Annotated in this window: 107 protein-coding genes, 5 tRNA genes, 1 other RNA gene and 2 pseudogenes (2 of these 115 cut by a window edge); 69 read left to right on the forward strand and 46 right to left on the reverse strand. The window is 48.9% G+C overall.

All coding sequences use genetic code 11. The features are described from left to right. A protein-coding gene (locus MN202_RS12555; protein ID WP_335736474.1) for a GGDEF domain-containing protein crosses the window boundary here: on the reverse strand, positions 1-576 show its 5' portion. The gene continues 324 nt to the left of window position 1, outside the view; only the first 576 of its 900 coding nucleotides appear in the window; it begins with the start codon at positions 574-576; its stop codon lies beyond the left edge, outside the window. Between the two features lie 128 nt (positions 577-704). After that, on the reverse strand, positions 705-1844 hold the full coding sequence (locus MN202_RS12560) for a patatin-like phospholipase family protein (protein ID WP_335736475.1): 1140 nt from the start codon (positions 1842-1844) through the stop codon (positions 705-707). Between the two features lie 113 nt (positions 1845-1957). Between MN202_RS12560 and MN202_RS12565 the strand changes: the two genes are divergently transcribed. From MN202_RS12565 to ffs, 3 genes are all read left to right on the forward strand, one after another. Beyond that, the gene (locus MN202_RS12565; RefSeq protein ID WP_335736476.1) at positions 1958-2821 is read left to right on the forward strand and encodes a DUF3014 domain-containing protein; all 864 of its coding nucleotides are present in this window, start codon (positions 1958-1960) and stop codon (positions 2819-2821) included. Between the two features lie 143 nt (positions 2822-2964). Then, complete coding sequence (locus MN202_RS12570) at positions 2965-4590, forward strand: methyl-accepting chemotaxis protein (RefSeq protein ID WP_335736477.1); 1626 nt, start codon at positions 2965-2967, stop codon at positions 4588-4590. 79 nt (positions 4591-4669) lie between these two features. After that, an RNA gene (ffs, locus tag MN202_RS12575) (signal recognition particle sRNA small type) lies at positions 4670-4766 on the forward strand. Between the two features lie 29 nt (positions 4767-4795). Here the strand turns inward: ffs and MN202_RS20595 are convergent. Continuing rightward, a pseudogene (locus MN202_RS20595) lies at positions 4796-4936 on the reverse strand (DUF2496 domain-containing protein); the annotation flags it as partial. Then, positions 4929-5189, reverse strand: coding sequence for a late competence development ComFB family protein (locus MN202_RS12580; RefSeq protein ID WP_335736478.1), 261 nt, complete (start codon positions 5187-5189; stop codon positions 4929-4931). The gene MN202_RS12580 and the pseudogene MN202_RS20595, both read right to left, overlap by 8 nt. 127 nt (positions 5190-5316) lie before the next feature. On the opposite strand from MN202_RS12580, the gene MN202_RS12585 reads away from it, so the two are divergent. After that, positions 5317-6414, forward strand: a complete 1098-nt coding sequence (locus MN202_RS12585; RefSeq protein ID WP_335736479.1) for a tryptophan 2,3-dioxygenase family protein — start codon at positions 5317-5319, stop codon at positions 6412-6414. Here MN202_RS12585 and MN202_RS12590 read toward each other — a convergent pair. From MN202_RS12590 to dinG, 4 genes are read right to left on the reverse strand one after another with little or no spacing between them, the layout of a single operon-like run. After that, on the reverse strand, positions 6385-7335 hold the full coding sequence (locus MN202_RS12590) for a histone deacetylase family protein (RefSeq protein ID WP_335736480.1): 951 nt from the start codon (positions 7333-7335) through the stop codon (positions 6385-6387). The genes MN202_RS12585 and MN202_RS12590 overlap by 30 nt on opposite strands. Then, positions 7328-7867, reverse strand: coding sequence for a primosomal replication protein PriC (priC, locus tag MN202_RS12595; RefSeq protein ID WP_335736481.1), 540 nt, complete (start codon positions 7865-7867; stop codon positions 7328-7330). The genes MN202_RS12590 and priC overlap by 8 nt, the downstream gene beginning before the upstream one ends. Further along, on the reverse strand, positions 7868-8650 hold the full coding sequence (locus MN202_RS12600) for a sulfite exporter TauE/SafE family protein (RefSeq protein WP_335736482.1): 783 nt from the start codon (positions 8648-8650) through the stop codon (positions 7868-7870). It abuts the gene before it with no gap. A 16-nt stretch (positions 8651-8666) separates the two neighbouring features. Further along, positions 8667-10703, reverse strand: coding sequence for an ATP-dependent DNA helicase DinG (dinG, locus tag MN202_RS12605; RefSeq protein WP_335736483.1), 2037 nt, complete (start codon positions 10701-10703; stop codon positions 8667-8669). Between the two features lie 234 nt (positions 10704-10937). Here dinG and MN202_RS12610 point away from each other — a divergent pair, with 234 nt between their 5' ends. The 15 genes from MN202_RS12610 to adk all read left to right on the forward strand — a co-directional run bounded on the left by MN202_RS12610 (position 10938) and on the right by adk (position 32758). Next, a complete protein-coding gene (locus MN202_RS12610; RefSeq protein ID WP_335736484.1) occupies positions 10938-13688 on the forward strand; it encodes a TonB-dependent receptor plug domain-containing protein in 2751 nt (916 codons plus the stop codon). Between the two features lie 192 nt (positions 13689-13880). Next, positions 13881-15680 (forward strand): putative 2OG-Fe(II) oxygenase, encoded by a 1800-nt coding sequence (locus tag MN202_RS12615; RefSeq protein ID WP_335736485.1) that lies wholly within the window; start codon positions 13881-13883, stop codon positions 15678-15680. Continuing rightward, positions 15677-16447 (forward strand): O-methyltransferase, encoded by a 771-nt coding sequence (locus MN202_RS12620; RefSeq protein WP_335736486.1) that lies wholly within the window; start codon positions 15677-15679, stop codon positions 16445-16447. The genes MN202_RS12615 and MN202_RS12620 overlap by 4 nt, the downstream gene beginning before the upstream one ends. A 54-nt stretch (positions 16448-16501) precedes the next feature. Further along, a complete protein-coding gene (locus MN202_RS12625) occupies positions 16502-17716 on the forward strand; it encodes an aspartyl/asparaginyl beta-hydroxylase domain-containing protein (protein WP_335736487.1) in 1215 nt (404 codons plus the stop codon). A gap of 242 nt (positions 17717-17958) precedes the next feature. Then, positions 17959-21192 (forward strand): TonB-dependent receptor domain-containing protein, encoded by a 3234-nt coding sequence (locus tag MN202_RS12630; protein ID WP_335736488.1) that lies wholly within the window; start codon positions 17959-17961, stop codon positions 21190-21192. A gap of 127 nt (positions 21193-21319) precedes the next feature. Continuing rightward, the gene (locus MN202_RS12635; protein ID WP_335736489.1) at positions 21320-23248 is read left to right on the forward strand and encodes an alpha/beta hydrolase family protein; all 1929 of its coding nucleotides are present in this window, start codon (positions 21320-21322) and stop codon (positions 23246-23248) included. A 308-nt stretch (positions 23249-23556) separates the two neighbouring features. Next, positions 23557-23994: an HvfA family oxazolone/thioamide-modified RiPP metallophore gene (locus tag MN202_RS12640; RefSeq protein WP_335736490.1), complete on the forward strand. Its 438-nt coding sequence runs from the start codon at positions 23557-23559 to the stop codon at positions 23992-23994. A gap of 54 nt (positions 23995-24048) precedes the next feature. Continuing rightward, positions 24049-24903: an HvfB family MNIO-type RiPP peptide maturase gene (locus MN202_RS12645; protein ID WP_335736491.1), complete on the forward strand. Its 855-nt coding sequence runs from the start codon at positions 24049-24051 to the stop codon at positions 24901-24903. 4 nt (positions 24904-24907) lie between these two features. Next, complete coding sequence (locus MN202_RS12650) at positions 24908-25669, forward strand: HvfC family RiPP maturation protein (RefSeq protein ID WP_335736492.1); 762 nt, start codon at positions 24908-24910, stop codon at positions 25667-25669. 232 nt (positions 25670-25901) lie between these two features. Beyond that, positions 25902-26450, forward strand: a complete 549-nt coding sequence (gene apt / locus MN202_RS12655) for an adenine phosphoribosyltransferase (RefSeq protein WP_335736493.1) — start codon at positions 25902-25904, stop codon at positions 26448-26450. 46 nt (positions 26451-26496) lie between these two features. After that, entirely contained in the window at positions 26497-28740 is a 2244-nt protein-coding gene (gene dnaX, locus MN202_RS12660; RefSeq protein ID WP_335736494.1) for a DNA polymerase III subunit gamma/tau, read from the forward strand. 103 nt (positions 28741-28843) lie between these two features. Further along, positions 28844-29170 carry a YbaB/EbfC family nucleoid-associated protein gene (locus MN202_RS12665; RefSeq protein ID WP_335736495.1) on the forward strand — a complete coding sequence of 109 codons (327 nt, stop codon included), beginning with the start codon at positions 28844-28846 and terminating at the stop codon, positions 29168-29170. After that, complete coding sequence (gene recR / locus MN202_RS12670) at positions 29170-29772, forward strand: recombination mediator RecR (RefSeq protein WP_335736496.1); 603 nt, start codon at positions 29170-29172, stop codon at positions 29770-29772. The genes MN202_RS12665 and recR overlap by 1 nt, the downstream gene beginning before the upstream one ends. A 115-nt stretch (positions 29773-29887) precedes the next feature. Then, positions 29888-31822 (forward strand): molecular chaperone HtpG, encoded by a 1935-nt coding sequence (htpG, locus tag MN202_RS12675; protein WP_335736497.1) that lies wholly within the window; start codon positions 29888-29890, stop codon positions 31820-31822. Between the two features lie 291 nt (positions 31823-32113). After that, on the forward strand, positions 32114-32758 hold the full coding sequence (gene adk, locus MN202_RS12680) for an adenylate kinase (protein ID WP_335736498.1): 645 nt from the start codon (positions 32114-32116) through the stop codon (positions 32756-32758). Positions 32759-32823: 65 nt separating this feature from the next. Here the strand turns inward: adk and MN202_RS12685 are convergent, their stop codons facing one another. Both MN202_RS12685 and tpx read right to left on the reverse strand, forming a co-directional pair. Then, a complete protein-coding gene (locus tag MN202_RS12685; protein ID WP_335736499.1) occupies positions 32824-33291 on the reverse strand; it encodes an Hsp20 family protein in 468 nt (155 codons plus the stop codon). Between the two features lie 178 nt (positions 33292-33469). Then, positions 33470-34090 (reverse strand): thiol peroxidase, encoded by a 621-nt coding sequence (gene tpx / locus MN202_RS12690; RefSeq protein WP_335736500.1) that lies wholly within the window; start codon positions 34088-34090, stop codon positions 33470-33472. Between the two features lie 129 nt (positions 34091-34219). On the opposite strand from tpx, the gene MN202_RS12695 reads away from it, so the two are divergent. Next, positions 34220-35233, forward strand: coding sequence for a response regulator (locus MN202_RS12695; RefSeq protein ID WP_335736501.1), 1014 nt, complete (start codon positions 34220-34222; stop codon positions 35231-35233). Positions 35234-35235: 2 nt separating this feature from the next. Further along, positions 35236-36201: a sensor domain-containing diguanylate cyclase gene (locus tag MN202_RS12700; protein ID WP_335736502.1), complete on the forward strand. Its 966-nt coding sequence runs from the start codon at positions 35236-35238 to the stop codon at positions 36199-36201. Here MN202_RS12700 and MN202_RS12705 read toward each other — a convergent pair. The 4 genes from MN202_RS12705 to sodB form a co-directional block, all read right to left on the reverse strand. Continuing rightward, entirely contained in the window at positions 36198-37715 is a 1518-nt protein-coding gene (locus MN202_RS12705) for a SpoVR family protein (protein WP_335736503.1), read from the reverse strand. The genes MN202_RS12700 and MN202_RS12705 overlap by 4 nt on opposite strands. A gap of 26 nt (positions 37716-37741) precedes the next feature. Continuing rightward, entirely contained in the window at positions 37742-39010 is a 1269-nt protein-coding gene (locus tag MN202_RS12710) for a YeaH/YhbH family protein (protein WP_335736504.1), read from the reverse strand. A 21-nt stretch (positions 39011-39031) separates the two neighbouring features. Then, positions 39032-40954, reverse strand: a complete 1923-nt coding sequence (locus MN202_RS12715; RefSeq protein ID WP_335736505.1) for a PrkA family serine protein kinase — start codon at positions 40952-40954, stop codon at positions 39032-39034. A gap of 228 nt (positions 40955-41182) precedes the next feature. Beyond that, positions 41183-41764: a superoxide dismutase [Fe] gene (sodB, locus tag MN202_RS12720; RefSeq protein ID WP_335736506.1), complete on the reverse strand. Its 582-nt coding sequence runs from the start codon at positions 41762-41764 to the stop codon at positions 41183-41185. A gap of 238 nt (positions 41765-42002) precedes the next feature. On the opposite strand from sodB, the gene MN202_RS12725 reads away from it, so the two are divergent. Then, on the forward strand, positions 42003-42344 hold the full coding sequence (locus MN202_RS12725; RefSeq protein WP_335736507.1) for a Grx4 family monothiol glutaredoxin: 342 nt from the start codon (positions 42003-42005) through the stop codon (positions 42342-42344). A gap of 94 nt (positions 42345-42438) precedes the next feature. Here MN202_RS12725 and rnt read toward each other — a convergent pair whose 3' ends face one another. After that, positions 42439-43116, reverse strand: a complete 678-nt coding sequence (rnt, locus tag MN202_RS12730) for a ribonuclease T (protein ID WP_335736508.1) — start codon at positions 43114-43116, stop codon at positions 42439-42441. Between the two features lie 150 nt (positions 43117-43266). On the opposite strand from rnt, the gene MN202_RS12735 reads away from it, so the two are divergent. Beyond that, positions 43267-44136: a flagellar protein MotY gene (locus MN202_RS12735; protein WP_335736509.1), complete on the forward strand. Its 870-nt coding sequence runs from the start codon at positions 43267-43269 to the stop codon at positions 44134-44136. 12 nt (positions 44137-44148) lie between these two features. Here the strand turns inward: MN202_RS12735 and MN202_RS12740 are convergent, their stop codons facing one another. After that, positions 44149-44481: a hypothetical protein gene (locus MN202_RS12740; RefSeq protein WP_335736510.1), complete on the reverse strand. Its 333-nt coding sequence runs from the start codon at positions 44479-44481 to the stop codon at positions 44149-44151. 62 nt (positions 44482-44543) lie between these two features. After that, on the reverse strand, positions 44544-46535 hold the full coding sequence (gene mnmC / locus MN202_RS12745) for a bifunctional tRNA (5-methylaminomethyl-2-thiouridine)(34)-methyltransferase MnmC2/FAD-dependent 5-carboxymethylaminomethyl-2-thiouridine(34) oxidoreductase MnmC1 (RefSeq protein WP_335736511.1): 1992 nt from the start codon (positions 46533-46535) through the stop codon (positions 44544-44546). A 72-nt stretch (positions 46536-46607) separates the two neighbouring features. Between mnmC and fabB the strand changes: the two genes are divergently transcribed. Continuing rightward, positions 46608-47822 (forward strand): beta-ketoacyl-ACP synthase I, encoded by a 1215-nt coding sequence (fabB, locus tag MN202_RS12750; RefSeq protein ID WP_335736512.1) that lies wholly within the window; start codon positions 46608-46610, stop codon positions 47820-47822. Between the two features lie 95 nt (positions 47823-47917). Here fabB and MN202_RS12755 read toward each other — a convergent pair whose 3' ends face one another. After that, complete coding sequence (locus MN202_RS12755; protein WP_335736513.1) at positions 47918-48112, reverse strand: PA3496 family putative envelope integrity protein; 195 nt, start codon at positions 48110-48112, stop codon at positions 47918-47920. A gap of 87 nt (positions 48113-48199) precedes the next feature. Then, positions 48200-49240 (reverse strand): glutathione synthetase, encoded by a 1041-nt coding sequence (locus tag MN202_RS12760; RefSeq protein ID WP_335736514.1) that lies wholly within the window; start codon positions 49238-49240, stop codon positions 48200-48202. A gap of 195 nt (positions 49241-49435) precedes the next feature. Here MN202_RS12760 and MN202_RS12765 point away from each other — a divergent pair, with 195 nt between their 5' ends. Beyond that, the gene (locus MN202_RS12765; protein ID WP_335736515.1) at positions 49436-50020 is read left to right on the forward strand and encodes a glutathione peroxidase; all 585 of its coding nucleotides are present in this window, start codon (positions 49436-49438) and stop codon (positions 50018-50020) included. Between the two features lie 161 nt (positions 50021-50181). On the opposite strand, the gene rnhA is transcribed toward MN202_RS12765, so the two are convergent. Further along, positions 50182-50658: a ribonuclease HI gene (gene rnhA, locus MN202_RS12770; RefSeq protein ID WP_335736516.1), complete on the reverse strand. Its 477-nt coding sequence runs from the start codon at positions 50656-50658 to the stop codon at positions 50182-50184. A gap of 65 nt (positions 50659-50723) precedes the next feature. Here rnhA and dnaQ point away from each other — a divergent pair, with 65 nt between their 5' ends. The 4 genes from dnaQ to MN202_RS12790 all read left to right on the forward strand — a co-directional run bounded on the left by dnaQ (position 50724) and on the right by MN202_RS12790 (position 55752). Next, positions 50724-51425 (forward strand): DNA polymerase III subunit epsilon, encoded by a 702-nt coding sequence (gene dnaQ / locus MN202_RS12775; RefSeq protein WP_335736517.1) that lies wholly within the window; start codon positions 50724-50726, stop codon positions 51423-51425. Beyond that, a complete protein-coding gene (locus MN202_RS12780) occupies positions 51413-52852 on the forward strand; it encodes a TIGR03503 family protein (RefSeq protein WP_335736518.1) in 1440 nt (479 codons plus the stop codon). Before dnaQ ends, MN202_RS12780 begins: the two co-directional genes overlap by 13 nt. 108 nt (positions 52853-52960) lie before the next feature. After that, positions 52961-53037: transfer RNA gene (locus MN202_RS12785), tRNA-Asp, on the forward strand. 279 nt (positions 53038-53316) lie between these two features. Next, positions 53317-55752: a sensor domain-containing protein gene (locus MN202_RS12790; RefSeq protein ID WP_335736519.1), complete on the forward strand. Its 2436-nt coding sequence runs from the start codon at positions 53317-53319 to the stop codon at positions 55750-55752. Here the strand turns inward: MN202_RS12790 and MN202_RS12795 are convergent. Beyond that, positions 55742-56434, reverse strand: a complete 693-nt coding sequence (locus MN202_RS12795; protein ID WP_335736520.1) for a substrate-binding periplasmic protein — start codon at positions 56432-56434, stop codon at positions 55742-55744. The genes MN202_RS12790 and MN202_RS12795 overlap by 11 nt on opposite strands. Before the next feature lie 297 nt (positions 56435-56731). Between MN202_RS12795 and MN202_RS12800 the strand changes: the two genes are divergently transcribed. Then, a complete protein-coding gene (locus tag MN202_RS12800; RefSeq protein WP_335736521.1) occupies positions 56732-58624 on the forward strand; it encodes an LTA synthase family protein in 1893 nt (630 codons plus the stop codon). A 30-nt stretch (positions 58625-58654) separates the two neighbouring features. On the opposite strand, the gene MN202_RS12805 is transcribed toward MN202_RS12800, so the two are convergent. The 8 genes from MN202_RS12805 to MN202_RS12840 all read right to left on the reverse strand — a co-directional run bounded on the left by MN202_RS12805 (position 58655) and on the right by MN202_RS12840 (position 67131). Next, positions 58655-59443: a hypothetical protein gene (locus tag MN202_RS12805; protein ID WP_335736522.1), complete on the reverse strand. Its 789-nt coding sequence runs from the start codon at positions 59441-59443 to the stop codon at positions 58655-58657. Beyond that, positions 59436-62558 (reverse strand): efflux RND transporter permease subunit, encoded by a 3123-nt coding sequence (locus tag MN202_RS12810; RefSeq protein WP_335736523.1) that lies wholly within the window; start codon positions 62556-62558, stop codon positions 59436-59438. The genes MN202_RS12805 and MN202_RS12810 overlap by 8 nt, the downstream gene beginning before the upstream one ends. Continuing rightward, complete coding sequence (locus MN202_RS12815) at positions 62555-63631, reverse strand: efflux RND transporter periplasmic adaptor subunit (protein ID WP_335736524.1); 1077 nt, start codon at positions 63629-63631, stop codon at positions 62555-62557. The genes MN202_RS12810 and MN202_RS12815 overlap by 4 nt, the downstream gene beginning before the upstream one ends. Before the next feature lie 149 nt (positions 63632-63780). Continuing rightward, the gene (locus MN202_RS12820) at positions 63781-64998 is read right to left on the reverse strand and encodes a methyl-accepting chemotaxis protein (protein ID WP_335736525.1); all 1218 of its coding nucleotides are present in this window, start codon (positions 64996-64998) and stop codon (positions 63781-63783) included. A 109-nt stretch (positions 64999-65107) separates the two neighbouring features. Beyond that, complete coding sequence (locus MN202_RS12825; RefSeq protein WP_335736526.1) at positions 65108-65515, reverse strand: DUF6691 family protein; 408 nt, start codon at positions 65513-65515, stop codon at positions 65108-65110. Between the two features lie 10 nt (positions 65516-65525). After that, on the reverse strand, positions 65526-65930 hold the full coding sequence (locus MN202_RS12830) for a YeeE/YedE family protein (RefSeq protein ID WP_335736527.1): 405 nt from the start codon (positions 65928-65930) through the stop codon (positions 65526-65528). 29 nt (positions 65931-65959) lie between these two features. Beyond that, positions 65960-66361, reverse strand: a complete 402-nt coding sequence (locus tag MN202_RS12835; protein WP_335736528.1) for a rhodanese-like domain-containing protein — start codon at positions 66359-66361, stop codon at positions 65960-65962. Between the two features lie 20 nt (positions 66362-66381). Then, positions 66382-67131 carry a sulfite exporter TauE/SafE family protein gene (locus MN202_RS12840; RefSeq protein WP_335736529.1) on the reverse strand — a complete coding sequence of 250 codons (750 nt, stop codon included), beginning with the start codon at positions 67129-67131 and terminating at the stop codon, positions 66382-66384. Positions 67132-67246: 115 nt separating this feature from the next. On the opposite strand from MN202_RS12840, the gene MN202_RS12845 reads away from it, so the two are divergent. The 5 genes from MN202_RS12845 (at position 67247) to MN202_RS12865 (ending at position 71768) form a co-directional block, all read left to right on the forward strand. Next, a complete protein-coding gene (locus MN202_RS12845; protein ID WP_335736530.1) occupies positions 67247-68119 on the forward strand; it encodes an MBL fold metallo-hydrolase in 873 nt (290 codons plus the stop codon). 97 nt (positions 68120-68216) lie between these two features. Then, complete coding sequence (locus MN202_RS12850) at positions 68217-69116, forward strand: dienelactone hydrolase family protein (RefSeq protein ID WP_335736531.1); 900 nt, start codon at positions 68217-68219, stop codon at positions 69114-69116. 63 nt (positions 69117-69179) lie between these two features. Further along, positions 69180-70088: a Gfo/Idh/MocA family protein gene (locus MN202_RS12855; protein ID WP_335736532.1), complete on the forward strand. Its 909-nt coding sequence runs from the start codon at positions 69180-69182 to the stop codon at positions 70086-70088. Between the two features lie 239 nt (positions 70089-70327). After that, positions 70328-71023 (forward strand): pyrimidine 5'-nucleotidase, encoded by a 696-nt coding sequence (yjjG, locus tag MN202_RS12860; RefSeq protein WP_335736533.1) that lies wholly within the window; start codon positions 70328-70330, stop codon positions 71021-71023. Between the two features lie 70 nt (positions 71024-71093). Further along, complete coding sequence (locus MN202_RS12865; RefSeq protein WP_335736534.1) at positions 71094-71768, forward strand: nitroreductase family protein; 675 nt, start codon at positions 71094-71096, stop codon at positions 71766-71768. A gap of 67 nt (positions 71769-71835) precedes the next feature. On the opposite strand, the gene MN202_RS12870 is transcribed toward MN202_RS12865, so the two are convergent. The 3 genes from MN202_RS12870 to ppnP all read right to left on the reverse strand — a co-directional run bounded on the left by MN202_RS12870 (position 71836) and on the right by ppnP (position 75987). Next, positions 71836-73674, reverse strand: coding sequence for a M2 family metallopeptidase (locus MN202_RS12870; protein ID WP_335736535.1), 1839 nt, complete (start codon positions 73672-73674; stop codon positions 71836-71838). Between the two features lie 207 nt (positions 73675-73881). Beyond that, positions 73882-75684 (reverse strand): ABCB family ABC transporter ATP-binding protein/permease, encoded by a 1803-nt coding sequence (locus MN202_RS12875; protein WP_418334417.1) that lies wholly within the window; start codon positions 75682-75684, stop codon positions 73882-73884. A 21-nt stretch (positions 75685-75705) separates the two neighbouring features. Further along, positions 75706-75987 (reverse strand): pyrimidine/purine nucleoside phosphorylase, encoded by a 282-nt coding sequence (ppnP, locus tag MN202_RS12880; RefSeq protein WP_173500982.1) that lies wholly within the window; start codon positions 75985-75987, stop codon positions 75706-75708. A 247-nt stretch (positions 75988-76234) separates the two neighbouring features. Here ppnP and MN202_RS12885 point away from each other — a divergent pair, with 247 nt between their 5' ends. Continuing rightward, positions 76235-78808, forward strand: a complete 2574-nt coding sequence (locus tag MN202_RS12885) for an ExeM/NucH family extracellular endonuclease (RefSeq protein WP_335736536.1) — start codon at positions 76235-76237, stop codon at positions 78806-78808. A 73-nt stretch (positions 78809-78881) separates the two neighbouring features. Here the strand turns inward: MN202_RS12885 and fadE are convergent, their stop codons facing one another. Beyond that, positions 78882-81359: an acyl-CoA dehydrogenase FadE gene (fadE, locus tag MN202_RS12890; protein WP_335736537.1), complete on the reverse strand. Its 2478-nt coding sequence runs from the start codon at positions 81357-81359 to the stop codon at positions 78882-78884. A gap of 194 nt (positions 81360-81553) precedes the next feature. On the opposite strand from fadE, the gene MN202_RS12895 reads away from it, so the two are divergent. Beyond that, positions 81554-82321 carry a class II glutamine amidotransferase gene (locus MN202_RS12895; protein WP_335736538.1) on the forward strand — a complete coding sequence of 256 codons (768 nt, stop codon included), beginning with the start codon at positions 81554-81556 and terminating at the stop codon, positions 82319-82321. Here MN202_RS12895 and MN202_RS12900 read toward each other — a convergent pair. From MN202_RS12900 to cmoA, 7 genes are all read right to left on the reverse strand, one after another. After that, positions 82300-83052, reverse strand: coding sequence for a DUF3108 domain-containing protein (locus tag MN202_RS12900; protein ID WP_335736539.1), 753 nt, complete (start codon positions 83050-83052; stop codon positions 82300-82302). The two genes, MN202_RS12895 and MN202_RS12900, sit on opposite strands and share 22 nt — an antisense overlap. Continuing rightward, positions 83036-83683 carry a phosphoribosylglycinamide formyltransferase gene (purN, locus tag MN202_RS12905; RefSeq protein ID WP_335736540.1) on the reverse strand — a complete coding sequence of 216 codons (648 nt, stop codon included), beginning with the start codon at positions 83681-83683 and terminating at the stop codon, positions 83036-83038. Before purN ends, MN202_RS12900 begins: the two co-directional genes overlap by 17 nt. Positions 83684-83691: 8 nt before the next feature. Next, positions 83692-84735: a phosphoribosylformylglycinamidine cyclo-ligase gene (gene purM / locus MN202_RS12910; RefSeq protein ID WP_335736541.1), complete on the reverse strand. Its 1044-nt coding sequence runs from the start codon at positions 84733-84735 to the stop codon at positions 83692-83694. 78 nt (positions 84736-84813) lie between these two features. Continuing rightward, positions 84814-85221 (reverse strand): hypothetical protein, encoded by a 408-nt coding sequence (locus tag MN202_RS12915; protein ID WP_335736542.1) that lies wholly within the window; start codon positions 85219-85221, stop codon positions 84814-84816. 7 nt (positions 85222-85228) lie between these two features. Beyond that, a complete protein-coding gene (locus MN202_RS12920) occupies positions 85229-86125 on the reverse strand; it encodes a LysR family transcriptional regulator (protein ID WP_335736543.1) in 897 nt (298 codons plus the stop codon). 25 nt (positions 86126-86150) lie between these two features. Further along, positions 86151-87116 (reverse strand): tRNA 5-methoxyuridine(34)/uridine 5-oxyacetic acid(34) synthase CmoB, encoded by a 966-nt coding sequence (cmoB, locus tag MN202_RS12925; RefSeq protein WP_335736544.1) that lies wholly within the window; start codon positions 87114-87116, stop codon positions 86151-86153. A 25-nt stretch (positions 87117-87141) separates the two neighbouring features. Next, a complete protein-coding gene (gene cmoA, locus MN202_RS12930) occupies positions 87142-87867 on the reverse strand; it encodes a carboxy-S-adenosyl-L-methionine synthase CmoA (protein WP_335736545.1) in 726 nt (241 codons plus the stop codon). Positions 87868-88087: 220 nt separating this feature from the next. Here cmoA and MN202_RS12935 point away from each other — a divergent pair, with 220 nt between their 5' ends. From MN202_RS12935 to MN202_RS13050, 24 genes and pseudogenes are all read left to right on the forward strand, one after another. After that, positions 88088-90907: a transporter substrate-binding domain-containing protein gene (locus MN202_RS12935; RefSeq protein WP_335736546.1), complete on the forward strand. Its 2820-nt coding sequence runs from the start codon at positions 88088-88090 to the stop codon at positions 90905-90907. A gap of 87 nt (positions 90908-90994) precedes the next feature. Next, entirely contained in the window at positions 90995-92773 is a 1779-nt protein-coding gene (gene aspS, locus MN202_RS12940; RefSeq protein WP_335736547.1) for an aspartate--tRNA ligase, read from the forward strand. Positions 92774-92835: 62 nt separating this feature from the next. Further along, positions 92836-93579 (forward strand): YebC/PmpR family DNA-binding transcriptional regulator, encoded by a 744-nt coding sequence (locus MN202_RS12945; RefSeq protein ID WP_335736548.1) that lies wholly within the window; start codon positions 92836-92838, stop codon positions 93577-93579. A 13-nt stretch (positions 93580-93592) separates the two neighbouring features. Beyond that, entirely contained in the window at positions 93593-94117 is a 525-nt protein-coding gene (ruvC, locus tag MN202_RS12950; RefSeq protein WP_335736549.1) for a crossover junction endodeoxyribonuclease RuvC, read from the forward strand. A gap of 28 nt (positions 94118-94145) precedes the next feature. After that, positions 94146-94766, forward strand: coding sequence for a Holliday junction branch migration protein RuvA (gene ruvA, locus MN202_RS12955; protein ID WP_335736550.1), 621 nt, complete (start codon positions 94146-94148; stop codon positions 94764-94766). A 3-nt stretch (positions 94767-94769) separates the two neighbouring features. Further along, positions 94770-95780 (forward strand): Holliday junction branch migration DNA helicase RuvB, encoded by a 1011-nt coding sequence (gene ruvB / locus MN202_RS12960; RefSeq protein ID WP_335736551.1) that lies wholly within the window; start codon positions 94770-94772, stop codon positions 95778-95780. Between the two features lie 720 nt (positions 95781-96500). Continuing rightward, positions 96501-96911 carry a tol-pal system-associated acyl-CoA thioesterase gene (gene ybgC / locus MN202_RS12965; RefSeq protein ID WP_335736552.1) on the forward strand — a complete coding sequence of 137 codons (411 nt, stop codon included), beginning with the start codon at positions 96501-96503 and terminating at the stop codon, positions 96909-96911. Further along, entirely contained in the window at positions 96901-97590 is a 690-nt protein-coding gene (tolQ, locus tag MN202_RS12970) for a protein TolQ (protein WP_472511570.1), read from the forward strand. The genes ybgC and tolQ overlap by 11 nt, the downstream gene beginning before the upstream one ends. Further along, positions 97590-98021, forward strand: coding sequence for a protein TolR (gene tolR / locus MN202_RS12975; protein WP_335736553.1), 432 nt, complete (start codon positions 97590-97592; stop codon positions 98019-98021). Before tolQ ends, tolR begins: the two co-directional genes overlap by 1 nt. 1 nt (position 98022) lies before the next feature. Further along, positions 98023-98940 (forward strand): cell envelope integrity protein TolA, encoded by a 918-nt coding sequence (tolA, locus tag MN202_RS12980; protein WP_335736554.1) that lies wholly within the window; start codon positions 98023-98025, stop codon positions 98938-98940. Then, the gene (tolB, locus tag MN202_RS12985) at positions 98937-100289 is read left to right on the forward strand and encodes a Tol-Pal system beta propeller repeat protein TolB (RefSeq protein ID WP_335736555.1); all 1353 of its coding nucleotides are present in this window, start codon (positions 98937-98939) and stop codon (positions 100287-100289) included. Before tolA ends, tolB begins: the two co-directional genes overlap by 4 nt. Before the next feature lie 40 nt (positions 100290-100329). Further along, a complete protein-coding gene (pal, locus tag MN202_RS12990) occupies positions 100330-100857 on the forward strand; it encodes a peptidoglycan-associated lipoprotein Pal (protein ID WP_335736556.1) in 528 nt (175 codons plus the stop codon). Positions 100858-100915: 58 nt separating this feature from the next. Beyond that, positions 100916-101674 (forward strand): tol-pal system protein YbgF, encoded by a 759-nt coding sequence (gene ybgF, locus MN202_RS12995; RefSeq protein ID WP_335736557.1) that lies wholly within the window; start codon positions 100916-100918, stop codon positions 101672-101674. 147 nt (positions 101675-101821) lie between these two features. Next, a tRNA-Lys gene (locus MN202_RS13000) sits at positions 101822-101897 on the forward strand. Positions 101898-101923: 26 nt separating this feature from the next. After that, positions 101924-101999, forward strand: a tRNA-Lys gene (locus MN202_RS13005). A gap of 17 nt (positions 102000-102016) precedes the next feature. Next, a tRNA-Lys gene (locus MN202_RS13010) sits at positions 102017-102092 on the forward strand. A gap of 102 nt (positions 102093-102194) precedes the next feature. Next, positions 102195-103253, forward strand: coding sequence for a quinolinate synthase NadA (nadA, locus tag MN202_RS13015; RefSeq protein ID WP_335736558.1), 1059 nt, complete (start codon positions 102195-102197; stop codon positions 103251-103253). Positions 103254-103367: 114 nt separating this feature from the next. Then, positions 103368-103457, forward strand: a tRNA-Ser gene (locus tag MN202_RS13020). Positions 103458-103749: 292 nt separating this feature from the next. Then, a pseudogene (locus MN202_RS13025) lies at positions 103750-103872 on the forward strand (type I restriction enzyme endonuclease domain-containing protein); the annotation flags it as partial. Positions 103873-103967: 95 nt separating this feature from the next. Then, on the forward strand, positions 103968-104504 hold the full coding sequence (locus tag MN202_RS13030) for a hypothetical protein (protein WP_335736560.1): 537 nt from the start codon (positions 103968-103970) through the stop codon (positions 104502-104504). Beyond that, positions 104497-104844: a hypothetical protein gene (locus MN202_RS13035; protein ID WP_335736561.1), complete on the forward strand. Its 348-nt coding sequence runs from the start codon at positions 104497-104499 to the stop codon at positions 104842-104844. Before MN202_RS13030 ends, MN202_RS13035 begins: the two co-directional genes overlap by 8 nt. Then, the gene (locus MN202_RS13040; protein ID WP_335736562.1) at positions 104834-105508 is read left to right on the forward strand and encodes a hypothetical protein; all 675 of its coding nucleotides are present in this window, start codon (positions 104834-104836) and stop codon (positions 105506-105508) included. Before MN202_RS13035 ends, MN202_RS13040 begins: the two co-directional genes overlap by 11 nt. A 63-nt stretch (positions 105509-105571) precedes the next feature. Then, complete coding sequence (locus MN202_RS13045; protein WP_335736563.1) at positions 105572-107191, forward strand: MBL fold metallo-hydrolase; 1620 nt, start codon at positions 105572-105574, stop codon at positions 107189-107191. Between the two features lie 226 nt (positions 107192-107417). Beyond that, positions 107418-107606: a hypothetical protein gene (locus MN202_RS13050; protein ID WP_335736564.1), complete on the forward strand. Its 189-nt coding sequence runs from the start codon at positions 107418-107420 to the stop codon at positions 107604-107606. Between the two features lie 12 nt (positions 107607-107618). Here MN202_RS13050 and yjjX read toward each other — a convergent pair whose 3' ends face one another. Continuing rightward, positions 107619-108137: an inosine/xanthosine triphosphatase gene (yjjX, locus tag MN202_RS13055; RefSeq protein WP_335736565.1), complete on the reverse strand. Its 519-nt coding sequence runs from the start codon at positions 108135-108137 to the stop codon at positions 107619-107621. Positions 108138-108275: 138 nt separating this feature from the next. Between yjjX and MN202_RS13060 the strand changes: the two genes are divergently transcribed. Beyond that, positions 108276-108983, forward strand: a complete 708-nt coding sequence (locus MN202_RS13060) for a DUF445 domain-containing protein (RefSeq protein ID WP_335736566.1) — start codon at positions 108276-108278, stop codon at positions 108981-108983. 37 nt (positions 108984-109020) lie between these two features. Here the strand turns inward: MN202_RS13060 and MN202_RS13065 are convergent, their stop codons facing one another. Then, positions 109021-110217, reverse strand: a complete 1197-nt coding sequence (locus tag MN202_RS13065) for a dipeptidase (RefSeq protein WP_335736567.1) — start codon at positions 110215-110217, stop codon at positions 109021-109023. Positions 110218-110426: 209 nt separating this feature from the next. Between MN202_RS13065 and MN202_RS13070 the strand changes: the two genes are divergently transcribed. After that, entirely contained in the window at positions 110427-110624 is a 198-nt protein-coding gene (locus tag MN202_RS13070) for a CsbD family protein (RefSeq protein WP_335736568.1), read from the forward strand. A 104-nt stretch (positions 110625-110728) separates the two neighbouring features. After that, a complete protein-coding gene (locus MN202_RS13075) occupies positions 110729-111109 on the forward strand; it encodes a cytochrome b562 (protein WP_335736569.1) in 381 nt (126 codons plus the stop codon). A 57-nt stretch (positions 111110-111166) separates the two neighbouring features. Here MN202_RS13075 and MN202_RS13080 read toward each other — a convergent pair whose 3' ends face one another. Beyond that, complete coding sequence (locus MN202_RS13080) at positions 111167-111868, reverse strand: YebC/PmpR family DNA-binding transcriptional regulator (RefSeq protein WP_335736570.1); 702 nt, start codon at positions 111866-111868, stop codon at positions 111167-111169. 170 nt (positions 111869-112038) lie between these two features. On the opposite strand from MN202_RS13080, the gene MN202_RS13085 reads away from it, so the two are divergent. Continuing rightward, positions 112039-112413, forward strand: coding sequence for a VOC family protein (locus tag MN202_RS13085; RefSeq protein WP_335736571.1), 375 nt, complete (start codon positions 112039-112041; stop codon positions 112411-112413). Between the two features lie 13 nt (positions 112414-112426). Here the strand turns inward: MN202_RS13085 and MN202_RS13090 are convergent, their stop codons facing one another. Then, entirely contained in the window at positions 112427-113011 is a 585-nt protein-coding gene (locus MN202_RS13090; protein WP_335736572.1) for an acyl carrier protein phosphodiesterase, read from the reverse strand. A gap of 153 nt (positions 113012-113164) precedes the next feature. On the opposite strand from MN202_RS13090, the gene MN202_RS13095 reads away from it, so the two are divergent. The 3 genes from MN202_RS13095 to MN202_RS13105 are packed head-to-tail and all read left to right on the forward strand — an operon-like array spanning position 113165 to position 114379. Further along, positions 113165-113548 carry a hypothetical protein gene (locus tag MN202_RS13095; protein ID WP_335736573.1) on the forward strand — a complete coding sequence of 128 codons (384 nt, stop codon included), beginning with the start codon at positions 113165-113167 and terminating at the stop codon, positions 113546-113548. A gap of 25 nt (positions 113549-113573) precedes the next feature. Continuing rightward, positions 113574-114092 (forward strand): hypothetical protein, encoded by a 519-nt coding sequence (locus tag MN202_RS13100; protein ID WP_335736574.1) that lies wholly within the window; start codon positions 113574-113576, stop codon positions 114090-114092. Then, a complete protein-coding gene (locus MN202_RS13105) occupies positions 114089-114379 on the forward strand; it encodes a hypothetical protein (protein ID WP_335736575.1) in 291 nt (96 codons plus the stop codon). Before MN202_RS13100 ends, MN202_RS13105 begins: the two co-directional genes overlap by 4 nt. A 17-nt stretch (positions 114380-114396) precedes the next feature. Here MN202_RS13105 and MN202_RS13110 read toward each other — a convergent pair whose 3' ends face one another. Together MN202_RS13110 and MN202_RS13115 are read right to left on the reverse strand one after the other, a co-directional pair. Next, positions 114397-114735 (reverse strand): MGMT family protein, encoded by a 339-nt coding sequence (locus MN202_RS13110; protein ID WP_335736576.1) that lies wholly within the window; start codon positions 114733-114735, stop codon positions 114397-114399. A 35-nt stretch (positions 114736-114770) separates the two neighbouring features. Then, positions 114771-115184, reverse strand: coding sequence for a YccF domain-containing protein (locus MN202_RS13115; RefSeq protein WP_335736577.1), 414 nt, complete (start codon positions 115182-115184; stop codon positions 114771-114773). 155 nt (positions 115185-115339) lie between these two features. On the opposite strand from MN202_RS13115, the gene MN202_RS13120 reads away from it, so the two are divergent. Then, positions 115340-115343, forward strand: the start of a protein-coding gene (locus MN202_RS13120; RefSeq protein WP_335736578.1) for an HAD family hydrolase. 584 nt of this gene lie beyond the right edge of the window; 4 of the gene's 588 nt are visible here — the first part of the coding sequence; it begins with the start codon at positions 115340-115342; its stop codon lies beyond the right edge, outside the window.

Raw genomic sequence — 115343 nt, forward strand, 5'->3', positions numbered from 1 at the left:
GCCGGCATTGTCATTAACTTGTTTAAAGTTATCAAGATCCAGCAGTAGCAGCGCCAGATGGCTGTTATTTCGTCTGGCCAGCTGGGTGGCACTATTAAACGCATCGTCAAAATACCGGCGGTTACCCAGGCCGGTCAGGGTGTCGCGCATTGCCAGTTGCTGCAGTCGCACCACCACCAGGGCATTGCGCAGCGCAAAGAGCCACTCACTTTCCAGCAACAACAATTCGCGCTGGATCAGCGGCGTAAATGCGTACTCGCTATGGTAGGTGACTTCGGCCAGACATTGTTGGTTTAACACCAGCACGGAACGGTATTCAAAATCAGCCTGCTGCGATCCGCTGGCTGAAAAGCAACCGACCGAGGTTTTTAACTGCATAGACGACAGCGGCAAAACTTTGCCTGCGGCCATCGACACTATATTCAGTTGTTGTTGCAGATCCAACGTGGTTTGTAACTGGCTAACCAGACTTTGCTCCGCACACTGGGGTAAATCCTGCCAATGTTGCACCTTGGATAGTGCTGCATAGCTGGGCGCTGAGTTTAACGCGACATCTTGAACTAACAGGTATTCCATAGTGACAATCCGCTATTTGCTTTGCCTGTACAAAGCAAATAGCGGGCCAATTATATTTTGTATTTAAATACAAGTGTTTATGTCGTGCTGCCGCTGGGGTTGGCTAACGTCGTCAAGCTATTGGCGGCTTATTCGGCAAGAAACTGCATAATAGTTTCCATCTGATTGCAGCCATCTTCATAGCCCAGCTGGATCAGACGACGGGTGTATTGTTGCTCGAATAACAGATAGCTGGCCAGGCTGGAGTCTGAATGTTGGCGAATACCGGTTAAACGTAGCAGGGTACGCACTGGCATCGGTAGTTGCAAGAAATGCTCACTGGCCAGTTGAGCCAAATTCTGGCTTGGGTTAATCAGCAAGCTTTGAATTGGTTTTAAGTCGGACGCTACATTGTGTTTTTGCATTAACGCGATGGTGTTATTTACCCGTTGCATGCGCTCTAAATCAGAATTGAGCGTATCGGCAAAGACAGTATCAAGCAAGTGGCCTGCAATACTGGCTAAGTCAGGATGATGTAACATGCGCTGACTCAGTTCATTTTTGCGTGGGTCGGCCAGGCCAATGATCATGATTTTATCGGCGCCCAGATGAATCGGCGCGCTTAACGGTGCCAGCTGATTTACCGAGCCGTCGCCAAAATACTGCTGATGAATACGCACTGACGGAAATACCAGCGGAATGGCGGCCGAGGCCATCAGGTGATGTACACCAAGCAAAGTGCGCTGGCCGCAACGTTTGGCACGGCGCCATTCGGTGGCGTTGTCGGACTGAAAAAATGTAATAGAATCGCCACTGCTATAACAAGAAGCGGTAACCGACACACTGGATAAGTAGCCACCGACGATATTACGGTCGATACGCTTTAAATCCAGAACCTTAGTTAATAGCTGACGCAGCGGTTTATTATCGAGCAAACTTATCGCCGTTTTGTTGGCGTAGTCAGCCTGAAAGGCACTGAACATACCGCGCATAATTTGCCGGAACACGCGCAGATAATCGGAATAATACACCTGATTCGTATGGAAATTGCGCCAGATCCATTCCACCTTTTTTACACCCAGGTGAAAACAAGACGCATAGCAGGCCAGAGCAGTGCCATTTATCGCACCGGCTGATGTACCGCAGATGATCTGAAACGGCAGTTTACTGCTACGGGGGTATTGCTGCGCGATGGCTTTAAGCACTCCAACCTGATAGGCGGCGCGGGCACCACCGCCGGTAAGCATTAAAGCCGTTTTGCGGCGCGGGTTTACGTCGTTGTCTGACATAGCAAGGTTGAACTTTTTTCCCTTTACAGGCTCATTGCTAAGTATATTGCTGGATTTAATAAAGAATGCAATGCTTTCTCACCATATTACTGGCACCAGACACAGAGGTCGTTATGACAGAGCAAAAAACAGGCAACAACCAGACTTTCTTTTACCTTGGCATTTTCGTTGTCATTATCGCTATTGTGGTTGCGCTGTGGTTGTTACTGGCCAAAGATGAGCCGGCTCCGATCTTGCCCTCAGAGACACCACCTATAGTGACGCAGCCGGTGACGCCGTCTGAGCCGGCAGCTGATACAACCACAGAGCCGGTCGTAGCAACTGAGCGCGCGGCTCAACCAGAGCCAGACCCTGTTGTTGCGGTTGAGCCTGAGGCTATTGCTGAACCACCTTTGCCTGCATTGGATAACTCTGATGCTGAAGTAACCCAGCGGCTGTTAGCTTTGAACTGGCGGCCCGGACTGGCCAATTTATTTGTAACTGAAGAGATGTTGCGCAACCTGGTTGTACAAGCAGACAATATTGCCCAGGGCCAACTGGCAAGCGGTCATCCACTGCTGCAACCTTTATCGCAGCGCTTTAGTGTACCGGCAGGTAAACCTTTGCAGCTTGATGAAGCCAGTTTTGCCCGCTACCAGCCTTATATTCAGTTACTGGAAAGTGTGCCACCGCAGCAGATGGTTGCTTTGTTTAACCGTTACGAACCGCTGTTGCAACAAGCCTTTGCCGATCTGGGCTACCCCGATGAGTTGTTTAAAAACCGTCTGCTGCAGGCGATTGACCTGTTATTAGCCACACCTGAGCTGCAGTATCCGTTGCAACTGCAAAGGCCGTCGGTGATGTATGAATTTGCCGATCCGCAGTTAGAGCAGCTGCCTGCAGCACAAAAGCTGATGTTGCGTCTGGGGCCGGACAACCAGCAGCGGGTTAAAGTGTTGCTGCAGCGTTACCGGCAGGTGTTAGCGTCCGGCGATTGAATCGCCCCGGACCGGGCTTTGGTTATAACCGATGTTATTCAAGCGGGAAAATTTTTTATAAAGTACTGAAAAACAAATGGTCGAATGACAGAACTGACCTATGCTAAATGTTAACAGCTAACATAGGTAAGGAAGGTCAGCAGATGTTAAATAATTTTTCGGTAAAAAGCCGGCTGGCGGTATTGGCAGCAGTACCGCTGGTTATCTTGCTGTTTGTCACCTGGGTGGCGCTGCAAGAAATGCAGCTGTTAAATCAGGGGATTAATAGCCTGTACATGGACAGGGTAAAGCCGCTGCAGCAAATTAAACAGGTGTCAGATGCTTATGCGGTTACTGCAGTAGACACCTTGCACAAATATCGCGGCCAAATTCAGGATAACACAACCGCACTGGCCAATCTTAACCAGGCTTTAAACAGTGCAGAAACAGCCTGGCGCGCCTATAAGCAAACCGAGCTTACTGCTGAAGAATCCCGCCTTGTTACCGATGCAGAGCAGAAAATGACGCCCTTTCTGTCGGCTATTGCCCGCTATCAGCGTCAGCTTAGTGACAACAGCTTGCGCAGTGAAAACGCCGATGCGTTTAATCAGGCGCTGTACCAGGTCGCCGATCCACTCAGCAGTGCGTTGGATAAACTTATCATGTTGCAACTGGAAGAAGCCGATAAGTTTCGCCAGCTAGCCCAGCAGCAGTATCAAAGCTTTAGTTTACTCTTCGGTATCATTTTGGTGGTGGTCTTTGTCTGCCTGGCGTTATTAGGCTGGTTTATTTACCGCTCTATTCAGCATCCGTTGCGGTTACTACAAGGCTGTATTGCCGGTGTGGGTAATGACCTGGATTTGCGCTTACGAGCCGAGGTGCGCGGCAAGGATGAAATTGCCGCCACGTCGCAGGCGCTTAACCTGACCTTGCAGCGACTACAGCAGTTTTTTGCCGATTTGGGCCAGGCCATTACCCAACTTGCTGCTGCCTCAGAGGAAATGAGCCATATTAGTGAACAGGTAAGCAGTACTGCGATGGAGCAGGAGCAAAAAGCGAATTTAATTGCCACAGCAGTAACGCAGATGTCGGCTGCTATTCAGGAGGTGGCCAATAGCGCATTGCGCACTTCTGAACAAGCCAATGAAGCAGACAGCTATTCGCAGGATGGTTTTGCCCGTGTCATGCAGAATATGAGCTCGATTGAGCAACTGTCCGTTACCCTGACCGATGCCGGCAACGTAATTGGCCAGCTTAATTCCGAATCCGAAAAGATTACCCAGGTGCTGGCCGTTATCCGTACTATAGCCGAGCAAACGAATCTGTTGGCGCTCAATGCTGCGATTGAAGCGGCCAGGGCAGGAGATGCTGGTCGTGGTTTTGCCGTGGTTGCCGATGAGGTCAGACAATTGGCCACTAATACCCAAAAAGCCACTGAGTCAATTAAGGGGATGATAGATAACTTGCAAAGCTCTTCTAAACAAGCGGTTGCGTCAATGAGTGAGTCAGGCCGCTTTGCCGACAGCAGTGTCGAAAATGCCAGCAGTGCGGCCGCCGTTATTGAACAAATAAAAAACTCTGTTGCAGCTATCGTGGACATGAATGTGCAAATTTCCACCGCTACCGAGCAGCAAACTATCGTCGCCGAGGACATCAGTAAAAATATCAGTGAGTTTACCGTCAGTATCAGTGAAGTAACCCACAGCGCACGACAAAGTGCCGAAGCCAGCGATATGCTGGCGCAATTGGCGGCGAAGTTGCAGTCGCAAGCTGCCGCATTTAAGGTTTAACACGATACGCTCTTGCAACGGCAAGGGCTTTTTTGCATAATGCGCGCCTGCTGAATATTCAGCAGCGCAATGGTAACCCCATTGGTCCTCTCGCAATACTAGTAAGCGAACCTGGTCAGGTCCGGAAGGAAGCAGCCACAGTTTATGACGTATGTGCCGGGATGTGGCTGGTGGGGTTGCCACCCAAATTTAGCTTTCGGGTAAAATCCTGTTTAACAATCTCCAGCGCATCCAATACCAGTTTAGCGTCCAGCTGATGCTGTTCCAACAGCATAATCAGGTCAACCGCCAATTGGATCTGTGGCGGTGCCTCTGACAGTTCTGGTTTTTTGTCGTGCTCAGACATTGCTGTCAAGAAATTGTCTGGCGCGTGTTACCGCTTCTTTTACTTTCATCTGCATTTCAAATCGCTCACTTTGTGGCAGATAAAACGCCATATCCACTTCGTAGCGAATATAACGCGGCGGTAATAGATTCAGCGAGATACAACATAAATCTGCCAGATATTCGTCGTCTTTTTCGCTATCCAGCCCCAATTCAACAATATGATCCAGCGTTAGCTTTTCGTAATAGTTATGAATATCGTCATCCAGTTTCATGTTTTGCTCCGCGTTAGCTGTTGCTCAGGCAAGCATAATCAGCTTTTGCCTAAAACTCCACCGAAAGATTGAGTTGCGCTGCGCGGCTGCTACAATGCGCGCAGTACTTTTTAAGTGAAGAATAACAATGCAAAAAAATACCACTCCCTGTTACTACGGTGATTATCTGCAGCTGGATAAAATATTAACAGCACAGGCACCTGAGAGCGCCAAATACGCTAATGAAGCCCATGATGAAACCTTATTTATCATTGTGCATCAGGTATACGAGCTGTGGTTTAAACAAATACTGCATGAACTGGAAGCCGTGCTGCAGGTTTTTGCCGGCGAAGCAGTTAAAGATGAACAACTGACTGGCATCGTGCATAAACTAAAACGCGTTATTACAATCCAACAGCTGTTGAACCAGCAGATCGGCGTGATGGAAACGATGACCGCTCAGGATTTTATGTCGTTTCGTGACTATCTGGTGCCGGCCTCTGGCTTTCAGAGTATTCAGTTTAAAATGCTCGAAATTGGTCTGGGTTTAAAGAGTGAATTCCGTATAGATTTTGATAAAAACTCTTTTTATAGCCGGCTGAATGAAAAAGACCGTACTTTTTTACAGCAACTGGAACATCAGCCAAGCTTGTTTGAACGCATTGAAAAATGGCTCGAACGTATGCCGTTTCTTGAACTGGACGGCTTTAGCTTCTGGCAAATGTATCAACAAGCTACCGCAGCTATGCTCGCTGAAGACAAAAGTACTGTGCAGGGCATAGTACAAATTGCAGAGCACGAGCGTGAACTGCAACTGGCTGAAATTGAACGTACCGCAGAGAAATTTGCTGCCTTGCTGGATAAAGACAAATATCAGCAGCTGCAGCAAAATGGCACTTTCCGGCTAAGCCAGCGCGCGATGTTAAGCGCATTATTCATCAGCCTGTATCAGGAGGAGCCGGTATTTAATCTGCCGTTTCAATTGCTTACCTGCCTGACTGAAATAGACGAGCTGCTGACAATTTGGCGTTATAAACATGCCATGATGGTACAGCGCATGCTCGGTACAAAAATAGGCACTGGTGGTTCGTCCGGCCACGACTATTTAAAGCGCACTACCGAGAAAAACCGCATATTTACTGACTTGTTTAATATGGCGACCTTTTTATTGCCCAAAGCTGACTTGCCAGTGTTGCCACCGCAGATAAAACGGCGTTTAGGTTTCTATTTTGCCGGCGAAGTGTGAACCGCACAGCGAAAAGGCGGCTTTAAATAACTGCATATGCAGTTGCACCAGCGCCGCAATGTTGCGCTGGTAACCGCCGCCTATTACCGCAGCAACCGGAGTATTTTGTGAGGCACAGTGCTGTAGCACCAGTAAATCACGCTGATACAATGCTGTGGTAGAAATATCCAGCAAGCCAAGCTCGTCATCACGGTGAATATCAACTCCGGCGTCATATAACACCAAATCTGGTTTATGCCACAGAAGCAAAGTGCTCAGGCTTTGCTCAACCGCTTGCAGATATTCAGCGTCATGGCAATTTTTTGCCAGGCCGATATCCCAGTCAGAACGTTGTTTACGGTAGGGGAAGTTTTTCTCGCAGTGGAGCGAGCAACTGATAATGCGTGGCTCATCTGCTAGCAACAACGCTGAGCCATCGCCCTGGTGTACATCCAGATCAATCAGCAGGATTTTATCGACACCTTGCTGCAGCATGGTCTTAGCGGCGACGACTAAATCATTAAACAGACAAAACCCTGAGCCTTCGGCATAAAACGCATGATGATAACCACCGCTTAAGTGCAGCGCTATACCATGTTGTAATGCCAATTGCGCCGTTAGCACTGTGCCGCCAACAGAATAAAGTGAACGTTGATATAGCTGTGCAGACCAGGGGAAACCAATGCGGCGCATCGCTCTGCTATCAATACTGCCATCTGACAAGCTTTGAATATACCTGCGGCAATGCACTGCGCAGAGCTCGTCGGGCGTTATCGCTGCCGGAGTTGTAAAGTGTTGTGCCGGGATCCGCAGCTGCAATAAGCGCTGAAACAGCTGGCGGTATTTGTCTATTGGGTAGCGATGGCGCTCAGGCAGTGCCAGTTCGCTGTAACAGGGGTGGTAGACCATTGCCGGTAAGTCTGGCAGCGCAAAATCAGCCACGACGCTCCAGATCCTGTATTTGCCGCTCTATTTCAGACAAGGCTTTACGGCAACGGCCCAGCCTGGCATGTAATGCCAGCGTTCTGGGCACTGCATCCGGGGCATTGTCGCGGTTAGCCAGGGCTATCATGTCCAACAGGCGGCGCTCAAACTGCTGTGTATCGCTAAGTTGTTGGTACAGTTGCTGGCTGCTGGCGCTAACCTGTTGCAGCACGGCCTTGGCTTTGGTTACTTTAGCGCCGGGTGTGCGGCGGGTATCGACATTACGAAAAGCCCGGGTCAGGGCGCTGGTTTGTTCGCTCAGGCGCTGCACCAGACGCTGCCGGCTGGCATTGCTCAGTGTGTTGTCGCTCAGATGTCGCAAGTTGCGCTGGGCATCGGCGACATAATCGGCTAAATGCGGCGAGCGACAGCTAAACAGGCTGCTGTCAAACCAGTTCTGCGGTTTACCAGCATTGGGCTTGGCATCTAGTTGTTCGGCCTGTTGCCTGAGTTGTTGCAGCTGATGCTTTAGCGTAGCCAGCAAATCCATTTAGTTACTCCAGGCCTGCCAGGCTAGCCGCACGGCAATGGCGATAACCACGCAAATAAATACCGGCCGGATAAAGCGGCCGCCAAATTTTATTGCCGAATGTGCACCAATCCAGGCGCCCAGCATCAGACACAGGCCCATGGCAATACCCAAACCAAAGTTAACATGGCCCAGCATAATAAAGGCCACCAGCGAAAAGCCATTGCTGATAAAATTCATGCTGCGCGCCACACCACAGGTTAGCAACAGATTAATACGATACAACGCCATCGTTGACACCATCCAGAACGCACCGGCGCCCGGGCCTGCTATGCCGTCATAAAAACCCAGTGTCAGGCCTTGCACACGCTGCTGCCAAAACAGCTTTTTGTCTGGCAGCGGTAAGTCCAGTTTGTCATCGGGCTGCATACGGCTAAACAAGCTGTAAACTGCCGCCAGTAAAATAACGACCGGCAGGATTTTTTCCAACGCCTCTTTGCTTAGTAGGTCTACCGCTATAGTACCCAGTATTGCGCCTATCGCGGTGTAAAGCAGGCTGCGGCGCCAGAACACGGGGTTAAATAATTTTTTCCGGTAATACGCCAGTGACGCAGTAAAAGAGCCAAAGGTTGAGGCCAGTTTATTGGTGCCCAACGCCACATGTGGTGGCAAACCGGCGGTAAGTAGTGCAGGCACCGTAAGTAACCCACCGCCACCGGCTATAGCGTCGATAAAACCAGCGGTAAAGGCAACCGCACATAAAATAGCCAACAGACTGGGATCAGCTGCCAAAACGTCAAACACGGCGTTGTCCTGTTATTTAGTAATCAATGTTACGGGAAAAGGGGGGCAGTGCGTTTAACATGGCGCTGCCATACGACTTACTCACCAGGCGTCGATCAAGAATTACGATACGGCCCTGGTCTTGTTCTTGCCGCAGCAGTCTACCACAGGCTTGCACCAATTTTCTCGACGTTGCCGGTATTGTCAGTTGTAAAAAGGCATTACCGCCTTTTTTAGTGACGGCTTCAGCCAGGGCTTCTTCCAGTGGCGACGTCGGTACCGCAAACGGCAACTTGGTAATAACTAAATTTGTCAGCAAATTTCCCGGCAAATCTAAACCTTCGGAAAAACTTTGCGTACCAAATAATATACTTGTCCTGTTATGTTTACAGTTTTCGCCATGCAATTGTAATAACGCTTGCCGTGATGCTTCGCCTTGTACCAATAACGACAGGCCAGCCTTTCGCAACGCCTCGGCAACCTGTTGCATTTGCCAGTACGAGGCAAATAACACCAGGCTGGCCTGATTATCGGGTAAAAAATCAGGCAATAAACTGATTAATTCTGCGGTATAAGCTTGCTCTGTCGGCTCTGTGTTCATTTTAGGGATCACAATGCGGCCTTTTTCTGCATAAGCAAAAGGTGAGGCGACCTGCAATGTTTTTACACCTTCAAAGCTGGTTAAGCCCAGATCATATTTAATGTATTGGAAAGAATTCAGCGCTGTGAGGGTGGCAGAGCACAGCACTACAGCAAAAGCATCATTAAACAGCAGTTGTTCCAGTTTGCCTGCCACGCCTAAAGGGCTGGCATGGCCAATAAGCTGTTGGTTATTTAACTGCTCAACCCAACGCGCTTGCTGCACGTTTTTATCCTGGGCTACGGCATAAAGTTGCCAAAGCGCTTGTTGTTGCTCCAGTTTTTGCTGCAGATAACCCAGCTCTTGTAACAAGTTAAGGCTTTGTTTTAACGGTAAATTTTGTCCAGTGATATGTTCCTGCAAATGTTGTTGCACTTTTTCCAGTTGATTTAAAGCCTTTTGGCTACAGCTTGCTAACTCTTCAGCTTGTTGCTGCATAACCTTTGGTAAGGCGGCATCAACAAAGCGAAAACTATTATTATCGGCAAACCAGCGAGCTTGAAAAGCTTTTACGCAGTGTTCAACAGGCTTTAACAATGCTGCCAGCTCATTGCAGCTATCTGCCAGCCGTACGATGTCTTTCATAACCGCTGCGCTGAGTAGCGCAATCAGTTGTTGCAACATAATACCAGCTTTGTCTAGCCAGATGTCATTGTGGTTAAGTTGGGCGTGAGCTGCAAAAAATTCACGGGCACTGTGCGGTAAATGATGAGCTTCATCAATGACATAAATGGTATCTGCCGGTGCGGGCAAAATGCTGTTGCCGCGGGCTAAGTCTGCCAGCAGCAGGGCATGATTAACCACTAACACATCGGCCGATTCCAGCTCAGCCCGGGCCAGGTGAAACGGGCAATTGGCATGGCGGCGGTTAGCTTTACTGCAATGTAACGGGTCGGCAACGATGCGCTGCCACAATGGCTCTGCAAGTGGCTCTGCAAGTGTATCCCTGTCACCCAGCCATTGCCGCTGCTGCCACTTATCTAGCAATACCTGCCAGTCGAACTCTGCAGTCGTTACTGTGGCAAACAATTCAGGGTGTTTTTGCTGCTGACGCAGCCGTTCTATGCAGGCATAACGCTGGCGGCCTTTAACCAGGCTGAATTCGAACAATAATTTGCTATGTTTTTGAAAAAAAGGCAGATCTTTATTAACAAGTTGCTCTTGCAGTGCCACGGTTGCAGTTGCTATCACCAGTTTTTTCTTTTGCGCCAGTGCATAGGGGATCGCCGCCAACATATAAGCCAGGGACTTACCGGTGCCAGTGCCGGCTTCAATCAGGCCGATTCGTTCATGCTTGTGGTAAGTACCGGCAATAATCTTACTTATCTCCGCTACCAGCTGATTTTGACCAGCCCTTGGCTGATAGTTGGGTAAAGCGGTTTTAATATTACCGTGAATGGCCCGGATCTGATTTTTCAGCGACTCTGTTAACATAACGTCTATGTGTATTTATACAGTTGTTTTAGTGTATATGTTATTCAGATGTTGAGCGACAATTTTAATTGCAATTTGTTCCGTAAAGCTGTTGACCCTACGGAAAAGTTACGTTTATTATCTGGGAGCGACAAATCGGAGGTTTTCCGAGACGAGCTGAGTACCAGGCGCTATGAACGGTTGGTAACTGAGAAAAACAGAATCACTAGCTAAGAGTGATCCAGGGAGAAATACATGTATACGAATAATAAATTAAGCAAAGCAGTGCGTTTGGCGATCGCCTTTGGTGCTGCATCTGCTACCGCGTTTACCGCATCAGTTAATGCAGCTGAAGAAGATGTAGTTGAAAAAGTAGAACGGATCGAAGTAACTGGTTCGCGTATTAAACGTACCGACCTGGAAACTGCCAGCCCGATTTCAGTTTTCTCTGCTGAAGATCTGGAAACTGCCGGTTTTGCCACGTTAGAAAAATTCGTTCAGTCACTGCCAGCTGTAAACGGTGCTGCTCAGGGTTCAAACATCAACAACGGTAGTAATGGTAGTGCAACAGTATCACTGCGTGGTCTGGGTGCTGGCCGTACGCTGTTACTGGTAAATGGTCGTCGTACTGCATTTAGCGATCTGAACGCCATCCCAATGTCATTCGTTGAGCGTGTTGAAGTACTGCGTGACGGTGCATCAACGGTATACGGTTCTGACGCTATCGCTGGTGTTGTTAACTTTATCACTAAAACTGACTTCGAAGGTGCTGAGTTCGTTGCTCAATACGATATGACAGGTGAAGCTGATGGTGAAACCACCAAGCTGGCTGCGACTGTTGGTACGTCAAGTGACAAAGGCAACGTAGTACTGTCACTGGAATACACTAACCGTAACCCTATCGGTCAGAAAGACCGTGCCTTCTCTGAATGTCCTTTAGCTGATGACGGTAACGGTGGCGTAGCGTGTTTCGGTTCTGGTACAACCGCTATGGGTACCTGGACGTCATTAACACCAGGCACTACTTTCACAGGTATGGTAGTTGACCCGACTACTGGCCAACCGCGTAAGTTTAACGCAGCAACAGATGCGTTTAACTTTGCAACTGCCAGTTACATGGTTACACCACAAGAAGTATTTTCTATTAACGCCGCAGCTAGCTACCAGTTAACTGATGATACTCGTGTGTTTATGGAAGGTGGTTTTACTAACCGTCAATCAGATCAGTTAATGGGTGCTGAAGGTACTTTCTGGGGGCAGGTAGTATCTGCAGACCACCCGAACAACCCTATCGGTGAGCGTCTGGTTATTAACCGTCGTCTGGAAGAAACCGGTGGCCGTGCTTTCACACAGGATTTCTCTGACTACCGCATGGTGCTGGGCTTAGATGGCTTCCTGGATAATGGCTGGTCATGGGATGTGTCATATAACTATACCCGTTTTGTTGATACCCGCGTTGACTTCGGTCGTGCTAACCCGAAACGTTTTGCTAACCTGACTGATCCTACACTGTGTGCAGCAGATGCAGCTTGTCCTGGCCTGTGGAACCCGTTTGTTGCAGGTACTTTGACCTCTGACATGATCGATTACGCTTTCCTGCCAAACTCACCGGTAGTGCGTGGCGGTACCAGACAGTTTAACGCCAACTTATCTGGTGATTTAGGTTCAATTGAATTACCTGCTGGTCCGGTTGCCTGGGCTGCTGGTGTAGAAAAACGTTGGACAGAGTATCTGTTCCAGCCTGACGGCGCTGCTCTTATCGGTGAAATTTACTCGGTAGCGGGCGAGAAAACTGAAGGTGCTTACGATGTAGAAGAAGCTTACGTCGAAGTTAGCGTACCTTTATTAGCTGATTTACCAGGTGTAGAATCTCTGAACCTGTCTGCAGCGATACGTAGCTCTGACTACAACTTCCTGGATCGCACTAACAATACTAAAATCGGTCTGGAATATAAGCCGTTTTCTGGTTTATTAGTACGTGCAACCCGTGCTGATGGTTTCCGTGCACCAAGCATCACTGAACTGTTTGCGCCACAACAAGAGTCTAACCTGCCGTACAACGAGCCGTGTATCGGTTATGGCTTACCAGGTGCAACGCAAAGCGCCAATGTAAAAGCAAACTGTGCGGCCGATGGCCTGCCAGCTAACTTTACACTGTCGTCTAACCAGTCTTCTTCTCTGACAGGTGGTAACCCTAACCTGACACCAGAAGAGTCTGAAAGCTTAACTTTCGGTGTGGTTTACACGCCTGAGTTTATCGAAAACTTCAGCATCGCGTTAGATTACTTCGATATCGAAATCACTAATGGTATCGGTACCGCTGGTACCAGTAACATCATCAACGGCTGTTACGAAAGCGCTAACTTCAGCAGCCCACTGTGTGCTCTGTTAATTGGTGCTGCGGCAGTTGACCGTATTCCGTTACCAACTTCACCACGTCGTGATGTGTTAGGTGCGATGTCGGGTATTCTGGTAACGAATGCTAACTTATCAACATTCAATACCACTGGTATTGACTTTGACGTTAACTATGCATTTGATGCCGCTGGCGGCCGCGTAAAACTGCGTTTAGATGGTACTTATCTGAACGAGTATAACTACGAACCGTTTGCTGGTGCTGAGACAGTTGAACTGGCTGGTTTCTACGGTGAAGATAACTGGGAACAAACCACAGCAGCGTTTGCTGAATGGCGTGCTAACTTCACTGCTGGCTACACCGCTGATAACTGGAGCCTGAACTGGACTGCCCGCTTTATGTCAGGCACCTATGATCAGACCGTTGATCTGGAAACCAGTACTAACACCAGTAACTATGCAAACTCTGTGATTTATCATGACGTGCAGGGTAGTTACTACTTTGACAACTACACCTTTACTTTTGGTGTGCGTAACCTGTTCGACAAGCAGCCGCCATACACCACTAACAACAACGACATGAACACCGTAAGCCCGTCTTACGACTTAGCCGGTACTTACATGTACGGCCGCGTTGTAGTTAAGTTCTAATGTGACTGCAGGCAAGCTAATTGCCAAATGAAAAAAGGAGCCGCAAGGCTCCTTTTTATTATCTGTTCTGGTCAGAAATTTTTCGTTTTATTGATGTACATTAAAGCGTTTTGGCTTGTATACCCTGCACAATACCGGGATGATAAGTTTGCATAGCAACCTTTTAAAATGCAGTTCGGTGAAGGTATGTAAATGACATTACAGCAATTATTTCAACAGGCTCTGTCGTGCTATCAACGCAACAACCTTACTGAAGCCGCAGAGTTGCTCAGAGCGATTACTCGGGCAGCTCCGCGTCATCCGGCGGGCTGGCATTTACTGGCGCTGACATTACGTAAGCAGGGTAACGTCGACGACAGTGAGCGTTGCTTTAATACTTGTATGCAGCTCAATCCGGCTGATGCTGACGTCTTGAATAATTTTGCTAATCTGAAACGGCAACAACAAAAGACGGTAGAAGCTGAGCAGCTATTCCGCCGCGCTATTACGTTAAAGCCCGGTTTTGTTGATGCCTGGTACAACCTCGGTTTGCTCTTAAGTGTGGCACAACGCTATGACGCATCGACTGAATGCCTGCGTAAAGTGCTTAGTTTACAACCCGGGCATAAATCTGCCTTGCTGGCTTTGGCCACGCAATATATGCGTATCGGCCAACTTGATGAAGCCAGTGCATTGCTGCAGTATGGCGCTGCGCAGCATCTGCATGACGGCGATATTGGCTTACTCACTGCAGAGTTATTGCGTAAGCAAGGCCATTTTACTGCTGCCATTGAAATGCTGAAGCTCTGGCAACAGCCGGCAGCAATCAAGGAGCTGGCTTTGTGTTACTGCGCTGTAGGGCAGGCTGATCGAGCAAAGCAGCTGATTGACCAGCAGCTTGAGCTAACACCAGCTGATCCCGCCTGGCTGCACTTATATGCCGAGATAGGCTGGCAAACTGCAGATACTCACTGGTTGGATGCCTATAAAATAGCGTTGCAGCATCAGAATGTACCCGATCTGGTTTATCTGGAGTATGCCAACAAGTTACAGAAAACCGGCGATTTTAGCACTGCGGAGCACATAGTTGATACCGGCCTAAAGCGTAACGCAGCGCATAGCGGCCTGCTATTGCTAAAGGGCTATCTGCGCCGTGAAGCCGGAGCTTTTACCGAAGCATTAACGTGGTTCGCAAAAAGTGCGGCAACTGCAACTGACGCTACAGAAGCGCGGAGTGAACAAGTGCCGGCTTTGCTGGCTTTACAACAATTTTCGCAAGCAACCTTGTTAGCGCAACAACTATGTGCAGAGAAGCCGCTAGATCAGGCGCGCTGGGCTTTGGCAGCCGCCTGCTACAAATTTGGCCAGAAAAGCGAGAACTATAGACAGCTCTATAACTTTGATCACTTTATCGCGGCTTATGAGCTGATGCCACCGCCAGGCTTTAGCGATATAGCTGACTTTAACCAGCAGTTACTACAAAAGCTGCATAGTTTGCATGTTAGCAGTCAACACCCTTTGCAACAGTCGTTGCGTCAGGGGACCCAGACTGAAGATCATTTATTTTGTTTGCAGGACGCCACTATACAGTCACTGCAACAACAAATATCTGCTGCTGTCGTGGAGTACATAAAATCCTTGCCAGACGACAAACAGCACCCGTTTTTACAACGTAAGACTAAACATTTTTTATACAGTGGTGCCTGGTCTGTACGCTTACGGCAACAGGGGTTTCATCGCAACCACTATCACGGCGATGGGTGGATTAGCGGTTGCTACTATGTCAGCATTCCTTCAGCGGTCAACATCGCTGGCAGTGGTTGGATTAAGTTTGGTCAGCCTGAATTAGGTAAGTATCTGGTCAGCCAGCCAGACTACTTAGTTAAGCCCGCAGCTGGCCTGCTGGTGCTGTTTCCTTCCATGATGTGGCATGGCACCGAGCCGTTTAATGATGAACAATACCGTGTTACCGTGGCGTTTGACATAGTGCCGCAATCGCAAGAGGACGTATGATGGATCAAAATAAGAATATGTTCTGGGGGAGCTTCAGTGCCGGACAGGCATCTGATGACAAACTCAGGCGTCATCCGGAAGCCATTGAGATGTCGCGTGCGGAAATGTTTCTGGCGTCATGCAGTAACATTTTACGCAATGTATATGGTTTTACTACAGCAGTAGAAAAGGGCTTTGCGGCCGATGCAGCGGGCAAGCCGTTACCCTTGTTTACTTACCCCGCTATTGAATACCTGCAGCAATTTGACCTGACCGGTAAAAGCATCTTTGAGTACGGTGCGGGTGGTTCAACATTGTTCTGGCAACAACGCGCTAAGGCGGTGGTCAGTGTGGAAAATAATGCCGGCTGGTATAACCATCTTAAGCCGCAATTAGCAGCGAACGTACAGTTGCATCTGGCAGAGGGGGATCAGTTCCCGTGGTTTATTGAGCAACAAGCAAACAATTTTGACATCATTATTATCGACAGTGCCGGTTATCGCTATGACTGCGCTTCGGTGGCTGTGAGTAAGTTAAACAGTGGCGGCTTGATCATTTTGGATAACGCCGACTGGCATCCAAATACTGCGGCCTTGTTGCGACAGCAAGGGCTATTGCAGGTTGATATGACAGGTTTTAAACCGGGCGAGTGTCATACGTCTACCACTTCGTTGTTTTTTCACCGCGAGTTTAATTTTACTGCCAGCGCCGGGCGGCAACCTCATTTTGGCATGGGTGCTAAATTGATCCATTCCGCTGACTGGGATAAACCCTATGCTAAGCGCTAAGGTTCACCAATTAACAATGTTATCAGGCGCTTTGGGCTGCCGGAGTGCTTTAATATGACATCTACTACACAGCTCAACAAGGCGGCTTTAGCGCAGCAGTTGCATGCACAGTTACAACAGGCTGTTGCAGCTAAGGACAGCTTTGACGTCATTTGTCTGACTGAGCAAATCCTCAATTTAACGCCGGCTGATGTTGGTTTGCATCAGCTACTTGGTGAAGCCTTTCCGTTGCTGTCAATGCGGGACGATGCCGCGGTTAAGCTACAAAGCCTGGTGGACAGCTATCCGTATGCCTATTCCAGCCGATTAGTGCTGGCCCGCTATCTGGAAATGGCTAACGAGGTTGAGCAGGCATTTCGGCATTACTTAATTGCGATAAAATCAGCGAACCTACGAGGATTCTGGCTCAATCAGGCCTCAACGGCGCCTTGGGCCAGGCCTTTTGTTGGCCATGCCAACAGCTTTACTGAGACGCACCGCCAGCAACAAGTCAGAGAGTGGCTGGAGCCGTTACAACAGCGCTTTGGTCGTGAAGCCATGCAGCGAGTGCGCAAAGCTATGCTGATGTATAGTGGCGAACTGCCACTACAAATTGCAGACAGCCGCCAGGCGCCAACATTTTTATATATTCCGGATTTACCTGTAGCGCCGGTGTTTGACCGTAGTTTGCTGCCTTTTGCCGAGCAATATGAATCCGCATTCAATGATATAAAATCTGAAATGCAGGCTGTGCTTGGCAGTAAAGATAAGTTCAGTCCGTTCCAGCAAGAGCAGCATGGTAATTCTCTGACGGCTGGTGGAGACTGGGATGCCTATTTTTTCCACCGTCATGGCGAGACCTATCAGCAGCATCATCAGCAGTGCGCTAAAACATCAGCCGCTCTGGCTGAATTGCCATTGGTACATATAGCAGCCCATGCGCCGGAAGTGTGCTTCTCGTTAATGACACCAGGGGCGCATATTCTGCCGCACCGCGGTGTCACTAACAGCAGGGCCGTGTTGCACTTTGCGCTGCAGGTGCCGCCTCAGTGCCGGTTAAATTTGTGTGACATAGGCGAGCTGCAGTGGCAGGAAGGTAAAATATTTGCTTTTGATGACACCTACCTGCACGAAGCCTGGAACCGCAGTCAGCAGCAACGTATCGTATTATTGGCAGATATCTGGAATCCGTATCTGGAAATGGAAGAACAAATCGCAATAACGCAACTTATTGAAAATATTGGAGTGTTAAATAAAAGTACTGCAGGGATTGCTACAATAGATAGTTAATTGTAAGCAATTGTATACGTGAGTTGCATTACTGACACAGTGTTAAGCAACAGTTCATTTGCTAATTCCCGAAAATGTATTGACCCCTTCGAAAACTTACGTTTATTATCAGACAGCTCCGTTGTGTGTGACTAGCGGAGCTTTTTCCGGGTCAGGCGGTTGCGCTGCGGGAGATAACTCAATAAACGTACAAAAACGTACAAATAGAATCACTATAGAGTGGTCCAGGGAGAACATGATATATGTACAACAATAACAAAATTAGCAAGGCCGTGCGCTTAGCTATTGCGTTAGGTGCTGCGTCAGCGATGGCATTTAGTGCAACAGCTGCAGCACAAGCAGCCGAAGAACAAACGGCTCAGCAAACTGCGGTAGATTTAAAAGAAGTTGAAAAAGCTGAAAGTGCGCCTGAACGTATTTCGGTTACAGGTTCTCGTTTAAGACGCGCTGAGTTTTCTAATGCGTCACCTATCCAGGTTATCAGTGGTGATATTTCTCGTGAAATGGGTTTGATGGACACAGCATCAATGCTGCAGTCATCAAACCAGGCTTCAGGTTTGCAGATAGATAACTCCTTTGGTGGTTTTGTACTGGACAATGGTCCGGGTGCAAGCACTATCGCGTTTCGTGGTTTAGGTGCTGACCGTACTTTAGTACTGATCAATGGCCGCCGTATGGCTCCGGCCGGGGTGGGTGGTGCACCAAGTTCGCCAGACTTAAACTTAATTCCTGGTGTTATGGTTCAGCGCATTGAAAACCTATTTGACGGCGCATCAACAGTATATGGTTCTGACGCCATTGCTGGTGTGTCCAACGTCATTTTAAAGAAAGATGTTGAAGGTTTTGAGTTTGCCGCATCTTACAGGCAGCCAAAAGGTGTAGGTGGCCAGGAAAAAGTGGTTTCGGCAATGTGGGGTACCACAACCGACAATGGCTTTATCACTATTGGTGCTGAACTTTTAGACCAACAACGTCAGACCAATGCTGGTTTTGCTTTTAACAATGGTTGTGATAACCGCATTTATGAAGCAGAAGATGGCAGAATTATTAAACGTTCCAGTGGCTACGGTCCGGCGCCACAAGGTGACGTTGAAACCTGTGATGTTTTCCCGCTAACAAACCGTATTCAATTAAATGATGGTTTCTTTGGCTCACTATATGCCACGCCAGGTTCTAGCAACGTTGGCATTCCGGGCTTTTCTGAAAACTCACTGCCGTTGAGTTTGGCTGGACGTTTCCCTGGTTGGGTTGGCGCAGATTCAAACTACGATGGTATAAACGACTTCACCATGATTGATGGCAATGGTGATGGTTTTAACGATGTTGATTTAACCGACCCGTTTTATGCTTATCAAAAGACAGACACCTACCGTAATGGTGATCATATCGCTGGTCTGGAGCGTTTAAGTGTCATGTTAAACGGCGAGCACAATCTGCAAGACGCCAATGACACCGTGGTTTATTTTGAAGGCTTATACGCAAGACGCGAAACTGAAGTAAATAGTGGCGGTGGTGGCCAATTCTTCCAATGGGTAGAAGCGGATAATCCATTTAACCCTTGTGGTGAGTACAGTGATATTAACTGTCGGGCTGCCTATGGTGCAACTCAAGCCGCTATGGCCGTGCGGCCAATTTTAAATATTCGTGGTGATCGCGATTTTACTGACGTATCAGTAGAGCAGTATCGTGCGGTTGTTGGTGTAACAGCCAGCTTACCTGGTTTAGAATCTATGGGTTTAAACAACTGGGTATATGACGTTTATGCTTCGCACAGTGCTTCTACCGGTAAAGATCGTCGTCAAGGCATTAGCCAAGAGCGCCTGGATTATTCATTAAACACCAGCCGCATCATTGGTGAAGGTGATGATGCTTATGTGGTTTGTGGTACAGGTAACGATGGCTGCGTACCAGTAAACCTATTTGGTGCTAATTTGTATCAGTTAGGTGGTGGTCAATTCACTGACGCTGAAGCGGCGTATTTGTTTGTCGATCGTTCAATGAAAACCCGTGTCGCTCAAACTATAGTGAACGGTTATGTAACAGGTGATCTTTTCACCTTACCTTGGAATGACGAAGCTGTGCCGTTAGTGCTGGGTGCTGAGTATCGCCGCGATCGTATTTCTACAGAAGCAAACGATATTACTACGCAAGGTGGTTTACACAACTATTTCTCTGACGGTGGCGCTGATGGTGCTCGTAGCTTGAAAGAGTTTTTCGCCGAAATGGAACTGCCGCTGTTAAAAGGTGCTAAGTTTGCCGAAGAGCTGACGGTAACGGCTGCAATTCGCAGTTCAAACGAATCGTTCTATGATGCGGCAACCACCCACAGTTTGAAAGCGGTATACCGTCCGGTTGATTGGTTAACATTACGCGCGACGAAAGGTACATCTTTCCGTGCACCTAACCTGCGCGAGCGCTTTTTAAACGGTACAACTGGTTTTAATACCATTACCGACCCTTGTGTAGTGCCGGAAGCTGCACGTATTGTTGACCCGAATAACCCTCAGGGCGCTGCAGGGTACGATGCATCAAAAGATACTCGTACTCAGGCAGTATTGGCTTCTTGTACAGCTGCGGGCCTTGACCCGACTAAGCTGGGTATTGCCGGCTCAGGTTCACTGAACTTCCTGCCTGCAGGCAGCCGGGAGATTATTACCGGTGGTACTACCGAGCTGAGTGAAGAAACATCAACCGCTAAAACCTTTGGTTTTATCTTAGATCAGAAATTTAGCGATGACTTTGAGTTAACCTTCTCTTACACGCGTTTTGATATCGAAATTACCAACAGTATTGTAGAGCCGTCAGCAACCTACTCTGTGGGTCAGTGTTATGGCGCCGATGTTAACCCGGCATTCTGTAATCGCATCACCCGTGATCCGGTATCTAACCGCATTACGATGATCGATAGCAGCTTTATCAACGTTGGTTTGGAAACCTCTAAAGGCGACGACTATAACTTGTTCTATAAGCAAGATTTTGTTGTGGCTGAGAAAAACCTGACGGTTTCTTTAGATTTACAAGCGACCAAGATGCGTGAAGCAGTGACCGATATACTGGGTACTGTGGATGACAACGTAGGTGAAGCGGCATTCCCGGAATGGCGCGGTATGGCATTATTAACCACGCGTTATGACGATTTCCGCTTAAGCTGGAAGGCGCGTTACATCAGTGGCGGTCAGTTAGATGATCAAGGTACCTTTACAGCTAATACTGTGGCTTGTACCGGCTTAACTAACTCTGCTGGCGAACCATTGAAATGCCGTCCGCTGTCGTACACAGAAGATTACTATGTGCATGACGTTTCGTTCGGTTATAGCTTCGATAACTTTGAAATTTCTGCCGGCTTACGTAACGTGTTTAACGAGCGTCCGCCACTGGCTGATCCTTCAGGTGTGTTCTCTAACAACAACATCCCATTGGGTGTTGGTTATGAAGCGCCAAGAAGTGCCTTTGTTAATTTCAGTATGAAGCTGTAACAGCTATTTACTTAATAAATGGCCTCTTTTGAGGCCATTTTTTTGTAAACATAATTAATGACGTTAAGCGGTTGAGTTGTTAATTATTCGACTGCTTAAAATTATTTTCGAAAACGGAAACGCAAAAATGAAAACATTACCCATCTTAGTTGCATTGATCGGGTTTGTATCAATGCCAGATAGCTATGCTAAAGACGTAGCGGCGCCAACTGTTGCGCCATCAGTCGAGCCTTTTACTATAATGCCAGCCTTGCGAACGGTTTCTGTATCTCCTAATGGTAAGAAGCTGGCCGTAGTAAGAGCCACCAGTAAAGACGGCGACTACATTATTGAAATTATTGACGTAACAAAAACGTCGGCTGACCCTGTCCGGTTGGGCGCAGATCACATGTTGATTTCTGGCGTTAACTGGCTTAGCGACGACAAAGTATTAGTGCTGTTTCGCCAACTGATGAAAAGCGGCGCCACTAAGCGATGGGTTAACAAAGTGGCTATTACCAACGCTGACGGTAAAGGTGGCTGGTTAGTGCCATTTAAGGATAACCCAAGAGCAGGTTTTACCGTTGTCGATCTGTTGCCTGATAATCCGAAAGAAATTTTAGTTGAAGCAGATTTGGATGACAGTAAAGGCCATCCGAATGTTGTCAGATTCAATGTCAATACCGGACGCAGTGTGACGGTATTCCGAGGAAACGATAAAGTTAACGGTGGCTTTGTCACGGATGCAGACGGTGATATCAGAGCAGGTTCAGGATTTAACTTATCCGAAAATGGAATTAACCTGTTTATCCGCGCTAAGGGCAGTGACGATTGGAAATTGCTGAAAACTGTATCGCCGAAAAGTCGTGAAACTTTTGATGTGGTAGGTTTTAGTAACGAAAATGCTAACGAAGTCTACGTTATTGCCAATATGGGCGAAGATACAACAGGTCTCTACATTTACGATATTCAAAAAGATAGCTACTCTGAGCGTTTATTCGGGCTTAAAGATATTGATATCGATAATATTACTTTAGATAGAAAAGACAACTTGCTTGGTGTGCGTTATACCGATAAATGGCCAACACATTATCATGTTGATGAACGTGCTGCGCAGCTACATGCCAGTATGGAAGCGCAATTTCCCGGCCAGCTAATCAATATTGTAAGTACCTCGTTGGATGAAAAAACGGCTGTTGTGATGGTTGTTTCACCAAAGAATCCAGGTACCTATTATTTGTTTAGAGAAAATAAATTGCTGGAGTTAGGTAAACGGCATCCATTGCTAACCGAAGATAGGTTATCTGAGGTGAAGTATGTTTCATACAAAGCCCGCGATGGTTTGGAGATTAAAGCTTATATTACCGTACCAGCTGGTAAAGGTCCGTTTCCGGCGGTTGTCTTACCACATGGTGGTCCCTGGGTACGTGACACTGTTGTATATGATGAGTGGTCTCAGTTATTAGCAGCTCATGGTTATGTGGTAATACAACCAAATTATCGTGGATCTACCGGCTATGGACTGGCGCATTGGACAGCCGGCGACAATAACTGGGGCCTGAAAATGCAAGACGATTTAGATGATGCGGCTAACTTTTTAGTCAGCGTTGGTCTGGCAGAAAAAGACAAACTGGCTATGTTTGGCTGGAGTTACGGTGGTTATGCCGCTTTTGCTGCGTCGTCCAGAGAGAACAATATTTACCGCTGTGCAATCGCCGGAGCAGGCGTCGCTGATCTCAGTAAAATAAACGCCACATTAAATGACAATAGGTTTTTAGCGCGTCTGCAGCGGCCAACAATTTCTGGTGTAAACCCAATTGAGCGCACGCAGCAGGTTAATATTCCTCTGTTGGTTGTGCACGGTGATATCGACGTCAGAGTGCCTGTGAGCCATAGTCGTGATTTTATGGAAAAAATAGATAAAGCCAATAAGTCAGTGCGCTATGTTGAACTGGCTGATGCAGATCATTTTTCTGATACGCTATTTCGCGAGCACAAGGTTGAATTTTATGGCGCTTTGTTAGGTTGGTTGGCAAACGAATGTACACTGCCTACAGCTAATAATAAAGCCAAATAAAATTAACCGGGCGAGAACAGACATTTAATCAATGTCGAGCCGACTGCAGACGACGGGCTGATTTAACTGCCCTGCAGCTGTTACTCCAGGGCCTACAGATTTGCTGCTGTAGGCCCTTTTCTTTAGATACATACTTGCTACTTGATGCCCTAATGATAACTGACGTCGCCAGTTTTATGAGCGCAGGGTTTTGATAGACAGACTAACTGCAAGTGTCTACTCTTAATTATTTTCCGGCCTGCTGAAATAGGCTGTTTGTTGTGCCGGTCTTAAGTCTGTGAAAGTACAACCACTTAAAGGAAGACATTATGAAACATTCACAAATAACAATGACTGTTGGCGCTTTCGTAGTTGGTGCTCTGTCTGCAGTGACGACAAGTGCCAGCGCTAACCCTTTTACTGCCGTAGAGTTAGCATCGGGTTACGAGATGGTAGCCGGTGAAGGCAAATGCGGCGAAGGCAAGTGTGGTGAAGATAAAGCCAAAAAAGCCAAGGAAAAAATGCAAGACGGCAAATGCGGTGAAGGTAAGTGTGGCGAAGACAAGATGAAAGATAAAGCCGCAAAAATGAAAGACAAAGCCAAAGAAGGTAAATGTGGTGAAGGCAAATGCGGCGAAGGTAAATGTGGTGCTGACAAAGCCAAAGCAAAAATGAATGAAAAAGCCAAAGATGCCAAAGACAAAGCGAAAGAAGCTAAGTGCGGTGAAGGCAAATGTGGTGAGGGTAAATGTGGCGGAAGCGTTTAACGCAGCCAGAGAAGGCCTGCAATAGCAGGCCTTCTGCATTGTGGAGTTAACAACATGAATACGTCTGCAACAATGCAGCTGTCTGGTGCTGGCTTGGGTTTACGCCGGGAAATGGTAGACGAGGTTGTCAAATTAAAACCAGCTACGATTGACTTTTTTGAAGTGGCACCGGAAAACTGGTTGCCTTTTGGTGGCAAGTTGCAAAAGCAGTTTCGTAGCCTCACCGAGCAGCATCGTTTTGTGTGTCATGGTTTATCGCTGTCGATTGGCAGCCCGGATCCGTTGGACGTCGTGTTCGTAAAGCAAGTTAAGCAGTTTTTATGTCAGCACAATATCAGTTTATACAGTGAGCACCTCAGTTATTGCTCGGGTGGTGGCCATTTATATGATTTAATGCCGATCCCTTTCACCGAGGAGGCTGTGCAGTACGTTGCCAGCCGGGTCCGGCAGGTGCAGGATATATTAGAGCAGCCTTTGGTGCTGGAAAACGTATCCTATTATGCGGCGCCGGGGCAGCAGCTATCCGAGCGCGATTTTACCCTGGCAGTGTTACAGGAGGCCGATTGTCAGTTGTTGCTGGATGTGAACAATATTTATGTTAATTCGGTAAACCACGGCTATGATGCGCTGGCCTTTTTACGCGCTATGCCAACAGAGCGCATTGCCTACTACCATATCGCTGGCCATTATCAGGAAGCAACGGACTTACTGATAGATACCCATGGTGCGGCGGTTATTGATCCGGTCTGGCAACTTTTAACACAGGCATATCAGTTGCACGGCGTTAAACCAACATTGTTAGAGCGCGACTTTAATATCCCGTCACTTGATGTATTGTGCCAGGAGCTGGATCACATCAAAGCATTACAGCACAGTGCCGGCGATGAAAGCCAGGCATTAAGGGCGTAAAAATATGCATTTTCAGCAAACGCAGCAGGCGTTTATCGCTCATATCAAAGACCCAGAGCAGCCGCTACCTGCGGGTATTGAAGAGCGGCGGATGGCGGTTTACCGTGAACTGTTCTTTAGTAACGTGCAGAGCTTTGTCAGTACGGCATTACCGGTACTACAGTCGCTGTATGACGAAACGGCATGGCAGCAGCTGATACGAAAGTTTTTTCGTGCTTACCCCTGTAGCAGCCCGTATTTTCTGCACATAGCGCGTCATTTTGTAGATTTTTTGCAACAGGATTATCAATTGCAACCGCATGATCCGGTATTTATGCGTGAGTTGGCGCACTATGAATGGGCCGAGCTGTATCTGGCTACTACACTGCAGACTGGCGAGGAAACGGCAGTCAGGGCAGAGCAGATTGGCACGAGTACATTGCAATTGTCACAACTGAGTATGCTGCTGGCTTATCCGTACGCGGTGCATCAGATCAGTACCGATTACCAGCCTGCGCAAGCCGGTGAGATGCAGTATTATTTGTTGTACCGCAATACTGCAGACGACGTGAAGTTTGTGCTGGTAAATCAGCAAACGGCAGCGCTATTGCAAATACTGCAGCAAGCGCCGGGCAGCACCCTGGCGCAACTGGTGCAGCAGATGCAAATTTTGATGCCAACATTTAATACGGCTCAGTTGCAGCAGGGCGCCAGTAGCATATTGCAGGACTTTGCCAGAAAAGGTGTAGTGGTGTCTTTTCAAGCAGAACAAAATTCATTACCATAAGCGCCCGCTAAATTCAGATGACAAAGAGTAGTACAATGGCAAACGAAAATTTTAAAGAGTCGTTTAACCTGTGGCAGTTTTGTGCCCTGGTTGCTGTATTCGTATCTTTACTGTGCCTGGCGCCTATTGTGCGTTGGTTTCAGATCCTGGCATAACATTAATCCAGGTTTGCAGGCCGCCTGAGGGCGGCTTTTTTGTCGCGGCAATGATCGCATAAAAAAGGTTTAATAAAATGGATAAGCAGGCATTAGCCACTGAGCTAAAACAGGTAATTAAAGCAGTAAACGATTATCCCAAACCGGGTATAGTGTTTCGTGACGTCACCAGCCTGATGCAGGATGGGGCCGCGTTTAAAAAGGTGATCGACGCTTTTGCTCAGGCCTATGCCAATAAAGGTATTGATAAGGTTGTCGGCACAGAGTCGCGGGGTTTTATCTTTGGTGCTCCTTTAGCATATGCGCTTGGCTTGCCGTTTGTACCCGTGCGTAAACCAGGTAAATTACCACGTGAGCGTATTGCACAAAGTTATCAACTGGAATACGGCGAAGACACGCTGGAAATTCACCGCGACGCCATAACAGCGGGTGATAAGGTGCTACTGGTAGACGATTTACTGGCAACCGGCGGTACTATCGACGCTACGGTTAAGCTGGTACGTCAGCTTGGCGGAGTGGTTGAGGACGCTGCCTTTGTGATCGCCTTACCTGATCTGGGTGGCGTTGTCAGATTACAACAAGCAGGATTAAATCTGCTGAGTCTGGTTGAGTATAGCGGCGATTAAGTTTAGTCTGTGACAGACTAGCACAACCAAGACAATAGTAGCCGTTATGAGTTATCAGGTATTAGCCCGCAAATGGCGCCCACAGCACTTTTCCCAGTTAGTGGGGCAAGAGCATGTCAAAAGCGCCCTTAGCAATGCGCTTACCAATAACCGGCTGCATCATGCCTATTTGTTTACCGGCACCCGTGGGGTGGGTAAAACCACTATAGCGCGTATCTTTGCTAAAAGTCTGAACTGTGAGCAGGGCATTACCGCTACGCCCTGCGGCCAGTGTTCTGCCTGCACCGAAATAGATGCCGGTAACTTTGTCGACTTGCTGGAGATAGATGCCGCTTCGCGTACTAAGGTAGAAGATACACGCGACTTGCTCGATAACGTGCAGTATGCGCCCAGCCGCGGCCGCTTTAAAGTGTATCTGATAGATGAAGTGCATATGCTGTCCCGGCACAGCTTTAATGCACTATTGAAAACGCTGGAAGAGCCGCCACCACATGTAAAGTTTTTACTGGCTACTACTGATCCGCAGAAGTTGCCGGTAACGGTGTTGTCGCGCTGCCTGCAATTTAATTTGCTGGCACTTAGCCCACAGCAAATCGAACAGCATCTGGCCTATGTCTTAACGCAAGAGCAAATCCCTTATGCGCAGGGCGCACTGGCAATGTTGGCCAAAGCCGCCAAGGGCAGCTTACGTGACTCCCTTAGTCTGACTGATCAAGCCATAGCGCAAAGTAATGCCAATATCAGTGAAGACACAGTGCGAGCCATGCTTGGTTTGCTGGAGCAAAGCTGGGCCAGGCTACTGCTGCAGGCGGTGCTGGCGCAAGACGCCGCGGCGCTGCACAGCATACTGGCAGAGCTGATCCAGCAGCAAAGTAATTTTGGCCAGGTGCTGGATGATATGTTGTCACTGTTGCATCTGACCGCCCTGAGCCAGTTTAGCCACACTGCAGCCGTTTTCAGTGATCAGCAAGCTTATGTGGCCCAGTTGGCTGAGTCCCTCGCACCCGCTCAGGTACAGTTGTACTATCAACTGCTTATTAGTGGCAAGAAAGAATTACCTTACGCGCCGGATCCGTTAACCGGTCTGCAAATGGCGTTGCTGCGTGCCATGGCCTTTGCACCAGACAGCCAGGCATCACAGCCTGTGGCACAGCATAGCAAACCAGCAGCGCCAACAGTAATGATGGCCAAACCGCAGCCGGTAAGTGACGACGCAATACCAGCAACGCCAGCACCGGCAACATCTGACTTGGCTGCAGTGCCAGCGGATATCGCACAAGCAAGCAATCAAACCAGCAACGGCCAAATGGCTGCAGTACAGCCGACGCCAGAACATACCGAGCAGCAGCACACGCCGCCACAAGTTGAGCCTGCAAAGCCAGCCAGTGCTATGCCTGAAGCACAACAAGCCCCGGTGGGGACTGCTGATTACAGCAGCGCTATCGATCCGGTAACGGCGCGAATTATGGCGCGTCGGGGTGTAGCATTAACCGGTGCTGCAACGCAAAAAAAGACTGAGCGCCAGCAGGCGCCAGTAGCAGTCACCGCAATCGCAGACCCAATTCAGCCGCCAGCAGCTAGCCCTGGTACCACATTACAATCTGCAATGGCGCAGCCAGATGTAGCAACTAAAGTGCCGCCAGCTGAGGCTGCAGGATCTGCTCCGGCTGCGCCAACAAAGCCGGATATAGTGCAGGGCGCGGCGACTACAACCTATTTCGCCAGCGACGACAACGGCCAGGATGAGCAGGATAATAGCGAGCCAGAATATGATGCCGAGGCCAGCGCAGCGCTGTGGCAGCAATACCAGCAGGATGCTGCGCAGCCAATGTCAGCTGAACACAAGCCTGAGCCTGAACTGACACCTTTTGACGGCAGTATAAACGAGCAAAACTTTTCGGTACGCTTTGCCGCACAGGTGGATGCCTGGGCTGCCAGAGTCGAAACGCTGGATACCGGTGGTTTAAGCCGGTTGTTTTTGCTGAATTCAGCTATAGCACTGGACGGCGACAAGCTGAGCCTGATCGTTGCGCAAAGCCAGCAACATCTGGATAGCGGTAACTTTCGTAATAAACTGCAACAAGTGTTGGAACTGAGTTTTAATCAGCCGTTGCAAATTGATATTACTTATCAGCCTGAGGTGGCGCAAAGCCCGTTGTCAATCCAGCAACATATCGTACAGCAACGGTTTGACTACGTGCGTAATTTGCTGCAGCAGGATGAAAAAGTACTGCAATTACAGCAATTGTTTCATGCGCAATTGTTGTCCGACACTATCAAGGTTAACTGAGCACAACTTGTATTTTGGCGCTGAAGTTATTATCTTGTCGCCACTAACCCGCCTGTACCAAGGTACGGGCAACACAGCTTAATTTCAGACAGAGAGTACTATTATGTTTAAAGGCGGTATGGGCAATATTATGAAGCAGGCGCAAGCCATGCAGGACAAAATGCAGAAGATGCAGGCCGAAATTGCCACTATGGAAGTGACAGGCGAAGCCGGTGCCGGCCTGGTAAAAGTGACCATGTTAGGTAACCACAATGTGCGCCGGGTTAGCATTGATGACAGCTTAATGCAGGACGATAAAGATATGCTGGAAGACTTAATTGCCGCTGCAATTAATGACGCAGTACGCCGGGTAGATGAAACCAGCAAAGAAAAAATGGCCGCAGTTACCGGTGGCCTGCAGTTGCCACCTGGTATGAAAATGCCATTCTGATGAGCCGACATACGCCACTGCTACAACAGCTAATAGATGCACTGCGCATTTTGCCCGGAGTGGGGCCTAAATCAGCGCAGCGCATGGCGTTTTCACTGCTGGAGCGTAACCGCGAAGCTGGCTTGCAGCTTGGCGCTGCGCTCACGGCGGCGATGACACAGGTTGGCCATTGCCAGCAGTGCCGTACCTTTTGCGAAACCGACTTATGCCGTATTTGCAGCGATCCTAAACGCGCTGCTGCCGGTTTAATCTGTGTGGTAGGCTCGGCGGCAGATCAATTGGCAATTGAGCAAACCGGCCAGTTTGCTGGCCAGTATTTTGTATTGCAAGGTTACCTATCCCCATTGGATGGTGTAGGCCCAGATGATTTGGGCTTAGATAAACTGCAGCAGTTGCTGCAAAGTGGCTTAGTTAAAGAACTTATTCTGGCTACCAACCCTACCGTTGAAGGCGATGCCACGGCATTTTATATTGCTGAGCTGTGCCACAAATTTCAGGTTAACGTGTCGCGTATCGCTCAGGGCATACCTGTTGGCGGTGAGCTGGAATTTGTTGATGGTACCACCTTGTCGCATGCGTTTAGTGGCCGTAAGGCATTTTAAGCGTAATATCCCTGCTTGAAATCCGGTTAATGCTCCCCATATTAGTGGACAGTGTCTGGCTGTTTTAACAGCCAATGTTTTAATTGTCTAACTTTGATGTTCGAGGATAACCACAATGAGTGATACCACAGCCACTTCCGCTGGCCAAAAGCAAACCCACGGCTTTCAGGCAGAAGTCAAGCAGCTGCTGCAGCTGATGATCCATTCACTGTATTCTAATAAAGAAATTTTCCTGCGCGAGCTGGTGTCAAACGCTTCTGATGCGGCCGATAAGCTGCGCTTTTTAGCATTATCTGATGGCAGCCTGTATGGCGACGACGGTGAGTTGCGCGTACGTATAAGCCTGGATGAAAAAGCGCGTACCCTTACCATTAGCGATAATGGTATCGGTATGACGCAGGATGAAGTCATCAGCCATCTGGGCACTATTGCCAAGTCTGGTACCAAAGAGTTTTTCTCGCAGTTATCCGGCGACCAAAGTAAAGACTCTAAGCTAATTGGTCAATTTGGTGTGGGTTTTTACTCAGCCTTTATCGTGGCTGACAAGGTGACAGTGCGCACCCGTAAAGCCGGTGCAGCCGCAACAGATGCAATAGAGTGGGAGTCTGCCGGTGAAGGCGACTACAGCATTACGCCAATCAACAAAGACAGTCGTGGTACCGACATAGTGCTGCATCTGCGTGAAGGCGAAGATGAATTCTTAGGCCGCTGGAAAGTTGAAAGCATCGTGACTAAATATTCCGATCATATCAGCATACCGGTAGAGCTGTGGCAGGAAGAACAACCTGAACGCGATGCTGCTGATGGCGAAAAAATTGCCGCAGTGCCAGGGCACTGGCAAGCGGTAAATAAAGCTACAGCGCTGTGGACCCGTGATAAATCAGATATTAAAGACGAAGAATATCAGGAGTTTTACAAGCACATTTCGCACGACTGGAGTGAGCCACTAAGCTGGAGCCACAACAAGGTTGAGGGTAATAGCAATTACACCAGTTTGTTATATGTACCGAAAAAAGCCCCGTTTGATATGTGGAACCGCGAAGCCCGGCACGGTTTAAAATTGTATGTGCAGCGCGTGTTCATTATGGACGACGCTGAACAGTTTATGCCAAGCTACCTGCGTTTTATCAAAGGGGTACTCGACTCCAGCGATTTACCGCTGAACGTCTCGCGCGAAATTCTGCAGGACACTAAAGTTACTCAGGCACTGCGTAAAGGCTGCACCAGCCGCGCCATTAAAATGCTGGAAAAACTCAGCAAAGACACTGAGCAGTATCAGGCATTCTGGAATGAATTTGGTCAGGTGCTAAAAGAAGGCCCGGCTGAAGATATGGCCAATAAAGAGCAGATCGCTGCACTGCTGCGCTTCGCCTCTACCCACAATGAAGACAGCGTACAAAATGTAGCGCTGGCAGATTACATCAGCCGAATGAAAGACGGCCAGGATGAGATCTACTACATAGTTGCCGACAGCTATGCCGCAGCCAAACACAGCCCGCATTTGGAAGTGTTGCGCAAAAAGGGATTGGAAGTGCTACTGCTTTCAGACCGCATTGACGAATGGCTGGTACAACACTTAGCTGAATTTGACGGCAAAAAACTGCGCTCTGTGGCAAAAGGCGGTTTAGATTTATCCAAACTGGATGATGAAGAAACGAAAAAAGCCCAGCAGGAAACTGAAAAAGCCTTTGCTGATGTACTGAGTCGTTTCAAAACGGCACTGGGCGAACAGGTAAAAGACGTTAAAGTTAGCCATCGGTTAACCGATAGCCCGGCGTGTGTGGTTACTGATGAGTTTGATATGAGCACGCAGATGATCAAACTGATGGAATCTGTCGGCCAGAAAGTACCGGATGTAAAACCGATTTTTGAGTTAAACCCGGAGCATCAGTTAGTAAAACGTGTTGCTGATGAGCAGGATGAAGACCGCTTTAAACAGTGGGCTGAAGTGTTGCTGGATCAGGCATTACTGGCCGAACGTGGTAATTTAAAAGATCCTGCCAGCTTTGTCTCGCGCTTAAATTCGCTGTTACTATCATTGGCGAAATAATCTACCGATTAACCTGCCCGGCCTCTGTGCCGGGTTGGGTTATGTTATAGCTTTTCACTACAACTTTAGTCGAACTATCCTCAGCGTTTTTACTGATTTAACTTCATGTTTTGCACCTTAAGCCTTAAAAATCAAGCCAAAGCAGTCTTTGCTCAGCAACTCGACTAAAAGCCAGTGAAATAGCCTGACCAGTTGGCACAACAAGACAAATTTCTTGTTTCATACAGCACATTATGTAAAGATCCAGCCTTTGTTATTAATGGATCAATCCCAAAACATGAGGGTGTTGCTATGCGCATAATTTTGTTGGGTGCCCCGGGTGCCGGAAAAGGAACCCAGGCTCAGTTTTTAATGAGTAAATATGGCATTCCACAAATTTCTACCGGCGATATGCTGCGGGCAGCCATTAAAGCCGGTACTGAACTGGGTTTGGCGGCTAAGCAGGTAATGGATGCCGGCCAATTGGTATCAGACGATATCATTATAGGTCTGGTTAAAGAGCGCATTGCCCAGCCTGATTGCAGCAAAGGTTTCCTGCTGGACGGTTTTCCGCGCACTATTCCGCAAGCTGACGCGATGAAAGATAAAGGCATAGTGATTGATCATGTGATTGAATTTGATGTGCCGGATGATGTTATTGTCGAGCGCATGAGCGGTCGTCGGGTACATCCGGCATCGGGTCGTGTTTATCATATTCGCTATAATCCGCCAAAAACTGAAGGTAAAGACGATGTCAGCGGTGAAGACTTAGTGATCCGCCCGGACGACGTTGCCGAAACAGTGCGTAAGCGACTGGCTATCTATCACGAGCAAACTGAGCCGCTGGTAGGTTACTATCGCGCTGAAGCTGACGCAGGTAATACCCGTTATCATCATATTGACGGCACTAAAGCAGTTGATGAAGTAACCACCGAATTGGTTGCTTTACTCAGTTAATCTGCTGATGTTAGCAAAAAGCCCTGATTAATCAGGGCTTTTTTGTATCTGATAGCTCGATGTTATCAAGCTACTTTTTCGCTGTTCAATAGTGTTGTAGGCTGATTTGTCGCACTATTGCCGATGCTGATTTTGCGTGGTTTCAACGCTTCGGGCACTTCGCGTATCAGCTCGATATGCAGCAGGCCATGGGCCATATGAGCGCCGGTGACCTTGATATAGTCAGACAGTTGAAACTTGCGCTCAAAATTACGCTCCGCAATGCCCTGATGTACAAAACGGCGTCCTTCGTCTTTGCCGGTCTTTTGACCTTTTACCAGCAAAGTATTGTGTTCGGTTTCTATGCTCAGCTCTTGCTCGTCAAAGCCTGCTACTGCCATGGTAATGCGGTACTGATCTTCGCCGGTGACTTCAATATTGTAAGGTGGATATGCCGGTTGTTTTTCATTGCGGGCCGCGGCATCCATTAAGTTAGCCAGGTGATCAAAACCAATAAATGAGCGGTAAAACGGTGTTAAGTCAATATTTGTCATAACCAATTCCTCTTTAGCAAACAGGTGTTGTGTTGCCCTTCATAGTGAACGGGCGTTAACGCTTGCAGCGCAGCGGCTGCTTTGTTTTACAGGTGCCGTATCCGGCCACCTGTACTGTTAAATAAGGTTGTTATGACAAATTTCAAGCGTAAAAAATGCAGATTTTTTCTGACCGGCCCTAACCGGCATTAGTTAATGTCTTCAGCTTTTCCAGCGCCGCATTGTAATCAGGTTCTTGCGCCAGCTCTGGCACCAGTTGTTGATACACCAATTGGCCTTTAGCATCAATAATCAGCACGGCGCGGGCTAAAATGCCCATATCTTTAATCAACAAACCGTAATTACTACCAAAATCACGCCATACCGCATCTGATAGCACCGTCAGTTTGTCTACTTGTTCTTGCTGACAGTAGCGTTTTTGCGCAAAGGGCAAATCAGTGCTGATGGTCAGTACTACGACATCTTGCGTCAGTGTGGCAACTTCCTGATTAAAGCGCTTAGTTTGCAAAGAGCACACGCCGGTATCAATGCTTGGCACTACACTGATTAAAACTGTTTTACCTTTAAAGTCGTTTAGCGTTACTGTTTTAAAATGGTTATCAACCACTTTAAAATCAGCTGCAGGGGTACCGGGTTGCGCTTTGCGGCCCAATAATACTATTTGTTGTTCTCCGGCTTTTACTATACTCAGCCGTTCAGCCAGTTTAGGTTGCAGGTCAACAGCCTGAACGCTGAAGCTGCTGCTAATTAGTGTGCTAAGGAAGATTGAGCTGGTGTAAAAACGAGACAATGCTGACATGATACAGCTCCTGTTAATGTATTTTATCTAAAGTAATCGGCTGGCAGATAACACAATTTTTGTTTGTTTATGCCCGATTTAGTAATTTCAGTCTAGACTGAAAAGAAGCCCGAGCGAAGTGAGAACCTGATGACCACAGCCGTATTAATATGTGACGATTCCAACTTGGCACGTAAACAATTGGCCAGAATATTACCACAGGAATGGCAGCATCAGCTGTTTTTTGCCGGTCACGGTGGTGAAGCACTGGAAATTCTGCAAAAGCACACTGTCGATTGGTTGTTTCTTGACCTGAATATGCCGATTATGGATGGTTATCAGGTACTTGCTGAAATTAAAAGCCGTAAACTGCAGCTGCATATTGTAGTGGTGTCGGGCGATGTACAGCCCGAGGCTGTTGAGCGCGTTCGGCAGCTGGGCGCGCTGGATTTTATCCGCAAACCTGTCGACGCAGCTAAACTGCAGCAACTAATGCAACAGCATGCGATTACTATCAGTAATACGCCACGTACTGAAAGCCCAATGCAGCAACAACCTGTAGCCGAACTTGGCACCGATATGCGCGACGTGTTGCAAGAACTAACCAATGTGGCAATGGGACAAGCTGGCGATTTGCTGGCGCGGCTGTTAAATGTTTTTGTGCAATTACCTATTCCGAATGTCAATTTAATTGAAGTAAGCGAATTACATATGGCGTTGGCATCGGTAGAACACGAAAGTACCACGTCAGCTGTATGCCAGGGTTTTATCGGTGGTGGGGTATCAGGTGAGGCGTTACTGATACTGACGGACTCCAGTTTTAAAGACATTGCCAGGCTGATGAACTATCAGGCGGAGCTGAATGTTAAAACGGAGCTGGAGTTACTGATGGACGTTGCCAATATTCTGATTGGAGCTGTACTTAAGGGCCTGGCAGAGCAAATCGATATGACTTTCAGCCAGGGCCATCCGGTAGTGTTGGGGCAGCATGCCCCTGTCAGTGAGTTGATTAAAGCCAATGCCAGACGCTGGCGTAAAACTCTGGCAATTGAGCTGAGTTACGGTATTGAGAATTACGATATAAGATGCGATTTGATGCTGTTGTTTACCGAAGACAGCCTGAAAACCCTGAATTATAAAGTCGCGTTTTTGCTGGAGGGATGACGATGTCGCAAGCGCAGGTAGATGTGGCCGAAGTGCACTGGCTGATGGAGATGTTGCAAACAGTGGACGTGGGCCTGGTAGTACTTAATTGTGATTATCGTATTCAGGTGTGGAATGGTTTTATGGAAAACCACAGCGGCTTAACACCACGCCAGGTCAGAGATCGCTATTTATTTGATTTATTCTCCGAGATTGACGAAGACTGGCTGCGGCGAAAATGTGATCCGGTGATTTTGTTAAAAAACCGGGCATTTACCATCTGGGAGCAAAGACCCTATATTTTTAAGTTTAAAAACTACCGGCCAATTACCGGCAGCGCCGAGTACATGTATCAGAACAGCACCATTATTCCCCTTAGTGATGCCCGCGGTCAGGTTACCCATCTGTGTATCATTATTTATGATGTAACCGATGTCGCTGTCAGTCGCACTGAACTCGAATCAATGAATGGCCGCTTGCGACAGCTCAGTAAAACCGATTTTCTGACACAGCTGTTTAACCGTGGCCATTGGGAAGAAAGCCTAATACAGGAATTTCGTCGCTTAAAACGATACAACCACAAAAGCACCCTGTTAATGTGTGATATTGACCACTTTAAGCGCATTAACGATACGTTTGGCCATGCCGCTGGTGACGTGGTTATTCAGGCTATTGCCGATGCAGTACGCAAGAATTTGCGAAGCACAGATATCGCTGGCCGTTACGGCGGAGAAGAGTACGCCGTACTGTTGGTTGATACTGATCTTGAACAAGCTAAAGTGCTGGCTGAACGGCTGCGGCAATCGGTGGAAGCCTTGCAGATAAACTATAACGATCAGCTGCTGAAAGTCACTCTTAGCCTGGGCCTGGCCGGGTACCAGGCCTATATGACTGAGCACCGGCAGTGGATAGAAGCGGCAGACAAAGGCTTGTATCAGTCTAAAGCGGCCGGGCGCAATCAGCTTACCTGTTATATTGACAGTGTTTAACTGTCGCTGTCAGGGCATTGACCCAGCATCTTGATGCTGCCATCGTCATCTTGTTGCTCCAAATAGACGGTAAATCCCCACAGCCGGTGTAAGTGCTTTAGGACCTGTTGATAATTGGCCGCCAGCGGAATACGATTTTGTGGTACATAGCGCAACGTCAGCGAACGGTCGCCATTCAGGTCGACATTGAATACCTGTATATTGGGTTCGATCTGGCTAAGGTTGTATTGCTGCGACAGCATCTGCCGGATCTTTTGGTAACCTTCGGCGTTGTGAATAGCGGCTACTTCCAGTGTGCTGTCTTCGTCGTCGTCGACAATAGAAAATAAGTGAAAATCCCGGATCACTTTTGGCGATAAATACTGGCTGATAAAGCTTTCATCTTTAAAATTTTGCATGGCAAAGTGCAGCGTATCCAGCCAGTTGCTGCCGGCAAGATCAGGAAACCATTCTTTATCCTCCGCGGTGGGCTGTTCACAAATGCGCCGAATATCGCTGAACATGGCAAAGCCCAGTGCATAAGGATTAATACCTGAGTAGTATTTACTGTTGTATTCCGGTTGCGCTACCACATTGGTGTGGCTGTGCAGCACTTCAAGGATAAAACGATCACTGACTTTGCCGTCATCGTACAGGTGCTGCAAAATGGTGTAGTGCCAAAAGGTTGCCCAGCCTTCGTTCATTACCTGGGTTTGCTTTTGCGGGTAAAAATACTGGGAAATCTTGCGTACAATACGCACAATTTCACGTTGCCACGGTTTGAGCAGCGGTGCGTTTTTCTCAATAAAGTACAGAATGTTTTCCTGGGGCTCGGCCGGAAAACGGTTAACAGTGGCTTCAGCAGAGGCCAATTTAGTCGGAATAGTGCGCCATAAATCATTTACCTGCGATTGCAGATAGGTTTCCCGTTCTTGCTGGCGTTTTTGCTCTTCGTCCAGTGAAATTTTTTGCGGTCTTTTATAGCGGTCGACGCCATAATTCATCAGCGCGTGGCATGAGTCCAGCACGTCTTCAACCTCAGTTATGCCGTATTTTTCCTCACATTGGCTGATATAGTTTTTGGCAAACAACAGATAATCAATAATAGAGCCGGCATCGGTCCAGGTTTTGAATAAATAATTAGATTTAAAAAACGAATTATGGCCATAACAGGCATGTGCCATTACTAATGCCTGCATGGTAATAGTGTTTTCTTCCATCAGATAAGCGATGCAGGGGTTAGAATTAATCACAATTTCATAAGCCAGCCCCATATAACCGCGTTTGTAATGTTGCTCGGTCTGAATAAATTTTTTGCCGTACGACCAATGATTGTAGCCCAGCGGCATACCGACGCTGGAATAGGCGTCCATCATTTGTTCAGCGGTAATGACTTCAATCTGGTGCGGATAAGTATCCAGCTTGTACAACTTAGCTACCCGGTCAATCTCCTGGAGATAGGCATCCAGCAGATCAAAGGTCCAATCCGGCCCATCCGGCAGGCAAGCGGTGGTTTTTGCTTTAGCTTTGGCCATAGTAACCTCGCATAAAATGTCGACGCTCAGGCTGCCTGTTTCTTAAACAGCTGACGAAATACCGGGTAGATATCACTGATATCTTTAATGTGCTGAATGGCAAAGTTATCAAAAGTCGGTAGTAGTTTTTCGTATTCGTGCCATAAACTCTGGTGCGCACGCGGTGTAATTTCTATGTAGGCGTAATAACGTACTAACGGCAGCAGTTTGCTAGTCAACCAGTCTGCGCAGGGCGCGCTGTCATCGGTCCAGTTATCGCCATCTGAAGCCTGAGCGGCATAAATGTTCCACTCGGCCGGGTTGTAGCGTTGTAATACAATTTCGTGCATCAGTTTTAATGCACTGGAGACGATGGTACCGCCGGTTTCCTGCGAATAGAAAAACTCTTGTTCATCCACTTCTTTAGCCTGGGTATGATGGCGGATATACACCACTTCGACATTTTTGTAGCTACGGCTTAAAAACAGATACAGTAAAATGTAAAAACGTTTAGCCATATCTTTAGTGGCCTGATCCATAGAGCCGGACACATCCATCAGGCAAAACATCACGGCCTTACTGGTTGGCTCGGGCCGCTTTTGAAAATTACGAAACCGTAAGTCATAGCTATCAATAAAGGGCACTGCAGCTATACGTTGTTTAAGTTCAGCGATTTCAGTTAACAGTTGCCGTAATTGCTGCTGATCCGGCACCGGCTCGCGCTCCAGTGCCGCCAGTTGCTGTTCCAATTCACGCAGCAGGGCTTTTTTGCCGGCAGTCATAGCGACCCGCCGCGCCAGCGAGCCGCGTAACGAGCGCACTATATCAATATTGCTTGGCACCCCCTCCGAGCGGTAGCCAGCACGTACGGTTTTATACAGTACCAGCTTGTCGAGTTGGTTCTTTTTCAGATTAGGCAGTTCTAAATCTTCAAACAACAGATCCAGATATTCATCTTTGGATATTGAAAAGACAAAGTCATCACTGCCTTCGCCCTGATCACTGGCGTCACCCTGGCCAGCACCGCCACCAGAACCGCCTTGTGGCCGCTTAATGCGATCTCCCGGACTGAACTGATCATTGCCCGGATGTACGATCTGACGTTTACCGCCTTTACCCTGATGAAAAAAGGGTTCTGTTATATCCTTGCTGGGAATGGTGACACTTTCTCCGCTGCTTATATCGGTAACGCTGCGTTTATTAATAGCATCAGACACTGCCTTCTTTATCTGCTGCTTATAGCGGCGAATAAAGCGCTGGCGGTTCACCGCGCTTTTATTCTTACCGTTTAACCGTCTGTCGATAAAATGCGCCATACTGCCTCCATCTGAGCCCGCTTACTGCGATTTGCGTACGCGCAGATACCATTCTGACAACAAGCGCACCTGTTTCCGGGTGTAGCCTTTCTCCATCATCCGGTTAACGAAATCATCATGTTTTTTCTGATCATCGGTTGAGGTTTTGGCATTAAATGAAATAACCGGCAGTAGCTCTTCTGTGCTGGAGAACATTTTTTTCTCTATTACCGTGCGCAGTTTTTCGTAGCTGGTCCAGGTTGGGTTTTTGCCATTATTTTTTGCTTTGGCTCTTAAGACAAAGTTAACTATTTCATTACGGAAGTCTTTCGGGTTGCTGATACCGGCTGGTTTTTCAATTTTTTCCAGTTCGGCATTAAGCGCGGCCCGGTCAAACAACTGGCCGGTTTCCGGATCGCGATACTCTTGATCCTGGATCCAGAAGTCGGCATAGATCACATAGCGGTCAAAGATGTTTTGCCCGTACTCAGAGTAAGACTCCAGATAAGCGGTCTGAATTTCTTTACCAATAAACTCAATGTATTTCGGGATCAGGTAGCCTTTTAAATGCTCGAGATAGCGCTCTGCAACATCGGCGGGAAACTGCTCCCGCTCAATTTGTTGCTCCAATACATAGAATAAATGCACCGGGTTAGCGGCTACTTCGGTACTATCAAAGTTAAATACGCGGGATAGAATTTTAAAGGCAAAGCGGGTAGATAAGCCGGTCATGCCTTCATCAACACCAGCGTAGTCGCGATACTCCTGATACGACTTAGCCTTAGGATCGGTATCTTTTAAGCTTTCGCCGTCATACACCCGCATCTTTGAATAAATACTGGAGTTATCCGGGTTTTTCAGCCGGGATAAAACGGCAAATTGCGCCAATGACACCAGGGTGCCGGGTGCACAGGGTGAGCTGTTTAGTTCACTGTGTTCCAGCAGTTTCTGGTAAATGCGCATTTCTTCACTGACACGCAGACAATAAGGCACTTTGACAATATAAACCCGGTCAAGAAAGGCCTCGTTGTTTTTATTATTGCGAAAAGTCTGCCATTCAGACTCATTGCTGTGCGCCAGTATAATGCCGTCAAACGGCAGGGCGGCTAAACCTTCGGTACCATTGTAGTTACCTTCCTGGGTGGCGGTTAGCAGCGGATGCAACACCTTAATGGGTGCTTTAAACATCTCCACAAACTCCATCAGCCCCTGGTTAGCACGGCATAAGGCACCAGAGTAGCTGTAGGCATCCGGGTCGTTTTGGGCAAAATGCTCCAATTTTCGGATGTCAACTTTACCAACCAGTGAGGCGATATCCTGATTGTTTTCATCGCCAGGTTCGGTTTTGGCAATCGCCAGCTGATCCAAAATGGACGGGTATTTTTTAACCACTTTAAATTGACTGATATCGCCGTTGTATTCGTGTAGCCGTTTGCTGGCCCAGGGCGACATAATATTGCGCAAATAGCGTTTGGGGATGCCATATTCCTGCTGCAGTATATTGCCGTCTTCATTCACATCAAACAAACACAAGGGGTGATCAAATACCGGTGAGCCCTTTAAATAATACACCGGGACCTGCTGCATCAGGTGTTTAAGCTTCTCTGCCAGTGACGACTTACCGCCGCCTACCGGGCCAAGCAGGTACAAAATTTGTTTGCGCTCTTCCAGCCCCTGCGCCGAGTGCTTCAGGTAGGAGACTATTTGTTCTATAGCTTCTTCCATGCCATAAAACTCGGAAAAGGCCGGGTAGCGGGCAATTACCCGGTTAGAAAACAGCCGCGACAACTTTGGATCCTGGGCTGTGTCTGTCAATTGTGGTTCGCCAATTGCCATTAGCAAGCGCTCTGACGCGCTGGCATAACAGCTCTTATCGTCTTTACACAACGCCAGAAACTCCGAAATGGTATATTCTTCTTCTTTTGCCGCTTCATAGCGTGATTTGTAGTGCTCGAAAATACTCATATGCACCTCCAGCTTTAAAACATCGGAAAAGGGTAGCAGCCAAGCTGTTGCTTTAAGGTTAGACAGTAAAGCGCGTTCCCGCCTGACTAATTGACCGAAATATCTACGATTTTTTTCCGCTTAGCGTTTTATTTGTATAAAAGTTTTACTGGAGGGTAGTGAAATTTTGTAAAGTTTGACGGACAAAAAAACCCGGCGCTGCCGGGTTCTTTATTAATGCAGAAGTGATTAAGCGAAGTTTTCGCTGGCAAATTGCCAGTTTACTAATGCCCAGAAAGCATCCAGATAGGTAGGACGGGCATTACGGTAATCAATGTAGTAGGCGTGTTCCCACAAATCTACGGTCATTACCGGCGTCAGGCTGGTATCCGTTAATGGCGTAGCCGCATTGCTGGTATTAACAATATCCAGGCTGCCATCGGCTTTTTTCACTAACCAGGTCCAGCTTGAACCAAAGTTATTTACTGCCTTGTCGTTAAATGCGGTTTTAAAGGCAGCAAAAGAGCCCCATTTGGCGTTAATGGCAGCTGCCAGTGCGCCTGTTGGCTCGCCACCACCGTTAGGTGACAGACAGTGCCAGTAGAAGGTGTGGTTCCATACCTGAGCAGCATTGTTAAAGATGCCGCCTTCAGAGGTACGCACGATGTCTTCCAGTGATTTACCGGCGAAAGGTGTACCTTCAATTAAGCCGTTTAACTTCACAACGTAGGTATTGTGGTGTTTGCCGTAGTGATACTCCAGCGTTTCTGCTGAAATGTGCGGCGCTAAAGCATCTTTAGCATAAGGTAATGCTGGTAATTCAAAGGCCATTGTCATTCTCCGTTGGCGTTGTTTATGTTGTCTGCATGACGTAGACTACAAAACCTGACTAAAATACTCAAGTTTTACAGTGTGTGGTGTCAGCTGATCTGACGCAGTTGCTGCTTGCCAGTGCTGATATTGTAATACAGCCAGAAGTGGGGCTTTTTTCTCAAATCTCAAGTGCCAGTTGCCTCAGAACAGCGTAAAATGATCTGCAGTCTGAATATGCTAATGTCGTGAGGAATTAATGGAAACGTTAGATAAAATTAAACAGCAAATTACTGATAACCCAATTCTGTTATTTATGAAAGGCTCGCCGAAGTTCCCAAGCTGCGGCTTTTCAGCGCAGGCCTCGCAGGCTCTTATTGCCTGTGGTGAGCAGTTTGCTTATGTTGATATTTTGCAAAACCCGGATATTCGCGCAGAATTGCCCAAATACGCAAATTGGCCAACTTTTCCGCAGTTATGGGTTGAAGGTGAACTGATTGGCGGTTGCGACATCGTGCTGGAAATGTTTCAGCGTGGCGAGCTGCAGCCATTGATCAAAGATACTGCTGCCAAATATAAAACCGATAGCAGCGCAGAGTAATCAGAGTAATCAGAGTAATAATCTGACGCTACATAAGCAATAAGGCCGCTGCTGCGGCCTTATTGCTTTTTGTCTGGCGCGGTTTGTTGTAGTGTCAGGCCAGCAGAGCGTTATCTTCCTGCTGATCCTGCTCATCATCAAATGCCTGAGCCAGTGGCCAGCCTCCCAGCTGTTTCCAGCTGTTGACGATATAACAGAATAATTCCGCAGTACGTTCAGTATCGTACAGGGCGCTGTGCGCTTCTTTATTATCAAACTCAATACCGGCAGCCTGGCAGGCTTTAGCCAATACGGTTTGCCCCACCGCCAGTGCGGCCAGCGTAGTTGTATCAAAAGACACAAACGCATGAAAGGGGGAGCGTTTGAAGTTTAGCCGCTCTACCGCTGCATTAAAAAAGCCCTGATCAAAGGCGGCATTGTGCGCCACTATCACACTGCGCTGACAACCGGCATCTTTTTGTGCCTTACGCACCGCCTTGCAAATTTCGGTAATTGCTTCACGTTCGGCTACGGCACCGCGCAACGGGTTAAAGGGGTCAATACCGTTAAACGCCAGAGAGCTGGCATCGAGATTGGCGCCCTCGAAAGGCTCAACATGAAAATGCAGCGTTTTTAGCGGCACTAAATTGCCGTCATCATCCATATCCAGCAAGGTGGCGGCAATTTCGAGTAACGCGTCGGTTTTAGCATTAAAGCCTGCTGTTTCCACGTCGATAACTACCGGGTAGTAACCTCGAAAACGTTGGGCTAGCAGGGATTTTGGTTGTGTCATAACATCGCCATCTAAAAAATCAGCCGCTATTATGCCAAAGAAATCGGCTAACGTCTTGTGGCTAACTTAACCACTGCGGCACGATGTTTGCTACAGTTACTTTATTAAGCGCTGTTTAAGCGGATACCAAACTGCGTGGGAAACGAAAAAATGCGAGTCTGTACAGTATTGTTAAGCCTGCTGGGGTGTTGCGGTGTGCTGGCACAGCCGCAGCTGCGTCAATATTCTGCCACTATCGAGCAATCTGCCTGGCAGTTGTCGGTGGCGTCGCCGTTGCTATGCTCGTTAGAGCATCAGATCCCACATTTTGGCCGGGCTATTTTTCGCAGTGTTGCCAGTAAAGCACTGAATATGGATTTTGAATTAAAAATGCAGCGCCTGCCAGATCAGTATGCACTGGCTGAGGTGCTGTCAATGCCACCCGCCTGGCGTGCCGGGGTACCGGCAAAAACTGTGGCAACCATGCAATTGCTGAAGCAGTTTAACGGAGAACTACCGAAAAAAGCTGCCTGGACCTTATTAACTGAACTGGAACACGGTTTTAGCCCGGCGTTTTACTTTAGTGATTGGTATAGCCCGTACGATAAGGTGGTAGCTCAGCTCAATCCGGTGCAGTTTGTGCCCAGCTACAATCAGTTTAATCAATGTATTGCTGGCTTATTGCCATACAGTTTTGACGACATCGCTTTTACGGTTTTAAGTTACGAAAGCGGTGGTGATAAGCTAAGTCGCGAATCCGAGCGGCGGCTGGCGCAGATAGCAGAATACCTCAGGCATGATCAGGATATTGATTATGTTGAGATCCAGGGGTATACCGACAGTTATGGCGGACGTTGGATGAATGAGCAGTTGTCGGTAAAGCGGGCAGAAAAAGTGAAACAGTTTTTTGTTGCCGCCGGCTTAGCCGCAGATAGGGTTCAGGTTGAAGGTTTTGGTGAGCGGCGTCATGTTGCACCTAATGACACCGCGCTGGAGCGGCGGAAAAACCGCCGCGTAGTATTACAGATGGCTAAACCCTGATAACAGTGCCGCTTAGTTTTGCAGCATGATATCGACCTGACGCCAGTCATCGCGGCTGGATAACAATATCCGCACCTGTCGGCCGTTAACCTGAAAATACAAATTCTGACGGCCATACTGACTTTGTTCACTTGTTGGCTCGCCTAAACGCTGGATATAAAAATCGCGCAGTTCCTGTTCGGTTTGCTGGCTAAAATAGCTAAGCACTGCCGGCATTTTGCTGTCCAGTCGGGCAAATTCGCGCGCGTCAGCAGCCAGAGGAATTTGAAAAAAATCATTGGCCACACTGCTAAAACTAATGCTGCTGATGCCAAGTGCCAGGCCAAGTACACACCTTAACCGCATGTTGTTTCCTTACTGAGTTAATTTACCGATTAACCTTACCAAATTTTTTCTGCCTGTGCTTACTATTCTGTTACTGCGCGCTCTGTTGTTAACAGTGGCTGAAACCGCAGGCCACTCACCCGGCTAAGCAAGGTGCGGCTCAGTGGCAGAGGTTCTGCTCTCAGTGTTGCCACCAGCACCTCACTTAGCAAGGGCGCCAGGGTAATACCGCGCGCGCCCATGGCCCCTAACACAAAAAGCCCCGGTGATATTTCGCCAACAACGGGCAAATGATCCGGCACCGTAGCACGAAAAGCCGCCGCAGCGCTTAGTGTGCTGGCGCCGGTAAACCAGGCCGGTGTATCAAGCTGCTGATTAACCAGTGCCAGATTTTCCGCGTCATCTGCCGCACTGAGGTGAGCCGAGGCGGCAGTGCGGTCAAAGGTGGCGCCAACACAATGCAGGCCCTGCCACTGCGGGGTAATGTAACCTTTATGACATAACACGGTTTTTAACGCTGTCATGCCATCGCTTTGGACATGGCTGACCTGGCCGCGAATTTTATTTAATGGCAAAAAGCCACTAGGGGCAAAGCTTGCTAAAGCACTGCCGCAGGCCAATACCAGCTGCGTAGCCTGCTGCACACCTTGGGTTGTCTGTAGCTGCCAGCCGGTGTTATTGGGCTGGATGGCGCTAACATGGCAATTGAGTTTTAATTCAAAGCCGGCATGTTGTTGCAGATAATGCCGGGCCTGCCGGCAAAACTGCTGTGGGCTTAACCAACCGGCAAGCGGGAAGTAGATCCCACTGTGTTGCAGCTCCACGCCGGCAAGCGCCGATGCCGTGTTAGCATCGGCTGCGCAGACTAATTGTTCCGGCCACAGTGCCCGCTGGATTAGCTTTTGCTGGCGCTCAGACAGTTGTGCTGTGGTGGCCAGGTGCAACATGCCGCACCAGTCCATGGCAAAGTCTAATCCTTGTTGTTGCCAGTATTGATAGAATTGCCGGGCATACAAAAAAGCCTGCACCTGCAGTTGGCTATCGGCAGTAAGGGTGGCGTGTAAATTGGGGTATACCGCCCCCTGACGGTTTTGCGATGCCTGGGCTGCGATATCGTTGTCCTCACACAGCAGGCTGACTTTTATGCCTCGTTGCAGCAGCAAAAGCGCTGTACAGATAGAAGCTATACCACCGCCTACCAGAGTAACGTGTTGAGTTTTTATAGCCGCAGAATTAGCGGCAGAAACTGGCACTGCGTTAAAACGGGCGGTCAGCATTTCGCGTTTACGGCCATAGCCTTTAACTTTGGTAACGCTAAAGCCGGCATCGTGCAAACCGCGTTTAACTATGCCGGCAGAGGTAAAGGTGGCGACTGTTGTGGCGTTATGGCTCAGCTTCGCCAGCCCGGCGAATAAGCTGTCCTGCCACATCTGCGGATTTTTACCCGGTGCAAAGCCATCCAGGTACACCGCATCTATGCTACTGCTAAGCTCAGGTAGCAGGCTATTTACATCACCTAGCCATAAGTCCAGTATCACAGTGCCATCGTCAAAACTTAAGCGATGACAGCCGGCAATCCGCAGCGGGTACGCCGCTAACAGCTGCTGGCAAAGCGGCTGCAGCTCAGTGTGCACAGCCAGTGCCCGGCTTAAATCGGCCAGCGTGAGCGGAAACTTTTCCACGCTGCTGAAGTACAGGCGCTGACAGGTTGACTCAGGATAGTGTTGACGAAACTGGCGAAAACGTTGCCAGCTTAATAAAAAGTTTGCGCCGGTGCCAAAACCGGTTTCAAAAATATGAAATGCTGGCCGCTCATGCGTTTGCCAACGTTGTGGTAAACCATTGTGCTGCAGAAATACGTACTCTGTCTCGGCCAGACCGCCGTCGTTAGAAAAGTACACATCATCAAAATCTGCTGCGACAGGCGTACCCTGATCATTAAAATGTATTTTTGCATGGCTAAGCTGTGACATAAACGGCGGGCCTACTTCAATATTCGGCTTGTAGTTTACCCTAAGCTGCAGCAGAATTAAAAACAGAGTACAGGTGTGCGCTGAAAGCTGACCACTTTTCAATACAAAGTCCGTACAATAGCGCGCATTATTAGGTAAACCTTGCCGGCAATGAACCGGTGTTTTGGAGCAAGCATGAAAAGAGCGGTAATCACAGGTATTGGTATTGTATCCAGTATTGGTAATAACAAAACAGAAGTACTGGCATCATTACAATCTGGCCGTTCCGGTATTACCCGGTCTGAAGAGTTTGCTGAACTTGGCCTGCGTTCGCAGGTTTGGGGCAACATTAAATTAAACCCGTCTGAGCTTATTGACCGTAAAGCAATGCGTTTTATGGCTGATGCTGCAGCTTATGCCTATCTGGCGATGCAGGAAGCGATGCAAGACGCCGGCTTTACTGAAGAGCAAATTTCCAGCCCGCGTATAGGCTTGGTATCCGGCTCTGGCGGTGCGTCGTCAAAAGTACAGGTAGAAGCTGCTGATACGTTGCGTGAAAAAGGTGTAAAACGGGTTGGCCCTTATGCCGTGCCAAAAACTATGTCCAGCACCTGTTCCGCCTGTCTGGCAACGCCCTTTAAAATTAAAGGTGTGAATTATTCTATCAGTTCAGCCTGTGCCACCAGTGCGCATTGTATTGGCCATGCGGTAGAGCTTATTCAGCTGGGTAAACAGGATGTGGTGTTTGCCGGTGGTGGCGAGGAAGTACATTGGACGCTGGCGATGGAGTTTGACGCCATGGGCGCACTGTCAACTAAATACAATGACACACCAGAACTGGCATCACGTACTTATGATGCGAACCGGGATGGTTTTGTTATTAGTGGCGGCGGCGGTATGGTGGTGGTTGAAGAGCTGGAGCATGCACTGGCCCGTGGCGCGACTATTTATGCCGAAGTTGTCGGTTATGGTGCGACTTCTGACGGTTTTGATATGGTGGCACCAAGTGGTGAAGGCGCAGTGCGCTGCATGCAGATGGCAATGCAAAACGTGACAGCAAAAGTAGACTACGTGAATACGCATGGTACCAGCACGCCGGTAGGCGATGTGAAAGAACTCGGTGCCATTCAGCAAGTGTTTGCCGGCCAGTCGCCGGCGATCAGTGCCACTAAAGCCATGACCGGCCACGCCCTGGGTGCAGCAGGTGTACACGAAGCCATATATTCATTGTTGATGATGCAGCATAACTTTATTGCGCCTTCAATTAATATCGGCGAGTTAGACGAGGCGGCGCAAGGGCTTAACATCGTTACCAAAGCAACACCGGCTGAGCTTAATACTGTGATGTCAAACAGCTTCGGCTTTGGCGGCACTAATGCCACTTTGGTAATGCAAAAATACCGCGCTTAATAGCTGATGTGCATTGAGCTAATTGCTCAGTTACATAAAAAACGGGCACTTAAAGTGCCCGTTTTTGTATCTGCTAAATCGCTGTACCAGGCGGGTTAAGCCTCTGTATCGTCCAGATCCCAGTCATCCAGTAACTGGCGCAGACGCTTCTGCTCCAGCAAGTCATCAATACGACGACGGGCTTCCAGTTTTTGTTTTGCTTTGCTGTCTTTTGGCGACAGCGCCTTTACTAACTCGCTATCGTCGGTTAGTTCTTCCAGCTCAAACTCATTGCTTTCTACCTGTGACATCAGCGCACCTCAGTGTTTTTTCTGCCTGTTTACCGAGATTCAGTCTCTAACAACAGCGAATTATTTTTTGTTTGACGATAAAAAAATTTAACCGGTCATTTCAGCAGCAAGCAGCAGGTTACGAAACTCGGTTTTTCGTGCCGATGAATGCTGCTTGCTTTCAATGACATTTTCAATAAAATCAATAACCTTAGCTTGTAGTCTGACGTTGTTTAGCCGATTTATCCGCGCTATGCCACCAGGGCTCATAACATTTACTTCTATCAGTTTGCCGTTAATGACATCAATGCCGGCAAAGTACAGACCATCGCGCACCAGTTTCGGGCCTATATGGGCGCACAGGCGTTTTTCCTGTTCGGTAAGCTGGTGTTTGACCACTGTGCCACCGGCATGCACATTAGAGCGCATATCATCGGCGGGCGGGATCCGGCGCATAGCACCGATGGCTTTGCCGTTTAGCATCAGTATGCGGATATCGCCGAACTCTGCACCTGCTACATATTCCTGCAAAATGACGTAATTACCACGCTCGCTATCACCAATGTAAAAATCCAGCAGGGAGCGGGCGCTTTGCGCGGCCGATTTCTCCAATAAAATAACGCCTTTGCCGCCATATCCATTTAGCGGTTTTAAAATCATCTTGTCATTCGCAGATTCCGCCAGAACCCGTGCCAGATAATCTTTATTTTTTGAGACATGGGTGATCGGAATAAATTCGTTGTCCGGATCATGCAAAGACGCGGTGTACATCTTATTGTTGGCAATACGCACCCCGTCTAAATCATTCATGATAAAGGTGTCTTCGCGTACCGAATCAAGAAAGTTTAATGCTATTGGATCCAGCGGCGGGTTTAGCCGGATAAAAATGGCATCGAAGGCCGCCAATGGCAGTTTTTGCTGGTTAAATTGGGCATTACGGTAAAAGTTGGCGATATTGCTGGAGATTTTCTGACCTTTTACAAACACCTTGCAAAACGCCTGGGCAATGCTGTCGCGCATGGTTAAGTTATTGGCATGGGTAATGGCCACGCTGTGGCCGCGACTAACGGCTTCGTGGATCATACGGATAGTGCTGTCGCCATCAGGCTGCACTTTTTCCCACGGGTACATTAAAAAACAAATGCGCATAAGCTTCTCTGGTTTACTGATAACGTTTACCACTTTGCGCTAAGCATACGAGAGCCGCGGCAAAAAGGAAGCGGATGATAGCGGATAGCTAAAAAAACACACGTGAATTTTTATCGTAGTACACAAACAGATCGGCTTTGCGTTATGCTGCGTAACTGATGTCAGCCTTAAGCTCAGACTTTACAGGAGATACAGATGAAAACATGGTTAAGTGCCGCTGCTATTGCCGCCACTATGCTGGCGATGCCGGTTCTGGCGGGCCAGTGTGGTGACATTCTTGGGCACTCTATGCAACAGTTAAATAGCCGCGAAAGCGTGGATTTGTGCGACAGTTACAAGGGCAAAACCATTCTGGTGGTAAACACGGCCAGCAAATGTGGTTTTACCAAGCAGTTTGAAGGCTTAGAAGCGCTGTATCAGCAGTATCAGGAAAAAGGTTTGGTGATCCTGGGTTTCCCGTCAGACAGCTTTAAACAGGAATATGACGATGCGGAGAAAACGGCAGAAGTCTGTTACCTGACTTATGGCGTTAAATTTCCGATGTTTGCCAGCTCTAAAGTCAAAGGCGACGAGGCTAATCCGGTATTTAAGGCGTTAATTGCCAAAACCGGTGAGGAACCAAGCTGGAATTTTAACAAGTATCTGGTAAGCGCCGATGAGCAAACGGTAAAGCATTTTGGCAGCCGCACCGCACCGGATGATAAAGCCTTTATCGCTGAACTGGAAAAAATGCTGGCAGCAAATGCTGCTGCAGATCCAAAAGCAAAATCCGGCGAGTAATTACTGCGCTGAACTAGTCAACTGCGGCTGGAACCTCGATTTGGTCATCACAGAGTGTCTGAGCGAACGCGCAAGCGGTAGCGAGTTGCTGTGATGAGCCAAAGCGAGTGTTGCAGCGGAAGCAGTTGACGGGATACGTGCAACTGTATTAGAACCTATTTTTACACCTTTTGACTCTGTTCAAATGCCGTGTCCACGGTAGTGGGTTTCGCTTCAGCAGCGCTGCGTGCTAAAACATCGCAGCGCTCGTTCTCCGGGTGGCCGGCATGGCCTTTTACCCAGTGCCATTTGACGTTGTGCGCTGATGCAGCCGTGTCCAACCGTTGCCACAAATCCTGATTCTTTACCGGCTGTTTCTGGCTGGTTTTCCAGTTATTACGTTTCCAACCTGCCAGCCACTGGGTAATACCTAAACGCACATATTGGCTGTCGGTGGTTAAATCTACGTCACAACTGTCTTTTAAGCTTTCCAGCGCCATAATAGCGGCCAGCAGTTCCATGCGGTTATTGGTAGTAAGCTTGTAGCCACCGCTAAGCTCTTTGCGATGCTGTTTATAGATCAGCACAGCGCCATAGCCGCCGGGTCCGGGGTTACCCAGGCAGGAGCCGTCGGTATAGATCGCAACTGTTTTGCGCATAAAGCCTTTCCTCAAACCAAAACGGCGTATAATCTAACTCAAATGCTGTAAAAAACGAAACTGCCATGGCCAAAAGACAAATTATTCTCGACACCGAAACCACAGGTATTAACCCCAGAGACGGTCACCGTATTATTGAAATAGGCTGTGTGGAGCTGATAAACCGGCGTTTTACCGGTAATAATTTTCATGTTTACATTAATCCTGAACGTATTATCGACGCCGAAGCAGTGGCGGTACACGGTATTACCAACGAGCGCTTAAAGCATGAACCCAAATTCCGTGACATAGCCCACAGCTTTTATGAGTATATTCAGGGTGCAGAACTGGTTATTCACAATGCTGCGTTCGACGTAGGTTTTATTGATCACGAGTTTTCGCTGTTGCGACCCGCGTTACCGCCGGTGCAGCAATACTGTGCAATACTCGACACCCTAATGCTGGCGCGTGAGCTGCATCCGGGGCAAAAAAATAACCTCGATGCGTTATGCCGCCGTTATGACATCAACAATAGCCACCGTACCTTACACGGCGCTTTGCTGGATGCGGAAATTCTGGCTGATGTCTATCTGTTAATGACGGGCGGGCAGGTCAGCTTAAATCTGGCTAACGAACAGGAAGGCGAAGCGGGCAGTACTGGCCCTGTTGCCTTACAACGTAGTGGTAAGTTAAAAGTATTACGTGCCAGCCCGGCAGAGCTTGCTGCTCATGAAGAACGGCTGGATCTGGTGCAAAAAAAGGGGGGCAGTTGCCTGTGGCGAAACTGATATGGTTGTTGGTGTTAAGCCTGAGTTTGCCGTTAGTGGCGCAGCAAACTGACACAGCATCAGACGATCCGAACCATGCCGTGGACGCTGAACTGCATGACGGTTTTGAGTTATTGCAGGACTTACCGACAAAAAATCAGATCCCGTTGTTTGAAAACCGCTTTCGAATTGACGACAACGTTGCCGAAATTACCTTGCTGATGTTCCGCCGGCGTGGCTCTGCCTCTGTGGTGCTGGTGCGCCCGGATGGCAGCAAGTTACATTTTAATACCGCTGAGCAACATGGCATTCGCTGGCATGATGCCAGCAGTTATGATCTGATCCAGATAAAAGATCCTATGCCAGGCCCCTGGCAGGCGGTAGGTAAGCTGCTACCGAAAAGCAGAATTATGGTGCTGACCGACATTAAACTGCATGTCGACCCCTTGCCATCAGACATGATGGTGGGAGAGACGGTGAAAATTACCGCCCGGCTAACTAACGGTAACGAACCGATCAATGCCCGGGATTTTCGCGAAGTGCTGGCGCTGGAGGTGATTTTTGTCAGCACCAATAATGCCGACTATGACAATTTTGGCCGTGGTGTGGTGCAGGTAGCAACGTTTCGGGACGATGGCAAAGGTTATGATGAGCGGGCCCGGGACGGTGTCTTTACCGGCGAGTTTCAGCTGCGTTTTGTTGCCGGCGAATGGACACCCAAATATATAGTGCGCACGCCGCTGTATACCCGCGAAGTCGAACAAGCCCCGGTGGTGCTGCTTGCGGCACCTATAGTGGCGGACATTACCCCGTCGCCAGTGTACGAGCCAAAAACGCCGGAAGAGCAGGTTGAGCTGCAACCGCATCATGTCTTGTTCAGGGTGACAGATAAAAAAGTTAATGCCGCTTCTGTTTTATTACAGGGCCGGGTGCGCTATCCAAATGGCGATGTCGGCGAGTTTGCCCTGAACGAGCCGGGGTTAACGCCACGGCAACTAGAGTTACACAACCGCGGGCATGGCAGCTACATTCTGGAAGTGCAGGCATTTGGCCAGATGCAGGATGGCCGTGAATTTATATTAAATCTGCCCGAAATCAGTTTTGTGGTAAACCGCCAGGTGTTTGAAGCACCGGTTTTAGACGAGTTACCACAGCACATTAAAGATGAAATTGCGGCAGAAAACGCGCCGCCGGAGCCTGAGTTTCCGCTGTTGCTGGTGATCCTGGCGAATGTCGTTATTCTTGGTGGCGGTGGTTTTGCTATTTGGTTTGTTATTAATGATAAAAAGCTGGCTGATCTGATGTTTTGGCGTAAAAAGCAGCCAGAGCCAAAATCTGCAGCTGCTGAAGCAGGGGCAAAAGCGGCAACGTCAGAAAAATCGCCGGCTAATGCGCAAAAAAACAACGATATGGATGACATTCTCGATCTGACCTTACCGGATGATTAAGGATTAGCCAAAAGCGGCAAAAAAGGTGTTGACGGCCTATCGGCTAATCCGTATCATTCCCGCCGCACTGCAGGATACCCAAACGAAATCTTGCAGCGCAATTGGTGCGGAGCGGTAGTTCAGTCGGTTAGAATACCGGCCTGTCACGCCGGGGGTCGCGGGTTCGAGTCCCGTCCGCTCCGCCACTTTAAACCAGCATAATGCTGGTTTTTTGCTTTTTGCAGCTTAGTGATTGCCGGTAGTTCAGTCGGTTGCTCTCTGTTACGAGCTTAGCCGGCCTGTCACATCATCCCATCATTTTAAATTAACAAAAGTTTCTGATATAGCTAAATATTTCTGTCGCATTTGCGAGGAACTGTCTGGAAAAAAGGAAACATTGCTTCTAATGTTGTAGCAATTGTCAAAAAAATACGGCTTAAATTAGTGAGTTATTATATAAGCTGATAAAAAAGGTGTAGCCAGGTATGGATACTTTCCAGCTCAGTCAGTTGCAGGATGCCATAGTGCACTGTGCGGTAGACGCCATTATTGTGATTGATCAGCAGGGCTTAATTTGCTTTTTTTCACCTTCAGCAGAAAGGCTGTTTGGTTATGCAGCGGCTGAGTGTCTGGGCCAAAATGTCCGCATGCTAATGCCCGAGCCGTTTCATAGCGAGCATGACAGCTATCTGGCTAATTATGTTAAACATGGCAGAGCGGCAAAAATCATTGGTTTGGGACGCGATGTTAAGGGTAAACGCAAAGATAGCAGTGTTTTTCCGATGCATTTGTCGGTGGGCGAAGCTAAAGCCGGCAAAAAGCGTTATTTTGTCGGTATTTGTCATGACTTAACGGCTTATCAGGCCAGCGTTGCGGCACATTCCAATTTACTGTCAATGCAGAATGCGCTGCTCGAAGCGGCGGTAGATGGCATTATTTCAATTGACGAATGGGGCATAGTACAAAGTTTTAACCGCGGCGCAGAATTGTTGTTTGGTTATAATAAACAAGAGGTTATTGGTAATAACGTTAACATGCTGATGACAGCGGCGCATGCCGGGCAGCATGACAGTTACCTGCAAAATTATAAAAAGGGTGCTAAGGCAAAAATTATCGGCATTGGCCGTGACGTACAAGCGCGGCGCAAAGACGGTTCGGTGTTTCCGATGCATTTATCGGTGGGGGAGTCGCATACAGCACAAGGCCGGTTGTTTGTCGGTGTTTGCCATGATTTATCTGAGTTTAAAGCGGTATTGCAACGGTTAATATCAGCAGAGCAGCGCTATCGCGATATCGTACAAAATCAGAAAGAGTTTATTTGCCGCTTAAGTAAAAACTCCAGACTGACCTTTGTAAACAATGCATTTTGCCGCCAGTTAAACCAGCAGTTATTCCAGATGCTGGGTATTTCAATTCTTGAATTTATCCACGCTGATGAGCGCCAAAGCGTCGAGACTTTGTTGGCACAGCTGCGCCAGGCCGGTGAGGGCCATACTATTTCGTTGTCGGTGCGTATGCTGGGAACCAACAATGCTGTGCACTGGGTCGACTGGACTTTCAGTAGTCTGGCCGGTTCGGCTGAGTCGGCGGATGAACTGCAGGGAGTAGGCATTGATATTACCGAGCAGGTTAAAGCGAAAAACCATGCGAAATTTCTGACCAATTTTGACGCTTTGACCGGTTTGTTGAATAAAGAGGGCTTGCTGGAGCACTTTAGCCGGCGGGCAGATAAAGGCCAGACGCTGGCTGTGTTGTTTATCGATTGTCACCGCTTTCGGCTTATTAACGAAAAATACGGCTATGAATTTGGTGACCTAATGCTGATAGAAGCGGCGCACCGGTTGCAAAGTTTATTACCGCAAGAAGCGCTGGCATGCCGGCCCGGCGCGGATGATTTTATTGTGTTATTGCCACTGCCAAACCGGAATGATTTGCTGCCTTTTGTGTATAAACTTATTGAAAACTGCACTGAACCTTATTGGTTAGCACAGGAGAAGATTTCACCGTCGATCTGTGTTGGTACGAGTGTATATCCGGATGATTCGGCTGATTTAGCCGTATTGATCCAGCAAGCCGAGTCGGCAATGTTTGATGCTAAGCAGCAAGGTTTGCCGTTACGCTTGTATCATGCTGATATTCATAATGATCTTACCAGGCGGTTAGAGATAGAGCAGGGGCTGCGTCGGGCATTGGATCAGGACTTGTTAACTGTAGTGTTGCAGCCTAAATATCAGTTAGGTAGCCAACAGCTTAGTGGTTATGAAGCCCTGGTACGCTGGCACGATGCTCAGCTTGGTACTGTGGCACCGGATGTATTTGTTGCTATTGCAGAAGCGGTGAATCTGGGCAAAAAGCTTGATTGTTGGGTGTTAAAAACTGTACTGCGACAAGTTAAAGTCTGGCGTGATGCCGGCTTGCAGCCAAAACCTGTGGCGGTAAATATTACGGCTAAGCATTTTTCAGATCCTGCGCTTTATGAATTTATTCAGCACAAATTAAATTTACTGGCATTACCGGCGGATTGTCTGCAGTTAGAAATAACCGAAGGCGTGGCAATGGACAACTCTCCTACAATTTTGGACAACCTCACTGCCTGTCGTCATGCCGGTATCAAAATTGCCATTGATGATTTTGGCACCGGCTATTCGTCGTTATCTTATCTGACGTCTTTACCGATAGATTATATAAAAATAGACAAAACCTTTGTGCAGCAACTGGATAAAGGCCACAACCTGAGTTTAGTGAAAGCGATGCTGGCGATGGCACAGGCAATAGAAGTGGGTGTTATTGCGGAAGGTATCGAAACCGCAGAGCAACAAATGCTGCTAACCGAGTTGGGCTGTGAATTTGGTCAGGGCTATTTTTATGCTAAACCGACCAGCTTTAGTGATATCGAGCAGCAATTAACCGTTACTGAGTAAAGTAACTGAGTTGTGCCTTGCGGGCATATTGGCTAAGTTTATCGCTGATATAGCTTTTAGCGGCCGATTGCTCAGACATGACATAAAACGCATCCAGCTGTTCCAGCAGCTGACACTGATAGTTTCTGGCAAAAGGCAACTGATGCTGCTTCAGGTAATAGTCAAACGGTGCATCATAAGTGAGCAGGGCACTACTGCGGCCTTTAATAAACATTTCTACCGCGCTGATACTGTCTGGTAAGTCAATAAAGGTATAACCCTTTTCGGTTAATATCTGCCGTTGGCCATGGTAATCAAAACCGCGAATTGCTGCTATGGTCGGCTGCTTTTCACGTGCGACTGCCGCACCATGCGTTAGCAGAACCAGCGACAACTGAACAAAAGGCGGGGCGATAAAGCTGACATTATCCGGCAGGGCTTTGGTATGTTTGATATTAATGGTCAGGTCAACGTCACCGCTTTGCAGTAACTTATACAACCTGGCTGGCGTGGCACAAACAGCTGTTACTTTAATATTATCTGTTTGCAATAATTTACGGGTTAGCTCTACCGCTTCGCCACCACAGTTATTGCTATCTTGCATAACAAAGTACGGCGGGAAGTTATGCACGCCCAGCCTAATTTCTGCTGCTTGCACTACAGCGTGACTTAACAACAGAATTGTAAAGGCTAAAACGCGCATAACCCGCCCGGCAAACTAATTAGTGTATATAGTATCGCAAAGCGCCTTGTAAACAAAAGCTAGCAAAAAATAACTAACTGGTCAGAGGTTTCTCACCTAAAGCCAGGTGTTTAATCTGGTTTGACCAAAAAAGTAATCAAGTGCCTACCCAACCTAACCGGCTTAGCTTAAGAGTTTCTTAAGGTTTCTTAATTAGTATGCCTGACATTACAATTTGATAAGTCAGGTATAGCTGTGCAGAAGTTGGCGATAAAGTATTCAGGCCCGTATTTTCAGTACCTCGTAATGGTGCTGTTGATGTTACTGCTGTTATCGCTAAGTCGGGGGGCACTGTTTAGTTGGCAATTTGAGCGGGTCAGTGCTGCAGGTGATGTCAGTACGATGTTGCTGCAAGGGATCAGAGCTGATCTTATCTTTATCGGCTTGTGGTTAGTTATCCCACTGCTGTTGGCGCCTTTGCTGGCTTATGGCCGTGGCTTTGCGCTATGGCGCCGTTTCAGCCATGTATGGGTGCTGCTGGGGCTGTGTCTGGTGATTTTTGTCGAAGTGTCGACTCCGCAGTTTATTATGCAATACGACATCCGGCCCAACCGCTTATATGTCGAATATCTGAAGTATCCGAAGGAGGTATTCAGTACCCTGTGGCAGGGTTATCGCGCTATGTTACTCGGTGGTATTGCGCTAACGTTGATATTGTTATGGGGCTTGCACCGGTTGTTTCTGCGGGTAACGGCTGCAACACAGCCTTTTACGGCCAAAACCTTGTGGTTAAGTTGGCCGCTGGTGGTACTGCTGGTATTTGCAGCTGTACGCTCAACCACAGAGCATCGGCCGGCCAACCCAGCGCTATTTGCGATTACCAGTGATGCGCTGGTCAACTCGTTAATTATCAACTCGCCCTACTCAGTGTTTTATGCGCTGTACAGTATGCGCCACGAGGCGCGTTCCAGTGAGATTTACGGCCGGCTGCCTGAGAATGAAATGTTTAAACTGGCTCTGGATTGGCCCTGGCTGCAACAAGCCGTGTTTAATGATGCAACTATTCCTACTCTGCATCAGCAGCAGGCTAGTGTAACCAGAACAAAACCGCTTAATCTGGTGATTATTTTGCAGGAAAGTCTGGGCGCTACTTTTGTCGAGTCACTCGGCGGTTTAGCGGTTACCCCTGAGCTGGAAAAACTAAAACACGACGGCTGGTGGTTTGAGCAAATGTATGCCACTGGTACCCGCTCGGTACGCGGTATTGAAGCTGTGGTCTCAGGTTTTATGCCGACGCCGGCACAAAGTGTCGTTAAGCTGTCGTTAGCTCAGCAGAATTTTTATACTCTGGGCAGTACGTTGAGCCGGTTGGGCTATAACACGAGTTTTATTTACGGTGGAGAAGCGCATTTTGACAATATGCGTAGCTTTTTTACCGGCAACGACATTGATCAGGTTATAGATTTGGCGCAAATACCAAATCCGGTATTCGTTGGCAGCTGGGGGGCAAGTGATGAAGATTTATTTACCACCACAGCGACTCACCTGGCGGACTTGCACCAACAACAAAAGCCGTTTTTTAGTTTGGTATTTACGTCCTCTAATCACACACCATTTGAGTTTCCCGATGGCCGTATCGGTTTGTATGAAGAGCCGAAGGCTACAATGAATAATGCAGTAAAATATGCCGATTTTGCACTGGGAAAGTTTATTGAGCAGGCTAAAAAACAACCTTACTGGCAAGACACGCTGTTTTTGGTTGTTGCCGATCATGATAATCGTGTTTATGGGAACAATCTGGTGCCGGTCGAAAAATTTCATATTCCGGCACTGATTTTAGGGGCAGACTTAACCGCAAAACGCATTACACCCGTCGCTAGCCAGATTGATTTGGCGCCAACGCTGTTGTCCTTGATGGGCATCAGTACCAGCACCCCGTTAGTTGGCCGTGACTTTAGTACCGACGACAGCAGCCCCGGGCGGGCATTAATGCAGTTTGATCAATATTTTGCGTTGATGCAGGAGCAGCAGGTTACCATTTTGCGGCCCGGGCAATTACCGGTTAGTGCACGCTATAACCCACAGTTAAAACAGCTGCAGTTGTCCGCGCAAGCACCTTCAACCGAGCAGGTTAAACGCGCGCTGGCGCAGGTGTTACTGCCATCCTATTTATATCGTCAGCAACAATATCATTTGCCTGGGGCACTTTAGCATGCTGAGGATAACGTCAACATGAGCCGCTTACAGTTGATACAACTGCAGAAATTGTGCTGCCGGTAGCTGATTAAATTGCTGTAACAGCTGGCTGAATACGCTGCTGTCGCTGACGTCATCTAATGACTGAATAACTTGCTGAAGGTTGGTGTCTTGCAGCCGGCAACATTGTTGGTAACGCTGGATCTGTTGGTTAAGTTGAGCCTTTCCTTGCTGGCGCAGTAAGCGCTCCGCCACGACAAAAAACTGCGCACCGCCCCAGTATGCGGCAGCAAAGCGACGCTGATTTAGTAACTGCACTGCAGTGTCGGCCATGCTATGTTGCTTCAGATAATGCTGGCGTTGCCGGCCAAACTTTGCGCTGATGGCATCAGTGGCGCTGCCAATCAAGCCGGCTTGTTGCATAATCTGATACTGCATATAGCTGGCAAAGCCTTCGGCAAACCAGGCGTTGTTTTTGCCCAGAAACGGCAGCGCCAGATGCGCCATTTCATGATAGGCAGTCCAATCGGCAATAAATTGTGCCGTGTTAAACTGAGGTGCGACATAAAAATGCACCTGTTGACTATGTTGCCGCCAGGTGTTGGCCCAGGGCACGGGCTCGTTGCCGCGGCGCTGATATACATATAATTGCATTTGAAACGGATACGGGCCGAGCACAGCTAAAGTCGCCTGGCTGCTGAATGTCAGCCACTGCCCCAATTTTTCTTGTTCTACAGCGCTGAATTTATGCTGCCAGTGCAGCTGATAGGCCGGTGTTGCAGCCATGCCGGTGCCGCTTAGCAGCACCAGCAGGCCAGCGATAAACTTAGGCACGTTTTTTCAGCAGTAACGCAACATCGTCACTGCTACTGGAGAGGGCTGCTGCATTAATGCCTGTATTGCGCGGCCGCAGTTTTTCCTCCAGCACCAGCATGCAGGGTGTTAAAAACAGCGTTAGCACGGTAGCGAAGGTTAAACCGCCGGCAATGGCACTGGACAGCTGGGTCCACCACTGGGTTGACGGTGCACCAAAGCCGAGGCTGGGTTCAAGCAGGTTAACGTTAACGGCCAGTACCATCGGCATTAAGCCCAGTACAGTGGTAATAGAGGTTAGCAGCACCGGACGCAAGCGCAGACAGCCGGTTTCCAGCGCCGCCTCAAAGGCTGATAAACCGCTGTCGCGTAGCTGATTATAGGTATCAATTAACACGATATTGTTATTTACCACTATGCCGGCCAGGCCAATAATACCCATGCCTACCATTACAATGCCAAAGCTTTGGCCATTTACCAGCAGGCCGAGTAATACGCCGGCGGTGGAAAAAATAATCGCCGATAAAATTAATAAACTTTGATACCAGCTGTTAAATTGCACCAGCAAAATCATCAGCATCAGGAAGATGGCGGTGGCAAAGGCTCCCAGCAGGAACGTCATGGCCTCTTGCTGATCGGCGCTTTCGCCGGCGGTTTTTACGTTAACGTTGTCCGGCAATTTAATATCACTTGCCAGCAGCGCCTGTAAGCGCTCACTTACCTGGGCGCCCGGCGCTAAATCGCTTTTTATTGTTACCGCACGGTTGCCGTCAATACGCTTGATCACGCTGGTCTTGGCTGCCGGTACTAAGGTAACAAAGTTGCTCAGCGGTACCTGGCCGCGATTGGTTTGGATAGTTAACCGGCCCAACTGATCTAACGAGCGCCAGCTTTGCGGAAACCGCACGCGGATATCAACTTCATCACTGGCATATTCCGGCCGGAACTTTGCCAGCAATATACCGTTACTGATCATTTGTACCGCATTACCCACAGTAAGCACATCGGCACCAAAGCGGGCGGCGGCAGCGCGGTCAACTTCAATGCGCCATTCTATACCGGGTAAACTGCGGTCATCTTCAATATCAACAAAACCGCCCATTTTTTGCATTTGGCTGATAATTTGCGTTACTGCCTGCTCTGTCGCCGCCGCTTCGTGAGCGCTGATCTGCAGCTCTATCGGCTTACCCCCTGAAGGGCCTTCTTCCTGCTGGCGAAACTCGAGAATAATGCCGGGAATGTCGGCAGTAAGCTTTCGCATCTCATCAAGAATGTCGGCTGCGCGGCGACGCTCGTGCCAATCAATAAACTGAAACTGCAAGGTGCCAACCACATCTGCTGCCAGTTCACCACCAGCACTGGCCAACGAGCGGGCGTACAATGCTTTTACTTCGGATAACCCCAGCAGGCGCTGTTCGACTTTTTGTAGCAGGGCATCTTTTTCATAAATCGACATATCGCCACGGGCGCGCACCCAAACCTGAGCTGATTCAGGTTCTACTGACGGAAAAAACTCCAAACCGTGGTTGTATTTACCATAAGCGACAAAAATCAGCGCCATGGCAGCTAGCATACCGGCGAACGTCAGACCTGGCCGGCGCAGCAGACGGCCCAGTACGCCACGGTACGCCTTACCGGCCCGGCTTTGTTCTACCTGGTGCGCCGCGGGCTGCGCTTTACTAAGCCCGCCCATTACCGGTAAGAAAATCAGTGCCATCAATAGTGACGCCAGCAAACACAAAATAACGGTGGCTGGCAGGTATTTCATAAACTGGCCGACAACGCCTGGCCAAAACAGCAGGGGCATAAATACCACCACGGTAGTGGCGGTAGAAGCAATAATCGGCCAGGCCATTCGACCGGCAGCATTAGCCCAGGCCTGCTTCGGCTTTTGCCCCTCGGCTAAATTACGGTCGGCCAGTTCGCTAACCACAATAGCGCCGTCGACCAACATACCGGCTACCAGAATAAGTGCGAACAGCACGATGATATTCATCGTATAGCCCAGCGCGTAAATCATTAAAATACCAGCGAAGAAAGCACCAGGTATAGTAATGCCCACCAACAGCGCCGAGCGCATGCCCATAGTGGCAATAATCAGGATCAACACCAGTACCACAGCCGTTAGCACATTGTTCAGCAAATCTGACAACATGCTTTTTACTTCTTTTGACTGGTCCATAATGTAGTTAATGTGCATGCCGTCAGGAAACTGTGTACTGGCTTGTGCTATTAACGCCTTGGTTTGTTCTATGGTAGAGATAATGTTGGCACCGCTGCGTTTTTTTACTTCCAGTACCACAGCCGGTTGGCCATTAATGCGGGCAAAGCCAAGCGGATCTTTAAAACTGCGGCTAATGGTGGCCACATCACCAAAGGTAATTACCGTATCGCCATTTACTTTGATCGGCATCGACAATACATCGTCTAAATTTTCAATTACGCCGGGCACTTTCATTGCCATTCGGCCGGCGCCGGTATCTAAACTACCGGCTGCTACCAGGCGGTTATTATTGGATACCAGGCTAAACAGTTGCTGGTAATCCAGACCGTAGCCTTCCAGTACTTGCGGATCTACGACTATCTCCAGCAAGTCTTCCCGATCACCCCCTATGTCTACTTCCAGCACTTCAGGAATGGCTTCGATATTCTCCTGTAACTGCCGGGCGATATACACCAGCTGGTTTTCTGAGATAGGCCCGGATAGGCCTACCGACAGCACAGGAAACAAGGCAACGTTGATCTCGTTTACCGTTGGTTCGTCCGCTTCGCTGGGCAGCTTGGAACGGGCGGCATCAACTTTTACCCGCACATCAGCCAGCGCCTTGTCGGCGTCGAAACCGGCATCAAATTCCAGCATTACCGAGGCATGGCCTTCGCTGGAGGTAGAGGTCATCTTTTTAATGCCTTCTAACGAGCGCAGCTCATGCTCCATCGGCCTTACCAGCAAACGTTCACCATCTTCCGGGCTGATACCATCCAGAGACATCGACACATACATCATCGGAATGGCTACATCCGGGTTGGCTTCTTTCGGAATAGACTGATAAGCGCTAATGCCGGCGATAAATAAAAACAGCAGCAGCATTAAGCTGGCGCGGCTGCGCTGTATCGCCGCCTGAATAAGGCTATTCATAGTGTCGCTCCTGCCACCCGTACGGTGTCGCCTGGCTGCACAAAGCCGGCGCCCTGGGTAATAATCTGGCTGCGCGCCGGTAAACCGCTGACTCTGGCGCCGTCGTTATCCGCTGTTAAAATTTGCACCGGATAAAACACCACTTGTTGTTGCTCATTAACCACCGATACCCCTAAATTACCGTTGTTATCCAGGCTTAGCAGGGCCGGCGACACCAGGTGCGCCAATACCGGCGTCAGTTGCACTTCCACCGTGGCGCTGGCACCGGCAATGCGCCAAAGCTGCGGGTTGGCTACGGTAACTTCAATATAAAAGCTGCGGGTAGCGCTGTCGGCTGCATAGCTGATAAAGCTTAGTGTGCCAGTCAGCTCTCTGCCATCGAGCAGGCGCAGCGTAACGTTTTGGCCTTCGCTTAAGCCGGCGATATGCTGCTGTGGCACTTGAGCGGTCACTTTTAACTGATCAATTTGCACTAGTTGCATCAGCTCTGTGCCGGTTTGAATAAAATCACCGACCTCAATATGGCGCCGGTCTACTATGCCGGCGAAAGGGGCGGCCGGCTCTGTTTGGTTAACCGCCAGCGCCGCACTTTGCAGTTCAGCTTCGGCTTGCGCCAGTTCACTTTCTAGCCGGGTTAGCTCGGTAGCAGATAAAAATTGCGCTTTACCCAAAGCACGGGCACTGTCCAGTTCGGTTTTACGCAGTTTAAGGTTAGCCTGTGCCTGCGCCAGCCTGGCGCTGCGGCCCTCATCGGATAACCGCAGCAGTTTGTCGCCAGGTTGCACGGTGTCGCCTTGTTGCTTTAACAGTGCTTTAACGGTGCCAGCTTGCTGCGATTTAATGCTGACACTACGCCAGGGCAATACCTGGCCCTGGGCAATTTGCGTCAGCTGATAAGGCGTGGCCTCAGACCAGCGGGTTTCGACCTGGGCCAACTGTGCTTCGGGCACCTGTTGCTGCGCCGGTGCCTGCTCTTTAGCGCTGTAGTTGTCGCCACTGAACAACCAAAATAACAGCATCAGGCTTAATATCACGGCAATAATAACAGGCGAGACAGCGATTTTTTTCAACATAACAGGTCCTTGGCGGCAAAAAGTGGCACAGCGGGGTTAAGCGTAGCGTGCAATATACCTACAGCTATGAATGTCAGCAAGCTTGCAACTGTAAGCAAATATGGCGGGTTTAACAGAGTTTCACACTCTGTTAAACCTGATGACAGCAGTTAGTGCTGGCTGCGGGCAAAGCGGCCCAGTTGCTGCTGGGTGCGGGCGGTGCCGCTGAGTAAATCTTTTGCAGCTTGATCAATAGAAGCCATCTGGCTGTAGGCGTCACTGGTTACCTGCTCAATAGCACTTAAATGCTGATGGGTATGCTGGTAACGCTGCTCCAGTTCTAAAACCGTTTTATTGATATTCTGGATACCGCTTTTCGCCTGTTGCAGCTCCTGTTGTAACTGGCTGAACTCGCCGCTGGTATTGTCTATTTGTTGCTGTGCCTGCTGGGCTTGTTGGTGCAGGCTGTGTGACTCGCTGCGGGTTTCGCTTACCAGCTGCTCCATTTCATTTAAAAAGCCGGAAATTTGTTTAGTCGCGTCATTTACCTTGGCGGCCAGAGTGCGTACTTCATCTGCCACCACGGCAAAACCGCGGCCAGCGTCGCCGGCGCGGGCGGCTTCAATGGCAGCATTTAAAGCCAGCAGGTTGGTTTGGTCGGAGAAGGTTTCTACCATCACCAAAATTTGCCGCACATTTTCTGAGTTTTTATGCAGGCCGTTAATGGTATGGCCAAAGCTGTCGAGCAATTTAACAATTCCGGATAACTGGCCGCTTAACTGCTGCATCTGGCCGCTGGCCACTTTAGCTTTATCTACCGCCACGCCCGATACCTGGTTTACTTCGTCGCCGTGCTGCACTATGTCGGCTAAATACTGCAAGACCTGGTCGCTTTCAGAACGAATTTGGCCGCTGCGTTGTTCGGTGTCTTGCAAGTGGCTGCGGGTACTTTTAACGGCGCCGGATACTTGCTCGTTTACCTGATGGGTTTCGTGCGCTTGTTGGTGTATATCGCCCAGTAACACACCAAGTTGGTTAACAAATTGGTTGTATTCCTCTGACAAGGTGCGAAATTCATCAAAGGTAAACGCCGGTAAGCGATGGTTTAAATCTGTGCCTTTGCGGTTGGTGTCATGCAGTGCCGACACCAGCGCTTTTACCGGCCGCACGATCAAATAATGCATATAGCCGATAGTAAAGACAAAGGCAGCCAGCCCCAGCAGCAACAGGGCCCACCAGCTGCCACTGGCTCCGTCTGCCGGATAAGCCAGATACAGCGCCAGTGCAAAGAAAATAGCTAAAAAACTAATATTACCGATAATTTTCCGGCTTAAGCTGCCAAAAAAACTACGTTCGATAAACAAGTAAAGGGAAGTGAAACCAGTCATAAGATTGCAAGTCCTGCCGGGTTAAACTGAAGTAAAATCAGCATAACATAGCATTTTAACTACGGCGACCTCAGTTGGCTTCGGCAGATTGATCTGGCGCAAGCGCCGGCTAAATCGGCAGCTTACGGCTGATAAACCAACCCAGCAGCATGCAGGCAATAAATGCCAGGGTGCCGCTGCTGCCGGAGCTGATAGCAGCCAGCGCCGGGCCCGGGCAATAACCCACTAAGCCCCAGCCCGCGCCAAATAGCAATGAACCCAGCAGCAAGGGTTTATCCAGCTGTTTTTTGCCGGGTAAGTGAAATTGACCGGCAAACAGAGGTTTGTCTTTTTTGGCAAACAGCCAATACCCCGTGCTGTAAACCGCTAACGCTGATGCCATAACCAAGATTAAGCTTGGGTCCCAATGGGCATTCAGCGTTAAAAAGCCAAGCACTTTTTCCGGATCAATCATCTGTGAGTAGGCGATACCGGCAGACATCAGCAGGCCGGCAACAAAAGCAATAATAATCGGCATCTCAGTCTCCTTAACGCAGCAGGGTGGCAACCAGCATGCCGCTTAACATAAACAGCACAGTGGCCGTAATAGAGCGCGGCGATAAGCGGCTTATGCCGCAAATACCGTGGCCGGACGTACAGCCGCTGCCCCAGCCGGTGCCAATGCCGACCAGCAAGCCGGCAACGATAATCTGCCAGCTCAGCTGTGGTGTGCTGTAGCTAAAATCACTGAAAATAGCGCCAAGCAGCAGCGGGCCGGCGATAATGCCGGCTATAAATGCTAAGCGCCAACTGCGGCCCTGCTGCGAGAACAGCGCTGAGCTGGCGATACCGGAGATACCGGCAATACGGCCCGAAAAGATAAACAGTAGCACTGCACCAAGGCCAATCAGACTGCCACCCACTAAGGCGGTAAATGGGGTAAAGTTTTCCATTTGTTGCTCCTGAAGTGTTTAACGGCAAACTAGCTTTTAACGGCTAAGCCCGCATCCAGCCAGGCTTGCATGCCACCGGCGACCGAATACACCTGGCTAAATCCCATGCGTTGCAATGATTCGGCCGCCAGCGCTGAGCGCGCGCCAGAGCGACAAATCAGATACACCGGCTGCGCGGCCAGTTGTTGCAAGGCCACTTGCGGCTCACAACCTGCTGCCGCCACTTTCGGGTGGTTGTGAATATTCATTTCCAATACGCCACGCGGGTAGTTGACTGCGCCGACAATGTGCTGCTGCGCAAATTCAGCTGGCTCACGTACATCAATCAAAATGCTCTCTGCATCGGCGTTAAGAGCGCTGTGTAAAGCTGTGATACTAGCCTCTGTGATCACGGCTTTGGCTTCTGCGACAAGCTGTTGTGCTGTTTTCATCGGACACTCCTGTTATGAACTTAAAGAACAGATTGATAAATAACCACTGCAGCCATTAGCACCAGGAATACCGCAAAGGCGCGCTGTAGCTGCTGTTTGGGTAAGCGTTTACCAACGGCTGCTCCCACATAGCTACCGGCAATACCGGCTACTATCATCAGGCCCATAATGTTCCAGTCAAACACAGCGCCTTCTGCAGCCATGACCCAATAGTATTTGCCAAAACCGACAAAAGACTTCATCGCTATGATCACCAGGCTGGTTGCCACGCCGACCGGCATGCTTAACCCGCCCAGTAGAACCAGGGCCGGTACGATTAAAAAACCGCCACCGACACCGACAAAGCCTGTGATAGCGCCTACCGCCAGGCCGTCAATAATAATTTTTACCGGTTTAAAGGCTTTGCCGTTACCCAGGTCGCCAACTTTACTGCGCCACATCATTACCGCCGCCAGCAACATCAGCAGAGCAAACACCAACAGCTGCCAGCGCGCATCAACTAAGGTACCCAGCCAGGCACCGCCGTAGGTACCCAGCATGCCAGGTACACCAAACCACACCACATGCCGCCAGCTGATTAAGCCTTGTATAGCATTATGCGCCGAACCGAATAAGCTGATGCCGGCTACAATTAACAGCGATGATGCTATGGCCAGTTGCGCTGGCATATGCAGCAAATACAGCAGTACCGGCACAGTAAGAATTGAGCCACCAGAGCCGAACAAGCCCAAACTTAAGCCAATGACTAAGGCGCCGAGCAAAGCTAACATAATGACTTTACCTTATATAACATAATGGAATATGCTTATAACATGAATTGCATTCTAGAGTGGTTTTCGCTAAGCTGCAATATAAATTTAGCATATTCTAATTTACGAGGTGAGTATGGCCGCTAACAAGCTGCATATTGAAATGTTTTTTGACGCTGACAGCTCAACCTTCAGCTATGTTGTCGTCGACAACAGCAGTGGCAGTGCTGCGATTATCGACCCGGTGCTAAATTATGATGCGCCATCTGGCTGTGTCAGCGCAGCAGATGCAGATAAGATGCTGGCATATATAGCGGCGAATAATCTTAATCTGGTATGGATTTTAGAAACCCATGCCCATGCTGATCATTTATCGGCGGCGCACTATCTGCATGCTAAAACCGCTGCGCCGGTGGCCATAGGCGAGGGCATTAAAAAAGTACAGCAAACCTTTAAGCTGGTGTTTAATCTGGCTGATGAAGAACTGCAGGCCAACGGCGACTACTTCAACAAGCTGTTTGCTGATAATGAAAGTTTCCGCATTGGTAACCTGAGCGCGCAAGTGATAAATACACCGGGCCACACTAACGACAGTGTCAGCTATTTAATTGAAGGCCATTTATTTGTCGGTGATTCATTGTTTATGCCCGACTCCGGCACAGCGCGTTGCGATTTCCCTGGTGGTGATGCCCATATACTGTTTCGCTCCATTCAGCGCATTTATCAGCTGCCGGACACAACACAAATTTACATGTGCCACGATTACCAGCCGGGCGGGCGTGAGCTAAAGTACCAAACCAGTGTGGCGGAACAAAAAGCGAAAAATATTCATGTTAAGGCTGACACACCTGAGCAGGAGTTTGTGCAAAAACGCGAAGCGCGCGATAAAACCCTGGCAGTACCCAGATTAATTTATCCGTCGGTACAGGTAAATATTCGTGGTGGTCAGTTGCCCAGAGCCGAGCAAAATGGTGTCAGCTATATAAAAATACCGCTAACACAAAAATAACCGCTATTGAATAAAATCGGCTGCTACCTGACAGCCGATCTTTTATGCACTATAAAGCGTACTGCTGTGACAAGAAGAACCAACAGGAACAGTACGGATGAAAAAAACCACACAACGGCCAGATCCACAGTTGCCGCAACAGGCCTTTCAGCTTTACGACAAATACGCGCATGGTTTAATGAGCCGGCGCGATTTTTTCAGCGCTATGGCCGGCTTAGCGGTAAATGCGGCGCTGGCTACCAGCTTTATTAACAGCATGCTACCCAATTATGCCCTGGCTGAGCAGGTGTCTTTTAACGACCCTGATATAACGGCCAGCTACCAGAAATTTCCGTCACCGGCCGGCCATGGTGAAGGGCGGGGCTATTTAGTAAAGCCAAAAACTGCCAGTGCGGCCTTAGCCACGGTGCTGGTGATCCACGAAAACCGCGGTTTAAACCCCTATATTGAAGACGTAGCCCGCCGGCTGGGCAAGGCCGGTTTTATCGCTTTTGCCCCGGATGCGTTGTGGCCACTTGGCGGTTACCCGGGCAATGATGATGATGGCAGAGCGATGCAGCGCAGCCTGGAGCCGGGCAAAATAGTGGCAGACTTAGCCGCTGCGGCAAAATGGTTAAAAAACATTGATGGCGGCAGTGGAAAACTGGGTGTGGTGGGTTTCTGTTTTGGTGGTGCCATGGCCGGGCGTTTAGCGGCAGAGTTGCCAGAAGTAGTAAACGCCAGCGTACCGTTTTATGGCTCGCCACCACCAGAGGCACTTATCGCCAATATTATAGCGCCGCTGCTGGTGCAACTGGGCGAGCTGGATGAGCGGGTTAATCAGCAATGGCCGGCAGCAGAAGCGCTGTTTCAGCAGCACAAGCTAGACTACAAAATTGAAGTCTATGCTGGCTCACATCATGGCTTTCACAATGACTCTACGGCGCGTTATAACAAAGAAATGGCCGAGCTGGCCTGGCAGCGTACGCTGACGTTTTTCCGCCAGCACCTTAGCTAAACCTTGTTTGTGCAGAACGCTTTAGCGTAATCTGGCCACAGACTGATTAAGCAAGGGCAAAGTATGAGAATTGCGTTGTTAGGGCTTGGCGATATAGCGCAAAAAGCCTATTTACCGTTAATAGCCGCTATGCCCGGGATTACCCCCTTACTGTGCACGCGCCAGGCGGCAGTATTACAGCAGTTAATGCAGCAATACCGTATTAAAGAGGGCTACACCGAACTTGGGCAGTTAATTGCAGCCCGGCCCGATGCGGTGATGATCCATAGCAGTACAGACAGCCACTTTAGCCTTGCCACACAATTGCTAAACGCCGGTATTGCGGTATTTATAGATAAACCACTCAGTTATCAGCTTGCCGAGTGTGAGCAATTACTGGCGTTGGCAGAGCAGAAAAACCTGTTGTTGTTCGTTGGCTTTAACCGCCGCTATGTGCCTTTGTACCAACCCGCTCTGGCAGTGGCGCCGGTGCAGCTACAGTATCAGAAAAACCGTTACAACCTGCCGGCCGATACGCGCACCTTTGTTTATGACGATTTTATTCATCTGCTGGATTTTGCTCATTATGCCTGCGCGCTACATAACCGCGGTAATTTTACCCCTGCGGTATACGGCCATTTCGCCGACGGGCAACTGGCTGCTGTGCAGGTAAACTGGCAGTGTGGCAAAACTCTGGTGTCGGTATCGATGAACCGCCTGGCCGGTGGTAACGCTGAACGTTTAGAGTACTTTGCCGCTAACCAGCACTGGCAGATAGATAATCTGGTACAGGGACACCTTTGGGCGGATAACCGGCAGCAGCAACTGGCGGTAAATGACTGGCACAACACCTTATACAAACGCGGTTTTGTATCAATGCTGGAAGATTTTATTCAGCAGTTGGCAACAGGCGGCAGCAACACAGCACAAATTAAAACCCTGCTTAGCAGCCATCAACTCTGCGAGTTTGTCGTACAACAGTTACAGCGTTAACGGCAAAAAAAAGGCCGGCCAGAAGGTTGGGGTTCTGACCGGCCGAATACGTAACATCCAGCACGCACCCCAGACTAACAGTATGAAGGCGGCCGTACTTTGATACGGCGCAATAATAACGGCGTTAGCCAGAGACGCCCAGCAACAAACTGTAAGTTTTTATAACAACGCTAACAATTTACCAAGTGCCACGCTTTGGGTAGACCGGCCTTAGCTGGTAAACTAGCGCCTGGAATTAAGTGGTGGAGGTATGGGTGCGTTACCAGTGGATTTTGTTTGATGCCGACGAAACCTTGTTTCATTTTGATGCTTTAGCTGGCCTACAGTTAATGTTTTCCCGCCATGATTATAAGTTCGATAACTCAGAATACGATTATTATCAATCGATTAACCTGCCACTATGGCAGCGGTACCAGCAGGGCGAAATAAGCGCTAAAGAGTTGCAGGTAAACCGCTTTACACCCTGGGCAGAAAAACTCAATACCAGTGCTTCAGCACTAAACTGTGCCTTTATGCAGGCCATGGCCGATATTTGCACACCGTTGCCTGGTGCCGCTGAGCTGGTTCATGCTTTAAAAGGCCGGGCAAAGCTGGGTATTATTACCAATGGTTTTACTGATCTGCAGCAGATCAGGCTGGAACGCACCGGGTTTGCTGATGTGTTTGATACCCTGGTGATCTCAGAGCAGGTTGGGGTTGCCAAGCCGCATATCGACATTTTTAATCATGCTTTCTCCTTAATAGGGCATCCGTCTAAGCAGCATATTCTGATGGTAGGCGATAACCCGCATGCCGACATTCAGGGCGGCATTAACGCCGGTATCGACACCTGCTGGCTAAACCGCCACGGTGCAGTAAGGCCGGACGGGATTACGCCGCACCTTGAGGTCAGCTCACTCTTGCAATTACAGCATTGGCTGCTGGGTAACTGCTAGGTGCAGGCTGGCAAAATTGGCAGAATTTGGTTATAACCTGCACTAACTAAATTCTGCTAAGGCCGCTGCCATGACTGAGCAACATGTTCCACTTACCGACTTTATCGAGTATCCACCAGAGCAAATGCTGGCGCGGGCGCAGCAGCATTTAGCTGAGATCCGCCGCCGTCACTCTATCCGAAAGTTTTCTGACCGCCCGGTTGCCCGTGAGGTTATAGAGCAATGCATATTAGCCGCAGGCTCGGCGCCCAGTGGTGCCAATCATCAGCCGTGGCATTTTGTTGCTATTCAAAGTGATGAAATTAAACAGCAAATCCGTCAGGAAGCCGAAGCATTAGAGCAGGGCTTTTACAGTGGCCGTGCCGGTGAAGAATGGCTGGATGCGCTAAAGCCATTGGGCACCAATGCCAACAAGGCGTATCTGGATACCGCACCCTGGCTTATCGCCGTATTCAGCCAAAAACGCGGCGGTGTAGAAGCCGCAGATGACAAAACCAATTACTATGTGCATGAGTCGGTAGGGCTGGCTACCGGCTTTTTGCTGCAGGCGCTGCATTATGCCGGCCTTGGTACCTTAACCCATACACCCAAACCGATGAGCTTTCTCAGCAAAATATGTGGTCGTGACAATGACAACGAGCGACCTTACATGCTGATTGTGGCCGGCTACCCGGCGGAAGATACCACAGTGCCGGCACATGCACTGAAAAAGAAAAGCCTGGAGCAAATCTGCAGTTTTCTTTAACGTCTGCACGTGATGTGCAGTGATGAAAAAGCCTGCACGAAGCAGGCTTTTGCGTCAGCTTACGCTGTTACCAACCGCATTGCTGGCCTTTGTTTTGCTCGTCTAAATAGGCTTGCAGCGGGGCGAAGTAAGCCAGAATAGCGGTGGCGTCCATCTCCGGCTTGCCGGTTACGACTTCCAATGCTTGCTGCCATGGCTGGCTTGAGCCCATTTCCAGCATCTGATTAAGTTTGCTGCCGGCTTCTTTGCTGTTGTATATCGAGCAGCGGTGCACGGCGCCTTCGTTACCGGCAATATCACACAGTGCCTTGTGGAACTGGAACTGCAGAATATGCGCTAAAAAATAGCGGGTGTAAGGCACATTGCCTGGTACATGGTATTTGGCACCCGGGTCAAAATCGGCTTCAGAGCGCGCTATAGGCGCGGCAACACCCTGATATTTCTCCCGCAGCTGCCACCAGGCTTCATTGTATTGCTCTGGTGTGATCTGGCCGTTAAATACCTGCCAGCGCCATTGATCTACCAGCAGGCCGAACGGTACAAAAGCAATTTTATCCATCGCCATTTTTAACAGCAGGCCAATGTCTTTGCTCTCGTCCGGTACTTTATCCAGTAAGCCAATTTGTTTCAGGTAATCTGGCGTGACTGACAAGGCAATGGTATCGCCAATGGCCTCGTGAAAGCCGTCATTGGCACTTTCCTGATAATACACCGGCTGATCTTTGTAGGCGCGTTGGTAATAATTGTGCCCCAGCTCGTGGTGAATTACCGAGAACTCTTCACCGGTGCGCTGAATGCACATTTTAATGCGTAAATCGTCTTTGGCGTCTAAATCCCAGGCGGAGGCGTGGCATTCTACGTCACGGTCGCGCGGTTTGGTAAACAGTGAGCGTTGATAAAATGTCTCTGGCAGCGGGGCAAAACCCAGCGAGCTGAAGAAGGCTTCTGCGCCACGTACCATTTTAATTTCGTCGTAGTTATGTTTGGCCAGCAGCTCAGTGACATCGTAACCCGGATCGGCATCTTTTGGCGCCACCAGATCATAAACATTACCCCAGCTTTGTGCCCACATATTGCCCAGCAAGTGTGCCGGGATCGGTTTATCCAGTGGTACTTTGTCGGCACCATACTGCTCTGACAATTTACTGCGCACATGACAGTGCAGCGATTCATACAGCGGCTTTACCTGGCCCCAGACGCGGTCAAGCTCTTTGGCAAAGTCATCGGCTGGCATATCGTACTTAGAACGCCACATGGCACCGGTATCGGCATAGCCAAGCTCTGTGGCACCTTCGTTGGTCAGTTCAATTAAACGTTGATATAGCGGCCGCATTGGTTTGCTGATCTCGCGCCAGCCCTGCCACATTTCCAGTTGCTCGTTGTAATCACGGCTGCCGGCCATAATGGCCGACATTTCACCCAGAGATAAGCAGTTGCCATCGGCTTTACAATATTTACCTTTGCCGTACAGCCCGCTTAATTCGGCAACGATTTTAGCCATCTCTGCGGTTTTTTCCGCATCTTTCGGCGCCGGCAGAGTCATCGTCAGCTTAAGTTTATCCAGCTTGCGCCGGCTGTCGTCTGACAGCTTTACCTGATCAAATTTAGCTGCGGCGGTGGCCAGATTAACCATCTCCACGGTCAGCTTTTCGTTAACATCGGCAGCCAGCGACGCCGTGTCTTCGGTAATAAAGTTTGCATAAATCCACTCAGCGCGGTTGGCTTCTTTATACAGCTGTACCAGCTTAGTTTCTGTTTCGGCCAGAAATGCGACCGCATCGGTTTCGCTAAGCTGTTTTTGTTCGGTCTGAGTTGTGGTTGTTTGCGGCTGTTGCGGGCCACAGCCGCCCAGTAACAGGGCAGAACTCACCAGCAGGGCGGTAACAGAGAGTTTAAATGGGGTCATAGGAGTACCTTAAGCATATCGTTATCATTTTATACCCTTCGTCTTTCAAAATGCGCGGGTGTTGGCTGCGCCTGCGTACCCCAATCACTTAGTAAAGCTAAGCTCATGGGGATGTACAGCCTTGCCGCCTACGCGCATGTCGAAATCCATTGGGTATCAGCGGCATCAGTATACGCAGGGCCGGGCGCGAATTGCCAGTACAGTGTTTTAGTTGTGTTGTTTTTGTTGCAATTGCCACATGCGGGCATATTCGCCACCGGCCGCTAACAGTTGATCATGGCTGCCTTGCTCGGCCAGTTGGCCGTGTTTTAGCACAATAATATTGTCTGCATCGGTAATGGTCGACAACCGGTGGGCAATAACAACACTGGTATGGTTACGGGCCACTTCACGCATCGCTTGCAAAATGGCCTGCTCTGAGGCGGAATCCAGTGCTGAGGTGGCTTCATCGAACAGCAGAATGGGCGAGCGTTTTAAAATGGCGCGGGCTATGGCAATACGCTGTTTTTCACCGCCTGAAACTTTTAAACCACGCTCACCGACCTGGGTGGCATCGCCCTGTGGCAGGCTGTCGATAAAGCGGCGCAAATGGGCCAGCTCTATCGCCTGGTCAATTTCGGCTTCGCTGGCATCAGGGCGACCGTAACGGATATTGTCGCGGATACTGTTATTAAACAACACCGTGTCTTGCGGCACTATGGCTATGGCCCGGCGCAGGCTGTCCAGGCTGACAGTGCTGATATCCTGGCCATCAATACAGATACTGCCGCCGCTGATGGCGTAAAAACGGTATAACAGCCTGGCAATGGTGCTTTTACCAGCACCACTGGCACCGACGATGGCCACCTTGCTGCCGGGGAGCACGTTAAAGCTAAGCTGCTGTAATATTGGCCGTTCGTTCTGGTAGCTAAAATCGACCTGGTTAAACTGAATTGCACCGGCGCTAAATTGCAACGGCCTGGCATCGCGGCTATCAACTATCTCTGGCGCACGTTTAAGCAAACCAAGCATATTTTCCAGATCGGTAAGGGCGCGGCGGATTTCACGATAGACGAAGCCCAAAAAGTTCAGCGGTAAAAACAGCTGGATCATGTAGGCATTTACCATCACTAAATCACCTAGAGTCAGCTGCTGGTTGACCACTTCTGCGGCTGCCAGCCACATCAAAGCAGTAATAGCGGCGGCGATAATCAACGCCTGGCCCGAGTTGAGCGCCAGCAGGCTTAAGCGGTTTTTTAACCGGGCTTGCTCCCACTTGGCTAAAAAGCTGTCGTAGGTTTGCGCTTCATATTGCTCGTTATTAAAGTATTTTACCGTTTCGTAGTTCAGCAGGCTGTCGATGGCGCGGCTGTTGGTGGTGTTATCAGCCTGGTTGGCCTCACGGGTGTATTTGTTGCGCCACTCGGTAATGACAATGGTAAAAAAGATATACACACCCACAGCCAATACGGTAACCAGCGAATACAGCGGTGAAAACAGCGTGGCAAAAATTACCGCGACGGCCAGAATTTCAAACAGGGTAGGCGCTATGTTAAACATTAAAAAGCGCATTAAAAAACTTAAACCATTGGTACCGCGCTCGATATCACGGCTGATGCCGCCGGTTTGCCGGTCCAGGTGAAAGGCCAGCTCTAAACTATGCAGGTGCTGAAATACCTTCAACCCCAGTTTGCGCATCGCATGCTCGGTTACCCGGCCAAATAGCGCATCACGCACCTCACCAAAAAACACCCCGGCAAAGCGCAGGCCGCCATACAGCAATAACAATGCTACCGGCAGCAGCAATACGCTGTGCTGGCCGCTATCCAGCGCATCGACTATGTGCTTCAGCGCCAACGGCATTAACAGTACGGCGGCCTTAGCGGCAATTAACGCCAGTAGTGCCAGTAACACGCGGTATTTAAACTGCCACAAATAGGGCCATAGCATGGCCAGAGTTTGTTTCAGGTTAGTGGCTTGCGGCCGTTTCAGCGGTTGTGGTTGTTTTGCTGCAGAGCGCATGCCGCGCATTATGGCTTCCTTGTTTACCTATCAGGCATAGGTGCAAAGATAGGCGGTATCTACCGCTACCTGCAACTGAAACTTGCTGTTGGCTGGTACTTCAAATTGCTGGCCGCGGCTGTAAGTTTGCCAACCGTTGGCACCTGGCAACAGTACCGTTAAGGCACCACTGACTACCGTCATTACCTCGTGCTGGCTGGTGCCAAATTCGTATTCACCCGGTGCCATAACACCTACTGTGGCTGGCAGTTGCTCACCGGCAAAGGCGATTGACGCTACTTTGCCGTCAAAATACTGATTTACTTTAAACATTTTCTTCTCCGTTAACTTAGCCCTGCCACAGTAAACCTGATCCTGGCCGCAGATGGAAGCCATCTGAGCAAATATGGATGGCTTTACGTCCGTTTGTTAGGGTGAAAGCCGGTACAATTGTTAATGTAAAAAATTCTGACGTGTTTGTGTAATAAAATAAGTGTCACAAATTAACCAAAGTTAATGAATGTGCCATGAAAGCGTTTTATATTCGTTTGTCCTTACTACAATAACCAGGGAGCACACAATGAAGATCAGGACATTATCAGCAACCATCGCCATGTTACTGGCACCGGCAGTTAATGCCGAACTGTTTATCTCAGAATACGTTGAAGGGTCTGGCAATAATAAAGCGCTGGAGCTGTATAACCCGACTAGCAATGCTATTGCAATGGATGCGTACAGTGTACAGGTGTATTTCAACGGCAGTACTACAGCAGGCACAACGATTAACCTCAGCGGCAGCATTGCTGCGGGCGGGACCTTTGTTATCGCCGATAACGATTCAGTGGCGGCGTTACTGGCGCTGACAGATCTGCAGGTTAGCCAAAGCCTGTGGAACGGTGATGATGCCATTACCTTAAGTAAAAATGGCGTGGTGCTGGATTCAATTGGCCAGTTGGGTGTCGATCCCGGTTCAGCCTGGGGCTCAGGCAGTATTACCACAGCCAACGATACGCTGCGCCGTGCCGCTGTCAGTTATGATGCCAACCCAGACGACAGCTTTGATCCGGCCGCGCAGTGGCTGGGTTTTGCGCAGGATGATTTTAGCGATATAGGGTTATTTAACGGCGATGGCGGCCCGGTCGATCCAGATCCGGACCCAATTTTAGCCTGTGGCGAGCCGGCTACGCCGATTTTTGCCATTCAGGGCACCGGTTTCGCCAGCCCGTTACTGGGTGAAGTGGTGCAGGTAGAGGCAGTAGTCACCCAAGCGCTGCCGGGTTTACGCGGTTACAATATTCAGGCGTTAGCTACAGAGCAAGACAATGATCCGGCCAGCTCAGAAGGGGTCTTTGTCTATGTCAATTCAGCGGACATCCCGGTAACTGTTGGCCAGCGCGTGCGTTTACTGGCAACGGTAGCAGAGTTTAATGGCCACACCCAGCTGACTAATGTCAGTGCTACCCTTGATTGCGGCAGTAGCACTTTACCGGCTGCCACCCCTTTTGCATTACCGGTTAGCAGCCTGGCAGAGTTTGAAGCTGTTGAAGGTATGCTGGTTAGCTTTAACCAGACGCTAACGGTGAATGACACCTTCACACTTGGCCGTTTTGGTGAGTTAACCCTGGCCAATGGCCGCCGCTATACGCCTACTCAGGTAGTAAGCCCGGGGCCGGACGCCATCGCGCTGGCGGCACAGCATGAACTAAATAAAATTGTACTGGATGATGCCAGTACCGCGCAGAACCCGGCTGTGGTGCCTTATCCAACCGGTGGCTTATCGGCGGCAAATGTGGTGCGCAGTGGTGATACCCTGGTTAACTTAACCGGTACCATGCACTACGGTTTTAATGAATACCGCCTTATGCCGACACAAGGTGTTAATTTTATTCACTCTAACCCGCGCAGCGCAGCGCCAGAGCTGGCCGCTGACGGCAATATTAAAGTGGCCAGCTTTAATGTGCTGAATTACTTTAACGGCAATGGGCTGGGTGGTGGCTTCCCAACAGCTCGTGGTGCACACAGCGCAGTGGAGTTTGAGCGGCAGCGGGCAAAAATTGTGTCGGCAATGCTGGCGCTGGATGCTGCTGTTATCGGCCTGATGGAAATTGAAAACGATGGCTATGCTGACAGCTCTGCCATTGCAGATTTGATCAGCGGCTTGCGCACTGCATCTGGCAATGACAGCTGGCAGTTTGTTAACGCCGGCGGCCCGGTAGGTGGCGATGAAATTGCGGTGGGGTTGATCTACCGCGCCGATTTGGTTACACCGGCAGCGCCTTTACTGATACTGGATTCCAGTAATTCTGCATTGGATGGTCAGGGTGTCGCGCTGTTTGATGATAGCCGCAACCGGCCAATGCTGGCGCAGCGTTTCCGTTTGCTGGAAAACGATGCTGAGTTTGCCGTGATGGTAAACCACTTAAAATCGAAAGGCTCAGCGTGTGGCGCAGGCGATGCGGATACCGGCGATGGCCAGGGCAACTGTAATATCAGCCGCACCCGGGCCGCACAGGCGATAGGCATTTTTGCCGCTGAACACTTTGCTGACACCCCGGCTGTAGTCATGGGTGATTTAAATGCCTATGCCAAGGAAGACCCTATTGCCGCTTTAGCGCAGGCCGGTTATATCAATGTGTTTGAAGCCTTGGGTAAGGTGCCGGACCATGGTTATGTGTTCTCTGGCTTGTCGGGAGCGCTGGATCACGCTCTGTTAAACGACATGGCATTGCAGTATCTGCAGGATGCCACCAAGTGGAATATCAATGCCGATGAACCGATAGCGCTGGATTACAATGTCGAGTTTAAATCGCCACAACAACAGCTGGATTACTATGCGCCTGATGCGTACCGCTCATCAGATCACGATCCGGTAGTGGTATCATTTAGTTTGCCGGCCGTTACGCCACCACTGGACGTAACGTTGGAGCTACTGCGTACTATACGTTCACGCTCAGGCCAAAGCCTGGTGCAACTGCGTTGGACGGGGGATGCAACAGATTTAACTCTGTATCGTGACAACGCAGCGGTACGCGATTTAAACCGCTCTGGCCGGGTAAATGACAGCTTCCGCTCGGAAGCGCTGACAGTCAGCTACAAAATTTGTCAGCAGGCGACAGCGAGCTGCTCGGCAGATTTAGTGGTCAATTTTAACTAAGCGGTTGCGATAACTGTACTAGCAATAAAAACGCCGGCAATAGCCGGCGTTTATGTTATCTAAAGACAGCGCCTTAGGCGGCTTTATCTTTTTTGTCTTTTGCTACAGCGCCAGGGCCCTGTTGGGTCAGCGTTTTGTCAGCTGCCAGATATTCCGGCTCAAAGTCATCGACATTGATGGCAAACAAGCGGCCTTTTTCTGCTGTGCGCAGAATATTAGCTTCTGCTTCGCTAATGACTTTTAGCTCTAAGCCCAGATCGGCTACTTCGTTCAGACGGAAAAACGGCAGGCGCTTACCGGCAGCATGGGTAACCTTATCAAACACCGGCTCGGCAGCCAGCACATCCAACAGCGCCTGCTCCATTAAGCCTAATTGGTTTTGCGGCTCGTTAGTCAGATACATATGGTGGCCCAGACGTGAGCGGGCTTCGCCTGGCGTTTGCATAATACGGGCAACTTTGTGCTCGGTAATATCTGACGCTTTGCTTAAGGTGCGGCCCCACGGGAACACTACGCGTTTTAATACCACACCCACCAAACGGTTAGGGAAGTTATCAAATAACTCGTTCAGCGCTAACTGGGCTTTGGCCAGGTTATCTTCACAGGCCCATTGCACCAGTGGTAAGTCATCAATTTTACGGCCTTCGTCGTTGTAACGCTTCAATACCGCCGACGTCAGGTACAGCATACTTAAAATATCACCCAGGCGGGCAGAGATACGTTCGCGACGTTTTAAATCGCCACCCAGGGTACCCATAGCGACATCTGACATCAGCGCCATCGCCGCACTGAACCGGTTCATTTGCTTGTAGTACTTCGCCGTTGCATCGTTGTACGGGCTGCTGCTAAAGGCGCCACCGGTTAATGATAACCAGAAGGCCCGGAAGAAGTTACTGATTGCAAAACCTATATGGCCAAACAGGGCTTTATCAAAGGCGGTAACTGCTGCGCCCTGATCTTCCAGCTGCGCCGCTTGCAATTCTGCCAGTACATAAGGATGACAACGGATCGCACCCTGACCGTAAATAATCATATTGCGGGTAAGAATATTGGCACCTTCAACGGTGATGGCTACCGGAGCGCCCTGATAGCCGCGCGCCAGATAGTTGTTCGGGCCCATACAAATACCCTTACCGCCGTGAATATCCATCGCATCGATAATGGCCTGACGCATACGCTCAGTCATATGGTATTTGGTAATAGCTGAGATAACAGAGGGTTTTTCACCCAGATCAATCGAGCCAACCGACATGGTCGTAGAAGCGTCGGCCATATAGGCGTAACCGCCAATGCGTGCCATTGCTTCTTCTACGCCTTCCATTTTACCGATAGGTAATTTGAACTGACGACGAATGCGGGCATAGGCGCCGGTTGCCAGCGCAACTGCTTTAATACCACCGGTACTGTTAGACGGCAGCGTAATGGCACGGCCCACAGATAAACACTCAACCAACATGCGCCAGCCCTGGCCGGCCATTTTTACGCCACCGATTATATAGTCAAGCGGCACAAAGATATTGTCGCCCTGCGTTGGACCATTTTGAAACGGTACGTTAAGTGGGAAATGGCGACGACCAATTTTCACGCCGGGAGTTGTAACCGGAATAAGGGCACAGGTTATACCCAGCTCTTCTTTATCGCCAATCAGGTTGTCCGGATCGTACAGTTTAAAGGCTAAACCCAATACCGTAGCAATAGGCGCCAGCGTAATATAGCGCTTGTTCCAGGTCAGGCGCATACCTATTACTTCTTTGCCTTCCCATTCACCTTTACAAATAATACCGGTGTCTGGAATAGCACCGGCGTCAGAGCCGGCTTCCGGGCTGGTCAGCGCAAAACACGGCACTTCCAGACCTTTGGCTAAGCGGGGTAAATAGTGTTTTTTCTGCTCATCGGTACCATAGTGCTGCAGCAATTCGCCCGGGCCTAAAGAGTTAGGTACACCAACGACGCTGGATAACACCATGCTTTTACTGGTAAGTTTTTGCAACACACAAGATTGGGCATAAGCCGAGAATTCCAGACCACCGTATTCTTTTTTGATGATCATGGCAAAGAAGCCTTTGTCTTTCAGGTACTGGTATACTTCTGGCGTTAAATCGGCACGCTCATGCGTGGTGTGCCAGTCGTCAACCATTGTCAGTAATTCTTCTACCGGGCCGTCCAGAAAGGCTTGCTCTTCTGCGCTTAAGCGTGGCACCGGGAAGTTGTGCATTTTGTGCCAGTCCGGATTACCACGAAATAAATCGGCTTCCCACCAGGTGGTGCCGGCGTCTATTGCTTCCTTTTCCGTGCTGGACATTTCCGGCATAATTTTCCGGTAAAGCTTTAACAGTGGCTTGGTTAGATATTGCTGACGTACTGAAGCAATATTAAGCGGCAGTGCGATAGCTAAAAAAATCAGCCAGCCTAAAGTGCCGACCAGATCAAAGGCACTGCCAACCGCTAAAATAACGACAATAGCAGCAGTAAACATAGTTAAACTGGCACGGTTATATGCCAGCACACCGATTGCAGCGATAAGCACTGCGCAGAGAATTAACACTTCCATCTTTTGCTCCTGATAAGAGGTCTGACCACTATCCGGCTAGAGTAGAACGCTTTAGCTAAAGTTGCAAGCCCTGAACAGCGTTGTTGTATAAAGTGATTGTCAACTTAAGGTGCAACTCGTAGGCTTATACGCATAAGCATAGCCGTTTGGCTCAGATTCGCCTGTCAGAAGCAGGTTTTAAGCTAAGGATTTATATGTGTGAGCTGCTGGGAATGTCGGCGAATGTGCCGACCGATATTTGTTTCAGCTTTAAAGGCTTAAAAGAGCGTGGCGGCCGCACCGGACCACACAAAGACGGTTGGGGCGTGGCCTTTTACGAAAATAAGGGGGTATGCACCTTTAAAGATGCTTTGCCCAGCTATCAGTCTGAAATTGCCCGCCTGGTGTCCGACTATCCGATTAAAAGCTGTGCTGTGATTGCCCATGTGCGCCAGGCGAACCGGGGCAGAGTGGCACTGGAAAACACCCATCCGTTTACGCGGGAACTCTGGGGCCGTTATTGGACCTATGCACACAATGGCCAGCTTAGCGGTTATGCTGAGCTGCCGGTGGCACGTTTTACCCCGGTAGGTACTACCGACAGTGAACGGGCTTTTTGCTATTTACTCAGTGAGCTGGACCAGCGTTATCCCAACAAGGCGCCAAGTCGCAAAGCGGCATTTAAGTTTATCCAGCGTAAATGCAAAGCGCTGCAAAAACTCGGCGTATTTAATATGCTGCTGACCGATGGCGAGTACTTGCTAACTTACTGCACCACTAAGCTGCATTGGATCACCCGCCGCGCGCCCTTTGGTGTGGCACGTTTGTCTGATGTCGATGTCGATATTGATTTTACAACAGAAACCACACCTAATGATGTGGTAACGATTATTGCTACCGAGCCACTGACCAATAATGAGCAGTGGCACCGGATGCAAGCAGGGGAGAGTCAGTTATTCCGTTACGGCGAGCCGTTAGCCTGAACCTCAGGTGTTAACCACTCCAGTTTGTGTAACTGCACATCAAACTGTTCAACGTTGTCTTCGCCGCGCCATAGGCGTACCAGCATATAGTCGAGCTCCGGTGCCAGCCAGGCGTAAACCTGTTTTTCGTTGCTGCTGTCGATGCGGGCGATACGGATGGTGTTAACGTTGCCGTAAGGTAATGGTAGCACTTCTTCGGTAACCACTTTGTAATGGTACATTTTGCTGTTGCCATTGCGGTTTAACACATTGTAATGAAACTCGGTTTTACCGGCCTTTAAATCCAGTGCCAGTTGTAGCTGGTAACTGATTTGATCCTGCCAGTCATCCTGCCAGCTAACCGGCTTGGTTTTTTGCATTTTGCCTTCGGCCAGGGTTTTATTTTGCGGATCAAGATTCAGCTCATAGTAACGATTTGGCCCACTGCCCGAACGCTGCATAACATAACGCAATGGCTGGATCTGACCATCCTGTACGGTAAAATCTGAAGTTTCCTGCCGTTTGTCAGAGAAGATCATCCAACTGATGTCGCTGCTGTAGCCCAGCTGATAACGCTGGTCGCTAAGCTTGAGATAACGCTGGGCGTCACCATGTTTTTTGCCGGCGCGATACACTATGTAGTCGGCGTTAAAGCCGTTAAATGCCTGGGCGGGTTGCGCTGGCACTGCGGTGCTCAACGAGGCTAACAGTAAAAATGGCGCCCATAAGCGCCAGTTATTCATCTTCATCATTGGCATAACCGTTGGCTGCTAATACTTGGCCATCCAACCTTGCCTGATCTGCATGCTGTTGTAAACGGTTTTGACAAAACCAGCGTACCACCAAAGGGTAAATTCGGTGTTCTTGTTCGTGTACGCGTTCGGCCAGACTTTCGGCGTCATCGTCGCTAAATACCGGCACTTTCGCCTGCAACACTACCGGGCCGCCATCCAGCTCGTCGGTTACAAAATGCACACTGCAGCCATGCTCGCTGTCGTTGTTATCAATAGCGCGCTGGTGCGTGTGCAGCCCCTGATATTTGGGTAACAGTGACGGGTGAATATTCAGCAGACGGCCATGGTAACGCTGAACAAAAGCCGGCGTTAAGATACGCATAAAGCCGGCCAGCACTACCAGATCCGGTTGATGCTGATCTATAGCGTCGGCCAGAGCAATATCATATTGCTCACGGTCTTTATAGGTTTTATGGCTTAGTACCTGAGTGCTAAGCCCGGCTTCATTGGCGCGAACCAGACCGTAAGCATTGGCTTTGTTGGCAATTACTGCGCTGATGCGTCCGGGAATAAAGCCGCTGCTGCAGGCGTCAATAATAGCCTGCAGGTTAGAACCACTGCCGGAGATCAGTACCACTATAGATTTCATCGCCAGCCTTATTCGTTAATCACTACCAGCTCGTCGCCATCTGCAGCAGATTGAATTTCGCCCAGATGCCATACAGTTTCGCCGGCATCACGCAGTATACTGATGGCTTGTTGCAGCTTGTCTTGCGGCACGACTACCAGCATACCCACACCACAGTTAAAGGTGCGGTACATTTCATGGCGGCTAATATTGCCCTGCTGTTGCAGCCAGTTAAAAATGGCTGGCCACTGCCAGCTGTTGCCGTCGATAACCGCTTTAGTATTGGCTGGTAATACCCGGGGAATATTTTCCCAGAAACCACCACCGGTAATATGACACAGCGCATGCACCGGAGTTTGTTTAAACAGGCTAAGCAGGTTTTTCACATAAATGCGCGTTGGTTCAAGCAGGTGATCAGCGAGTGATTTACCTTCTAACAGCGTGTCCGGGCTCTGACCGCTCACTTCCAGTACTTTACGGATTAATGAAAAACCGTTGGAGTGCGGGCCCGATGAGGCCATGGCGATTAACTGGTCGCCCGGCTGTACTTTGCTGCCGTCAATAATATCGGCTTTTTCTACTACACCCACACAGAAACCGGCGATGTCGTAGTCTTCGCCGTGATACATACCCGGCATTTCAGCTGTTTCGCCGCCAACCAGGGCACAACCAGACTGATAACAACCTTCAGCAATACCATTAACCACGGCTGAGGCCGTATCAACATACAGCTTGCCGGTAGCATAGTAATCCAGGAAAAACAGAGGCTCAGCACCTTGTACTACCAGATCGTTAACACACATAGCGACCAGATCAATACCAACGCCGTCATGACGTTTTAAATCCATCGCCAGACGCAGTTTAGTGCCAACACCGTCAGTGCCTGACACCAATACCGGCTCTTTGTAACCGGCCGGAATTTGGCACAGCGCGCCAAAGCCACCTAAACCACCCATAACTTCTGGGCGACGTGTGCGTTTGACGGCGCCTTTTATCCGTTCAACTAACGCATTACCTGCGTCAATATCAACTCCGGCGTCTTTGTAGCTTAACGATGTTTTCTGCTCGCTCACGGCAATCCTCGAATGACTGAAAGTGGAAAGGCTAAAAATTGGCGGCATTTTACCTGTATAACGGCTCAGACAAAAGCCTTACTGCATAGCATTTGCCATTGCTTGCTTCACATAGTTTTTCAGGCTGATAGCATTGTCTTGCATGATCTTGTAATAACATACTGATCCAAATGGAAATTCTTTGTCATGGTATTGCACATAAATAAAAGGTGCTGTGCTATCGACCTTATTTTGTTGCCACTGGCCACCCGAAGCGGCGATAAACACTTCACCTATATATGCGCCCAGCATATTGCACAGGGTAAAAATCATCTCTGCCGAATGCTGTTGCGCCAGCTCGCGTTGGTGCAGCTCTGACAAAATGCTATCTACCAGCGCCAGGCTGTCCAGACTGTGGTCCAGCGTAATGTGATGTTCTTCATTGGCATAGCGCACGGCATCGGTAGCCGCTGCCTGCATAAGTTCGCTTAATTGTTGTTGTTGCATAAATGCCTCAGGTTTTATTGTGCACGGCCAGCAATAACTGCCGTAACTGTTTACTGCCGGGCCCCAGCGTATCCTGCTGCGGGGCAATCAATGAAATGTTGGCCAGACGTTCACTGCTGTTACTCACTTTAAGCTGCACCAGCGAACCTTCGGCAATGGCGTTAGCCACCAGAAAATCGGGTAGCCAGCAAAAGCCCAGCCCCAGTTGCAGGATTTCGATCGCTTCGTAAAAATTATCTACCGTCCAGCGCTGCTCTGCGCGCAGCCAGCCGGCATGTTCCTGCGGCTTTTGCGCGGTATCGCGAATAACCAGCTGTAAATGCTGACTCAGTTCATTCTGGTCCGGCTCGGAAATACTTGCCAGCGGATTAGTGTGGCTGGTTACCGGAATAAAGCGGGTGCTGTACAGCGGCTCACCCAAATACCCTTTAGGTACCACGGCCGAGGCTGCAATAACCAAATCTGCGCGCTTGTGTTGGATAATTTCGGCACTACCGGTAATCACAGTGTCTATTATCTGGATCCGGCTGCCGCGACTAAGCGGATAAAAGGCTGCTAATGCCTGATTCAGATAGTGCCTGGGGTAGGCCAGTTCCACTGCGATGCGGATTTCCGGCTCCCAGCCCTGGTTAATATTCGCCGCCAACAACTCAAGATCTTCCACCTGCTGGGTTAGCAGGCGGGAGCGGCGCAGCATTACTTCACCAGCGGGTGTCAGGTAGGCTTTGCGGCCACGCACTTCGAGTAATTCAACACCAAGCTGGGTTTGCAGTTTGGCAACGGCATGATTTAGCGAGGACTGGCTTTTATTCAGCACCTCAGCAGCCTGAGCATAGCCACCGGCGTCGACAACTGCCTGCAGGATACGCCATTGTTCCAGTGTTGAGCGGGGGCGATAAGGCATAAGGTGCAGCTATACTCCGTAGCAATTAACTATTGGCAATAATCACTGCCCGCAGTGGGGCCGGGTAGCCTTCAATGGTTTTACTATGATCAGTTGCATCGAGAAAATCAATTAAACTTTCATTCTCCATCCAGGCGGTTTTACGCTGTTCATCTAAGGTGGTGCGGTTTAAGTCGGCCAGCCGTACCTGGCTAAAGCCTAAGCGATGCAACCAGTGTGTCAATGCCGCGACACTGGGAATAAACCAGACATTGCGCATCTTGGCGTAGCGCTCGCCGGGTACCAGCACGGTGTGCTCATCGCCTTCTACTACCAGAGTTTCCAACACCAGTTCGCCACCGGGGCGTAGTTGATTTTTTAGCTGCTGCAAAAAATCCAGCGGTGAGCGGCGGTGGTACAGCACACCCATTGAAAACACCGTATCAAATTGCTTTAGCGCAGGCATATCGTCGATACCAATCGGGATCAGGTTGACTGCCGGGTCGGGATTAAAATGTTTTATCGCCTGAAACTGCGCATAAAACAGCTGCGAAGGGTCAATACCTACGACAAATTCTGCGCCTTCACCGCGCATACGCCACAGGTGGTAACCACTGCCGCATCCCACATCCAACACCGTGCGTTTTGCCAATGGGGCGATGTGCGGCAACAGCCGATCCCATTTAAAGTCAGAGCGCCATTCGGTATCTATGTCGATACCATGAATATCAAAGGGGCCTTTACGCCAGGGTTTTAATTGCTGCAGTAAATAACGGATTTGCTGTGCTTCACCGCTACTGATATCCGCGGCGCTGCCAAACTGCACCTTTGTTTTTAGTTCAATAGCGCTGACGGCTGTCGCCGGTAAATTACTAATGGTTTTTTGCCACTGTTTAAAGTCGCCATGCAGGGCGTCTTTGCTCCAAATGGCCAGTTGTGCCGGCAAGGTTTCTAACCAGCGATGCAGTTTATTGCTGGCGAGTTGGGCATAAAAAGGTGTGAAGTCGAGCATAGCTAACCTTATGTAGCTGCGGCCATTATTTAATGGCCAGCATTGAGCAAAAATTAAAACATTGAAACCACAACGTCTGGCTGCTAAAACCGGCTTGCTGTAAGCGTTGCTGATGCTCTTGCAGGGTGTCGGGTTTCATCACGTTTTCCAGCGCGCTGCGTTTCTGGCTGATTTCCAGCTCGCTGTAACCATTGGCGCGTTTAAAGTCGTGGTGCAGTTCGATTAACAGCTCATTGGCTATGCTGTCGGCGTTAATCAGTTTTTCAGACAAAATAAGCACAGCACCTGGCTTTAGGCCCTGATACACCTTATTAATTAGCGCGTCACGATCTTCTTTGGGCAAAAACTGCAAGGTAAAGTTAATCACCACTACCGCAGCATTTTCTATTACTTGCTGCCGGATGTCTGCCAGCTTAACCTCAACTGGTACGTCAGAGCGAAACGCCTGTAAGTGCCTTTCGCAGCGCTCTACCATAGCTGTGCTGTTATCCACCGCAATAATGCGGCTGTTGGCAGCACTGATATTGCGCCGCATCGCCAGGGTGGCTGCGCCCAACGAGCAGCCCAAATCGTAGTAATGGCTGTCGCTCTGCTGAAAACGGCTGGTCAGTTTGCCGATAGTCTGAATAATAGTAGCGTAGCCTGGCACAGAGCGCTGGATCATGTCCGGAAACACATCAGCGACCTGATCATCAAAGCGGAAATCCTGCACCTGGGCCAGTGGCTCGGCGAAAATGGCATCTTTTTGCATAGTGTTTTATCGGCTTATCGCACGGTACGCTAACCGCGCATCAAAATTAAAGTGGCGCTATTTTACCGTAAAAGCGCCAAACACTACAGCAAACTGAATTGCCATTGTAATGTCACCGGACGTTGGCAGTTGTCAGCATGGCGCGATCTGACGTTGCTGGCTTGACCTTAATTGAGTGGCAGCGTAAAACTAAATGACCGCATTGAGGAAGCATAACATAGTGATATTGAGATTTTTTGCCTGTTTGCTGTTGCTGATTTCGATTGATATCCAAGCTGAAGGCAACGCCGCCGGACTGCCAGACCCGCTGCTGATTGCCATCAGCAATGATACTTATCCTTACATGTTTACTGATGAGCAAGGTGAGGCTGCCGGCTTGGTAGTGGATTACTGGCAAGACGTGGCAAAGAGACAAAATATAACCGTGCGTTTTATTGCCGCCGACTGGTCAGAAACTTTGCAGCTGCTCGATAGCGGTCAGGTGCATTTACACGGTGGCATAGCCCGCACCGATGAACGTTCGGCACGGTACGCGATGGGCGCCACCGGCATAGCAATTTACAGTAATATTTTTGTTCACCGCGATATTCCGCACCTTACCCGGCTGTCTCAACTGACACCCTTTGCCATAGGTGTGGTGGCGCAGTCCAGTCATGTTGATACCATATTGCAGCAGGTACCAGCTGCACTGCTCAAGCCATATCCCAATGTAACGGCTATGTATGATGCTGCCCTTGCCGGTGACATAAAAGTGATGACCGGGCTTGATCGCCTGCCTCCGCGTTATCACCGTCATACAGAACTGGTGATGCAATTTCCGCTGTACCGTAAAATCCCGTTGCGTAATATTATGCTGAGTTACGCCACCGACAAAAATACCACCTTATTAGCGGCAATACAGCGCGTTACCGCAGAGATTGAACCGGCTTTTCTGGAGCGGTTAGAACGGCGTTGGTTGGGCGTAGAAGCCGACGAAGACACGCTATTGCTTGGGGTGCCAATAGATAATCCGCCTTATATGCATGTTACCCAACAAGGTGAAGCCCAGGGCTTGTTTGTGGATTTATGGCAACAATGGTCTGAGCACACCGGTCAGAAAATTGCCTTTGTACCCGATACCTCGTTAAACAGTTTGCATAATCTGGTGAAAGGCCGCATAGATGTTTTGGTTGCTTTTCCGGACAACCAAAACCTGCCTGTCGGTATTGCACCGGCCTACCATCTGTATAATTTTCCGTCCGAGTTTTACTATCTGAAACGCAATGCTATCACCGATTTAACCGATTTAGCCTCCGGCAAAATCGCCATTTTTGCCAACGCACCTTATGCTGATACGTTACAACAGCGCTATCCACAGCTGGAATTTATACGTTATCGTCAGCTACCGGAGATGATTGCTGGCGTATTAAATGGCGAACTGGCAGGCTTTTTTGGCGCCTCGGCTATTATCCCGCAGCGTCTACAGCAGCTTAATCTGACTGACATCTTTGCATCAGTAGCCGATTCTGAGCTGGTATCCCCTATGTATAGCCTGGTGCAACAACAGCAAACCGAGCTGGCTGAGCAGATCCGCCGCGGTTTTGCCCAAATGCCATTAGACACCCTGGTGCAGACAGAGCAGCGCTGGCTGACGGATGCATCGCAGTACTATTTTTCGCGCTTTCGCCAGCAAATCCCGCTAACCGAGGATGAACAAGATTGGCTAAAGCAACATAAAGTGTTGCGGGTGGGGATGTTGCGCAACTGGCCGCCGATGGAATTTGCCGACGAGGACGGATTGCCGGCCGGGGTTACCGTGGACATGTTTAATCTGCTGGCTGAGCGTCTGAATGCCAGCTTTGAGTTTCAGCTGTTTGATGATTTTGACAGCATGTTGCAACAGTTGCAGCAGCAACAGTTAGATTTGATAGCCAATGTGTCTGATCGCAAAGACCGGCACGGTTACGCCAAATTTAGCGATGTGTTCTGGCCGACACAACTGGCCGTGATCTCTGACAGCAGCCGACAGTCTGTTACCGGTATTGCAGATTTGTATGGCAGTAAGGTAGCCATTTATCAGGACTATGAATTAGCCCGGCAATTGCCGCAGCTGCATCCGCAGATCAACGTAGTTGCGGTGCAGGATTTGGCTCAGGGGCTGATGTTGCTGCAACGCAACGAGGTCGATTTTGCGCTGGACACGGTTGAATCAGCCAGCGAAACCTTAAAACAAACCGGTATGCTTGGCCTTAGGGCCTATGTGGTTGATGATTTACCGCATTATGCGTCTTTAATTGCAGTGCGCAAAGATTTTGCTCCGTTGGTAGTAATGCTAAACAAAGGTTTGCGCAGCATCAGTAGTGAAGAGCGGCAACAGTTGTACCAAAAATGGTTTAGTTTTCAGATCTCACAAGGCATGGACCGACAGCAACTGAATACGTTGATGTGGCGTATTGGTGGCGCAGTGGCCCTGTTACTGCTGTTTGTGGTGTTATGGAATGTATCGCTAAGACGCGAAGTGGCATTGCGGCGCAAAGCCGAGCAGAAAATGCGTTTTATGGCGACACATGATGATTTAACCCAGCTGCCTAATCGCAGTTTAATTAAAGAGCGTATCGAGCAGGCGTTGCTACAGCATGCCCGCCACAATGAGATTATGGCGCTGTTATTTATTGATCTGGATGGCTTTAAAGAAGTAAATGACGCCTATGGCCACGATGCCGGTGACGAGCTGCTGCTAAAATTGGCCGGGCTGCTGGATAACGCCGTGCGAAAAAGTGACACCGTAGCCCGCTTTGGCGGTGACGAATTTGTGGTGTTGCTAACCGGTTTACTCAGCCGGGACGATGCCGCTATCGTGGCGGAAAAAATATTACATCAAATGAGCATGCCGATAACCTTGTCGGTCGGTGAAGTGCAGGTTGGCGCCAGTATTGGCATCGCCGTCTACCCTTATGACGGCACAGACAGTGCTAAATTACTCAAAGTTGCCGATAGCCTGATGTACCGTATCAAGCAGCAGGGTAAAAACCGCTATTGTTTTTCTAAGGTAGCGTTTTAGTAGCAACGGGCAGTGACATTAGGCCTCATTTCTATATAATTAGCCGTCATTTATGTACTGCTGATTAGCAAGTAGAGGGAAGGTTTAATGCGTAGCCATTATTGCGGTTTGTTAACCGCACAACATGTTGGGCAACAAGTGTCTTTGTGCGGCTGGGTTAACCGGCGTCGTGATCTGGGTGGATTGATTTTTTTAGACTTGCGCGACCGCGAAGGTATGGTGCAGGTGGTATGCGATCCGGATTTAAAAGACCTGTTTGATGTTGCTTATACACTGCGCAATGAATTTTGTATTCAGATTAAAGGCCAGGTACGGGCACGGCCGGACTCGCAAATTAATAAAGATATGGCCACCGGTGCTGTAGAAGTTTACGCCAGCGAATTAATTATCCTCAATAAAGCTGCGCCGCTGCCACTGGATTCCAACCAAAATAACAGTGAAGAGCAACGGTTAAAGTACCGTTATCTCGACCTGCGCCGGCCAATGATGACCGAGCGGCTGAAGTTTCGCGCTAAAGTCACCAGCTTTGTGCGTAATTTTATGGACAGCCATGGTTTTATGGATGTCGAAACGCCAATTCTGACAAAAGCTACACCAGAAGGTGCGCGCGATTATTTAGTGCCCAGCCGCACACACAAAGGTGAGTTTTTTGCTCTGCCTCAATCGCCACAGCTGTTTAAGCAATTGCTGATGATGTCTGGCCTGGACCGCTACTACCAGATTGTTAAGTGTTTCCGCGATGAAGACTTACGCGCTGACCGGCAGCCGGAATTTACCCAGATAGATATTGAAACCTCGTTTATGAGTGCCGAGCAGGTGATGCAGGTGACCGAGCAGATGGTGGTAGAGATGTTTAACCAACTGCTGGGTGTCGATTTAGGCACAATGCCACGTATGCAGTATTGGGAAGCGATGCGGCTGTACGGCTCTGACAAGCCGGATTTACGCAACCCGATGCAGTTTGTTGATGTAGCAGACTTACTGAAAGACGTAGAGTTTAAAGTATTCTCCGGCCCGGCTAACGACGCTAAAGGCCGGGTGGTGGCATTAAAAGTACCGGGGGCTGCCGAGAAAGTATCGCGTAAAGACATCGATAACTACACCAGCTTTGTCGGTATTTATGGTGCCAAAGGCTTGGCCTGGATGAAGGTCAATGACACTAATGCCGGTGCTGAGGGCGTGCAATCGCCGGTAGCGAAATTTTTAACGCCAGACATTATTGCCACTATTATTGCGCGTACCGAAGCGCAAAACGGCGATTTAATTTTCTTTGGTGCCGACAGCTACAAGGTGGTGTGCGAAGCCATGGGCGCATTGCGTTTAAAGCTGGGAGAAGATTTAGGCATTACCGAGCCGGGCTGGAAGCCGTTGTGGGTAGTAGACTTCCCGATGTTTGAAGAAAATGATGATGGTAGCTTTTCTGCCGTGCATCACCCCTTTACATCGCCGCTGGATACAGACGCATTTTTAACGACTGCCAATAGCGAGCTTGAGCTGGGTAAATTGCTGTCCAATGCCTATGATATGGTATTAAACGGTACTGAACTCGGTGGTGGCTCGGTGCGTATTCACAGTGCAGACGTGCAGGCTAAGGTATTTACCCTGCTCGGCATTAGCGATGAAGAAGCGGCGGAAAAATTTGGCTTCTTACTGGAAGCATTAAAATACGGTACACCACCGCATGCCGGTTTGGCGTTTGGTCTGGACCGTCTGGTGATGTTAATGACCGGTGCAACCTCTATTCGTGATGTTATGGCATTCCCTAAAACTGCCACGGCGGCTTGCCCGTTAACTGATGCCCCTGGCGCAGCTAACCCGGCGCAGCTGACCGAGCTTGGCATAGCGGTGGTAGCCAAAGCACAATAATATAGTGATCTGTTCTGCAATACCGTGGCAGCCATCCGGCTGCCACAACTAAGGAGTAACTGATGGCCGGCCATAGCAAATGGGCGAACATGAAGCATCGCAAAGCCCGTCAGGATGCGAAAAAAAATAAAATTTTTACCAAAATCATCCGCGAGTTAACTGTCGCAGCCCGTTTAAACCCTGATATCACTGCTAACCCCCGGCTGCGGCTGGCGGTAGATAAAGCCTTATCTGAAAACATGACCCGCGACACCATAGATCGCGCGATTAAACGCGGTGCCGGTGCCAGCGAGGGCGAAAACTACGAAGAGTTAGTATACGAAGGTTATGGCCCGAATGGCGTAGCGGTGATAGTCGAAACCATGACCGATAATCACAAACGTACTGTAGCTGATGTGCGCCATGCTTTTACCAAAGCGGGTGGCAGCCTGGGTACCAATGGCTCGGTAGCGTATTTATTCAGCCGCCGCGGTGTACTGATTTTTGCCCCTGGTGTTAATGAAGATGCATTAATGGAAGCTGCACTGGACGCTGGCGCTGAAGACATTGTTGGCCACGATGATGGCAGCTTTGAAGTATTAACGGCGCCGGAGCAGTTTAACGATGTCAAAGATACGCTGCAGGCGGCTGGTTTTAGCCCGGACAGCGCCGACGTAACGTTGATCCCGTCGACCCGGGCCGAAGTCGATGCCGATCATGCCAGTGCCTTTTTTAAATTGCTCGACCAGTTAGAAGACTCAGACGATGTGCAAAACGTGTATCACAACGCCGAAATCAGTGATGAACTGATGGCAGAGTACGGCTAAGCATGGCGTATCTGTGAATATTATTTTGGGCATAGATCCGGGCAGCCGCTTAACCGGTTACGGTGTTGTACGCCAGGTTGGCATGCAATTCGAGTATGTCGCCAGCGGCTGTATCCGGCTAAGCACCAGCGATTTACTGCCCGAGCGCTTGCTGGATATTTTCAACGGTGTCAGTGAAATAATCAGCCAAACCCAGCCGACTATTTTTGCCATTGAACAGGTGTTTATGGCGCGTAATGCCGACTCAGCGTTAAAGCTGGGCCAGGCTCGGGGCGCGGCTATTGTTGCGGCCAAGCACGCCGGGCTGCAGGTATACGAATATTCTGCACGCCAGGTTAAACAGTCGGTCGTCGGTACCGGTGCCGCAGATAAAGCCCAGGTGCAGCACATGGTGCGCAGCTTGTTAAAGTTACCGGCAAACCCGCAGGCCGATGCCGCCGATGCGCTTGCAGTAGCGCTGTGTCATGGGCATACTCAGCAAAGCTTAATCAGTTTAGCCGGACAAGCGCGCAAAACCGTGCGTGGCCGGTTACGCTGATGCCAACCTAATTCTATAAGCAGACCTTATGATTGGACGTTTACGCGGTATTTTGCTGGAAAAGCAGGCGCCGGATCTGTTAATTGAAGTAGCCGGTGTCGGCTATGAAGTGCAAATGCCGCTGACCAGCTTTTATCAGCTGCCGGCCAGCGGTGCTGAAGCCACGATTTATACCCACTTTGTTGTGCGCGAAGATGCCCAGCTGTTATACGGCTTTGTTAACCAGACCGAGCGGGCCTTGTTTCGCCAGCTTATTAAGGCCAATGGCGTAGGGCCCAAGCTGGCGCTGACGATTTTATCCGGCATGACAGCTCAGCAGTTTGTCCGCTGTGTACAATTGGATGATGTCAGCACCTTAGTTAAGTTACCTGGTGTGGGCAAAAAGACCGCTGAGCGCTTAGTGGTTGAAATGCGCGACCGGTTAAAGGATTGGGGCATAGCACCAAATACCCCGGTGACAGACGGTATAGTGTTGCAGGACGATGAGGCCATTTTCAGCCCGGAACAAACTGCCGAGCAAGATGCCGCCAGCGCCCTGGTGTCACTGGGCTACAGCCAGTTACAGGCCGACAAAGCCGTACAAAAGGTCAAGCAAAGCGGAATGAGCAGTGAACAGCTGATTAAAGCCGCGCTGCGGAGCATGATGTAAACCATGATAGAAGCAGATCGTTTAATTCAAACCAGTGCCACCCGTGAAGACGAGGTGATCGATCGCGCCATTAGGCCAAAAACCCTGGCCGATTACACCGGGCAACAGCATGTGTGTCAGCAGATGGCGATTTTTATTGAGGCGGCGCGCGGCAGGGGCGATCCGCTGGATCATCTGCTGATATTTGGCCCGCCAGGTTTGGGTAAAACCACACTGGCGATGATTGTGGCCAACGAAATGGGCGTAAATATTAAAACCACCTCTGGCCCGGTACTGGAGAAAGCCGGTGACTTAGCGGCCTTGCTGACAAATCTTGAACCCAACGACGTGCTGTTTATTGACGAAATTCACCGGTTAAGCCCGGTAGTAGAAGAAATTCTTTATCCGGCAATGGAAGATTACCAGTTGGATATCATGATCGGCGAAGGTCCGGCTGCCCGCTCGATTAAACTCGATTTGCCACCCTTTACTCTGGTAGGCGCGACAACCCGTGCCGGTGCATTAACTTCACCGCTGCGCGATCGCTTTGGTATAGTGCAGCGGCTGGAGTTTTATAAAGTGGCAGAGTTAACGCAGATCATACTGCGCTCGGCACATTTTTTAAATTTGGTGCTGGATGAAGCCGGCGCGGCAGAAATTGCCAGACGCTCGCGCGGCACACCACGTATTGCCAACCGTTTGCTGCGCCGGGTGCGCGACTACGCTCAGGTTAAAGCCAATGGTGAAGTAACGGTAGATATCGCCTCACAGGCTCTATTGATGGTAGATGTGGATGCAGAAGGCTTCGATTATATGGACCGTAAGCTTATTTTAGCCATTATCGAAAAGTTTATGGGGGGCCCGGTTGGCTTAGACAACCTGGCGGCTGCAATTGGTGAAGAAAAAGATACCATTGAAGATGTAATTGAGCCGTATTTAATTCAGCAGGGTTTTATTCAGCGCACACCGCGTGGTCGTATTGCCTCACCGCGGGCTTATAGCCACTTTGGCTTTGATTTACCAAAAAACGACTAAGCTAAATGCTAGTATCCACTAACTGGCTGGTGCTACAGCTAGGCGACAAGTTAAAGTGCAATACGAGCATAGCAGGCTATGTGAGTGTGGCGCTTTAATGCAGGCAACAACGCTGTAGTGCGAGCCAGGACGTGGATAAAAAAAAGCCCGCTTATATAAGCGGGCAATGCAACAAGTTGAAGGAGTGCTTCAAAAAAATCCAGGGAACATGTTGAAACAGCAATAAAATTTACGATAACCGCAAAGCTCATTACTTAAGTGATCTTTACTAAGGTACGGCAGCAGCTGCTTTCCCTTTGCGCTAGTTCAGAACACCTGCGTATGATAGATATTTGGAGTATTTACTTCAAACGAGAAAAACTGCTGCTTTGGCATTAAAAAAACTAATGTCACGTTTTGATTTGGCTGTGCATTTATTAAGCTGTCAAATGGCAATCTTGCTTCTGATGCCTTTATTCATGCAGTGTTAAGTTTAGCCTTGCATTATGACTGTCATTACTTTTTGTCTGGTTTCATGCAAATTGGGCGTTAAACGTTAGTTTTTAACCGTTCGGCGCAACAGACGATTTAATGTTGAACTGATTGCTGAAATAGCAGTCAACAAATGCTTAAAAAAAGCAATAAGCGACGATAAAAAAATATAGTTGAGTTTAGCTTGCTGCGGCAATTGTGTTCGGCTTGCAGCTTCCTTATCATATGCGGCAATTAAAGCGATCAGCCATGTCAGATACAATCTTTTCTTTCCCCGTGCGTGTGTACTATGAAGATACCGACGCCGGAGGAATAGTTTACTACGCCAATTATTTGAAATTTTTTGAACGGGCGCGCACCGAATGGTTGCGTGCGCTTGGTGTCGAGCAAGATTTATTGTTGTCACAGAATGTTGCCTTTGTTGTTACCCAGGTATTAATGGATAACAAAAAGCCGGCTAGGTTTAATGAATTATTGACGGTAACCAGTCAAATCAGTACCTTAAAACGCGCGAGTATGGTTTTTACGCAGCAGATTTTTAATAGTGCCAATGAATTGGTTTGTTCTGCAAGCATTACTGTTGCCTGTATTGCATTGCAAGAAATGAAAGCCCGGGTAATTCCAGCACAAATAACAGAGGTAATAAAGCGTGGCAGGTGAGATTTCTATTCTAAGTTTATTAATTGAAGCCAGCTTTGTGGTGCAACTGGTTATGCTGATCTTATTAGCGATGTCGGTCATGTCCTGGACCATGATTTTCCGCCGCCGTAAAGCGCTGATCGATGCTGTTGCAGATGCGAAGAAATTTGAAGATAAATTCTGGTCCGGTATTGATTTAAGTAAGCTGTATGCAGAAATCAGTGCCCGTGCTGTTAACAATGGTTTAGAAGCCTTATTTAAAGCTGGTTTTAAAGAGTTTGCCCGCTTGCATAAAAGTAATAGCCGGCAAAGTGCCGCGGTGATGGAAGGAACGCAGCGCGCAATGCGGGTTGGCTTGTCGCGTGAAGTAGAGCGGCTGGAAGAGCATTTGCCATTTTTGGCCACGGTAGGCTCTATCAGCCCCTATATCGGCCTGTTTGGCACCGTGTGGGGTATTATGAACTCGTTTATCGCGTTAGGTGCGGTAGAGCAGGCAACGTTGTCCATGGTAGCGCCTGGTATTGCTGAGGCATTGATCGCCACTGCCATTGGTTTATTCGCCGCTATACCGGCAGTAATTGCGTATAACAAATTTTCGCATCAGGTAGAAATGCTGGAAAGCAGCTACGCCAACTTCGTTGAAGAGTTCGCTAATATTCTGCACCGCCAGGCAGTGTCAAATGGTGGGGAAGCGGCCTGATGTATGTAAGAAAGAAACGCCGGTTAAAAGCTGAAATTAACGTCGTACCTTATATCGACGTTATGTTGGTGCTACTGGTGATTTTTATGGTAACCACGCCCCTGATTACACAGGGCGTAAAAGTTGAGCTGCCGGTATCATCAGCTGAGCCGATTAAACAAATGCAGGACGGTAAAACGCCATTGGTAGCCACCGTTGATCAGGACGGCCTGTATTATTTTGAAAAAGACGGTAAGCAGCAGGGGCCTTTTACCGCAGCGCAACTGACGGTTGAAGTTGCCAGTTGGCTGACAATAGAGCCCGGTACTCAGGTAATAGTCAAAGGTGATAAACGCGTCAGTTATGATGCGGTGATCCGGCTGATCAATGTGCTTAAAGGTGCCGGCGCACCGGCTGTCGGCCTGATGACTGACAACGTGGACAGCAATTGATATGGCAGTAAAAATTGAACCGGCGTTGGCAAAATCACTTGGTATGCATTTGGCGATTGTTGTTATGCTGGTGTTTGGCGCCGATTTTTCGTCCAAACCCGAGATGGTGATGGTAAGTCTGCAAAACGAAGGCGAAGCACCGGTAGAAGCGGTGGCAATAGATCAGGCGGCGCTGAATGAGCGCGTTGCGCAAATGCAAAAAGAGCGCGATGACGCTAAAGCCGCAGAAGAAAAGCGCATTCGTGATTTGGAGCGCCGTGCTAATCAGGCCGAAAAAGCCCGGGCTGATGAAGAAGCCCGGCTGAAACGGGTAGCAGCAGAAAAACGCAAAGCTGACGCTGAAGCGAAAAAATCTCAGGCAGCCGCTGCTGAAGCGCGCAAGAAACAACAGCAGGAAGCGGCTAAAGCAAAACAGGCCGAGCAGGCCCGGATAGCCAAAGAGCAAGAGCGGCAGAAAGCTGAAGATGCCGCCAAGGCTGCTGAGCAAAAACGCCTAGCCGAGCAAAAAGCGGCAGAGGAAGCGGCGGCAGAGCGTGCCCGGCAGGCAGAAAATGCCAGACGCCAGGCCGAGCAAGAGCGTGTTATGCAAGAGCAACTGGCCAAAGAAGCGCAGACCAGAGCTGCAGCACGGGCCCGGCAGGCGGCAACCGAGGTGGATCGTTACAAGGCGTTAATATCAAATACGATTAACCAAAATTTGTATAAAGATGAAAGTATGCGAAACCGGTCGTGCTCGGTGAACATCCGCTTAGCGACTACCGGTTTTGTGACCAGCGTCAATGTACTTGGCGGTGACAAAGCCGTATGTGATGCCGCAGTAAGGGCGTTAAACCGGATCGGTACTTTACCTATGTCGTCAGACCCAGACGTATATAGTGAGTTAAAAGATATAACCCTAAGGGTGGAGCCAGAGTTTTGAAGATATTTATGTTTATCCGTGCATTCAGTTTAATCGTGTTGCTAGCCGTTGCCGGCACAGCGCAGGCGTCATTAGAAATTGTCATTACCGGTGGCATCGATTCTGGCCGGCCGATAGCGGTAGTGCCGTTTACCTTTAAGGGCGCTAACTTGCCAACTCAGCGCCTGGACGAAGTTATTGCCGCTGATTTAATGCGCAGTGGTAAGTTCAGCCCGTTACCGGCGATTAAAATGCCACAACGGCCACAATCGGCCGGGCAGATTGATTATGCCGCCTGGCAGCGCGAAGGGGTTGAAGCCATCGTAGTGGGGCAGATCACCGAAGTTGGCGTTGACCGTTATACCGTCAGTTTTGAATTGGTTGATGTACTAAAAGGTGGCACTAATGCCAGCCGGCAATCACTGAATGCCGGCATTTTAACCGGCAGCACCGCACATATACTTGATAGCCGCGAAGCTACCATCACCGGCAGTCAATTTCGCCAGTATGCGCACCGCATCAGCGATATCGTGTACGAAAAACTGACCGGCGAGCGCGGAGCCTTTTTAACCAAGATTGCCTACGTGCTGGTCAATCGCAATGCTGAGTTTGCGCATAAACTGGTGGTGGCAGACTACGATGGTTATAACGAACAAGTGCTGCTGCGCTCGAAAGAGCCGCTGATGTCGCCAAGCTGGTCGCCGGATGGCACTAAGTTAGCTTATGTCACCTTTGAAAAACGCCAGTCACAAATTTATATCCAGGATATTTATACCGGTCGGCGTACTATGCTAAGTAGTTTCCCCGGCATTAACGGTGCGCCGGTCTGGTCGCCGGATGGTAAAAAACTGGCCTTAGTGTTGTCTAAAGACGGCAATACTGAAATTTACACTATGGATGTCGTTAGCAAAGCGCTGACCAGGGTAACCAATCACCGGGCTATTGATACCGAGCCTTCCTGGTCGCCGGATGGCAAAGAATTATTGTTCAGTTCGGAGCGAGGTGGAAATCCGCAACTTTATAGCGTAAATTTGTTAACGAATCAAACGCGACGTTTAACCTTCGAGGGCGAAATGAATCTGGCGGGCTCTTATACGCCGGATGGTGGCTCGGTAGTAATGGTTAACCGCACACGTGGCCAGTACCAGATAGCGAAAATGGATCGGCAAAGCCGTTTTCTGCAGGTACTGACCCGAACCAGCCTGGATGAGTCACCAAGTGTGGCGCCCAATGGTTCAATGATTATTTACAGCACCATGCACGGTTCGACGCAGGTGTTAGCACTGGTTTCTATGGATGGGCGTTTTAAAGCACGGCTGCCAGCGGTGGAAGGACAGGTTAAATCGCCGGCCTGGTCACCTTTTTTATAAAAAAAGTTAGTTAATATAGTTAAATACTAAGGACAACATCATGAAATTAAACAAAGTGGTAAAAGGCTTACTGATTGCATTACCCGTGCTGACACTGGCTGCTTGTAGCTCAACTTCTTCAACTGATCAATCTGCTGCCGACACTTCAGGTGTTTCACAGCAGCAAGAAACTGTACAGGTTGAAACGGTAGAGCAGGTAGTAAGCCCGGCTGAGCAAATGCGTCAGAAGCTGGAAGCCCTGCGTCAGGAAAACACTATTTACTTCGATTTCGACAAAGCCACGGTTCGTCCGGAATTTGTTGAAACTCTGCAGGCGCATGGTGCTTTTTTAACCGCTAATCCATCTGTACGCGTAACAGTGGAAGGCCACTCAGATGAGCGTGGCACGCCAGAATATAACATTGCCCTGGGCGAGCGTCGTGCACAGGCAGTGGTACAGTACTTACAAAACCTGGGTGTATCTGCAGGCCAGATTTCTACCGTAAGTTATGGCGAAGAAAAGCCAGTAGATCTGTCACGTACAGAAGCAGGCTTTGCTAAAAACCGTCGTGCAGTGTTAGTCTATTAATCCAGACTCACTACCAATACAAAAGCGCATGATAGTAAAATATTCTCTGCTAGTCGCAATGGCACTGGTTAATACCAGTGCCTTTGCTAATCCTGCTCCGGTTACCGATATTAATCGCGACCGGCCTACCGCCGCCAACACAACGTCCACTGTTACTGGCAGCGTTGAACAACGCCTGGCGACACTTGAGCGTATTGTAGAAGCCCGCACTGAAGCACAATTGCGCGTGGCACAACAATTACAACAATTATTGGACGAAGTGAGTGAGCTGCGTGGCGTAACTGAAACACACGCCTATCAGTTGGATGAAATCCTGCAGCGACAGCGTGATTTGTATCTGGAGATTGACCGTCGGGTCAGCGCCATACAGACAGCGCCTGGCGTCAACACGCCAGCACCTGCCAGCGATATACCTGCAGCGGCGACTTATTCGTCTGATGTGTCAGAAAACGACGCCTATGACAAAGCCGTTAATATGGTGCTAAAGGATCGGCGTTATGATGCGGCAATACCGGAGTTCGAAAATTTTATTCGCAATTACCCCAATTCCAGCTATGCGCCCAATGCGCACTACTGGCTAGGACAATTGTTGTTTAACAATAGCGAACTGGCGAAGGCAAAAACACAATTTGAACGGGTAGTAAACAATTTTGCCCAGTCAAATAAAGTGGCTGATGCCTTATTAAAGCTCGGGCAGATAGCCGAGCGTGAGAACGATAAAAATGCCGCCTTACGGTTTTACCGGCAACTGGTCGAAAAACACAGTACGGCCACTTCTGCCAGGTTGGCACAAGAGCGCATCAACGCTTTAAAATAATACCCCGCCCGGCAAACGCCGGGTTTTTTTCAGTTAACTTTGCGTAAATACGCTGGCATTTTGAGCAGTCAGGCCAGAAGGCGCTGCTTTTTAGCACTTTTTGGTTGCACTAAAGCCGTAAATCAGTAAGATATGCGTCCGCGGTTAGGGTCGTTAGCTCAGTTGGTAGAGCAGTTGACTTTTAATCAATTGGTCGCTGGTTCGAATCCAGCACGACCCACCAAACCGCGCAAACTTTGATATCGAAATGGGTCATTAGCTCAGCTGGTAGAGCAGCGGACTTTTAATCCGTTGGTCGATGATTCGAATTCATCATGACCCACCACTTCGATAGCCCTGTTTGGGTCATTAGCTCAGCTGGTAGAGCAGCGGACTTTTAATCCGTTGGTCGATGGTTCGAATCCATCATGACCCACCATGCAGTCTCCTTCGTAATAAACACCGCTTTGTATACCCAGACTGTATTTTAGCGCTGTGCAGCGTTATAATACCGCCCCTTTACAGCCACCGGGTAAGCCGTATGGAACAGACGTTGTATTTTACTGAGCAAGATTTTGCCTTTCCAAAAAAGCCGGTACCGCTAAGCAGCGACGATAAGCAAGCTTACAAAGCGCGTATTAAAGCTTTATTACAGCAAAAAGACGCTGTGCTGGTGGCGCATTACTATACCGATCCTGAAATTCAGGCGCTGGCTGAAGAAACCGGCGGCTGTGTGTCTGACTCGTTAGAAATGGCGCGTTTTGGTAACGAACACCCGGCAAAGACCCTGATTGTCGCTGGCGTTAAGTTTATGGGTGAAACGGCAAAGATCCTGACACCAAATAAAACCGTACTGATGCCGACGCTGGACGCCACCTGCTCACTAGACTTAGGCTGCCCGGCAGAGCCCTTCTCAGCATTTTGTGATGCCCACCCGGATCGTGTCGTAGTGGTGTATGCCAACACCTCAGCTGCAGTTAAAGCGCGTGCCGACTGGGTCGTAACCTCATCAATTGCGTTAGACGTAGTAGATTACTTAGACAGCCAGGGTAAAAAAATCCTCTGGGGCCCGGACAAACACCTGGGCGCCTGGGTACAAAAGCAAACTGGCGCCGATATGCTGCTGTGGAACGCCGCCTGTATCGTACACGACGAGTTTAAAGCCAACGCCCTGATAGAGCTTAAAAAGCAATACCCCGATGCTGCAGTGCTGGTGCACCCGGAATCGCCAGACAGCGTAGTACAGCTTGCTGATGCCGTAGGCTCGACCAGCCAACTGATTAAAGCCAGCCAAACGCTGCCAAACGATACCTTTATCGTCGCCACCGACAAAGGCATCTTTTACAAGATGCAGCAGCAAATGCCGGACAAGACCTTTATTGAAGCACCAACCGGCGGTAACGGCGCCACCTGTCGCAGCTGCGCTCACTGCCCTTGGATGGCAATGAACGGCTTAAAAGCGATTGAGGCGGCTTTAACAGACACAACCGGCCATGAGATCTTTGTCGATGCAGCGCAACGGGAAAAAGCCTTAATACCGCTAAACCGTATGCTGGCTTTTGCCGCTGAGCTGAAAAAGCAGGTAAAAGGCAACGCTTAAGCCTGATAAAGCCCGAAACGCTTAAAAATCAGCCATAAGCAAGGGCCAATACAGATAACAGTTGCAGCACGGCACGAATTTCCCTAGTATAGCCGCGCTTGCAACGCAAGTTCCGGAGAGATGGCTGAGTGGCTGAAGGCGCACGCCTGGAAAGTGTGTTTAGGTTAACCCCTAACGAGGGTTCGAATCCCTCTCTCTCCGCCAGATTAAAACAAAAACCCCGAGCCAAAAGCTCGGGGTTTTTGTTTTAACGCGGTGAGCGAGGTCTTGGTTCGAACCCTGAGTTCGACCAACTTGTCAGGAACAAGTTGGAACGCACTTTAGTGCGGCCCCAAAGGGGTGGAGGGCAGGAAGCCCGGAGTAATCCCTCTCTCGGCCAAAAGCTCGGGGTTTTTGTTTTAACGCGGCAGAGATCAAGGACTTGATGAGAACCTTTCGGTTCGACAAGTTCGCCGGGAGCACAAAATTGTCTGGAACAATTTTGGACCGCGCAGGCGCCAGCCTGCGGCTAATGGTGAAGCGCATCTTGCGCAAATACAAATACCCACCAGACATGGCCGACGACGCCGTGCAGCTAGTGCTGCAGCAGGCAGAGGCACTTGGAGAAGAATGGGTTTAACAGAAGCTTTTTCTGTAACTAAAATACAACCTTATGAGTTGGTTAAGACATACGCTATCAGCATATAAATTGAATAAAAATAGAGAGTAGTATTAATGTCAGTTGAACGATTTTTTGTCAGTTCTGTACAGTGGTTTTTTTGGGCGGCTTTGAATGTATTAATGCTTTTTTTAGCCGTTGCTGCAGTCGTTTTTTTAGCTTGGCTAGTGTTTGAAGATGATTTGGCTGTTAGTTCTTTGTCGGTGTATGAATGTGTATTTTTTATTCTGCTACTTGTTGTTTTAAAACGTAGTTGGACGCTGCACAGTTCCATAGGCAATAGTTTTGGTAATTACGTGTACAGCATGTTGTTTAATTTAGCTGTTTGGGGTGTTTGTGCATTTATAGCCAAGCAGGCATTAGAACAACAAACAAATATTTCTTTAAATTCCGTGCTTGCTGATGTGACATTTTTGGCCAGCTTTTTACTTGCTGTTTATGTTTCTGCCAATCTTTCCCCGATGGTTAGTATTGATGCAGATAATGCCGCTGATAGCGGTGTCGAAAATAATCAGAATTTAAAAGATCCCTCCGAGACTGTGTTAGCTGATAAAAAGGAAGCTGAAGTTAAAGGAGAATCAGCAGATGCGTAATAGGTTATTTGTTGTCATGTCATTATTAACATTCTCTGGCGCAGTTTCAGCAAAACCTGGTTTTGAAGAAAAACTTATAGCAAGCTGTAATGAGGCTGTCAGTCTATTTGCCTCTTCGGAAAAGAGTAGTCGTGCGAACATGAAGTTGACCCTAAACCAAGCTTTTTCGACGTCAAATACCGAAGCCCTCCAGATGGGGTATTGTAAAGGCGTAATTGATGCCATTATGCAATTAGAGCCTTATTGTCGATATGATAACTGGTATCCCGTTGCAGAACGCTTGGTACGTGAAGGTGCCGGTAGAAAAAACGTGATTGAGTATATTAAACGTGAGTGTTGATAACGGTGATCGGTCTGTCGCTGAATGGGTAGCGCATCTTTTTAAAGTGAAGTTATCCGAACACAAGTACCTTAAAGATAAGTTGACCTCGCTTTTACGCAATGGTGTTGTTCGCACAAAAGAGATACTAGAGCCAGGACGAAAAACGAAAACTATCTTAATCCCAGAGTCGCAACGGTATGCGCTGCATAATGCGGTGTTATTAAATGGCTTTATTGATGATCCTGCCAAGATCTGTCGTATGTTTAGCGATATTCACTATCGGTATGAAGTAGCACATCTGCTGGTTAAACTCTTTGTCGACAATGATGAATTGGATGAGCTAAAGATAACTCGTACAGCATTAGACAGCTTCTTTACCATGTTGCTGTCGGAGATAGACTTAAAAGCTGTTTTGTTACCCAATCCGTTTACTGTATTACCCCAGATGGTATTTAACCAGGGGGTATCGATGATGCAGTCTATTATGTTGAAAGGCGTAACCTTAGGTGAAGCTGATGCCATGGCTGTACACTACCTGACAGGTGACATTGAACACGCACACTCGCTAGCGATTAAATTTAAAGCAAAGTCTGAAGGGGCTGAGCTTTTGCGTCAAAAAATTATTGCTGATTACGAGCATGCCTTGAGTTTTCAAAAAAACTTTTCATTTTTTATGAATTAGTGCTTTTAAGTGCAATGCACTTTTTCAGTATTCCTTTTGTTCAAACAACAAAAGGAAAAACTAATGAAAATGCAAATTGTGGGACCTATCGGTAAAGTAACTGGTTCATGTACCTGGCTTTTTGATGAAGATAGAAATTGGAGCTTCTTAATTGACTGCGGTATGCAGCAAGGCGAGTTTACCGAAAAAGACTGGAATCAAGGACTGTACTGGCCTTTCAAACCTACTGAGATCCAGTTTGTTATTCTGACTCATGCTCACATTGATCATTGTGGCTTAATTCCTCTGCTGTATAAAAAAGGCTTTAAAGGCCGGGTGATATGTACCCAGGAAACTGCCGACATTGCAAAAATATTGCTTAAAGATGCTGTTAATCTCGGTGCGGCATATTCAAATGCAGACATCAAAGCGATTAATTGGTCTGAGCCAAATGGGATTGGGCTAATGGGTAAGTTTCATCCAGTTGACCAGGATCTCTTTTTGAGATTTTACCGAACGAGTCATCTTATTGGCGCTGTGTCTGCTGCTATTTATTGGGGCAAACCAATTCCCGGGCAACAAAAAAGTATCGTGTTTTCGGGTGATATTGGCCCATCTATGGAAGATCAGGAATATCTACCGTTTAATCGCCACGTTATGATACCTGGTGATAAACAACCTTTTAACTATGCGGTGATTGAGTCTACTTATGGCGGCGTAGTTCGTGAAGCAGACTTAACTTGCTGTATGTCGCGTTTCGCTCGAATTAAAGAACTATTAGATAAGATTTTACTGACCAATGGTACGCTTTTACTGCCTTCGTTTTCTTTGGGCCGTGCGCAGGACCTGTTGTTTGATTTGCATTGGGTTATAAATTCTGAGCCAGAAAAATACGGTGAAATTGAGATTTTATTAGACTCGCCAACCGCCCGAAAAATTAATCCCATATTTATAAAAGCAATGCAGCGAACTGAGGTCGGTGGAAAAGGGCTGAAAAAAGTAAGACCGTTGTGGCTTGGAAAACAGATGTTTCGCTGGTTTGATTTAGACGATTGTGAGCCGGCGCATATTGATAAAATGGACGATATTATTCGGCAATGTCTTGGTGCCAAACCAAAGCATGAATTTGACCCGACGATAGGCAATGAAACCGCGAAGAATTGGAAAAGTCGTTTAACTTTGGTCGAGAAGCGGGCTGAATTATTTAATCAATCTAATAAGCCCAGGGTTGTGGTAGCAAGTTCAGGAAGTTGTGATGGCGGTGCAGTAGCGCAATGGCTTGGTATGGTATTAAAGAGTGAACGCAATATCGTGGCGTTAACTGGTTACTGCTCTGCAAGTAGCGTTGGTGGACAGTTACATACACTTTCAGAAATTGAAACGCGTGAACGCAGACGCCACAGTGGCGTGTTGAGTTGGGACGGGCAAGCGCAAGATGTTAAAATTCGTGATATTAAGGCCGAAATCACTTCTTTGCGAGGGTATTCAGGACATGCCGATCAAAAAGGGCTGATAAATTGGTTATTTTGGAAGTTTAAATCGGACGACTGGTGTAAAACGGCTTCCGAAGTTTTTATCCAGCATGGTGATGACCGCAATCGCGATAAGTTAGAGAGTGCAATCATGGAATTCTCAGTTGCTGCTGATTGCCCTGTTAGAGTTGTTAAGCCAAGCAGTTCGAATAACATCTTCGATTTAGGTTAATTTTATATAGCAACGAAATATCACTTATCGGAGTTTTATTGAGGCTCTTTTATCTGATGAAAGAAAAAGGCCCACGCCAAAAGCGTGGGCCTTTTTCATTTTTGCATTTTTATTTTATCTAATTCAGCTACTGCTCAGCTTTAAGCTCATATGCTTGCCCTGTATTTGCCATTGTCGTGCGGTAAGCAAGCACTGACACGCAACCTTTTTACTGCAGGAGTCTGCTATGAGCGCCGTTAAACAAAGCCATATTCAACAGCAACGTTTTTTCTTTCAGCAACAAAAAACCGTGGATTTAAGCCAGCAGGAACTTAAGGCATTGAGCCTGGTATGGACCGATGAAACTGCGCCAAAGTCACAAGCTGGCCGGCGTGAAGCCGAAACGGCGCATTGCGCGGTATTAGGTTATAACTGAAATTGTTAGCCGTTACTGATTAAACAGCTGCGGCTGTATAAATGGGATCATAGCCAGGATAATCGCCTGCTGATATACGCCGGAGCGGGTCAGCAAATGATTGGTTAGCATGGCTATGGCACCACCTTGTTGTTTGACATTCTGCTGGGCAAACATGCGGTCCATCACATCGCCCAGTTCTTCACCTTGCTGTATTGCTGCAAGTGCTGCCGGTGGCAGTGGCAAACTGGCTGAGCGGGTTTTGCTGATGCGGCCCTGATGCATAATGGCAATCCAGGCAAAGCTGCAATCGCCGTCCAGGCCGGCTTCCAGTGCCACATAGTAGTCAGCACCGGGCGCTTTGGCCGCAACTGCCTGTAAGCGATTTAATGCCCCGCGTAAGGTTTCGTCGCTGTCCATTGGTTGTGCTGCCACGCCAGACTCGGTACTTTGGCCACTGCAATTTAGCGTCTTACTATTGAATATCTGCGCCATGGCGTTATGCACGGCCTGTATTTTTGCCGGATTGGCCGAAGCGACCCTTATCTGCATGCTGAACTCTCTACTTAGCCTTAAATAGCAAAAGCATAACCTGAATTGGCCCTTGGCTGAAGCGAGCGCTTGCCCCAATGCGGTTAGCTGATTAGAATTTGCGCCACTAAGTATAGGTTTGACCAAGATGGGGCTGGCATGAATAAAAATGTTGTTACTAATGGGGTTGCGGCGGCTGTTACGCTGGCAGGCTGGTATTTACAGCAGCCACTGTTATTAAGTGTTGGTTTGTTTGCCTTGTCCGGTGCGTTAACCAACTGGCTGGCGGTACATATGCTATTTGAAAAAGTGCCGCTGTTGTATGGTTCTGGCGTGATCCCGGCGCGGTTTCAGGAGTTTAAAGCCGGTATTTACCAACTGGTAATGACCCAGTTTTTTAGCAGCGACAACATAGACCGTTTTTTAGCCGATAAGCAACAAAGCCACGGTAAGACGTTTGATTTTGAACCGGTAATTTTAAAAGCCGATTTGACGCCGGCGTTTGATTCGTTGCTCAGAGTGGTAGAGCAGTCTTCATTTGGCGGTATGTTAAGCATGTTTGGTGGCAGTGCTGCTTTGCTGCCATTGCAGGAGCCCTTTATCAACCAGCTTAAAGCGGCGTTAATTGATATCAGCCAGAGTGATGAGTTTAATCAGTTGGTGCTACAACAGCTGGACCAGCCGGAGCAACTGGCCGGGATCCGTGAACAGGTTGATACCATAGTGCAGCAACGTTTAAACGAGCTGACGCCGCAGCTGGTAAAAGAGATTATTCAGCAGATGATCCGCCGGCATTTAGGCTGGTTGGTGGTGTGGGGCGGTGTATTTGGCGGCCTGATAGGCCTGCTGGCAGCTTTTCTGCAATAAAGGTCTGGCAGCGCGGCTTGCCGCGCTGCCAGGTTAACTACCCGGCTTTTTGCTGTGCGGCGTATTGTTCTACTTCACGCCATACCCGCAATAAATTTCCCGACAGAATTTTTTCGATGTCGGCTTCACTGTAACCACGCTTAAGCAAGCCTTCGATCAGATTAGGGTAACTGGCAACATCTTTTAGCCCAATAGGTAAAGAGTCGCCAACGCCATCGTAGTCTGAGCCGATACCCACATAATTGATGCCAACCAGTTTTATCACGTGGTCGATATGATCCAGCACTGTATCTAAAGTGGCAAAGGGGTAGGGATGCTTTTTACGGAACTCAAGCTCAAAAGCTTCGTCATCGGCTACACCGGCTTGTTTTGCTGCGGCTTTACGCAGGGCGCCGTACTGGTTGGCCATCATGGTAACAAAAGAGGAGCCAAAGTTAATTTGCACCACACCGCCGTTTTTCGCCAGCGTTTTAATCATGTCGTCATCCATATTGCGCTCAAAACCCGGGGTGTAGCTGCGCAGTGATGAATGCGAGGCAATAACCGGTACCTTGCTCAGCTGCATGACCTGGTAAAACGCGGCGTCGGATACGTGCGAGATATCAATCATCATGCCGATATTGTTCATCGCCACGACCAGTTCTTTGCCAAAGGGGCTTAAACCATTCCAGCGCCGGCGTAAGTCGTAGCTGGAGTCGGCAATATGGTTACTCTCAGAGTGCGACAGCGTAATATAGCGGATACCGCGCTGATAAAAATGCTGCAGGTTTTCCAGTTTACCCTCTATTGGTGTGCCGTTTTCCATGCCCAGCGCCAGCGAGACTTTGCCGCTGCCAAACTGGCCGAGCACATCTTGGGTGCTGTAAGCCATGGCAAATTTATCTGCAGCCCGGCCAACCAGCGCTTCCATGCTATCAATTAGCTGATTTGCTAACTGGTAACCACCGCCGGTACGCTCGTACGATGCCGGAATATAAATAGACATAAAAGGCGCATTTAAGCCGCCTGCAAGGGCACGTGGATAATCAAATTCACCACGCTTGGTCGCCACTGTTACGTCTTCCCAGTCTTTATGTAGCCGGTAAGGTACATCTATATGGGTGTCAACAATGATGTATTGCTGTGCCAACTGTTGGGCGCGCTGGGCGCTGCTAAGTGGTGTCGTATTGCTGCTGCAGGCGCTTAAAGTAGCGGCGCAAAGCAGGCTAAGCGCAAGCGCGGATGGTTTATGCATGTTAGCTTCTCTTGTCAGGTCAGGACCTTATATAACCAGCTTCAGCTGTTTACAGCAAGAGCTGTCAGACCAGTTGGTTAATATATGCGCTTGGTTGAGGCAACGGCTACACTTAGTCCGGCAGGCAGCCGCCTGTCAGGTAGCCGGGCTGTAATGTTGAGCAAACGGTACCGGCTGTAGCGTGTTACTTAGAGGCAAGGAGTAATCGCATGAGCTACAAATACTACGAAGGCAACTGGGGCGAAATGCGCGCCAGAGCCAAACTGCAGTGGGATAAAATTAGTTACGACGAGCTGGAGCAAACCCGGGGTAACTTTGATGAGTTAGCCGATATTATTCAGGAACGTTACGGCCTGGACCGGGAAGACGCTATGTCGCAGGTAGAGGACTTTTTCAGCCGCTACTGACAGCTGCGACGATTGGACATTATTTTGCCGGCCGGGCAGCTCTTTGCTGCCTGTCTGGCAATTTTCCGCTACACTGCCCGCCTTATTTTTGCAGAGTTGTTGATATGCGTAATGTTGTTTTAAGCCTGTGCTTATTTTGCACTGTGGCGGTTAATGCTGCGGTAGATCTGGAACAAACCATGAAAAACATGGGGTTTCAGTTTAAACAAGCGATTGAAATGTCAGACAGTAGCCAGTTATTACCGGTGCTGGACGAGCTGATAATACTGACGTTGCAAGCGCAACAGGGGCCATTTGCGGACGATAAAGCTGAGCAGTTTCGTCAGGGTTTGGTGAAAGTTCACACTGAATTGGTCGCGGCGAAAGCGGCAGCGCAGCGTGATGATATGGCGACAGCGCAACAGCATTTACGTCAGGTAGAAGCACTGCGTAAAGAATACCATAAACAACGCAAAGTCAGCTTCTGGCAGTTGTTATTTGGTTAACAGACAAATAAAAAAGCCATCCGGCGGATGGCTTTAGCAGAACGTTGATAGCAGGGCTTAGCCGGCTAAACCAACGTAAACGTTTTGTACGTCGTCGTCGGCATCAATCGCATCTAAAAAAGCTTCTACTTCAGCGCGTTGCGTGTCGTCCAGTGCTACCGGGTTATTCGCTCGGTACACCAGCTTAGCGGTCAGTACTTTATAACCAAACTCCGGCAGCGCTTTGGCCACCAGGTCTAAATCGGTTGCTTCTGTTAAAAACACTACTTCGTTATCGTCACCGGCTTCGAAATCCTGCGCGCCGGCTTCAATTGCTGCCAGTTCCATGTCGGCGTCTGCGCTTTCCGGCTCTGCTTCAATCTGGCCCAGATGTTTAAAATCCCAGGAAACGGCGCCAGATGTCGCCAGCTGGCCTTTGCGAAACAGCTGGCGGATACTCATGGCGCTGCGGTTTTTATTGTCGGTTAAGCATTCTACTATCACCGGCACCTGATGCGGTGCAAAGCCTTCGTATACTACGGTTTCGTAGTTGGCCGGGCCATCCAGTAAGCCGGCGCCTTTTTTAATCGCGCGTTCCAGCGTATCTTTTGGCATAGAGGCTTTTTTGGCTGCGTCAATTGCCGAGCGTAATTTGGCATTCATGTCCGGATCGGCGCCATTGCGGGCGGCGACGGCTATCTCTTTTGCCAGCTTGGTGAAAATACGACCTTTGGCGTTGGCCGCATCCATTTTATGTTTGGCTTTCCATTGTGCGCCCATAGTTGCGCTCCTGTATTTTTGTCTATCAAATCGAACAGGGCGCTAGTCTAGCCAATTGCAGGCTTTTAACGCAACTAAAGCCAGCATAATTCTGCTGCTAGCGGCAAACAACGATTGGCAACTGTTGTTTGGCTGCGCTACCTTTGATGCTGTTAACTAAGGAGAGCATTATGTTTAACCCTAATCCAGTGGCGTGGTTTGAAATGCCGGTAACCGATATGCAGCGTGCCAGGCACTTTTACCATCACGTGTTTGCAGTAGAATTTGAAATGTTAGAAATGGGCACCGACCTGATGGCGATGTTTCCGTTTGACCATGCTAAGCCTGGCAGCAGTGGGGCTTTGGTGCAGGGGCCCGATTATGAGCCCTGTAGCAAAGGCTGTATGGTGTATTTCGAGTGCGCCGATGTGGCACCGCTGTTAGCTAAGGTAGAGCATGCCGGTGGCAAATTACTGCTTAATAAAACCAGTATCGGCGAGCACGGTTTTATCGGTATGTTTCTGGACAGCGAAGGCAATAAAGTTGGTATGCACTCGCAGCAATAGCAGCAATAGATGTTTAGTTTTCCAGCGCCAGCTCAGAGATATGCTGGCGCAGTTCAGGATACAGCTGCAAAAAACTTTGCTCCAGCGCGGCGTAGTGCGGCCGTATCTCATCTATCATGCCGCTAAACTGATTGGCAAAGCGGATCCGTAGCGCTATACGGTCCAAGGCCACAGCTAACTGTGACAAATCCTGATAACTGCTAAACCAGTCATAACGGCGCACACTGGACATAGTCGTTGCCATGGTGGCTGGCATCAGGTATTCAGCCTCGGCCAGCTGCCGGTAAAGCTGCTGTTTATAGTTAGCAAAGGGTTGAGTATAAAACTGCTGCCAGTGCGCAATTAAAAAGTGATCAAACAAAACATCTAAGGCTATACCAGCAAAACGACGCCTTTGGCTGGAAAATAGCGCTTTGGCCTGACGCACGGCATAGTGCTGATCTGTAAAGCGGTCAACAGCGCGATGATTCATTAAACCAGCCCGGATTTTTGGGTGCAGGCTGTCAACGGCCAGGCCTTTGCAAAAATCGCCGAGTAAATTTCCGGTAACAGAATACACATCAGGTTGCGCCAAAGCGGCATGGGCTAAATAGTTCACGCTGTCCTGTTTCTACTTGAAAGATCATACTAAGTTGCTGAAGTGCAGCAAATATCAAATATTTGTCAAATTATTTGCCGTTAATTTACTGGAATTAGCCATTGGGCTTACCTAGTATGAAGCAGGAATTAAACCAAGCACAAGAGGTTGATAATGTCTGTTAGTAACATCAATACCAATAATATGGCCCAATTGCAGTTGAATTCGCTGGAAAGATCAGCCGCGGCTGCTGCACAGCCTGCTACAGCAACACAAAGTAAAGTGCCCACCGCGACGGCAGACTCAGTACAAATTAGTGAACAAGCCCGGTTGCTGTTGCAACAAGAAAAAGCCATTGCCACCCTGGGTAATGGTGAAGGCATAGAGCCACCAAAAACGGTAAAAGGTAATGGTGAAGGCATAGAGCCACCAAAAACAGTGCAAGGTAATGGTGAAGGCATAGAGCCGCCAAAAACGGTAAAAGGTAATGGTGAAGGCATAGAGCCACCAAAAACAGTGCAAGGTAATGGTGAAGGTATAGAACCGCCTAAAACGTAAATTTTCAGCTAAGTAAGAAGATTATATGACTTTGAATACGATAGAAACGCTGCTATTTGACTTAGGTAAGCTGGTATTTGTTGCTTACTTTATGTTGTTTGTACTGGCTGTGTTATTTGAGAGAAAAGTCTCCTCGTTGGTCATTTCTCTAATGGTTTTAGCGGTTGCTAATGGTGTAATGACGGCAATTACACCTATATTGTTTGATGTCGCCAGCAAGCCAGAGATGTTTTATAAATTTCTCTGGTATGCAGTCTTTGTATTTCTTGATTTTGTTGCCATTTTTTTACTGTATAAATTCCATCGTATGTTGAGACAAAGTGTCGGACGCATTGCTCATTGTGTTGGCGTTGCTTTTTTACTGTTGGCATCTATTCAAACATTACGGTTTTTTGACCGCTTCGTTAGCAACACCGAGCTGTTTCAAATACTCTACCAGTATGGTATTCCACTGATAAATGTGGTGCTGGTTCCGGTAATTGTATTAATGTGGGGATTTAACGTAAAAGCTGAGATTAAAAAAGCTCGGGTGGTATCTGCATGAATTGGATTTATGCTGCGCTGTTAATTTGTCTGAACTTACTGGCTGTGTTTGCCTATCGCAAACTTCTGCTAATGCGATCTATCAGTCAGATCCAGGCTGAAGTCGAGCTGGAGATGCACAGCCGGGCGCACCGTTTACTGGTTGAGCGCGATAAATTGGAAGTGGGGCTGGTGAAACATGCGGTAGCTGACGCAGATGAAAAATGGAAAGGTGATTTAGCTGAGTATATGGAGGAATTTGAACAGGAAGCGTTGTTGCGGGTTAAGCAACGTTTGCCCCGCGGCTAGCGGTAACCTGTGTCAGCTTAATATTGCAGCTTAAACAGCAGCTCCGCCAAATCGGGTTGCCACACAGCGCTAGCGTCTACGCGGTTTTTATTCAGCATTACCCCTTCTGCCAGCAACAGTTGCCGTTGCTGCAATGCCGTGGCGCTGCCTGGCGCAAACGCCAGGCTTCGGTCACTGCGAAGTACTCTGTACCAGGGCACCGCTAACTCAGCGGGCGCATAACCCAGGGCTTTACCAACCAGACGGGCTCTGCCTGGCAGGCCGGCTAAATCGGCAATTTGGCCGTAGCTGGCCACTTTACCGCAAGGAATTAATAATACCGTTTGCCAAATACGCTGATAGTTATCTGCAGACACAGCCTTCACCTTATGAAATGAGCCGCAATTTGAGCCTAAAGTGCATGGCGGCCGACGACCGTTTTACCTATGGGGGCCAGGCTTAACAGTGCCAATTTTACATGCTGTATGCCAAACGGAATGCCGATAATACTGACAAAACATACTATTGCATGGCCCAAATGCCCCAACGCCAGCCAGAAACCAAACAACAAAAACCAGATGACATTACCCAGGGTACCTAAAGTACCGGTACCGATATCATCATAACGATTAATATAACGCCGGCTCACCGCATCCTGACCAAAAGGCCAAAACGCCATTTCACCTATAACAAAACAACTGCGGCCAAATGGAATACCAACAATGCTAATAAAGCATAACAAGCCAACCAACCACCACAGCAGGCCCATTACAAAACCACCCAGTACAAACCACAGTATATTAAAAATTAATCTGAACACAGTCATTTTTTGTCCTCTGTAATAACGTTAGCACTAGCTAAGCAGAATCTGAGCCAAAATTAATTTCAATAAAAACAGTGTGTTATTTTATTTGCGTCTTTGGCTTATGGTAAAAAAGCTAATTTGTGGCATAAATGACTAACTAATACAGGAGTTTTGCTTTGC

Source organism: Rheinheimera muenzenbergensis (genome assembly GCF_036984005.1).
GTDB classification, from domain to species: Bacteria; Pseudomonadota; Gammaproteobacteria; order Enterobacterales; family Alteromonadaceae; genus Alishewanella; species Alishewanella muenzenbergensis.

Bases quoted from the DNA above. Each gene is read 5' to 3' on its own strand.
- MN202_RS12560 (WP_335736475.1), bottom strand. From the start codon at position 1,844: ATGTCAGACAACGACGTAAACCCGCGCCGCAAAACGGCTTTAATGCTT.
- MN202_RS12565 (WP_335736476.1), top strand. From the start codon at position 1,958: ATGACAGAGCAAAAAACAGGCAACAACCAGACTTTCTTTTACCTTGGC.
- MN202_RS12570 (WP_335736477.1), top strand. From the start codon at position 2,965: ATGTTAAATAATTTTTCGGTAAAAAGCCGGCTGGCGGTATTGGCAGCA.
- MN202_RS12580 (WP_335736478.1), bottom strand. From the start codon at position 5,189: ATGAAACTGGATGACGATATTCATAACTATTACGAAAAGCTAACGCTG.
- MN202_RS12585 (WP_335736479.1), top strand. From the start codon at position 5,317: ATGCAAAAAAATACCACTCCCTGTTACTACGGTGATTATCTGCAGCTG.
- priC (WP_335736481.1), bottom strand. From the start codon at position 7,867: ATGGATTTGCTGGCTACGCTAAAGCATCAGCTGCAACAACTCAGGCAA.
- dinG (WP_335736483.1), bottom strand. From the start codon at position 10,703: ATGTTAACAGAGTCGCTGAAAAATCAGATCCGGGCCATTCACGGTAAT.
- MN202_RS12610 (WP_335736484.1), top strand. From the start codon at position 10,938: ATGTATACGAATAATAAATTAAGCAAAGCAGTGCGTTTGGCGATCGCC.
- MN202_RS12615 (WP_335736485.1), top strand. From the start codon at position 13,881: ATGACATTACAGCAATTATTTCAACAGGCTCTGTCGTGCTATCAACGC.
- MN202_RS12620 (WP_335736486.1), top strand. From the start codon at position 15,677: ATGATGGATCAAAATAAGAATATGTTCTGGGGGAGCTTCAGTGCCGGA.
- MN202_RS12625 (WP_335736487.1), top strand. From the start codon at position 16,502: ATGACATCTACTACACAGCTCAACAAGGCGGCTTTAGCGCAGCAGTTG.
- MN202_RS12630 (WP_335736488.1), top strand. From the start codon at position 17,959: ATGTACAACAATAACAAAATTAGCAAGGCCGTGCGCTTAGCTATTGCG.
- MN202_RS12635 (WP_335736489.1), top strand. From the start codon at position 21,320: ATGAAAACATTACCCATCTTAGTTGCATTGATCGGGTTTGTATCAATG.
- MN202_RS12640 (WP_335736490.1), top strand. From the start codon at position 23,557: ATGAAACATTCACAAATAACAATGACTGTTGGCGCTTTCGTAGTTGGT.
- MN202_RS12645 (WP_335736491.1), top strand. From the start codon at position 24,049: ATGAATACGTCTGCAACAATGCAGCTGTCTGGTGCTGGCTTGGGTTTA.
- MN202_RS12650 (WP_335736492.1), top strand. From the start codon at position 24,908: ATGCATTTTCAGCAAACGCAGCAGGCGTTTATCGCTCATATCAAAGAC.
- apt (WP_335736493.1), top strand. From the start codon at position 25,902: ATGGATAAGCAGGCATTAGCCACTGAGCTAAAACAGGTAATTAAAGCA.
- dnaX (WP_335736494.1), top strand. From the start codon at position 26,497: ATGAGTTATCAGGTATTAGCCCGCAAATGGCGCCCACAGCACTTTTCC.
- MN202_RS12665 (WP_335736495.1), top strand. From the start codon at position 28,844: ATGTTTAAAGGCGGTATGGGCAATATTATGAAGCAGGCGCAAGCCATG.
- recR (WP_335736496.1), top strand. From the start codon at position 29,170: ATGAGCCGACATACGCCACTGCTACAACAGCTAATAGATGCACTGCGC.
- htpG (WP_335736497.1), top strand. From the start codon at position 29,888: ATGAGTGATACCACAGCCACTTCCGCTGGCCAAAAGCAAACCCACGGC.
- adk (WP_335736498.1), top strand. From the start codon at position 32,114: ATGCGCATAATTTTGTTGGGTGCCCCGGGTGCCGGAAAAGGAACCCAG.
- MN202_RS12685 (WP_335736499.1), bottom strand. From the start codon at position 33,291: ATGACAAATATTGACTTAACACCGTTTTACCGCTCATTTATTGGTTTT.
- tpx (WP_335736500.1), bottom strand. From the start codon at position 34,090: ATGTCAGCATTGTCTCGTTTTTACACCAGCTCAATCTTCCTTAGCACA.
- MN202_RS12695 (WP_335736501.1), top strand. From the start codon at position 34,220: ATGACCACAGCCGTATTAATATGTGACGATTCCAACTTGGCACGTAAA.
- MN202_RS12700 (WP_335736502.1), top strand. From the start codon at position 35,236: ATGTCGCAAGCGCAGGTAGATGTGGCCGAAGTGCACTGGCTGATGGAG.
- MN202_RS12705 (WP_335736503.1), bottom strand. From the start codon at position 37,715: ATGGCCAAAGCTAAAGCAAAAACCACCGCTTGCCTGCCGGATGGGCCG.
- MN202_RS12710 (WP_335736504.1), bottom strand. From the start codon at position 39,010: ATGGCGCATTTTATCGACAGACGGTTAAACGGTAAGAATAAAAGCGCG.
- MN202_RS12715 (WP_335736505.1), bottom strand. From the start codon at position 40,954: ATGAGTATTTTCGAGCACTACAAATCACGCTATGAAGCGGCAAAAGAA.
- sodB (WP_335736506.1), bottom strand. From the start codon at position 41,764: ATGGCCTTTGAATTACCAGCATTACCTTATGCTAAAGATGCTTTAGCG.
- MN202_RS12725 (WP_335736507.1), top strand. From the start codon at position 42,003: ATGGAAACGTTAGATAAAATTAAACAGCAAATTACTGATAACCCAATT.
- rnt (WP_335736508.1), bottom strand. From the start codon at position 43,116: ATGACACAACCAAAATCCCTGCTAGCCCAACGTTTTCGAGGTTACTAC.
- MN202_RS12735 (WP_335736509.1), top strand. From the start codon at position 43,267: ATGCGAGTCTGTACAGTATTGTTAAGCCTGCTGGGGTGTTGCGGTGTG.
- MN202_RS12740 (WP_335736510.1), bottom strand. From the start codon at position 44,481: ATGCGGTTAAGGTGTGTACTTGGCCTGGCACTTGGCATCAGCAGCATT.
- fabB (WP_335736512.1), top strand. From the start codon at position 46,608: ATGAAAAGAGCGGTAATCACAGGTATTGGTATTGTATCCAGTATTGGT.
- MN202_RS12755 (WP_335736513.1), bottom strand. From the start codon at position 48,112: ATGTCACAGGTAGAAAGCAATGAGTTTGAGCTGGAAGAACTAACCGAC.
- MN202_RS12760 (WP_335736514.1), bottom strand. From the start codon at position 49,240: ATGCGCATTTGTTTTTTAATGTACCCGTGGGAAAAAGTGCAGCCTGAT.
- MN202_RS12765 (WP_335736515.1), top strand. From the start codon at position 49,436: ATGAAAACATGGTTAAGTGCCGCTGCTATTGCCGCCACTATGCTGGCG.
- rnhA (WP_335736516.1), bottom strand. From the start codon at position 50,658: ATGCGCAAAACAGTTGCGATCTATACCGACGGCTCCTGCCTGGGTAAC.
- dnaQ (WP_335736517.1), top strand. From the start codon at position 50,724: ATGGCCAAAAGACAAATTATTCTCGACACCGAAACCACAGGTATTAAC.
- MN202_RS12790 (WP_335736519.1), top strand. From the start codon at position 53,317: ATGGATACTTTCCAGCTCAGTCAGTTGCAGGATGCCATAGTGCACTGT.
- MN202_RS12795 (WP_335736520.1), bottom strand. From the start codon at position 56,434: ATGCGCGTTTTAGCCTTTACAATTCTGTTGTTAAGTCACGCTGTAGTG.
- MN202_RS12800 (WP_335736521.1), top strand. From the start codon at position 56,732: ATGTTACTGCTGTTATCGCTAAGTCGGGGGGCACTGTTTAGTTGGCAA.
- MN202_RS12810 (WP_335736523.1), bottom strand. From the start codon at position 62,558: ATGAATAGCCTTATTCAGGCGGCGATACAGCGCAGCCGCGCCAGCTTA.
- MN202_RS12815 (WP_335736524.1), bottom strand. From the start codon at position 63,631: ATGTTGAAAAAAATCGCTGTCTCGCCTGTTATTATTGCCGTGATATTA.
- MN202_RS12820 (WP_335736525.1), bottom strand. From the start codon at position 64,998: ATGACTGGTTTCACTTCCCTTTACTTGTTTATCGAACGTAGTTTTTTT.
- MN202_RS12825 (WP_335736526.1), bottom strand. From the start codon at position 65,515: ATGCCGATTATTATTGCTTTTGTTGCCGGCCTGCTGATGTCTGCCGGT.
- MN202_RS12830 (WP_335736527.1), bottom strand. From the start codon at position 65,930: ATGGAAAACTTTACCCCATTTACCGCCTTAGTGGGTGGCAGTCTGATT.
- MN202_RS12835 (WP_335736528.1), bottom strand. From the start codon at position 66,361: ATGAAAACAGCACAACAGCTTGTCGCAGAAGCCAAAGCCGTGATCACA.
- MN202_RS12840 (WP_335736529.1), bottom strand. From the start codon at position 67,131: ATGTTAGCTTTGCTCGGCGCCTTAGTCATTGGCTTAAGTTTGGGCTTG.
- MN202_RS12845 (WP_335736530.1), top strand. From the start codon at position 67,247: ATGGCCGCTAACAAGCTGCATATTGAAATGTTTTTTGACGCTGACAGC.
- MN202_RS12850 (WP_335736531.1), top strand. From the start codon at position 68,217: ATGAAAAAAACCACACAACGGCCAGATCCACAGTTGCCGCAACAGGCC.
- MN202_RS12855 (WP_335736532.1), top strand. From the start codon at position 69,180: ATGAGAATTGCGTTGTTAGGGCTTGGCGATATAGCGCAAAAAGCCTAT.
- MN202_RS12865 (WP_335736534.1), top strand. From the start codon at position 71,094: ATGACTGAGCAACATGTTCCACTTACCGACTTTATCGAGTATCCACCA.
- MN202_RS12870 (WP_335736535.1), bottom strand. From the start codon at position 73,674: ATGACCCCATTTAAACTCTCTGTTACCGCCCTGCTGGTGAGTTCTGCC.
- MN202_RS12875 (WP_418334417.1), bottom strand. From the start codon at position 75,684: ATGCGCGGCATGCGCTCTGCAGCAAAACAACCACAACCGCTGAAACGG.
- ppnP (WP_173500982.1), bottom strand. From the start codon at position 75,987: ATGTTTAAAGTAAATCAGTATTTTGACGGCAAAGTAGCGTCAATCGCC.
- MN202_RS12885 (WP_335736536.1), top strand. From the start codon at position 76,235: ATGAAGATCAGGACATTATCAGCAACCATCGCCATGTTACTGGCACCG.
- fadE (WP_335736537.1), bottom strand. From the start codon at position 81,359: ATGGAAGTGTTAATTCTCTGCGCAGTGCTTATCGCTGCAATCGGTGTG.
- MN202_RS12895 (WP_335736538.1), top strand. From the start codon at position 81,554: ATGTGTGAGCTGCTGGGAATGTCGGCGAATGTGCCGACCGATATTTGT.
- MN202_RS12900 (WP_335736539.1), bottom strand. From the start codon at position 83,052: ATGATGAAGATGAATAACTGGCGCTTATGGGCGCCATTTTTACTGTTA.
- purN (WP_335736540.1), bottom strand. From the start codon at position 83,683: ATGAAATCTATAGTGGTACTGATCTCCGGCAGTGGTTCTAACCTGCAG.
- MN202_RS12915 (WP_335736542.1), bottom strand. From the start codon at position 85,221: ATGCAACAACAACAATTAAGCGAACTTATGCAGGCAGCGGCTACCGAT.
- MN202_RS12920 (WP_335736543.1), bottom strand. From the start codon at position 86,125: ATGCCTTATCGCCCCCGCTCAACACTGGAACAATGGCGTATCCTGCAG.
- cmoB (WP_335736544.1), bottom strand. From the start codon at position 87,116: ATGCTCGACTTCACACCTTTTTATGCCCAACTCGCCAGCAATAAACTG.
- cmoA (WP_335736545.1), bottom strand. From the start codon at position 87,867: ATGCAAAAAGATGCCATTTTCGCCGAGCCACTGGCCCAGGTGCAGGAT.
- aspS (WP_335736547.1), top strand. From the start codon at position 90,995: ATGCGTAGCCATTATTGCGGTTTGTTAACCGCACAACATGTTGGGCAA.
- MN202_RS12945 (WP_335736548.1), top strand. From the start codon at position 92,836: ATGGCCGGCCATAGCAAATGGGCGAACATGAAGCATCGCAAAGCCCGT.
- ruvA (WP_335736550.1), top strand. From the start codon at position 94,146: ATGATTGGACGTTTACGCGGTATTTTGCTGGAAAAGCAGGCGCCGGAT.
- ruvB (WP_335736551.1), top strand. From the start codon at position 94,770: ATGATAGAAGCAGATCGTTTAATTCAAACCAGTGCCACCCGTGAAGAC.
- ybgC (WP_335736552.1), top strand. From the start codon at position 96,501: ATGTCAGATACAATCTTTTCTTTCCCCGTGCGTGTGTACTATGAAGAT.
- tolR (WP_335736553.1), top strand. From the start codon at position 97,590: ATGTATGTAAGAAAGAAACGCCGGTTAAAAGCTGAAATTAACGTCGTA.
- tolA (WP_335736554.1), top strand. From the start codon at position 98,023: ATGGCAGTAAAAATTGAACCGGCGTTGGCAAAATCACTTGGTATGCAT.
- pal (WP_335736556.1), top strand. From the start codon at position 100,330: ATGAAATTAAACAAAGTGGTAAAAGGCTTACTGATTGCATTACCCGTG.
- ybgF (WP_335736557.1), top strand. From the start codon at position 100,916: ATGGCACTGGTTAATACCAGTGCCTTTGCTAATCCTGCTCCGGTTACC.
- nadA (WP_335736558.1), top strand. From the start codon at position 102,195: ATGGAACAGACGTTGTATTTTACTGAGCAAGATTTTGCCTTTCCAAAA.
- MN202_RS13030 (WP_335736560.1), top strand. From the start codon at position 103,968: ATGTCAGTTGAACGATTTTTTGTCAGTTCTGTACAGTGGTTTTTTTGG.
- MN202_RS13035 (WP_335736561.1), top strand. From the start codon at position 104,497: ATGCGTAATAGGTTATTTGTTGTCATGTCATTATTAACATTCTCTGGC.
- MN202_RS13045 (WP_335736563.1), top strand. From the start codon at position 105,572: ATGAAAATGCAAATTGTGGGACCTATCGGTAAAGTAACTGGTTCATGT.
- MN202_RS13050 (WP_335736564.1), top strand. From the start codon at position 107,418: ATGAGCGCCGTTAAACAAAGCCATATTCAACAGCAACGTTTTTTCTTT.
- yjjX (WP_335736565.1), bottom strand. From the start codon at position 108,137: ATGCAGATAAGGGTCGCTTCGGCCAATCCGGCAAAAATACAGGCCGTG.
- MN202_RS13060 (WP_335736566.1), top strand. From the start codon at position 108,276: ATGAATAAAAATGTTGTTACTAATGGGGTTGCGGCGGCTGTTACGCTG.
- MN202_RS13065 (WP_335736567.1), bottom strand. From the start codon at position 110,217: ATGCATAAACCATCCGCGCTTGCGCTTAGCCTGCTTTGCGCCGCTACT.
- MN202_RS13070 (WP_335736568.1), top strand. From the start codon at position 110,427: ATGAGCTACAAATACTACGAAGGCAACTGGGGCGAAATGCGCGCCAGA.
- MN202_RS13075 (WP_335736569.1), top strand. From the start codon at position 110,729: ATGCGTAATGTTGTTTTAAGCCTGTGCTTATTTTGCACTGTGGCGGTT.
- MN202_RS13080 (WP_335736570.1), bottom strand. From the start codon at position 111,868: ATGGGCGCACAATGGAAAGCCAAACATAAAATGGATGCGGCCAACGCC.
- MN202_RS13085 (WP_335736571.1), top strand. From the start codon at position 112,039: ATGTTTAACCCTAATCCAGTGGCGTGGTTTGAAATGCCGGTAACCGAT.
- MN202_RS13095 (WP_335736573.1), top strand. From the start codon at position 113,165: ATGTCTGTTAGTAACATCAATACCAATAATATGGCCCAATTGCAGTTG.
- MN202_RS13100 (WP_335736574.1), top strand. From the start codon at position 113,574: ATGACTTTGAATACGATAGAAACGCTGCTATTTGACTTAGGTAAGCTG.
- MN202_RS13105 (WP_335736575.1), top strand. From the start codon at position 114,089: ATGAATTGGATTTATGCTGCGCTGTTAATTTGTCTGAACTTACTGGCT.
- MN202_RS13115 (WP_335736577.1), bottom strand. From the start codon at position 115,184: ATGACTGTGTTCAGATTAATTTTTAATATACTGTGGTTTGTACTGGGT.